Annotated in this window: 94 protein-coding genes and 1 tRNA gene (1 of these 95 running past the window's edge); 62 read left to right on the top strand and 33 right to left on the bottom strand. The window is 63.1% G+C overall.

Going from position 1 to position 109,555, the window contains the following annotated elements:
- Nucleotides 1–372: 372 nt before the first annotated feature.
- The 4 genes from nagE to FHR23_RS06740 all read right to left on the bottom strand — a co-directional run bounded on the left by nagE (nt 373) and on the right by FHR23_RS06740 (nt 9,729).
- Complete coding sequence (nagE, locus tag FHR23_RS06755) at nt 373–2,085, bottom strand: N-acetylglucosamine-specific PTS transporter subunit IIBC (protein WP_184002079.1); 1,713 nt, start codon at nt 2,083–2,085, stop codon at nt 373–375.
- Nucleotides 2,082–4,571, bottom strand: a complete 2,490-nt coding sequence (ptsP, locus tag FHR23_RS06750) for a phosphoenolpyruvate--protein phosphotransferase (RefSeq protein ID WP_184002078.1) — start codon at nt 4,569–4,571, stop codon at nt 2,082–2,084. The genes nagE and ptsP overlap by 4 nt, the downstream gene beginning before the upstream one ends.
- Entirely contained in the window at nt 4,568–6,808 is a 2,241-nt protein-coding gene (locus tag FHR23_RS06745; protein WP_184002077.1) for a family 20 glycosylhydrolase, read from the bottom strand. The genes ptsP and FHR23_RS06745 overlap by 4 nt, the downstream gene beginning before the upstream one ends.
- Nucleotides 6,809–6,972: 164 nt before the next feature.
- On the bottom strand, nt 6,973–9,729 hold the full coding sequence (locus FHR23_RS06740) for a TonB-dependent receptor (RefSeq protein ID WP_246359696.1): 2,757 nt from the start codon (nt 9,727–9,729) through the stop codon (nt 6,973–6,975).
- Nucleotides 9,730–9,965: 236 nt separating this feature from the next.
- Between FHR23_RS06740 and FHR23_RS06735 the strand changes: the two genes are divergently transcribed.
- The 4 genes from FHR23_RS06735 (at nt 9,966) to FHR23_RS06720 (ending at nt 14,768) form a co-directional block, all read left to right on the top strand.
- Nucleotides 9,966–10,700 carry a GntR family transcriptional regulator gene (locus FHR23_RS06735; RefSeq protein ID WP_184002076.1) on the top strand — a complete coding sequence of 245 codons (735 nt, stop codon included), beginning with the start codon at nt 9,966–9,968 and terminating at the stop codon, nt 10,698–10,700.
- A gap of 16 nt (nt 10,701–10,716) precedes the next feature.
- Nucleotides 10,717–11,760, top strand: a complete 1,044-nt coding sequence (locus FHR23_RS06730) for an SIS domain-containing protein (RefSeq protein ID WP_343043033.1) — start codon at nt 10,717–10,719, stop codon at nt 11,758–11,760.
- Nucleotides 11,760–12,923 (top strand): N-acetylglucosamine-6-phosphate deacetylase, encoded by a 1,164-nt coding sequence (gene nagA / locus FHR23_RS06725; protein WP_184002075.1) that lies wholly within the window; start codon nt 11,760–11,762, stop codon nt 12,921–12,923. Before FHR23_RS06730 ends, nagA begins: the two co-directional genes overlap by 1 nt.
- Before the next feature lie 636 nt (nt 12,924–13,559).
- Nucleotides 13,560–14,768 (top strand): tyrosine-type recombinase/integrase, encoded by a 1,209-nt coding sequence (locus tag FHR23_RS06720; RefSeq protein WP_184002074.1) that lies wholly within the window; start codon nt 13,560–13,562, stop codon nt 14,766–14,768.
- On the opposite strand, the gene FHR23_RS06715 is transcribed toward FHR23_RS06720, so the two are convergent.
- Nucleotides 14,743–14,937 carry a helix-turn-helix domain-containing protein gene (locus FHR23_RS06715; protein WP_184002073.1) on the bottom strand — a complete coding sequence of 65 codons (195 nt, stop codon included), beginning with the start codon at nt 14,935–14,937 and terminating at the stop codon, nt 14,743–14,745. The genes FHR23_RS06720 and FHR23_RS06715 overlap by 26 nt on opposite strands.
- Nucleotides 14,934–15,149 carry a helix-turn-helix transcriptional regulator gene (locus FHR23_RS06710; protein ID WP_184002072.1) on the bottom strand — a complete coding sequence of 72 codons (216 nt, stop codon included), beginning with the start codon at nt 15,147–15,149 and terminating at the stop codon, nt 14,934–14,936. Before FHR23_RS06710 ends, FHR23_RS06715 begins: the two co-directional genes overlap by 4 nt.
- A gap of 501 nt (nt 15,150–15,650) precedes the next feature.
- Here FHR23_RS06710 and FHR23_RS06705 point away from each other — a divergent pair.
- Nucleotides 15,651–16,070 (top strand): type II toxin-antitoxin system RelE/ParE family toxin, encoded by a 420-nt coding sequence (locus tag FHR23_RS06705; protein ID WP_343043032.1) that lies wholly within the window; start codon nt 15,651–15,653, stop codon nt 16,068–16,070.
- The gene (locus tag FHR23_RS06700; protein ID WP_184002071.1) at nt 16,054–16,386 is read left to right on the top strand and encodes a helix-turn-helix domain-containing protein; all 333 of its coding nucleotides are present in this window, start codon (nt 16,054–16,056) and stop codon (nt 16,384–16,386) included. Before FHR23_RS06705 ends, FHR23_RS06700 begins: the two co-directional genes overlap by 17 nt.
- Before the next feature lie 7 nt (nt 16,387–16,393).
- On the opposite strand, the gene FHR23_RS06695 is transcribed toward FHR23_RS06700, so the two are convergent.
- Entirely contained in the window at nt 16,394–16,582 is a 189-nt protein-coding gene (locus FHR23_RS06695; RefSeq protein WP_184002070.1) for a hypothetical protein, read from the bottom strand.
- A 213-nt stretch (nt 16,583–16,795) separates the two neighbouring features.
- Here FHR23_RS06695 and FHR23_RS06690 point away from each other — a divergent pair, with 213 nt between their 5' ends.
- On the top strand, nt 16,796–17,362 hold the full coding sequence (locus tag FHR23_RS06690) for a hypothetical protein (RefSeq protein ID WP_184002069.1): 567 nt from the start codon (nt 16,796–16,798) through the stop codon (nt 17,360–17,362).
- 340 nt (nt 17,363–17,702) lie between these two features.
- Nucleotides 17,703–17,960 carry a hypothetical protein gene (locus FHR23_RS06685; RefSeq protein ID WP_184002068.1) on the top strand — a complete coding sequence of 86 codons (258 nt, stop codon included), beginning with the start codon at nt 17,703–17,705 and terminating at the stop codon, nt 17,958–17,960.
- On the opposite strand, the gene FHR23_RS06680 is transcribed toward FHR23_RS06685, so the two are convergent.
- Both FHR23_RS06680 and FHR23_RS06675 read right to left on the bottom strand, forming a co-directional pair.
- On the bottom strand, nt 17,957–18,199 hold the full coding sequence (locus FHR23_RS06680; protein ID WP_184002067.1) for a conjugal transfer protein TraD: 243 nt from the start codon (nt 18,197–18,199) through the stop codon (nt 17,957–17,959). The two genes, FHR23_RS06685 and FHR23_RS06680, sit on opposite strands and share 4 nt — an antisense overlap.
- 22 nt (nt 18,200–18,221) lie before the next feature.
- Entirely contained in the window at nt 18,222–18,527 is a 306-nt protein-coding gene (locus FHR23_RS06675; RefSeq protein ID WP_184002066.1) for a conjugal transfer protein TraD, read from the bottom strand.
- 173 nt (nt 18,528–18,700) lie between these two features.
- Between FHR23_RS06675 and traA the strand changes: the two genes are divergently transcribed.
- Entirely contained in the window at nt 18,701–21,682 is a 2,982-nt protein-coding gene (gene traA / locus FHR23_RS06670) for a Ti-type conjugative transfer relaxase TraA (protein WP_184002065.1), read from the top strand.
- 15 nt (nt 21,683–21,697) lie between these two features.
- A complete protein-coding gene (locus FHR23_RS06665) occupies nt 21,698–22,453 on the top strand; it encodes a DUF6118 family protein (RefSeq protein ID WP_184002064.1) in 756 nt (251 codons plus the stop codon).
- 160 nt (nt 22,454–22,613) lie between these two features.
- Here FHR23_RS06665 and FHR23_RS06660 read toward each other — a convergent pair whose 3' ends face one another.
- The 6 genes from FHR23_RS06660 to FHR23_RS06635 form a co-directional block, all read right to left on the bottom strand.
- Complete coding sequence (locus FHR23_RS06660; protein ID WP_184002063.1) at nt 22,614–24,062, bottom strand: UbiA family prenyltransferase; 1,449 nt, start codon at nt 24,060–24,062, stop codon at nt 22,614–22,616.
- On the bottom strand, nt 24,052–25,338 hold the full coding sequence (locus FHR23_RS06655; protein ID WP_184002062.1) for an ArnT family glycosyltransferase: 1,287 nt from the start codon (nt 25,336–25,338) through the stop codon (nt 24,052–24,054). Before FHR23_RS06655 ends, FHR23_RS06660 begins: the two co-directional genes overlap by 11 nt.
- A 27-nt stretch (nt 25,339–25,365) precedes the next feature.
- Nucleotides 25,366–25,734 (bottom strand): DMT family transporter, encoded by a 369-nt coding sequence (locus FHR23_RS06650; RefSeq protein WP_184002061.1) that lies wholly within the window; start codon nt 25,732–25,734, stop codon nt 25,366–25,368.
- 118 nt (nt 25,735–25,852) lie between these two features.
- Nucleotides 25,853–29,128, bottom strand: a complete 3,276-nt coding sequence (locus FHR23_RS06645) for a hypothetical protein (protein WP_184002060.1) — start codon at nt 29,126–29,128, stop codon at nt 25,853–25,855.
- The gene (locus FHR23_RS06640; protein ID WP_184002059.1) at nt 29,106–29,714 is read right to left on the bottom strand and encodes a hypothetical protein; all 609 of its coding nucleotides are present in this window, start codon (nt 29,712–29,714) and stop codon (nt 29,106–29,108) included. Before FHR23_RS06640 ends, FHR23_RS06645 begins: the two co-directional genes overlap by 23 nt.
- A gap of 271 nt (nt 29,715–29,985) precedes the next feature.
- Nucleotides 29,986–30,072 (bottom strand) — tRNA-Leu (locus FHR23_RS06635).
- A 134-nt stretch (nt 30,073–30,206) separates the two neighbouring features.
- Here FHR23_RS06635 and FHR23_RS06630 point away from each other — a divergent pair.
- The 7 genes from FHR23_RS06630 (at nt 30,207) to FHR23_RS06600 (ending at nt 40,204) form a co-directional block, all read left to right on the top strand.
- A complete protein-coding gene (locus tag FHR23_RS06630) occupies nt 30,207–31,133 on the top strand; it encodes a complex I NDUFA9 subunit family protein (protein WP_184002058.1) in 927 nt (308 codons plus the stop codon).
- Between the two features lie 63 nt (nt 31,134–31,196).
- Entirely contained in the window at nt 31,197–32,003 is an 807-nt protein-coding gene (locus tag FHR23_RS06625; RefSeq protein WP_184002057.1) for an undecaprenyl-diphosphate phosphatase, read from the top strand.
- A gap of 165 nt (nt 32,004–32,168) precedes the next feature.
- Nucleotides 32,169–33,623: an FAD-dependent oxidoreductase gene (locus tag FHR23_RS06620; protein ID WP_184002056.1), complete on the top strand. Its 1,455-nt coding sequence runs from the start codon at nt 32,169–32,171 to the stop codon at nt 33,621–33,623.
- Nucleotides 33,620–34,291, top strand: coding sequence for a DUF2059 domain-containing protein (locus FHR23_RS06615; protein WP_184002055.1), 672 nt, complete (start codon nt 33,620–33,622; stop codon nt 34,289–34,291). The genes FHR23_RS06620 and FHR23_RS06615 overlap by 4 nt, the downstream gene beginning before the upstream one ends.
- The gene (gene gltB, locus FHR23_RS06610) at nt 34,288–38,802 is read left to right on the top strand and encodes a glutamate synthase large subunit (protein WP_184002054.1); all 4,515 of its coding nucleotides are present in this window, start codon (nt 34,288–34,290) and stop codon (nt 38,800–38,802) included. The genes FHR23_RS06615 and gltB overlap by 4 nt, the downstream gene beginning before the upstream one ends.
- Nucleotides 38,803–38,881: 79 nt before the next feature.
- Nucleotides 38,882–39,559: a glutathione S-transferase family protein gene (locus tag FHR23_RS06605; RefSeq protein WP_184002053.1), complete on the top strand. Its 678-nt coding sequence runs from the start codon at nt 38,882–38,884 to the stop codon at nt 39,557–39,559.
- An 18-nt stretch (nt 39,560–39,577) separates the two neighbouring features.
- Nucleotides 39,578–40,204 carry a YbhB/YbcL family Raf kinase inhibitor-like protein gene (locus tag FHR23_RS06600; RefSeq protein ID WP_184002052.1) on the top strand — a complete coding sequence of 209 codons (627 nt, stop codon included), beginning with the start codon at nt 39,578–39,580 and terminating at the stop codon, nt 40,202–40,204.
- A gap of 442 nt (nt 40,205–40,646) precedes the next feature.
- Here the strand turns inward: FHR23_RS06600 and FHR23_RS06595 are convergent, their stop codons facing one another.
- Complete coding sequence (locus FHR23_RS06595) at nt 40,647–41,672, bottom strand: GGDEF domain-containing protein (protein ID WP_184002051.1); 1,026 nt, start codon at nt 41,670–41,672, stop codon at nt 40,647–40,649.
- 124 nt (nt 41,673–41,796) lie between these two features.
- Here FHR23_RS06595 and FHR23_RS06590 point away from each other — a divergent pair, with 124 nt between their 5' ends.
- The 10 genes from FHR23_RS06590 (at nt 41,797) to FHR23_RS06545 (ending at nt 54,701) form a co-directional block, all read left to right on the top strand.
- Entirely contained in the window at nt 41,797–42,123 is a 327-nt protein-coding gene (locus FHR23_RS06590; protein ID WP_184002231.1) for an antibiotic biosynthesis monooxygenase family protein, read from the top strand.
- Between the two features lie 224 nt (nt 42,124–42,347).
- Complete coding sequence (gene zapE / locus FHR23_RS06585; protein ID WP_184002050.1) at nt 42,348–43,478, top strand: cell division protein ZapE; 1,131 nt, start codon at nt 42,348–42,350, stop codon at nt 43,476–43,478.
- Between the two features lie 219 nt (nt 43,479–43,697).
- Nucleotides 43,698–45,608, top strand: coding sequence for a glycoside hydrolase family 2 protein (locus FHR23_RS06580; protein ID WP_184002049.1), 1,911 nt, complete (start codon nt 43,698–43,700; stop codon nt 45,606–45,608).
- A gap of 167 nt (nt 45,609–45,775) precedes the next feature.
- On the top strand, nt 45,776–46,738 hold the full coding sequence (mdh, locus tag FHR23_RS06575) for a malate dehydrogenase (RefSeq protein WP_184002048.1): 963 nt from the start codon (nt 45,776–45,778) through the stop codon (nt 46,736–46,738).
- Nucleotides 46,739–46,758: 20 nt separating this feature from the next.
- Nucleotides 46,759–47,220, top strand: coding sequence for a hypothetical protein (locus FHR23_RS06570; RefSeq protein WP_184002047.1), 462 nt, complete (start codon nt 46,759–46,761; stop codon nt 47,218–47,220).
- 18 nt (nt 47,221–47,238) lie between these two features.
- Nucleotides 47,239–48,123: a succinate--CoA ligase subunit alpha gene (gene sucD, locus FHR23_RS06565; RefSeq protein ID WP_184002046.1), complete on the top strand. Its 885-nt coding sequence runs from the start codon at nt 47,239–47,241 to the stop codon at nt 48,121–48,123.
- A 109-nt stretch (nt 48,124–48,232) separates the two neighbouring features.
- The gene (locus FHR23_RS06560) at nt 48,233–51,160 is read left to right on the top strand and encodes a 2-oxoglutarate dehydrogenase E1 component (RefSeq protein WP_184002045.1); all 2,928 of its coding nucleotides are present in this window, start codon (nt 48,233–48,235) and stop codon (nt 51,158–51,160) included.
- A 2-nt stretch (nt 51,161–51,162) separates the two neighbouring features.
- A complete protein-coding gene (gene odhB / locus FHR23_RS06555; RefSeq protein WP_184002044.1) occupies nt 51,163–52,389 on the top strand; it encodes a 2-oxoglutarate dehydrogenase complex dihydrolipoyllysine-residue succinyltransferase in 1,227 nt (408 codons plus the stop codon).
- Between the two features lie 93 nt (nt 52,390–52,482).
- A complete protein-coding gene (lpdA, locus tag FHR23_RS06550; protein WP_184002043.1) occupies nt 52,483–53,877 on the top strand; it encodes a dihydrolipoyl dehydrogenase in 1,395 nt (464 codons plus the stop codon).
- Between the two features lie 347 nt (nt 53,878–54,224).
- Nucleotides 54,225–54,701, top strand: a complete 477-nt coding sequence (locus FHR23_RS06545; protein ID WP_184002042.1) for an NUDIX domain-containing protein — start codon at nt 54,225–54,227, stop codon at nt 54,699–54,701.
- 7 nt (nt 54,702–54,708) lie between these two features.
- Here FHR23_RS06545 and FHR23_RS06540 read toward each other — a convergent pair whose 3' ends face one another.
- Nucleotides 54,709–55,365, bottom strand: coding sequence for a YoaK family protein (locus tag FHR23_RS06540; protein ID WP_184002041.1), 657 nt, complete (start codon nt 55,363–55,365; stop codon nt 54,709–54,711).
- 155 nt (nt 55,366–55,520) lie between these two features.
- On the opposite strand from FHR23_RS06540, the gene FHR23_RS06535 reads away from it, so the two are divergent.
- Together FHR23_RS06535 and FHR23_RS06530 are read left to right on the top strand one after the other, a co-directional pair.
- The gene (locus tag FHR23_RS06535) at nt 55,521–56,153 is read left to right on the top strand and encodes a trimeric intracellular cation channel family protein (RefSeq protein WP_184002040.1); all 633 of its coding nucleotides are present in this window, start codon (nt 55,521–55,523) and stop codon (nt 56,151–56,153) included.
- A 51-nt stretch (nt 56,154–56,204) separates the two neighbouring features.
- Nucleotides 56,205–56,756, top strand: coding sequence for a tetratricopeptide repeat protein (locus FHR23_RS06530; RefSeq protein WP_184002039.1), 552 nt, complete (start codon nt 56,205–56,207; stop codon nt 56,754–56,756).
- Nucleotides 56,757–56,768: 12 nt separating this feature from the next.
- Here FHR23_RS06530 and FHR23_RS06525 read toward each other — a convergent pair whose 3' ends face one another.
- Nucleotides 56,769–57,128 carry a hypothetical protein gene (locus FHR23_RS06525; protein ID WP_246359695.1) on the bottom strand — a complete coding sequence of 120 codons (360 nt, stop codon included), beginning with the start codon at nt 57,126–57,128 and terminating at the stop codon, nt 56,769–56,771.
- A 4-nt stretch (nt 57,129–57,132) separates the two neighbouring features.
- Here FHR23_RS06525 and FHR23_RS06520 point away from each other — a divergent pair, with 4 nt between their 5' ends.
- Both FHR23_RS06520 and FHR23_RS06515 read left to right on the top strand, forming a co-directional pair.
- Nucleotides 57,133–58,257 (top strand): serine hydrolase domain-containing protein, encoded by a 1,125-nt coding sequence (locus FHR23_RS06520; protein ID WP_184002038.1) that lies wholly within the window; start codon nt 57,133–57,135, stop codon nt 58,255–58,257.
- A 702-nt stretch (nt 58,258–58,959) separates the two neighbouring features.
- Nucleotides 58,960–59,742 (top strand): helix-turn-helix domain-containing protein, encoded by a 783-nt coding sequence (locus FHR23_RS06515; RefSeq protein WP_184002037.1) that lies wholly within the window; start codon nt 58,960–58,962, stop codon nt 59,740–59,742.
- 137 nt (nt 59,743–59,879) lie between these two features.
- Here FHR23_RS06515 and FHR23_RS06510 read toward each other — a convergent pair whose 3' ends face one another.
- A complete protein-coding gene (locus FHR23_RS06510; RefSeq protein WP_184002036.1) occupies nt 59,880–60,815 on the bottom strand; it encodes an OmpA family protein in 936 nt (311 codons plus the stop codon).
- A 405-nt stretch (nt 60,816–61,220) separates the two neighbouring features.
- Between FHR23_RS06510 and FHR23_RS06505 the strand changes: the two genes are divergently transcribed.
- Both FHR23_RS06505 and FHR23_RS06500 read left to right on the top strand, forming a co-directional pair.
- Nucleotides 61,221–61,823, top strand: a complete 603-nt coding sequence (locus FHR23_RS06505; protein WP_184002035.1) for a DedA family protein — start codon at nt 61,221–61,223, stop codon at nt 61,821–61,823.
- A 72-nt stretch (nt 61,824–61,895) separates the two neighbouring features.
- A complete protein-coding gene (locus FHR23_RS06500; RefSeq protein WP_184002034.1) occupies nt 61,896–63,269 on the top strand; it encodes a glycosyltransferase in 1,374 nt (457 codons plus the stop codon).
- An 11-nt stretch (nt 63,270–63,280) separates the two neighbouring features.
- On the opposite strand, the gene FHR23_RS06495 is transcribed toward FHR23_RS06500, so the two are convergent.
- The 3 genes from FHR23_RS06495 to pdxH are packed head-to-tail and all read right to left on the bottom strand — an operon-like array spanning nt 63,281 to nt 65,609.
- Nucleotides 63,281–64,084, bottom strand: a complete 804-nt coding sequence (locus tag FHR23_RS06495) for a PhzF family phenazine biosynthesis protein (protein ID WP_184002033.1) — start codon at nt 64,082–64,084, stop codon at nt 63,281–63,283.
- Nucleotides 64,081–65,031 carry a cation diffusion facilitator family transporter gene (locus FHR23_RS06490; protein ID WP_184002032.1) on the bottom strand — a complete coding sequence of 317 codons (951 nt, stop codon included), beginning with the start codon at nt 65,029–65,031 and terminating at the stop codon, nt 64,081–64,083. The genes FHR23_RS06495 and FHR23_RS06490 overlap by 4 nt, the downstream gene beginning before the upstream one ends.
- A complete protein-coding gene (pdxH, locus tag FHR23_RS06485) occupies nt 65,028–65,609 on the bottom strand; it encodes a pyridoxamine 5'-phosphate oxidase (protein ID WP_184002229.1) in 582 nt (193 codons plus the stop codon). The genes FHR23_RS06490 and pdxH overlap by 4 nt, the downstream gene beginning before the upstream one ends.
- Before the next feature lie 159 nt (nt 65,610–65,768).
- On the opposite strand from pdxH, the gene FHR23_RS06480 reads away from it, so the two are divergent.
- From FHR23_RS06480 to gor, 10 genes are all read left to right on the top strand, one after another.
- The gene (locus FHR23_RS06480) at nt 65,769–68,255 is read left to right on the top strand and encodes a circularly permuted type 2 ATP-grasp protein (protein ID WP_184002031.1); all 2,487 of its coding nucleotides are present in this window, start codon (nt 65,769–65,771) and stop codon (nt 68,253–68,255) included.
- A 4-nt stretch (nt 68,256–68,259) separates the two neighbouring features.
- Nucleotides 68,260–69,147 (top strand): transglutaminase family protein, encoded by an 888-nt coding sequence (locus tag FHR23_RS06475; protein WP_184002030.1) that lies wholly within the window; start codon nt 68,260–68,262, stop codon nt 69,145–69,147.
- Between the two features lie 70 nt (nt 69,148–69,217).
- Complete coding sequence (locus FHR23_RS06470) at nt 69,218–70,165, top strand: DnaJ C-terminal domain-containing protein (RefSeq protein WP_184002029.1); 948 nt, start codon at nt 69,218–69,220, stop codon at nt 70,163–70,165.
- Nucleotides 70,166–70,168: 3 nt separating this feature from the next.
- A complete protein-coding gene (locus tag FHR23_RS06465; protein ID WP_425506345.1) occupies nt 70,169–71,146 on the top strand; it encodes a YihY/virulence factor BrkB family protein in 978 nt (325 codons plus the stop codon).
- Nucleotides 71,143–71,946 carry an enoyl-ACP reductase FabI gene (gene fabI / locus FHR23_RS06460; RefSeq protein ID WP_343043030.1) on the top strand — a complete coding sequence of 268 codons (804 nt, stop codon included), beginning with the start codon at nt 71,143–71,145 and terminating at the stop codon, nt 71,944–71,946. Before FHR23_RS06465 ends, fabI begins: the two co-directional genes overlap by 4 nt.
- 9 nt (nt 71,947–71,955) lie before the next feature.
- Nucleotides 71,956–72,216, top strand: coding sequence for a hypothetical protein (locus tag FHR23_RS06455; protein ID WP_184002028.1), 261 nt, complete (start codon nt 71,956–71,958; stop codon nt 72,214–72,216).
- Entirely contained in the window at nt 72,213–72,737 is a 525-nt protein-coding gene (locus FHR23_RS06450; protein ID WP_184002027.1) for a GNAT family N-acetyltransferase, read from the top strand. The genes FHR23_RS06455 and FHR23_RS06450 overlap by 4 nt, the downstream gene beginning before the upstream one ends.
- Entirely contained in the window at nt 72,734–73,801 is a 1,068-nt protein-coding gene (aroC, locus tag FHR23_RS06445) for a chorismate synthase (protein ID WP_184002026.1), read from the top strand. The genes FHR23_RS06450 and aroC overlap by 4 nt, the downstream gene beginning before the upstream one ends.
- A gap of 93 nt (nt 73,802–73,894) precedes the next feature.
- Nucleotides 73,895–75,388 (top strand): glucose-6-phosphate isomerase, encoded by a 1,494-nt coding sequence (pgi, locus tag FHR23_RS06440; RefSeq protein WP_184002025.1) that lies wholly within the window; start codon nt 73,895–73,897, stop codon nt 75,386–75,388.
- 19 nt (nt 75,389–75,407) lie between these two features.
- Complete coding sequence (gene gor, locus FHR23_RS06435) at nt 75,408–76,757, top strand: glutathione-disulfide reductase (protein WP_184002024.1); 1,350 nt, start codon at nt 75,408–75,410, stop codon at nt 76,755–76,757.
- Nucleotides 76,758–76,797: 40 nt separating this feature from the next.
- Here gor and FHR23_RS06430 read toward each other — a convergent pair whose 3' ends face one another.
- The gene (locus tag FHR23_RS06430) at nt 76,798–77,847 is read right to left on the bottom strand and encodes an AbrB family transcriptional regulator (RefSeq protein WP_221227359.1); all 1,050 of its coding nucleotides are present in this window, start codon (nt 77,845–77,847) and stop codon (nt 76,798–76,800) included.
- The gene (locus tag FHR23_RS06425; protein ID WP_184002023.1) at nt 77,844–79,109 is read right to left on the bottom strand and encodes a dicarboxylate/amino acid:cation symporter; all 1,266 of its coding nucleotides are present in this window, start codon (nt 79,107–79,109) and stop codon (nt 77,844–77,846) included. Before FHR23_RS06425 ends, FHR23_RS06430 begins: the two co-directional genes overlap by 4 nt.
- 72 nt (nt 79,110–79,181) lie before the next feature.
- Here FHR23_RS06425 and glmM point away from each other — a divergent pair, with 72 nt between their 5' ends.
- The 5 genes from glmM (at nt 79,182) to folP (ending at nt 85,185) form a co-directional block, all read left to right on the top strand.
- On the top strand, nt 79,182–80,522 hold the full coding sequence (glmM, locus tag FHR23_RS06420) for a phosphoglucosamine mutase (protein WP_184002022.1): 1,341 nt from the start codon (nt 79,182–79,184) through the stop codon (nt 80,520–80,522).
- Between the two features lie 174 nt (nt 80,523–80,696).
- Nucleotides 80,697–81,893 (top strand): bifunctional hydroxymethylpyrimidine kinase/phosphomethylpyrimidine kinase, encoded by a 1,197-nt coding sequence (gene thiD / locus FHR23_RS06415; RefSeq protein ID WP_184002021.1) that lies wholly within the window; start codon nt 80,697–80,699, stop codon nt 81,891–81,893.
- A 107-nt stretch (nt 81,894–82,000) separates the two neighbouring features.
- Nucleotides 82,001–82,621, top strand: a complete 621-nt coding sequence (locus FHR23_RS06410) for a ribonuclease HII (RefSeq protein ID WP_184002020.1) — start codon at nt 82,001–82,003, stop codon at nt 82,619–82,621.
- Nucleotides 82,622–82,808: 187 nt separating this feature from the next.
- A complete protein-coding gene (locus FHR23_RS06405; protein ID WP_184002019.1) occupies nt 82,809–83,936 on the top strand; it encodes a site-specific DNA-methyltransferase in 1,128 nt (375 codons plus the stop codon).
- 115 nt (nt 83,937–84,051) lie between these two features.
- The gene (folP, locus tag FHR23_RS06400; RefSeq protein WP_184002018.1) at nt 84,052–85,185 is read left to right on the top strand and encodes a dihydropteroate synthase; all 1,134 of its coding nucleotides are present in this window, start codon (nt 84,052–84,054) and stop codon (nt 85,183–85,185) included.
- Here folP and FHR23_RS06395 read toward each other — a convergent pair.
- Nucleotides 85,182–85,745, bottom strand: coding sequence for a peroxiredoxin (locus FHR23_RS06395; RefSeq protein WP_184002017.1), 564 nt, complete (start codon nt 85,743–85,745; stop codon nt 85,182–85,184). The genes folP and FHR23_RS06395 overlap by 4 nt on opposite strands.
- 136 nt (nt 85,746–85,881) lie before the next feature.
- Here FHR23_RS06395 and hisN point away from each other — a divergent pair, with 136 nt between their 5' ends.
- Nucleotides 85,882–86,664: a histidinol-phosphatase gene (gene hisN, locus FHR23_RS06390; RefSeq protein WP_184002016.1), complete on the top strand. Its 783-nt coding sequence runs from the start codon at nt 85,882–85,884 to the stop codon at nt 86,662–86,664.
- Nucleotides 86,665–87,145: 481 nt separating this feature from the next.
- On the opposite strand, the gene mnmA is transcribed toward hisN, so the two are convergent.
- A complete protein-coding gene (gene mnmA / locus FHR23_RS06385; protein WP_184002015.1) occupies nt 87,146–88,258 on the bottom strand; it encodes a tRNA 2-thiouridine(34) synthase MnmA in 1,113 nt (370 codons plus the stop codon).
- Between the two features lie 456 nt (nt 88,259–88,714).
- Here mnmA and sciP point away from each other — a divergent pair, with 456 nt between their 5' ends.
- Together sciP and FHR23_RS06375 are read left to right on the top strand one after the other, a co-directional pair.
- A complete protein-coding gene (sciP, locus tag FHR23_RS06380) occupies nt 88,715–89,014 on the top strand; it encodes a CtrA inhibitor SciP (RefSeq protein ID WP_184002014.1) in 300 nt (99 codons plus the stop codon).
- 125 nt (nt 89,015–89,139) lie between these two features.
- Nucleotides 89,140–89,400 (top strand): GlsB/YeaQ/YmgE family stress response membrane protein, encoded by a 261-nt coding sequence (locus FHR23_RS06375; protein ID WP_221227358.1) that lies wholly within the window; start codon nt 89,140–89,142, stop codon nt 89,398–89,400.
- A 64-nt stretch (nt 89,401–89,464) separates the two neighbouring features.
- Here FHR23_RS06375 and FHR23_RS06370 read toward each other — a convergent pair whose 3' ends face one another.
- On the bottom strand, nt 89,465–90,190 hold the full coding sequence (locus FHR23_RS06370; protein ID WP_221227357.1) for an SIMPL domain-containing protein: 726 nt from the start codon (nt 90,188–90,190) through the stop codon (nt 89,465–89,467).
- Between the two features lie 68 nt (nt 90,191–90,258).
- On the bottom strand, nt 90,259–90,510 hold the full coding sequence (locus FHR23_RS06365; RefSeq protein WP_184002012.1) for a GlsB/YeaQ/YmgE family stress response membrane protein: 252 nt from the start codon (nt 90,508–90,510) through the stop codon (nt 90,259–90,261).
- 217 nt (nt 90,511–90,727) lie between these two features.
- Between FHR23_RS06365 and FHR23_RS06360 the strand changes: the two genes are divergently transcribed.
- The 3 genes from FHR23_RS06360 to FHR23_RS06350 are packed head-to-tail and all read left to right on the top strand — an operon-like array spanning nt 90,728 to nt 96,356.
- Nucleotides 90,728–91,936: an efflux RND transporter periplasmic adaptor subunit gene (locus tag FHR23_RS06360; protein ID WP_184002011.1), complete on the top strand. Its 1,209-nt coding sequence runs from the start codon at nt 90,728–90,730 to the stop codon at nt 91,934–91,936.
- Entirely contained in the window at nt 91,933–95,061 is a 3,129-nt protein-coding gene (locus tag FHR23_RS06355) for an efflux RND transporter permease subunit (RefSeq protein ID WP_184002010.1), read from the top strand. The genes FHR23_RS06360 and FHR23_RS06355 overlap by 4 nt, the downstream gene beginning before the upstream one ends.
- A gap of 32 nt (nt 95,062–95,093) precedes the next feature.
- Nucleotides 95,094–96,356 carry a DUF445 domain-containing protein gene (locus FHR23_RS06350; protein WP_246359694.1) on the top strand — a complete coding sequence of 421 codons (1,263 nt, stop codon included), beginning with the start codon at nt 95,094–95,096 and terminating at the stop codon, nt 96,354–96,356.
- 55 nt (nt 96,357–96,411) lie between these two features.
- On the opposite strand, the gene FHR23_RS06345 is transcribed toward FHR23_RS06350, so the two are convergent.
- Complete coding sequence (locus FHR23_RS06345; protein WP_184002009.1) at nt 96,412–98,199, bottom strand: ABC-F family ATP-binding cassette domain-containing protein; 1,788 nt, start codon at nt 98,197–98,199, stop codon at nt 96,412–96,414.
- Between the two features lie 116 nt (nt 98,200–98,315).
- Here FHR23_RS06345 and FHR23_RS06340 point away from each other — a divergent pair, with 116 nt between their 5' ends.
- Genes FHR23_RS06340 through FHR23_RS06330 form a run of 3 tightly spaced genes read left to right on the top strand, consistent with a single transcriptional unit; the run spans nt 98,316 to nt 100,740 of the window.
- Entirely contained in the window at nt 98,316–98,624 is a 309-nt protein-coding gene (locus FHR23_RS06340) for a hypothetical protein (RefSeq protein ID WP_184002008.1), read from the top strand.
- A gap of 31 nt (nt 98,625–98,655) precedes the next feature.
- Nucleotides 98,656–99,336, top strand: a complete 681-nt coding sequence (locus tag FHR23_RS06335; protein ID WP_184002007.1) for a response regulator transcription factor — start codon at nt 98,656–98,658, stop codon at nt 99,334–99,336.
- A gap of 33 nt (nt 99,337–99,369) precedes the next feature.
- On the top strand, nt 99,370–100,740 hold the full coding sequence (locus tag FHR23_RS06330; protein WP_184002006.1) for a sensor histidine kinase: 1,371 nt from the start codon (nt 99,370–99,372) through the stop codon (nt 100,738–100,740).
- Here the strand turns inward: FHR23_RS06330 and FHR23_RS06325 are convergent.
- Both FHR23_RS06325 and FHR23_RS06320 read right to left on the bottom strand, forming a co-directional pair.
- Nucleotides 100,737–101,735 (bottom strand): LLM class flavin-dependent oxidoreductase, encoded by a 999-nt coding sequence (locus FHR23_RS06325; protein WP_184002005.1) that lies wholly within the window; start codon nt 101,733–101,735, stop codon nt 100,737–100,739. The genes FHR23_RS06330 and FHR23_RS06325 overlap by 4 nt on opposite strands.
- Before the next feature lie 49 nt (nt 101,736–101,784).
- Nucleotides 101,785–104,028, bottom strand: coding sequence for a S8 family peptidase (locus tag FHR23_RS06320; protein ID WP_343043026.1), 2,244 nt, complete (start codon nt 104,026–104,028; stop codon nt 101,785–101,787).
- 215 nt (nt 104,029–104,243) lie between these two features.
- Here FHR23_RS06320 and FHR23_RS06315 point away from each other — a divergent pair, with 215 nt between their 5' ends.
- Together FHR23_RS06315 and dapD are read left to right on the top strand one after the other, a co-directional pair.
- Complete coding sequence (locus tag FHR23_RS06315) at nt 104,244–104,909, top strand: pyrimidine 5'-nucleotidase (RefSeq protein WP_184002003.1); 666 nt, start codon at nt 104,244–104,246, stop codon at nt 104,907–104,909.
- Nucleotides 104,909–105,736 (top strand): 2,3,4,5-tetrahydropyridine-2,6-dicarboxylate N-succinyltransferase, encoded by an 828-nt coding sequence (gene dapD, locus FHR23_RS06310; RefSeq protein WP_221227356.1) that lies wholly within the window; start codon nt 104,909–104,911, stop codon nt 105,734–105,736. The genes FHR23_RS06315 and dapD overlap by 1 nt, the downstream gene beginning before the upstream one ends.
- Nucleotides 105,737–105,754: 18 nt before the next feature.
- Here dapD and FHR23_RS06305 read toward each other — a convergent pair whose 3' ends face one another.
- Nucleotides 105,755–106,180 carry a CoA-binding protein gene (locus FHR23_RS06305; RefSeq protein WP_184002002.1) on the bottom strand — a complete coding sequence of 142 codons (426 nt, stop codon included), beginning with the start codon at nt 106,178–106,180 and terminating at the stop codon, nt 105,755–105,757.
- Nucleotides 106,181–106,219: 39 nt separating this feature from the next.
- On the bottom strand, nt 106,220–107,176 hold the full coding sequence (locus tag FHR23_RS06300) for an Mrp/NBP35 family ATP-binding protein (RefSeq protein ID WP_184002001.1): 957 nt from the start codon (nt 107,174–107,176) through the stop codon (nt 106,220–106,222).
- Between the two features lie 71 nt (nt 107,177–107,247).
- Between FHR23_RS06300 and hflK the strand changes: the two genes are divergently transcribed.
- The 3 genes from hflK to FHR23_RS06285 form a co-directional block, all read left to right on the top strand.
- The gene (gene hflK, locus FHR23_RS06295; RefSeq protein ID WP_184002000.1) at nt 107,248–108,354 is read left to right on the top strand and encodes an FtsH protease activity modulator HflK; all 1,107 of its coding nucleotides are present in this window, start codon (nt 107,248–107,250) and stop codon (nt 108,352–108,354) included.
- A gap of 23 nt (nt 108,355–108,377) precedes the next feature.
- Nucleotides 108,378–109,214 carry a protease modulator HflC gene (gene hflC, locus FHR23_RS06290; RefSeq protein WP_184002222.1) on the top strand — a complete coding sequence of 279 codons (837 nt, stop codon included), beginning with the start codon at nt 108,378–108,380 and terminating at the stop codon, nt 109,212–109,214.
- Between the two features lie 88 nt (nt 109,215–109,302).
- Nucleotides 109,303–109,555, top strand: the 5' portion of a protein-coding gene (locus FHR23_RS06285) for a Do family serine endopeptidase (protein WP_184001999.1). Its footprint extends 1,268 nt past the window's final position; only the first 253 of its 1,521 coding nucleotides appear in the window; its start codon is at nt 109,303–109,305; the stop codon falls past the right edge of the window.

The following is a 109,555-nucleotide window of genomic DNA, read 5'->3' as shown; positions in this document are numbered from 1 at the left end:
TCGCCACCCGATACGATCAGCTGGCCAACAGCTTCCTCGGCATGGTCCATCTCGCCACCGCTCGATACTGGCTCAAATTTGTCCACGCTGCCTAGGACAAGCCTATCCCCCAACCGGCCGCTTGAGAATGGGAAGAATGGAAGTTTCTTCACGGCCCTGCGTAGTTGTCTGTCACAACCATATGTACCGGCTAGGGATATCCGGGTAAACGCGCGTCGGGAGGGTCAGGAAATCTCCCCCTCATCCGACATCGCCAATCTGCTACGCCGGCTTGAACAGTGTTGCCCAATCCTGCCCGTGCGTCCGGGCCCATGCGACATTCTGCAATCGCACCGCACCGAGACTGCTGGCGGCGGCGATGGAACGGAGGGTTTATACCGCCTGAAGCGCTGCGGCGATGGGTTCCGCTTCCTCGACAATCAGGTGAACGGTGTTGCCGGGCCGGGCGATCATATGAACGCCCAGAGGCTCCAGGGCTGCTTCGTTGATCTGCTCATTGTCGTTCAGTCGCAGCCAGAGGCGACTGGAGGCCGATCCGATTTCCGCGATATTGTCGCGCCCGCCAAGGGCGGCGAACCAGGGCGAGGCGTCAACCGTCGGCGGCGGGGTGCTGGCTTCCTCTGCCGGTTCGGAACGGATGGCGGAAAGCGGCCCCGCGGCGTTGCGCATTTCCATTGCCACGGCATCGGCGATGGGGCCGAGCACCACCTGAAGCCCGTGGGCCGAGGGACGGATCATGCCCGCCGCCCCCAATGCCTTCAGCCGCGCCTCATTCACCTTTTGCTGATCATGGACGACCAGCCGCAATCGCGTCGTGCAGGCGTCGATGCTTGCAAGGTTTCCGGCACCGCCCAGCGCGGCGATGAAGGCGGGACCGCGCTCGCCGGGGGCATCGGCGATTTCCTCCCCGACCGGATCGGCTTCGCGTCCCGGCGTCTTGAGGTCGAAACGCAGGATGGCATAGCGGAAGGTGCCGTAATAGATGGCGAAATAGGCGATGCCGACCGGCAGCAGCAGCAAGGGCCGGGTCGCCTTGGTAAAGTTCAGCGCATAGTCGAGGAACCCCGCGGAAAAGCCGAAGCCCAGCTTTACGCCCAGCAGGTTCATCACGACCATCGCCACGCCGGTCAGCACCGCGTGCAGTGCATAGAGCGCCGGCGCAAGGAACATGAAGCTGAATTCGATCGGTTCCGTCACGCCGGTCAGGAATGCGGTCAGCGCCATGGAAAGCAGCATGCCGCCGACCGCCTTGCGCCGTTCGGGCAGCGCGGAACGATACATGGCAAGGCAGGCGGCGGGCAGGCCGAACATCATCACCGGGAAAAAGCCCGACATGAAGGCGCCCGCGCTGGGATCGCCCGCGAAAAAGCGGTTCAGGTCGCCGGTGGTGCCGTGATAATCGCCGACGATGAACCAGGCGACATTGTTGAGGATATGGTGCAGCCCGGTCACGATCAGCAGCCGGTTGAGCACGCCATAGAGGAACAGGCCGACATTGCCCGACCCGATCACCAGCGTCGACAGGGTGTTCATGCCGGTATTGATCGCGCCGTACAGCCCGCCGAACACCAGCGCGAGGCCGAGTCCCGCAAGGCCCGACAGGATCGGCACGAAGCGCCGCCCGCCGAAAAAGGCGAGATAGTCGGGCAGCCTGATCGTTGCATAGCGATTATAGCACCCCCCGGCGATCAGGCCGGAAAGGATGCCGATCGGTACCGACAGCTTGGCAATCGCCTTGGTCCGCCAGGCGGCGTCGGCGAGCGCGGCGAGATCGCTCGCCATGCCGGTCACGGTGGAGGGCGGGACGGTGAGCAGCGTTTCCCCACCCTTGGTGGCGACGAGATAGCAGACCAGCCCCGCCAGCCCGGCCGCGCCGTTATTGTCCTTTGCCAGCCCGACACCGATGCCGAGCGCGAACAACAGGCCCAGATTGTCGAAAATCGCCGCTCCGGCCGCTGCCACAAAGGGAATGTCGAGCAGGTCGGGCTGACCCAGCCGCAGCAGCAGCCCCGCAATGGGCAGGACCGCGATCGGCAGCATGAGCGCACGGCCCAGCGGCTGAAAGGATTGCAGCGAGAGCTTCATGCGGCCTGCTCCAGAAGCGGTTCAACAAGGGCACGGACGGCGGCGGCGTCGGTGGCGGTGAGCGCCCGCGCCGCAAGGGTACGACAATAATTAAGGTCGAGGGTGCGGATCAGCGCCTTGATCTCCGCCACTGCGGCGGCAGGCACCGACAATTCGGTAACGCCCAGACCGATCAGGATCGGAACCGCTTCCGGCACCGCCGCCAGCCCGCCGCACACGCCGGTCCAGCGGTCATGGGCGCGGCCGCCCCGCACCGTGGCGTCGATCAGCCGCAGCACCGCCGGATGCAGCCCGTCCAGCCCGGCAGCGACGGCGGGGTTGGTGCGGTCGCGCGCCAGCGCATATTGACTGAGATCGTTGCTTCCGATGGAGAAAAAAACGGCCTCCCGCGCCAGTGTTTCGGCAGTCAGCGCAGCCGCCGGGGTTTCGACCATAATGCCGAGTTCGGGCGCGCTGACGCCGCGTTCCCCGGCCAGCCGGTGCAGCAGCGCATGCGCCTCGCGCAGTTCATCGGCGGCCGCGACCATCGGCAGCATAATTCTCAGCCGTCCGCGCGCCTCAACCCCCAGCAGCGCCCGGAACTGGGTTTCCAGCAGGTCGCGCCGTGCGAGTTGCAGACGGATACCGCGCAGACCGAGCGCGGGATTTTCCTCGTCGGCCATCGGCAGCCAGGGGGCAGGCTTGTCGGCGCCGATGTCGAGCGTGCGGACGATCAGGGGGCGTTCGCCCAGCGTATCGGCGATTTGCTGATAGGTGGCGCGCTGTTCGGCTTCATCGGGGGGTGCCGCGCGGTCGAGAAACAGAAATTCGGTGCGCAGCAGGCCGCACCCTTCCGCGCCCTCGCTGACTGCGGACTGCGCATCCGCGACAGAGCCGAGATTGGCCACCACTTCAATCCGCGTGCCATCGGTGGTGACGGCGGATTCGTCAGCACGGGCGCGGGCGGCCCGGCGCCGCGCAGCGCGGGCAGCCGAAGCGGCGCGGGCTCGGTCGATCGCTACCTTGCCCGGTGCGATATGCAGCGTGCCGTCGGTCAGGATCAGGTCGGTGCCGTCTTCAACCAGGCCAAGCGCGGGGCCGAGAGCGGCAAGGAGCGGCAGCCCCAGCCCGGCGGCGATGATCGCGACATGCGACGTCGCGCCACCCTGCGCCGTGGCGATGCCGGAAAGTCCGGCATCGGCCAGCGCCATCAATTGCGAAGGGTAGAGCGTTTCGGCGACCAGAATAGCGCCCTCAGGCGGTCGTGTCGGCTGGGCCGCTTCGCCCAGCAGCGCGACCTGTACCCGGTGTTCGAGATCGGCGAGATCGTCGAGCCGTTCGGCAAAGCGTTTATTGCCGGTCGAGCGCAGCGGCCGGGCGGCGCGGTCGATAGCCTGACGCCATGCGAACCCGGCGCTTTTCCCGGCGGCGATCACGGAGCGGGCCGCTTCGTCCAGCGTCGGATCGTCGAGCAGCGCGCCATGGGCGGCGGCGATTTCGGCCTGCGGACCATCTCCTGCCGCTTCCGTCTCCAGCGCAGCCCGAACCTGCGCTTTCGCCGCCTCCAGCTTCCGGGTTTCGCCAGCAGGATTTTCGCCGGTTTCGGGTACGGCAATCGCTTCGGTGTTCAGGCGAAAGGCGGGGCCGATCGCCATGCCGGGTGCGGCAACCACCCCGGTGAGGGTATCGGGCAGGGCAGGTACGGGGCGGGGTTGGGCGACGGCAGTACCGACGGGCAGCAACTCGCCCATGCCGCTTTCGATCAATGCAACGATGGCGTTGACGGCAGCGCCGGCATCGGGGCCGGTGGCACGCAGGGAGACGGACGCGCCGTGCGTGAGCGCCAGTCCCAGCATCGCCACCGAAGAGCGGGCGGAGGCGCTATGGCCGCCCTCGGCACATAGTGCGATATCCGCATCGAAATCGCTCGCCAGTTTCGCAATGCGCGCAGCCGGGCGGGCATGGAGACCCTGTGCAAGCGGCAGCGCTATCGTCTGTTCGATCTGTGGACCGGATGTGGTGGCGCGGTATTTGGCCGGTTCGCCGGTGGCAACGGCCTCCAGCGTCAGCAATGGTGCGCCGGGTGCGACCACCCCTTCGCCGGTGCGGGAGACGATCCGGAACGCTTCACCATTGGTGACGATGACGGGCGTGATCAGACTGCGTGCGGTGCGGGCAAGCTGATCGAGGTCGAAGCGTATGAGCGTGTCCCCGGCGGCGACGCGCTGTCCCTCCGTCACCAGCGGGCTGAACCCCGCCCCGCCCAGTCCGACCGTATCCAGACCGATATGCATCAGCAGTACCGGGCCGCTGTCAAGGGTCAGGGTGACGGCATGGCCTGCGGGGTGGATGTTCGTCACCACACCGTTGCCGGGAGCGGTTAATTGTCCCTCGACCGGATCGATGGCGATGCCGTCGCCCAGCATCCGGTCACTGAATACGGGATCGGGCACCTTGTCGAGCGGCGTCGCCCAACCGGCAAGCGGACTGGCGATGGGAACCGTCATCGGACCAGCGTCAGTCGGTCGAGCACCCAGAAAGGATCGGGACCGTTCTGGGTAAAGGTCATGCACAGGTCGTGGACTCCGCTTTGATGGGGGATCGTGGCGGAAACGGTGGTGTCGCCCGACGTGGCGGTTGCCGGTGCCAGCGGGACGCTGACGATGACCGGGCCGTCACAGCTGTCGCGACGGACCACCAGTTCCCCCGCGGGCGTGGCCGGTTTGTCGTATTTGATTTTGTCGATGTCCTTGCCGATCGCGAAGTTGAAGGGCAGGCGCCCGACTTCGGCGCTGATCTTCGTCACCCCGTCCAGCGGCGCGCCGGACCATTTCCAGCAGGGATGCATGATATCCACCCAATGTACCTTGCGCACGCCATCGGTCGGCCCGTCATCTTCGAGGCGTAGCGGGATCGACTGGCTGCACAGCGTCATCGCGCTTGCGGTACGGGTGCGCAGCAGTTCCGGGGCCATCAGCCAGTGTTCCGGCAACCCAAGGCCCGTTTTCCCGGCAAAGGCCTGTGCGACAAGGGCGGTGCCGGGCGTCAGCGTCAGGGGTTTGGCATAAGCGGGCGATTGCGGCGAAGGGGAGGTGCCGTCGGTGGTATAGCGGATCGTGCCGATATCGGCGGGCTGGCGCAGTGCAACTGTGATGGCTTCGTCGCTGCCGCTGAATGCCGCTTCCGGTTCCAGCGGTGTCCGGTCATAGCCTGCGCCCATGCTGTTCCAGCGCTGCATGGCCGCCACCAGCCGTCGGGAAAAGCCCGCCCAGTCCTTTTTCGGGTTCGACCATGCCAGTTCGGCAAGAATGGCCGCACGCGGCCACAACATGCGGTCGGCATAGGCGGTGGTGCGGACATGCTCGGTCCATAAATTGGCCTGGATGCCGAGAATATGGCGACGTTCCCCGGACGTGAGGGCGGCAGGGGCGGGATCGAAGCCATAGAATTGCCGCCAGTCGATCACCGCGCCGCGTCCGGGCGGTTCATTGCCCGAATCGCTTTGAATATGGTCGAGATAGAAGATCGGCGACGGCGCCAGAATCGCGTCATGTCCGGCTTTTGCTGCGGTGACCGCTCCGTCGATCCCATGCCACGACATGACCGTGGCATCGGCGGGCACCTTGCCCTCCAATATTTCGTCCCAGCCGATCAGCCGCCGTCCGTGCCGTTCCAGATAGGTGCCCAGCTTTGCGGTAAACCAGCCCTGCAAGGCGTTTGCGTCCTTCAGGCCGAGTTGCCGGATCTGCGCCTGAATCGCTGGATTGGCGTTCCACTGGTTCTTCACCGCCTCGTCGCCGCCGATATGGATGTAGCGGCCGGGGAACAGCGCCATCACCTCGTCGAGCACATTTTCGACGAAGGTGAAGGTCGCCGGGTCGGGGTTCAGCAGATTGGGCAGGACGCCCCATTGATTGCTCGGCGCTGTGGGCGGGTTGGGGACCGAAGCCAGCTTCGGATAGGCGGCAACCATCGCAGTCGCGTGTCCGGGCATGTCGATTTCCGGCACGATGGTGACATGATGCGCGCGGGCATAGGCGACCACGGCGCGTATCTGTTGCTGCGTATAATATCCGCAGCTTTGAACGGGCTTGCCGGTTGCGTCGAAGCCGGCCGCTCCGGCATCCTGACGACAGCCGCCGATGGCGGTGAGGCGGGGATAGCGTTTGATCTGAATGCGCCAGCCCTGATCGTCGGTCAGATGCCAGTGCAGCGTGTTGAGCTTGGCCATCGCCATCCGGTCGATCAGCGTTTCGACATAGGATACCGGCTGGAAATGGCGCGCCGAATCCAGCATCAGGCCGCGCCAGCCAAAGGCCGGTTTGTCGTTGATCGTAACCGCTGGAATCCGCCCCTGCTTGCTGGTGGCGATCATCTGCCACAGGGTTTCGGCGCCGTAATAGAGACCGGCATCGGAGGATGCGGAAATGGTGACCGCCCGCGGCGTTACGATCAGGCGATAGGCTTCCTTGCCGGTAATCGCTGCGTCGCGAACGAAGCGAATTGTGCCTTTGGCGGACATGGGCAATCGCGGGCCACCCGTGCGCGCAACCAGATCGCGCAGGCGGGCAGCAGCCGATCCGGCGCCATCGCCTTTGACCATGACTGCCGCATGGCGGGTATCGAACGTGCCAGCCTGCGGACGCAAGGATGTGGGCATCGGCAGCAGAGGAAATGGCGTTTCGGCCTGTGCCGCTGCCGGTGCGGCCAGGGACAGCATGGCAAAGACCAGGATCGTGCGCATCGAAACCCCTTTTAAACTGACATTGCTGACCCGGGTCATACTGCGAAACAAACAATCGTCGTCAATCGGCGGGCGGTTTCGTTGGCATTGCCGGGGCGTTTGCTCCTGCCGTCGACGGACGAAAAGGGCGGCATCACGTTAACGGTGCGATACCGCCCGTTCGATCAGAAGTTCACGTTGATCGTTGCCATGAACTTCCGCCCGCTCTTGTAAACACCGCGCGGAAGCAGCGGCGTATTGGCATAGGAATAATAGGTGCTGTCGGTCAGATTCATACCGGACAGCGTTACGCCCAGATATTTGGTGAAATTATAGGTTGCTGAAACATCGACATTGGCGCTGTCGCGAACGAACAGATTATCGCCACGATCGATGCCGGTGAAATATTTCGACCGCCAGGTATAGGTTCCGCGGACCGACACAGGCCCCCTCTCAAAATACGGGCTGACACTGACCTGATGCTTCGAATTATAAGGAAGCGGCGCGTTGTCGCGGCCATGGGCATCGGAATAGGTATAGTTTGCAAGGATCCCGAACCCAAAGGGAAGCACCTGCTGATAGGCGACGGCGAAACCGCGCGAGGTCGCCGACCCGGCATTATAGGGACGACTGATCTGATAGGTCGTTACCTCTCCCTGAGACTGGTTATAGTAATCCTCGGGCCGCGTTTCGTTGAGGATATAGTTGCCGATATCCTTGTAAAACAGTTCCGCCGACAGAATCGAGCGTGGGGAGAAATACCATTCGAGCGAGGCATCGTAATTGGTCGCTTCATAGGGATTGAGTTCGGGGTTCCCGCCGCCACCGGTCAGAATCTGGTCGGAAAGCCAGAAATAGCTGGTCATGTCGGCATAGTTGGGGCGCGCAATGACTTCCGATCCTGCGAACCGGAAGATCAGGTTCGGTTCCAGATTGATGGCGACGTTCACTGCGGGAAGAACGTTTTGATAGTGCTTCTTGGTGGTCTGCCAGCTCCAGTCGCCCTCGCTGTTGCACGGTGCGCCGGGATTGCAGACATAGCCCGCGCTCGCACTGTGCGTATCGACATAGCGCACGCCGATATTACCGCGCAGCGCACCCTGTTCGAAATTGGCCTGCACATAGGCGGCATTGATGTCTTCCCTGACATCCCAGTTACCTGCGGTGAATTCAGCTGCGGCGAATTTCGACGGCACGGGAAAGGCGGTGCCCGCAGGCAGCCACGACCCGCCCTCGACATAATCGACCATCGATGCGCCACTGATTTTGAAACGACCCGTCATCTGATCGTTCAGTCCGTCAAAACCGCTCAGATAATTACTATTGACCTGACTGGGATCGAACAGCGACGTCGGCGCGCTGACTCCGGCTATGGTAACGCCCGCATATTGCTCGCTTGTTTCATGATGGCGCCATTTATAGCCGATCTGGATGCTTTTCAGCGAGCTGTGGAATTTCAGCGTCAGGTCGCCCTGGGCATAACGCTCCTTGTCCTGGGTTGGCTTGTCGACCAGATTGCCGCTCCAGCCCGGATCGGTGGCGAACGCGCTGGGATCACCCAGAACATCCGTGGGATAGCTGATCGTGCCCGGCACCTTTGGCGCACCGCTGATATCGACGGTATAGTCGGACCAGTTGAGGAATTCGAGGAACACCTGATGCTTGGTACCGCCATCGGCGTTGGAGGTGCCGCCCTCAACGCTCAATGACCAGTCATCATCGTCCCAGAACGCCTTGCCGTGGAAGGTCTGCGAATGCATTTCGGCCACGCGATATTGCGCGTCATAGACCGACAGTGCGTTATGGAAGCTGGCACTGGCGACGATGCCGTCCTTGACGGTCAGCCCCGTCAGCGCTCCTGCACTGTTCCAGGTGTTTCCGGCGAATGAATATTGAGACTGGTTGAAATTGTCGTAGTTTGCGTCGACGCGCAGCCAGTCGGCGGTCAGCGTCAGCTTGTCGACCGGCTTCCACTGCAGCGTCGCCGAATAAGTTTTACGCTCACGGCCCTGCTCGAAATAGCTGGTGCCGAAGGAATTGGGAAATACTGCATCCGGATTGTTGAGCAATGTCGTGGCACAATCGCCGGTACAATTACCGGTCGTGATCGAACTGATCCCGCCATCGTTGTTACCGTTCCAGAAATCGGCCGGAATCGTACCGTAGCTTTCCAGACCGTCGCGGCGCAGCCGGTCCTTCCAGCGCTGGAAGGATACCAGCACGCCCAGCGTATCGGACGGGTTATGCCATGCAACCAGCGCAGAACCCTCAATATCGCCTTTTTTCGACCGGTCATTATACAGATAGCCCAGCGATCCGGCGACGGTAAACGGCTTCATGTCGAGCGGACGACGCGTGATGACGTTGACGGTGCCGCCGATCGAACCTTCGTCGATTTTAGCTTCAGGCGACTTGTAAACGTCGACCCGGTCAACCAGCTGTGGCGCGAGCAGGGCGTAGTTGAAGGTGCGCCCCGGCGAATCGAGAATGAACCAGTCCGCAGAAGCAACCGTCTGCCCGTTGAGCAACGTGCGATTGAGCGCCGGGTCAGTGCCTAGGATGGAGACCTTCTCCCCCTGGCCGAACTGACGATCGACGGTGACGCCGGGAACCAAAGTCAGCGCCTCTGCGACATTGGTATTGGGGAATTTGCCGACATCTTCGGCTGACACCGAATCAATGATCGCGTTGGCGTTGCGTTTGGCCTCCAGCGCGGTTTCCAGCGCGGCACGAATGCCGGTAACAACGATGTCCTTCGACTGATCCGCGGTACTGCCATAGGTCTGGTCGCTGCTTTGGCCGGAGGGCGTGCTCTTTTGCGACGTGCTGCTATTACTGCTCTTCACGTCCTGGGCATGAACCGGCATGGAGGACGCCAGGGCAAGGGCACTGACCGTGCCGATAATGGCGGTTTTACGAAGGTTGATCGGAGTCTGGAACATGGTCTTCCCCCATTTTTGCAGCCCTGTATTTGGACAGGACCAAAATATAACCAACAGGCTTTGGATCGTCCTTATTTATGGCTTCGAACCGAAAGTTGGTGATTCTGAATGCTAATAACAGTCAATTTTTGATATAATGCAATACCAAAAATGATGCCAATATACATTTTTTGCTTTTTGGTATTGTAAAGGCATTATCATTGCTTCTATGACAATGGGGCGCACAGGGGGTTTCTATGTTCGTCGATCGTATTGGAAAGCTGGAAGAAGAGGGCGGTGCGCCGCTTTACATGCAGCTACAGCGAGTCTTGCGATCCGCCATCGAGCGGCAGGTTCTGGCGCCCGACGAAGCGCTGCCCCCCGAACGTGACCTTGCCGAGGCTTACAACATCTCTCGCGTTACGGTTCGAAAGGCGCTCGACGGGCTGGTCGACGCCAGATTGCTGATGCGCCGCCGGGGTGCCGGAACGTTTGTCGCCTCACGCGTCGAGAAGAATTTTGCGACGATTTCGTCGTTTACGGAGGATATGCTGTCGCGCGGGCGCCAGCCGCACAGCGAATGGCTGGCGCGCTCCGAAGGAACGGTCACGCCGGAAGAGGCGATGGCGCTGGGGCTGGGGCCGGGCAGCCCGGTCTATCGCTTCACCCGCATCCGCTATGCCGACGGTCAATCCATGGCGCTGGAATATGCGACCGTACCGGCGCAGGCGCTGGCATCCCTGAATGCAGTGGATGAGTCGCTGTACGATGCGCTGGGGGACGCACGGCCGATGCGGGTGCTGCAGCGTTTCCGGGCGACCCTGTTCACGCCGGAACAAACCGATCTGCTGGGTATTCCGGCGGGAATGCCGGGACTGGAGATCGAACGTCGCGGCTTTGCTGCCGACGGGCGCACGGTGGAATTCACCAAATCCTATTATCGCGGCGATGCCTATGATTTCGTTGCCGAACTCAGCGTCGCCCCCCAATGATGCATCAGGAGAATTTGTGTTGAACACCATCGCGTCGCCAGAACGCACGTTGATGTTCCGGGAAGCGGCGGAGTCGGGAGATGTCGTGCGTCGACAGCGGACGACCAACGCGGCAACGCTTACGGCACTTGGCGGGCAGTTGCGCGATACGCCGCCTCGTGCCCTTGTCACCTTGGGACGCGGCAGTTCCGACAATGCCGCTACTTTCGCCCGCTATCTGGTCGAACGGCGGCTGGGGGTGCTGACCGGTTCGGCGGCGCCGTCGGTCGCCTCTGTCTATGAAACCGCGCCGGATATGCGCGACGTTCTGGTGCTGGCGATATCGCAGTCGGGCCGCAGCCCCGATTTGCTGACTGCCGTGGAAAAGGCTCGCGATCGGGGTGCCAGGATCGTTGCGCTGGTGAATGATGAAACGTCCCCGCTCGCAGCGCAGGCGGATACGTGTCTGCCGCTGGCGGCCGGACCGGAGCGAAGCGTCGCCGCCACGAAAAGCTTCATTGCGACCTTGTCCGCGATCCTCGATTTCATTGCGGCATGGGCGGATGACCAGAAGCTTGCGGCGGCGCTTGATTCCCTGCCCGACCTGCTCGACCGGGCCTGGAATCTGGACTGGGCGGCTGCCGTTCCCGCCCTGAAAAACGCGCATGACCTGTATGTGGTCGGCCGGGGACACGGGTTTGGCATCGCGCAGGAAGCGGCGCTCAAGATCAAGGAAACCTGCGGCTTTCACGCCGAAGCATTCAGTGCCGCGGAAATCCGCCATGGCCCAATGTCGCTGGTGGGCAATGGTTTTCCCGTGCTGCTGTTCGGGCAACAGGATGCGACGCTGGACAGCGTCGCCGAACTGGCAAGGGAATTTGCAGGTCGCGGGGCCGAACTGATGCGGGCGGGCGTGCCCGGCGACACCGGCATATCCCTGCCGACCATCGATACCGATCCGCTGATCGCACCGGTTGCGGCCATCCTGAGTTTTTATCGCATGGCGAATGCGCTCGCGGTGGCGCGCGGACATGATCCCGATCATCCCCCCCATCTGGCCAAAGTGACAGAGACCGTCTGATGACCATCGCGTTCGTGAACGGGCAAATCATGTTGCCTGCCGGATTTCGGGACGATGTGTGCGTCGTGCTCGACAATGGCAGGATTTGCGATATTGCCGCTACGGCACCTGCAGGTGCCCGGATCGTTGACCTTGCGGGCAAGAAGCTATTGCCCGGATTTCTGGACGTTCAGGTCAATGGCGGGGGCGGCAGGCTGTTCAACGACGATCCGTCCGTCGACACCATCGCTGCGATCGCGGCCGCGCATCGGCGTTTCGGCACCACCAATATCCTGCCGACGCTGATCAGCGACGATCTGGACGTGGTCGAACGGGGCATCCGTGCGGTCGATGCAGCGATAGAGGCAGGGGTGCCCGGTATCCTCGGCATTCATATCGAGGGACCGTTCCTCAGCAAGGAGCGGCACGGTATTCATCTGGAGTCAAAGATACGCGCCCTTGAAGACCGGTTCGTCGACCTGCTGACCTCTGCGAAACATGGCCGTACCCTCGTTACGCTGGCACCGGACAATGCGACGCCGACGCAAATCGAGCGTCTGGTCGCAGCGGGGGTGATCGTGTCGGCGGGACATTCCAATGCCGCTTACGAGGTCGTGCAGGAAGCGTTTCGTGCCGGAGTTACCGGCGTGACGCACCTGTTCAACGCGATGTCGCAACTCGTCAACCGGGCACCTGGAATGGTCGGCGCCGCGCTTGAAAGCGATCAGGTATATGCGGGGATTATCGTGGATGGCCATCATGTCCACCCCGCATCCTTGCGGGTCGCCTTGCGCGCAAAAGGCCCCCGGCGGCTGATGCTGGTAACCGATGCGATGCCCAGCGTGGGATCCGATCAGGCCGATTTCCTGCTTCAGGGACGGCGCATTCACCGCGACGGCGACATGCTGAAGGATGGGGACGGGGTATTGGCAGGCTCCACGCTCACCATGGCACGGGCGGTCGCCAACCTGGTCGATCAGACCGGCATCGCCCTTGATCAGGCGGTTACGATGGCTTCGGCGGTCCCGGCCGAATTTCTTGGCCTGGCGGGAGAAACGGGATCGATTGCCATCGGCCACCGCGCAGACCTGATTGCCGTTACGGACGATTTCACGGTCAGCGAGAGCTGGATCGGTGGCGTGCCGACCGGCATCGATGCCGATAGCACTGCGATTCCGGGCTGATGGCATAGGATATTTTCGCGCGATAGGGGGCGTCTGGCAGCCAACTCCTCCATTGCATTATCAAAAATGTACGCGGGTTCGATTCTCGGATGCCGACTCCAAAGCTGGATTCGGCTGATTCACAAATCAATTTTCTTCCTGTTTGAATGCCGGTCTGGCTATTTCTAAAACGACCCGAAACAGCCCCTTCAGGGCGACACGCTGGAATAGAGGATGTGTCTGACAGCAAGTTGGCGAATCAGCCATGCGCTCTGCTGGTCGATGACCCTGCGCTCCGTGCCGCTCATCTACGGATGCGGGTCTCCGAAATCCGTTTTTCGAAAGACGAGATCATCATATCCGGCCCGAAGGCTATTTTCGAAAATGGTGCTGCCTGTGGCGTGCCCCGGCCAGAGGGGAAGGTGCCGATCTTTGACCGGAAATGGTGCCCAGAAGAAATGTAGAATCTTATTCTCATGCAATATCAGGGCATCCCCACCTACACTGTAAAACGAACAATTTTTGTTGCATGATGTTCGCGGTCGGTCGCCCTGATTTGCCTGAATTTGGCATAAAGTGTGGGAATAATTGTGGGATCATTTCTTGCCTGAAAGTGTGGGAACGGACTCCGAAAATTCCCAATAGGGACTCGAACCAATGGCACTTACAGCATTGAAGGTGAAGAACGCGAAGCCGGGCCGGCATACGGATGGCCGGGGCTTGTGTCTGTTAGTGAAGCCGAGCGGCTCGCGGACATGGTTACTGCGTATGCAGAAAGACGGCAGGCGACGGGATTATGGGCTGGGATCGGCTATAGACGTGTCGCTAGCCGAAGCACGGGAAGCCGCGATAGCCTTGCGCCGAAAGGTGCGGGAAGGTTGCGATCCGGTCGCCGAGCGGCGCAAGACCCGCAAAGTCGTTCCAAATTTTGAGAAGGCCGCGCGTGACTGTTACGAAGCATTGAAGGAGGGCTGGAAGAATCGGCGCCATGCCAACTGGATTTCCAGCCTTGAGAACCATGTCTTTCCGGTGATCGGCAAGAAGCCAGTCGATCAGGTGGACAGCGCCGCCGTTGTAGGAGTGCTGTCGCCCATCTGGCTTGAGATACCAGAGACCGCCCGGAAAATCCTGCAACGGATTGGCGCGGTGCTGGACTTCGCGCACATCAAAGGATGGCTTCCGGGCGAGGTATCGTTGCGCTCCGTTCGCAAGGGGCTTCCCCGTCAGATCGCCAAGGGCGGGCATCTGGAGGCCATGCCCTATGTCGATGTTCCGGCCATCATGCAGAAGATCGCGGCAGCATCACCGACGACCGGCCGTGATGCCTTGCGCTTCACTGTTTACAATGCCGTTCGGTCGAACGAGACGCGCTTTGCCGTGTGGACCGAGTTCGACCTTGAGAATGCTATCTGGACCATTCCAGGCGAGCGCATGAAAGCGCGAGAAACTCATGTCGTGCCGTTGTCCGCGCCTGCCGTGGCATTGCTCCGCAAACGGTGGGAGCAACGCGCCAGCGACACCTGCTTCGTGTTCTCCGCGGACGGCAAAAGGCCGATCAGCGACATGACCATGACGAAGGCGCTACGCGATGAAGGCGTCACAGGCGCAACCGTTCACGGCTTCCGTTCCACCTTCACCGATTGGGCAGCGGAAACCACGAACTTTCCCAAGGAGGTTGCAGACAAGGCGCTGGCACACAAGCTGCCCAATCAGGTTGAAGCTGCCTATCGCCGCACCGACTTCTTCGACAAGCGGCGCGGCCTCATGGCGCTATGGGCGGAGTATCTGGACAAGGTGCCTACGAAGGACGGTGAGGACGCCGCCGCCACGGCGCCCGATCCTATCCCGCTTCGCGCTGCCGCCTGATAAGATCATGCAGGCTGGCAGTGGTGATGCGGGTGGATTTACCGAGCTTCACCATCTCGACTTCACCGGCCGCGATCAGCTCGTAGAGCTTGGTGCGGCCGACGCCGATCATGCGAGCAGCATCGTTGACGCGAACGCAGATCGGATCAGGGGGTCGAGCCGCCTTCATGGCGCGGCCCTTTCGCTGTCATCGGCGCGGTAGCCTGCCGGATCGGCAACCCAGCGATTGACAGCCGATTCATGCCACCCGGCACCGTGGATGCTGATAGACACCTGCCGGGGAAATGTCCCGTCGGCGATCTTGCGATAGAGGGTGGAGCGGGAAAGGCCGGTGCGATGAAGCACCGTCTTGAGGCGAATGATCCTTTCGGGGTTGGGCATTGAGGCAACTTTCGGTTAGTAGCGGTTGATAAAGCTCCCCTGCGAATAGAATTGGCGACCTTGATGCTGCCTGCAAGAGCGTCGTGGTCGCCATGTGGTGAAGATGTGTCTTACGGCGGTACAAATTTAGGTATCTGCGGCGAACTGCGGCGAACTTCTGGAAACGGCGGCGTATGGCGGTGGGCGGCGAAGGTAGGCGATGATCGGCAGTCTATACTTGGACGTTTCTTTAATGACTGTGACCAATAAGCTACACAATTCCCCGATTTGCAGGGACGGGAAGCACCTCGACGAACGCCGCTGGATTCCGATTCGCACAACATGACGGACCTTTCATCTGCTGGTCCGCCCGCCACACTGCCATGCTGTATCGCTTTGTCCCGCCGGGCAAGAGGCGAGGCACTACATTGCCGCTCGCGGCCAACTTAGTTGCAGCAGCGCCAACATAATCATTTTCGGCAAGCGCGCGCACGGAGCGTTGGCGTTGAACTATAACGCTATGTGTTATATATAAACCGCGAGGCAGGAGAATCGGCCATCACGCGCATCTTCAAAAATGGCTGGTTCGAGCGCTTTTCGCGCAAGGAACGAATTGACGATTCGGTGCTTCGCGACGCCGTGCAGCGGGCCGAAAGCGGGCTGGTGGACGCCGACCTTGGCGGTGGCGTCATCAAGCAGCGCATCGCGCGGCCGGGAAAGGGAAAGTCGGGCGGCTATCGCACGCTGATCCTGTTCCGGCACGGTGACCGGGCGATATTCGCTTTCGGTTTCGCCAAGAGCGCGCAGGCGAACATATCGAAGGCGGATTTGGCATTGTTGCGTGAAGCGGCGACCGAGGCACTGGAATGGAGCGGCGAGGAACTGGACCGGCTGGTAGCGTCAGAAACGCTGGTGGAGATTGAAAATGGCAAGGACGGCTAAGGATAAGGGCTATCGCAGCGAGATCGCGGGCGCGATCCATGAGATGATGAGCGACGCGCACGACGCGGGCGTGGTGTCGCGCGCGACCTTGCGCACCTTTGACGAAGCGTGCCTTGCCCCGGTGCCGACGCTGGCGGGCGATGAAATCCGCGCGATCCGCGAGCGCGAGCATGTGTCGCAGCCGGTGTTCGCCGCCTATCTCAACGTGTCGCGCAATCTAGTGTCGGATTGGGAACGCGGTGTGAAGCGTCCAGGCGGCCCTGCCCTGCGGTTACTCTCCATCATTCAGCGCAAGGGATTGCAGGCCGTCGCGTAAAGCGAGCTTATTCCTTCGGAGGTTCGGGCTTCTCGCGGCGCTGCAATTCGTTCTCGACCGCTTCGCGGATGAACAGCGCCAGTCGCCGATTGCCGACCAGCGCCTCGATACGGCGGATCGTGTCGGTTGATAGCCTGATTGTCGTCGGCTTCATTCCAAGCGGCGGGCGTCCCATCGTCTCGTCGCTATCGGCCATGCCCACAATCTCCAAGTCAAACACGTTGACGCCACCGTTTAATTGAATATACGACATCGTTTATGTGATAAACGGTGTCGTATATTGCTGCAATGGCCCTTCGTTAATCCGGCCACCGGCAATCCGACAGCGCGAATCGCGGAAGTGTCGGGACCGTGCCGCATCCGCCCATCGCTTTCGTCCCCCTGCCAAGGATGCGGAACGGAGGTGCATATGGGCCGCGACATCCCCACCACATCACGCCGCACGCTGTTGCGCACATTGATTGCCGCGCCGGTCGCGGTTCCGGCTGTCGCCTCGCTCCATGCGGAGTATGATGACGAACCGGCCATGCTTGTTCGATCCAAGGCTGGACGGAGCCTGAGCCGTTGGCGCTACCATCGAGCAGAGGGCTTCTTTCCCGACAATGAACCGAGATCGATCGGCGGCTGGCATAGCTTCCTCTACTTCTCCGGGATCACCGCACAGCTCGGCTTGTCGGCCTATCTGCTCGATGTGGGATTCCCCGACGAATGGAATGCCCGCCATATCGGTCTGCGCGTCGCAAAGTCGCTCGCCTATGCCAATGCGACCGGATTGGGCCACGACTGCCCCGATATGGCGCGGCTGGCGGCGGTCCTCACGCCTTATTGGCGATGGAACCAGGTGCGGCTGTTCGGGGAGCAGGAACCCGATGACGATGGACTGACAGCCCCGCAGGTTCGGGAATCGCTCCGCGCCTTGCTGGATCGTGTGCGGGACGTAACCGGCCATCCCCGCCCGCGCGGACGGCGCAGGTGACGGCACAGCGATGACGGAGGAGCGGCGCGACAGGAAGGAGGTGGCTGGTTCCTTGCTGATTTCGGCGCTCGCGCACGTTGCGCTGTTGGTCCCGCTCTCGGTTCCCGATTGCGCGATTTCTCGGCCATCGGAGGATCAACCCGAACGGCCGAAGGAGAGTGACGTTTTGACGGTCGATGTATAGGACGAGGTTCCGCCCCTGCCGCACAAGCCGCCCCGTCTAGGGGGCGAGATATGCGACCCGAACGCGCCTCCCGAATATCATTACTTCGACATCAAGCCCGGCCCAGCAATCGACCGGATATATCACGCCGCGCGCCCTCACTTTGGCGAGATAATCATGGCAACGGATAGCTTGACGGGAAAGCGGTCACGCGCCTTGCGCGGCTGGTTCAGGCCGATGGATGCCGTGCGCCTGCTGGCGGGCGACGCGGGTCTATGCGTGATCGATCTGAGGGAAGGGATTGGCGTGAATTATTGCCACGGATCGAATGTGCCTTTCAGCAGAACCCATGAAGCATGGGTGCGGCAGGAATGGGAGCCGCGCGATTGCACGACGCCAGAGCCCGTGCCTATGGCCGATGCAATCGCCGCCTAGCGCGATTTCTCGCGGGCTTCCTGTTCCGCCTCGAACGCGCGCTTGCCTTTACGCTGCCATAGGGCAAGTGCGTTACCGCCTTCCTCGCTTCGCAACCTATCCGCGACCGTGAGGAATGCTCCGTAGATCGTTGCGCGATCGTCGTCGGTCAGTTCGACCAGCCCGGCTTTGACGACGAGTCCGCCCAATTCGATGAGCGTGCGCGTTCGCTCGCGCCGCTTGGCCTGCCAATCGCGCATGTCGCTTCGCGCCTTCGCTGCCTCAAGCCGACGCCGCATCGCCGTCGCGCGGCGCAGCGCCTTCGTCGTGGCGGCTAGGTCGCGGCACAGACTTGCGGGCCGAGCGCTGAAAGAACCCGGCGCCCGCGCGGCGCCACGCCTCCTTCGTGCTCGCATCCTTGTTCGTAGCAGCGCCGAGCAAGACACCGGCGAGCATGTCGGCATCGAGCGTATCGGCGCCGGTCGCGATGACGAGTTCGCCAAGCTGGCGAACGCGGCGTTCCTTGAGCAGCTTCGCCTTGTCGGCAAGCGCTTTCAATTCCGAATCAAAATCGCGTGGTTTGCGCATCGTAAAGTCTCCATCCTTGTTCGATGAAGCGATTCTAGGTTATCGTCTCGCGTAATGCAGTAGAGTCGCCGGGACAGTCTGACACCACCTAGTCCCGCACGAGAATTTATTCGAGAAGGGCGCGCTTATACGTCGTGCCGACGTGCGCTTCGCAGTGTAGCTGGTATATCGCAATGGCGATATTCCACTTCTCTGTCCAAGTCATTGGGCGCACTTCGGGCCGCAGCGCGGTCGGCGCAGCCGCCTATCGCGCGGGCGAGCGCCTGCACGACGACCGCCTCGACCGCGATCATGATTTCCGCGCCCGCTCCGGGGTTGAGCATAGCGAAATCATGTTGCCGGAGAATGCGCCCGAACGCTTCTCGGATCGCGAAGCATTGTGGAACGCGGTCGAGGCGGTCGAAGTGCGCAAGGACGCGCAGCTTGCACGCGAGGTCGAGTTCGCCATCCCCCGCGAGATGACCAAGGCGCAGGGCATCGAGCTTGCCCGCGACTTCGTGCAATCCGAATTTGTCGACTGCGGCATGATCGCCGACTTGGATGTCCATTGGGACATCGGCGCCGACGGCATGGCGAAACCCCACGCCCATGTCATGCTCACCATGCGCGAGGTCGGCGAAGACGGGTTCGGGGCGAAGGTGCGCGAGTGGAACGAACACGCGCATGTCGGCCAGTGGCGCGAACGCTGGGAGAGCCATGTCAACGCGCGGCTGGCCGAACTCGACATCGATGCGCGCATCGATCACCGGTCGCTGGAAGCGCAGGGCATCGCGCTCGAACCGCAAGACAAGATCGGCGGCCCCGCGCAGCGCATGGAGCGTGAGGGCCAGCTTGCCGACCGCGCCGAAATCCACCGCGAGATCGCGCGCGAGAACGGGACGCGCATCATCGCCAATCCCGGCATCGCGCTCGACGCCATCACCCACGGGCAGGCGACGTTCACGAGCCGCGACATGGCCATGTTCGCGCATCGGCACAGCGATGGGCGCGAACAGTTCGATGCTGTGCTCAGCGCGGTGCGGTCATCGCCCGACCTGATCGCGCTCGGCAAGGACGGACGCGGCGAGGATCGCTTTACCAGTCGCGAGATGATCGAGACCGAGCAGCGGTTGAGCCGCGCATCGGAATTGATGGCGGAGCGCGAGCGGCATCGCGTGTCGGAGACCGACCGGAAAGGCGCACTGGCACACGCGGCGGAGCGCGGCTTGGAACTGTCGGGCGAGCAGCGCGCGGCGTTCGACCATGTGACCGACAAGCACGGCCTGAGCGTCGTTGTCGGCTATGCCGGGACCGGCAAGAGCGCGATGCTCGGCGTCGCACGCGAGGCGTGGGAGGATGCTGGGTTCCGGGTGCGCGGTGCCGCACTGTCGGGCATCGCCGCCGAGGGTCTGGAGAATGGTTCGGGCATCGCGTCGCGCACGATCGCGAGCCTCGAACATGGCTGGTCGCAGGGACGCGACTTGCTCGGCCCACGCGATGTGCTCGTCATCGACGAGGCGGGCATGGTCGGCACGCAGCAGATGGAGCGCGTGTTGGGCCACGCCGCTGACGCAGGCGCCAAGGTCGTGCTGGTCGGCGATCCGCAGCAGTTGCAGGCGATCGAGGCGGGCGCGGCGTTCCGCGCGATCCACGAACGGCATGGCGGCGTCGAAATCACCGGAGTGCGCCGCCAGCATGAAGGCTGGCAGCAGGATGCGACCCGGCACCTTGCAACCGGGCGCACCGGCGAAGCGATCGGCGCCTACGCCGAGCGCGACATGGTTCATGCTGCCGAGACGCGCGAGGCGGCGCGTGGCGAACTGATCGAACGCTGGGATCGCGACCGGCGGGCGGCCCCAGATGCCAGCCGGATCATCCTCACCCACACCAATGCCGAGGTGCGTGAACTCAACGACACGGCACGCGAGCGGATGCAAGCGGCGGGCGAGCTGGGCAGCGATGTTCGCATCGAGACCGAACACGGTGATCGGGATTTTGCTTCCGGCGACCGCATCATGTTCCTGCGCAACGAGCGTAGCCTGGAGGTGAAGAACGGCACGCTCGGCACGGTCGAGCACGTCAGCGAAAGCAGCATGGTGGTGCGCACCGACGACGGGCGTTCGGTTGTGTTCGATATCAAAGACTATCGCGATCTCGATCATGGCTACGCCGCGACGATCCACAAGGCGCAGGGCATGACGGTGGACCGGGCGCATGTGCTGGCGACGCCGGGCATGGATCGCCACGGTGCCTATGTCGCGATGTCGCGTCACCGTAACGGGGTGGCGCTCCACTACGGCCGCGACGACTTCAAGGATCAGAGCAGGCTCGTCAGCACGCTATCGCGCGAGCGGCCCAAGGATATGGCGAGCGATTACGAGCGCTGCGATCCGGCGCGGGACTTCGCCGAGCGGCGCGGCATCAGCTTCCGCGAGCGGGTCGCCGAGATCGTCAAGGCCATCCCCGAGAAGGCGCGCGGGATCTTCGACAATTTCCGGCCCACGGCCGAACCGCCGCGCGAACGGGATATGTTCGCAAGCTTTCGGCCAGCGCCGCGACCACACGTACCGGAACGGAGCGACCAGCTCGCGCGCAGCCCGCAGCCCGCTTCCGCCAGCGGGTTGCGCGGCGCGGCGGAGCGCTACGCAAGGGCGCTCGACGCCGTGCGGCAGACTCGCGCACAGGGTCTCGACCCGATGCCACACCAGCGCGTCGCGCTGGATCGGGCGAAGGATACGCTCGACGCGATCCGGCCAAATGCTTCCACCGATCTTGGTGCCGCGTTCGAGCGCCAGCCGGAGCTTGTCCGCGAGGCGGCCGCAGGGCGCGGCCAAACCACGCTCCGGGCAATGCAGATTGAGGCCGAAATCCGCATCGACCCGTTCCAGCGCGCTGACCGCTTCGTCGAGGGCTGGCAGCAGTTGCAGCGTCAGCGGGAAGAGCTTGTGCGCGACGGGGATTCCCGGGGTGCGAAGCGCATATCCCAGCAAATGGCGGGCATGGCGAAAAGACTCGAACGAGACGCCCAGCTCGAATCGGTGCTGGGCGGGCGCAGCCGCGAGCTTGGGCTTGAGATCAGCCGCGACATGAGCCGCAGTCTATCGCGTGAGCTCGCGAACTCCATCCCCCTCGATCACGTCCGCGACCTTGGGCGCGGCATGGGCATCGGTCATTAGCCAGGAGAAGATGATATGGACGAACAAGGATTGCCGACGAACACGCCGGAGCCCCAACCCCGCGCGGAAACCGCAGCCGAAGCGTTCGCGCGGCTCGACGATCGAGTGGCGGAACTCGACGGACGCATCGCGCTCATGGTTCGCGCTGTCGAGCATATGGCGGCCGAGCGGTTGAACATCGAAATCCCCGACTATAACCCGACACTGGAAAAGGCGAACGCGCACCTCGCCGCGATCCACAAGCGGATGAAGGCAATTGAGGATGCGCCTGCGCTCGACATGACCCCGGAGGACATAGGCGCGCGCATTGCTGCAGCGGCGCACAAGGCCCGCGAAGCCGACCGGGCCAGCGTGCAGCAAGTCCGGCAGAGTCAGGCCGATGCCGTTCAGGCGTTGCATCAGATCATCGGCAACGCTCGCACGCGCGAGCAGCAGCGCGAGCATCTATGGTGGAGCATCGGCGGTGGCGCCCTTGCCGGGTGCCTGCTTTGGTCCGTTCTTCCCGGCATGATTGCTCGCGCCATGCCGGAGGACTGGCGTTGGCCTGAGCGCATCGCGCGACGCACGATTGGTGAGCCGAGCCTATGGGATGCCGGAAGCCGAATGATGCGCGCCGACAATCCCGAATCCTGGCGAGCCATCGTCGATGCCGCCGAAATGCGGCGTCAGAATCGAGAAGCCATTGACGCCTGTGAAAAAGGGGCTGCCAAGGCCAAGCGATCGGTGAAGTGCATTATCAAGGTCGAGGCGCGGCAGATGGTCCAGCCATAATAGCCGAGTTGGTGTTCGCTGCCTGCTCGTTCAGATATTGCCGCTGAACGGCATCCTTCTGCGTGGTGACAGCGAGCCAGATTGCCAGAAGGACGATTCCGACCTGAAAGCAGGTTGAGAGCTTTATCCGCATGGCTGTTCGCTGTGCCGCGCCCGCTGGTCAGGAGGCGGCCGCAGGGCCATAGAGCGCTGCAGCGAAGATGCAGGCCATTGCAGCGCCGATGAGGATGCTGCGCCGGTCCTTGATCGCGAAAGCGACCGGATCACCCTCGACCTGGCCGCGCCGCGCCATCATCCAGATGCGATTCATCCAGTAGATGAGCGGCAGGCAGAGCAGCCAAAGCAGTTCGGGATTGGCATAGTGGGCAGCGGTCGTGGGGTCATGAGCGAACAGGGCGAGTACCAGTATCGCAACCATTCCCGCCGATACCCCCGACATCATCACCACATCGATGTCGTCTCCGACATAGCCGCGACCGCTCAGCAGGCGATCCGGCTCGATCGCGTCGCGCATTTCGACATAGCGCTTGAGGTAAGCGAGACTGAGGAACAGGAAGACCGAAAAGAGCAGCAGCCAGAAGCTCAGGGATACCCCGATCGCGACGCCGCCGATCCACAGGCGAATGGTATAAAGCGACGCGAGGACGATGGCGTCGCCGACCATCACTGCCTTCAGCCGGAAGGAATAGGCGGTCGTGATCGCCATATAGGCAAGCAGCCAGAGCGTGAGCGCAGGCCCGCCGAGCAACCAGCCTCCGGTCAGGCCGATGCCGGCCAGCGCCAGAGACAAACCGAGCGCGGCAGGAATGGAAAGGTCGCCGTGGGCGAGCGGTCGCTTCCATTTGGTGCGGTGCGCGCGATCGGAATCCATGTCCAGCAGATCGTTGAGCAGATAGATGGACGAGGCGATCAGCGACATGAGCAGCGCGGCGACCACTGCCGTCAGCAGGACGGCCGGCTTGATGAACTGCCCGGACGTGAAGGCGGGTACGATCACAAGCGCATTTTTGGCCCATTGATGTGGTCGCATCGCCTTGATCGCCGATCGGGCAAAGCCGGCGCGGGTATCGCCGAGGCGCTCGACAGCCGATCGCGGCGGCACATAGCCGACCGACCAGCTTCGCCGCGCTTCGCGCCACAGGCAGGTATCGGCGCGACTGTCTCCGACATAATCGAACGGTGTGCCGGGACCGATGCGCTCGCGGATAGCGGTGAGTTTGGCACGACCCTTGAGGTTGGCGCGACCGCGTGTCGCGATGATCGGAGCCGAAAGCCCCAGATGATCGGCGATACGGCGAATATGCCGCCAGTGACTCGCGCTCGCCAATATGACGGGACGGCCAGCGGCCCTTGCAGTTTCGATCAGGCCCAGCACCTCCTGCCGATAGGGGAGCAGCGCAGGGTCGATGCGATCGTGCCGCGCCGCCATGGTCTTGGCGGCGGCGCGGCCTGCGGCAAGCCACAAAAGAAGAGCCGCGAGCGCGGCCATGCCGGATCGTGCAATCCGCACGAAGCTTTCGAGCGAAATGTCGGCTCGTGTCAGCGTGCCGTCAACGTCGACGAACAGCGGCACGGCTTCGCTGACGGTGGCGTCGCGCTCAAGCAGCATGTCGCACGGTCCGTCGCGTTGTTAACTGTTCGAGCCAGGCCGCGACCGGAATGGCGCCCATGACGATCAGCAGCGGGATCGCCGGGTCGCGGTAGCGCGTAATGATATAAGCGGCAGCGTGGATCAGCCAGAAACCGGCGATCATCGCGGCGAATATCCACCTGCCGTCGCTCGCGATCAGCCGCGAGCGGAAAGCCGCGAAGCCGAACAGAAGAATCAGCGCATATTGTATGACTTCGAACAACCGGATCGAAGCGACGGCCTTCGACGCGCTGAAATCCTCCGCATCCGGAAGGTTGGGTTGCCAGAAAAAGGCGAGTTTAAGCATCGCCAGTTCCGCCGCCCGACCTGGATTCTCGCCGATCCAGCGCAGCGCTTCGGCCTGCAGGCGATCGGCGTTGCCGACTTCGCCCAGACGCAGGCGTGTCACCTCCCAATCCCGTCCCATCGGCGTATCGGAGATGCTCACGAATTTGCCCGTCGCTGCGGGATTATTGCCGAGATAGAGGTTGAAGGCGGCGTTGGTAGTGAGGACCGGGCGACCCACCATCTGGTCCGTCGCGTAGAGCCACGGTGTCAGTATCAGTGCAGCGCCAGCGATGAAGCATAGCCCCCCGGCGAAAGCCGGTGCGAAATTGCCACGCACACGCCATAACATCAGCAGTGCGACGGCGACGCCGGCACAAAGCAGCAGTGCCGAGCCGCCCGTCACCAGCGCCCCCCCCCATAGCAGTCCCCCGACCAGCGCCGTCCCCATCGGGCGTTCGCCACGCGCGATACCGATCGCGCAGAGAGCAATGCCGAGCAGCAACGGCGTCGAGAGATTTTCCTTCGCCAGCATTGTCGCATTCCAGAGGCCGGGAAACCAGAGGGCGTAGACTGTGGCAGCGAGCAGGCCCGCCCCGCGATTGCGGGACAGTGCCAAGGCGAGCCTGTAGATGAGCCATGTGCTGACAGCGCAGAGCAGCATATTGACGGATAGCGCTACGCTAACCGAACTCCCCAGCACCATGAAGAAGGGGGCGAGCAGCAGCGGATAGCCTGCGCTGTAGAAGGCTTGCTGGCCATATATATCGAGCAGTTCCCCTCGCTCCGCCAGACCCTGCGCCATCGTGAAATAGGAGAGCGAATCGCTCTCAAGCGGCTGGTTCAAGACCCATACGCCCGCCAATCGCAGCGTGACGGCGAATATTGCGATCCCTGTGAGCAGCAGCCGGCAGGCGCTGTCCGAGAGGCGCGGCGCCTCAAAGCCATTGGCGATGGTCGTTCGAGTCACGCGATCCTCCCGAAATACGGCGCCATCTCAGGCCGAGCGCGCCACCAGCACGCAGCCGGTCGCGATCAGAAGAGTGCCGGCGATCCGGGCGAAGCTCAGGCTCTCGTTCAACCAGAAGGCGCCGGCGAGCATCGTCAGGATGAAACCCATGCCCACGAAGGGATAGGCGAACGACAAGGGCACACGGCCGAGAACGAACAGCCACAAGAGTGCGCCAACACCATAGAGACCGAGGCCGACGATTATCATCGGCGATTGTGCGAGGCTTCCCATTTCCCCACCGATCCCCGCCGATCGGGTGCCGATGGCGGCTGTCGTGCCGATCTTGAGCGCGAGTTGAGCGAGCGCCGACAGGCTCACGCTGGCGAGGATGAGAAGGAAGAGGCGCAAGGTCATCAACAAAATTCCGGTCAATCAGCAGTTTGCGTATAGCTGCACCCGTTCAAGATAAGGTTAAGACATGAGAAGAATTCGAACCGGCCTATCGGTGAGAAGGGCCGGTTCGAAATGAAGATTACGAGATCGCCGGGTTGTGCGCCGCCTGCAGATATTTGAACCAGGTCGTACCCGCCCCATTGGCGCCAAGTGCTTCCTCTTCGCTCTTCTTCTGGTTCCGCCAGGAGGTTGCCGTCGTTTCGGCTGTCGTCAGATCGCTGCCACTCTGGCCGAGATGTATCCGCAGAACCGATGGGCCGGCGATCAACTGATCCATCGCCTGTCCGTCGCGCGAATAACTGTTTCCGTCATAGTCGAACACGTCCCATGTCGCTGCATCGCCGTTTTGCGTTGCAATCGCGGCGTATGTTTGTGGGAGCGAGGCGACATTGCCGCTAGCGGCTATGATCGCACTCTCCTCCCACAGGTGGAACAGATAAGGTTCGCCGCCGCCGGGATTGGCACGAGGGGCGTCGTTGATGCGACCGACAACCCGTTTGCGATGCTGCGCGATCAGCCAGTCCAGCACAGCGCCGGCCTTGGTCGATGTCGATCGCACGGCTGCATTGAAACCGATCCGTTCGGCAATCCCCAAGGCGGTCTGCCAGTATCCGATATAAAAATCATGCTGCGCGAGGACTGTTCCGTCGCGCCAGCCGCACACGCCGAAGCGGTCCGCCCCGGCATAGACAACGAGATTCTCATCGATATTGCCAGCAGTCATGACGTTGGACGGCGGATTGTCGAAACCCGGTGTCGCCGTTTTGTGAGTATCGCTGAACGTCTCGAAATCCTGAACGACATAGGACAGGATATCATCGCGCGAGTAGAGCCGATCCGATGTTCGCGAGGCGGTCTTCCACACCAACGCGCAATGGAGGAATTGCCAGGCCGCGCCGCGTTCCGCAAAATCCGATGCACTGCCGAACCCGCTCGCGAGTATCCAGTTTTCATAGAGGCGGCCCTGGTCGCTGAGCTTATGGCCAATAAAGGCGAACTCAGGCGTCTTCCACAGCAACGAGCCCCAATGCGGGAACTGGTGCGCGTGGGGCAGATCGATTTCGTTAGTGCCGAAATAGGGCTTGCGAATCGCGGTGCCACCGTAGGGCACTTTCGCCGTCCACGGACTATAGCTGTCGGCCATCTCATAGGGACGGCCACCGTGGAGATACCATGACCGGTCGGCAGGCCGCGAGGCGTCACCGTAGCCGTAATAGTGATTGCGAAGGCCGATGTCGCGATTGGCGTTGGCACCCTTGAACAGCGGGACGCAGCGGCCGCCCTCGAAGGCATGGTAGGGATCGCTGACATAGGCAGTCACATAGTCAATCGCGATCGTCGCCCAAGGCTTCGCATCATGAGGCCGAGTCGCAGTGATGTCATACATATACTGACCGACTGGCTCGGCGAATGCGGCGCGATCGTCACGGACTCCGCCCGGTCCCGTGATCGGCGAACGGCCACACTGATTGAATGGCGTGTATTGGAGCCAGATCGAAGCGACGGCTGCGAGCGAGCTGAAATTGTAGAGCGAGCCCTTCCACGGGTCCAAGGTGACGCCGACAAGCGGCGTCAGTGTTTCATAGTTGGTCGGATCATAGGGCATGACCCGCGTGTTTCCGAATCCGTTCGAGCTATCGCCGCCCCAGAGCCGCCCGTCGAAGCCGTTGTTCGAATAATGCGTGTGCGACGCATAGCCGATCGTTACGTCATAACGCGGGAGATTGGTGTTGATGAAGGTCTGGTCATAGGATGGCGGCGTTTCCGACCGCCAGATCACGCCCGCACGCACCGTTCCGCGCGGATACCATTTGTCCGTGCTGTTGGTGATCGCAACGCCATAGCCGTCATAGCTGCCTTCGAATATACCCGGAATATCCGTTCCGTTGAGCGGGCCGCCATCGGGGCGTTCGACCGTGGCGATGACGTTGCTGTCCTTGTCCTCGATCCGCCACTTGTGCGGCACCATATAGCTTTCCTTGCCGCTGGAATCTCCAAACGGATTGGCGGGCATGGTGGCCGTGGTCCAGTCGTAGCCGAATTGGAATTGCACATAGTTGCCGATGCGGATCGCCTCGCAATAATAGGCGATGTCGGAAATGACCGGAACGGCACCCTGGGGCAGACACTCCATCCAGCGCGGTTGGTTCGCGCGCAGTGTCTCATCCTCGAATTGGCAATTCTGCCGCGCGGGCTTGGTCATCACCAGCACATTGGAATGATCGACAGGCGATCCCGTCGACCAGTCTTCCAATATCGCTCGATAGCCAACGCCGGCAGGCACGTCGATCGGCCCGATAATGACGCTGACTGTCGAGGCGGCTCCGCCGCCCGACGGTGCGTAGGACACGACCTTTGCAGGTTGCGGGGTCGAAACGCTCAGTGCATCGACATAGATCTGTTCCAGGTCTGTCGCGCTGATCGTTCCCGAGGATACCGGCGTGAACGACTCCACGTTGGCCAGCACCTCCAGTTTGACCGAGATTTCCTGGACCTGCAGGTTGACGGAATTGGTGGTGTTGCCGAGCGAGGCGTTGCATTCCAACACCGCTTCCGGCGTGATCTTCGGCTTGAACCCGACCGCTTGCGGGGAGCCGAAGGCAACGCCCCCGCGCAGGAAAGTGATCGTGCCTCCTGCGCCATTTGGGTCATCATCATAGCGGACAGCGATGTCCTCGTCTGCCGTACTGGAGAGGCCGGTGTCGCTGTAGAAAACGGCCCTCTGCCCTTCACGCTCAAGGATGACCTTCACCTGGCCGGGCTGCCAATAGCCGTAAAGGGAAAATTCAGCGTGCGAATAGTGGTAAAGCGATACCAATGGCGCTTCGGCCTGCGGCACGATACCTTTGAACCCCACCGTGATAGACTGCGGTGCTTGGGTGGTGTCAGGGTCTGACGTGGTTGGCAGGGAAATCCCGATCGCGTCTGCCGACAAATAGGTGCCGGCCGGAAGGTTAAGGCGCCCGCTCGAATAGTTCGCGCCCGTTCCCACGATCGCGAGATCGTTGGCCGTGACGCCGCCATTGGCCTGCGCTGGCGCATAGGAAGCCGCGAGAGCGGTGATGGTGTAGGTTGAGCTTTCCGTTTCCGGTGTAGGCGTGACGTCCCGCTTCACGAGCGACAGACCCGATGGCACCGTCAGGTCATAGTTGCCGCTTGCTCCCGCCATGTCGAGGCCAAGCGGAAAGCGGGTGCCGGGATCGCCATAAACGGTGAGATCAGTCGGATCGGGCGGCGCAGGCTGACTCGATTCGGTTACGCTGACCGAGATTTGCTTGGCCTTCTGCAACGCCGAGTTGGACGTATTGCCGAGCGAGGCATTGCATTCAAGATCAGTGTCGGGCGTGATCCTCACCTTGAACGCGATATGGTTGCGGCGGGCCGAAGGCCTCTCCGTCACGCAAGAAGGTGATCGTGCCGCCCGCGCCATCGGGATCATCATCCCAGCGCACGCCGACCGTTTCCTCGTTGGTCATCGACAAGCCGCCAATGCTGTCGAGATAGGTGTCCGTTCCGCTGCGCTCGATGCGCACGCGAAGCTTGCCGGGATCCCAATGCGCTGTCAGCTCAAATCGCGCTTCCGCCCACTCGAACATCGAAACGAGCGGAGATTCTGCGGCAGGAAGGATGCCAACCCATGTCAGGGTCATCGCGGCTGGGGTTTGCGTCAGCGCAGGATCGCTGTCCGTGGGCAGCGTTATCCCCAATGCACCCGCATCCAGATAGCAATCGGCCGGGAGATTGAGATATCCGCCACTGTAGCTTGCACCCGATCCGTTTATCGCCAGACTCTGCGTCGTCGCGCCGCCGTTGGTCTGCGTCGGCGCAAACGGCCCTGTCGCATTCCCAAAATCATAAGTTGAGATGACAGGATCGGACATTGGCTTTCTCTTCGTGACAGCAGGTGGCTGGGAAATTAAATGTATACGAATGATTCGCAACAAGATATCCCTGCAATATTAAAGAATTGCGTCCATTGTGGTTCTGTCCGAGTTTATTATAGGCGCATGGATGGGAAGCGTGTGTAACGCGGTCCCATAGAATCAGGGCGGATGGAGCCGCCGAGCGATGGCGAGCGCCTGAACGGGCATTCGTCCCATAAAGGTTCGACGTTGCCACCTAAGTCCCACGCGAAATGTGGGAACGTATGTGGGCTCGATCTTTTCGGAATGCCCTTTTATCATGCAAAATCAGCGGGATAAAAGGGTTGACTGGTGCCCAGAAGAGGACTCGAACCTCCACGGGGTTGCCCCCGCCAGCACCTGAAGCTGGTGCGTCTACCAATTCCGCCATCTGGGCACGCAACGGTAGGGCGCGGCCTCTAGGGGAAGGGGCGGGGGGTTGTCAATCACTTGTTGCAACGAAAAGTCAGTGCTTGCCGTTTGAGCCGTGAACAGGCATTTGCGGTTGCGCCAGCTAGGGATGATCGGACCATGAAAAACAAGCTTGTGACGCTTTTCGGCGGCGGTGGATTTGTCGGGCGCTATGTCACTCAGGCGCTGCTCGAAGCCGGTGCACGCGTGCGCATTGCCGAGCGCGATCCGCGCGATGCGTGGTTTTTGCGACCGCTTGGCGGTTTGGGCCAGACCCAGTTCATGGCCGCCGACATCACGAAGCCGGAAACCGTTGCGCGCGCGGTTGAAGGTGCGGACTGCGTCGTCAATCTGGTCGGCATCCTGAGCGGCGATTTTGAAAAGCTGCACGTCGAAGGCGCCGCCAATGTGGCAAAGGCTGCGGCCGATGCGGGCGTTTCCGCGCTGGTGCATATGTCGGCGATCGGTGCCGATCCCGAATCGCCTTCCGCCTACGGCCGGTCGAAGGCGCAAGGCGAAGAAGCGGTGCGTGCGGCCTTCCCGACGGCGACCATCGTGCGTCCGTCGATCATTTTCGGGCGTGAGGACGATTTCATCAACCGCTTTGCGCGGATGATCGCCGGTGCGCCCGTTATTCCCGTGCTGCGTTCGGAAGTGCGGTTCCAGCCGGTCTATGTCGTCGATGTCGCCGATGCGATCGTCGCGGCGCTGGGCAATCCCGGCGAATTTGGCGGCAAGACATTCGAACTGGGCGGCCCCGATGTGCTGACCATGGGTGAGCTGATTCGCTGGATCGCCAAAACGATCGGCCGCGATCGCGCAATTACCGACATTCCGGATTCGCTTGGCGCATTGCTGGCGGCCTTGCCCGGCACGCCCATTACCGGCGATCAGTGGCGGATGTTGCAGCTCGACAATGTGGTCAGCAAGGATATGCCGGGCATTGCGGCGCTGGGAATTACGCCTACCCCGCTTGCGACCGTAGCACCCGGATGGCTGGTGCTGTATCGCAAACATGGCCGCTTCGGATTGAAGAGCGCCGCCTGATTCCTTTATCGGTTGCCGCCGGACCCCCATTCCAGTCTTCCCACCTTCATCCGGGGAATTGCCATGCCGTTGCTGCTTACCGCCATCCTGCTTGGCATCGTCGAGGGGCTGACCGAGTTCCTGCCGGTGTCGTCGACCGGCCACCTGATCCTTGCCAGTGAGATTTTCGGCTATCAGGCAGATCAATGGGCGGCGTTCAATATCATTATCCAGCTCGGCGCCATTCTGGCCGTGGTCGTGCTGTACTGGCGTACCTTCTGGGCGGTGGCGCAGGGAATGCTGAAAGGCGAAAAGATTTCCTGGCGATTCGCGATGAACATCCTCATCGCTTTCATGCCCGCGGCGATTATCGGGCTGGCGTTGCACAGCTATATCGAGGTTTTGCTGGGGGCTCCGGAGGTGGTTGCGGTGGCACTGGTGCTGGGTGGGATTGCCATTCTGGTGCTGGAACGGATCATCAAGGATCATGATGTTGTCGGTGTTGCGGAAATTCCAGCCGGCCGGGCGGTCGCAATCGGCTTCATCCAGTGCCTGGCGATGATTCCCGGCGTCAGCCGCTCAGGGGCGTCGATCATGGGCGCACTGGCACTGGGCGTCGAGCGGCGCACGGCGGCTGAATTCAGTTTCTTCCTCGCCATCCCCACCATGCTCGGTGCAACGACCGTTGAGATGTGGAAGAACAAGACCGCGCTCGCGACGTCGCAGGTCGGCTGGGGCCTGATCGCGGTCGGATTTGTCGTGTCGTTCATCGTCGCACTGGTGGTGATCCGCTGGTTCGTCGGGATCGTCAGCCGCCACGGCTTTCAGCCCTTTGCATGGTATCGGATCATCTTCGGCAGCCTGGCGCTGATCTGGCTGCTGGCACGATAGGACCGAAACGGCCATTAATTTTATTATAAACTGCCAGTATGAAGCGAATTTCGAGCGAATAACAGAATTAATAGGTCATCATTGCTGTCATAAATGGCGGTTTCCGCGTGACTCTGCGGGAATTTTGCCGTATCGGGCGCACGACACTCATGCGAGGGGATGTTCGTGGCCGATAATCCGATGCTGAAATTCGTGGGAACGGGGCAGTCTTATCCGCCCAAGCGGGAACCAGATTCCCGCCGCACCGACTTTCAGGAAATTGCGGAACGCTACGCCGTTACCGGCGCCGAGGAGCAGGCATCGCGCTGCTCGCAATGCGGCGTGCCCTATTGTTCGGTCCATTGCCCGTTGCACAACCATATTCCCGACTGGTTGCGGCTGACTGCCGAAGGGCGGCTGCGGGAGGCCTATCAGCTCTCCAACATGACCTCGACCATGCCCGAAATCTGCGGTCGTATCTGTCCGCAGGATCGGCTGTGCGAGGGTAATTGCGTGATCGAATTTTCCGGCCATGGCGCGGTGACGATCGGTTCGGTCGAGAAATTCATCACCGACACCGCCTGGGAAAAAGGCTGGGTGGAACCGCTGGTGCCGGGGCCGGAGCGCGGCCAGTCGGTCGGCGTGATCGGCGCAGGCCCGGCCGGGCTGGCAGCGGCGGAATATATGCGCCGCTACGGCTATAGCGTGCATGTCTATGACCGGCATGATCGCGCCGGGGGCCTGCTGACCTATGGAATTCCCGGCTTCAAGCTGGAAAAGGAAGTGGTGATGCGCCGCGTCCAGCGGCTCAAGGACGGCGGGATCGTCTTTCATGAAGGGTTCGAGGTCGGACACGACGCAACGCTCGACGAACTGCGCGACCGCCATGATGCGCTGCTGATCGCCACGGGGGTGTACAAGCCGCGCGCGATCAAGGCGCCGGGGGTCGGCGCTGAAGGGGTGGTCGAATCGCTCGATTTTCTGACCGCTTCGAATCGCAAGGGGTTCGGCGACACCGTGCCCGCGTTCGAGAACGGCAGCCTGAATGCATCCGGCAAGCATGTCGTGGTCGTCGGCGGCGGCGATACCGCGATGGACTGCGTGCGCACCGCCGTGCGTCAGGGCGCGAAGTCGGTAAAGTGCCTCTATCGCCGCGATCGCGACAATATGCCGGGTTCACAACGCGAAGTCGCCAATGCCGAGGAGGAAGGCGTCGAATTCGTCTGGCTGTCGGCACCGCAATCGTTCGAAGCGACAGGCGAGGGGGCGGGAACCGTGTCGGCGGTGCGTGCCAGTAGGATGCGGCTGGGAACCCCCGACGCCAGCGGTCGCCGCGCCCCGGAAGTCGATCCGGGCAAGGATTTCACGGTCGACGCCGATCTGGTCATCAAGGCGCTGGGTTTCGATGCCGAAGACCTGCCGACGCTGTTCGGTTCGTCCGATCTGGGCGTCACCCGCTGGGGCACGTTGCGCGTCGATCATTCGACGCTGATGACCAGCCTCGACGGCGTGTTCGCCGCCGGCGACATTGTGCGCGGGGCGAGCCTGGTCGTGTGGGCAATCCGCGACGGGCGCGACGTGGCCGAACATATGCACGGCTGGCTGAAGCAAAAGGCGAAGACGGGAAGGAAAGCGGCATGATTGCTCTGGGATATGCGCTTTCCGTGGCGGTGATAGCTCCGCAGGCGCAGGCGGCTACACAAACGGCCCCGACGGCGAAGGCGGAGGGTGCGGATGCCACCCCTGCCGCTGCGCCGGTGGATCCGGCCCGGCTGGCGGCTGCACGGCCGGTTGTCGATCAGATATGGCCGTTGGGCACCTATGCGCGGATCATGCACGCAACGATGAACACCATCATCAAAAGCAGCCTCGCATCCATGTATGACATCAAGCCGTCTGACATCGATCCCGATGCGGAGAAGAAGGCCGGGGATGACAAGAGTATCGGTGAACTGGCCACCGACAAGGATCCGGCGTTCAAGAAACGAATGGATATCACCATGAAGGTGATGTTCGATGAGATGGCCAAGCTGATGACAGAGATAGAGCCGCAGGTGCGTGTGGCTTTGGCCCATGCCTATGCCCGTAAATTCAGCGTTGCCCAGCTTGACGATCTGCATCGATTCTTCGCGACGCCCACAGGGGCTGTCTATGCTCACGATTCCATGACGATGATGATGGGCCCGGACATGATGCAGGCGATGAAATCCTTCACGCCCAGACTGATCAAGCAAATGCCCGAAATTATGAAAAAGGTCGAAGCGGCGACCAAGGATCTGCCGCCCCCGGCCAAGGAAACCAAGCAATGAACGAATCCGAACGCGAACGCCTTGCCCGTGAGGGCATGTACCGTCCCGAGTTTGAATCGGATGCCTGTGGCGTCGGGCTGGTAGCGGCCACCGACGGCAAGCCTTCGCGCCGGGTCGTGCAGTCGGCGATCGACGCCCTGCGCGCGGTGTGGCACCGCGGCGCGGTGGATGCCGATGGCAAGACCGGCGACGGGGCGGGGATTCATGTCGACCTGCCGCATCGGTTCTTCGACGACGCCATCGACAAGTCGGGCCATACGGTGCTGCCCAACCGCCTGGCGGTCGGCATGGTCTTTCTGCCGCGCACCGACCTGAATGCGCAGGAAACCTGCCGCACCATCGTCGAAAGCGAGCTGATCGACGCGGGCTATACCATTTACGGCTGGCGGCAGGTGCCGGTCGATGTCTCGGTCATCGGCCAGAAGGCACAGGCGACGCGCCCCGAAATCGAACAGATCATGATCGCCGGCCCGATGCCGGAGGATATGGACGCCGCCGAGTTCGAAAAGGAACTCTACCTCGTCCGCCGTCGGATCGAACGGCAGGTGATCGCGGCCCAGATTCACGGCTTCTACATTTGCAGCCTGTCGTGCCGTTCGATCATCTACAAGGGACTGTTCCTCGCCGAAAGCCTGTCGGACTTCTATCCCGACCTGACCGATGCGCGTTTCGAAAGCCGGGTGGCGATTTTCCATCAGCGCTATTCGACCAACACCTTCCCGCAATGGTGGCTGGCCCAGCCGTTCCGCTGCCTTGCCCATAATGGGGAGGTCAATACGATCCGCGGCAACAAGAACTGGATGCTCAGCCACGAGATCAAGATGGCGAGCCTGGCGTTCGGCGAGCATTCGGAGGATATCAAGCCGGTCATTCCGGCCGGCGCCAGCGATACCGCCGCGCTGGATGCCGTGTTCGAGGCGATTTGCCGCTCCGGCAAGGACGCGCCCTCGACCAAGCTGATGCTGGTGCCCGAAGCATGGGGCTCCAACACCGATATGCCGCCCGAACATCTGGCGATGTATCAGTATATGGCGAGCGTCATGGAGCCGTGGGACGGCCCCGCCGCGCTGGCGATGACCGATGGCCGCTGGGCGGTGGCGGGCATGGACCGCAACGCGCTGCGTCCGCTGCGCTATACCTGCACCAATGACGGGCTGCTGATCGTCGGATCGGAAGCGGGCATGGTCGTGGTGCCGGAGAGCGCGGTGCGCGAAAAGGGGCGGCTCGGCCCCGGCCAGATGATCGCCGTCGACCTTGACGAGGGCGTTGTCTTCCATGATCGCGAGCTGAAGGACCGTATCGCGGGCGAGCGCGATTACGCCGCGATGATCGGCAGCTTCCTGACCGTCGAAGATCTGCCGCCTGCGCCCTCCTATGCCACGGTGCGGTTCGATCGCGCCGAATTGTCGCGTCGTCAGGTCGCGGCGGGGCAGACGCTGGAGGATATGGAGCTGATCCTCGCGCCGATGGTGGAAACCGCCAAGGAAGCGATCGGGTCGATGGGCGACGATACGCCGCTTGCGGTGATTTCGGACAAGCCGCGCCTGATCAGCCAGTTCTTCCGCCAGAATTTCTCTCAGGTGACGAACCCGCCGATCGATCCCTTGCGCGAACGCCATGTCATGTCGCTCAAGACGCGATTCGGCAATCTGGGCAATATCCTGCAATCCGAAGCACGATCGGGCAAAGTGCTGGTGCTCGATTCCCCCGTGCTGACCGGGGCCGAATGGACCCGGCTCAAGGCGCATTTCGAGGGGCAGGCTGCGGAAATCGACTGTACGTTCGAAACCGGCGGCGGCGCAGAATCGCTGCGCAGCGCAATCCGGCGCATCCGTGCGCAGGCGGAGCAGGCCGTGCGCGAGGGGCGTTCGGAACTGTTCCTGACCGACGAACATATCGGCAGTGACCGGGTGGCGATTCCCGGCGTGCTGAGCGCGGCTGCGGTGCACACGCATCTCGTGCGCAAGGGGCTGCGTTCCTATTCCTCGGTCAATGTGCGCACTGCCGAATGTCTGGACACGCATTATTATGCGGTGCTGATCGGCGTCGGCGCGACCACGGTGAACGCCTATCTGGCCGAAGCGGCGATTTTCGACCGGCATGAGCGCGGGCTGTTCGGTGACTTCAGTCTCGACACATGTCTGGAACGGCATCGCACCGCGATCAACGAAGGACTGCTCAAGATCCTGTCGAAAATGGGCATCGCGGTTATTTCCAGCTATCGTGGCGGCTATAATTTCGAAGCGGTGGGGTTGAGCCGCGCGCTGGTCAACGATCTGTTCCCCGGCATGCCGGCAAAGATTTCGGGCGAAGGCTATGCCTCGCTCTACGTCAATGCCAGCGACCGGCACGATCTGGCCTTCGATCAGGCGGTGGCGACGCTGCCCATCGGCGGATTCTATCGCCAGCGCGACGGCGGCGAAGCACATGCCTATTCCGCGCAATTGATGCACCTGTTGCAGACCGCGGTCGGCACCGACAGCTATTCCAGCTATCTGCAATATTCGCGAGGGGTACGCGATCTGCCGCCCATCTATCTGCGCGACCTGATGGAATTCAACTATCCGGACGAGGGCGTACCGATCGATCAGGTCGAGGCGATCACTGCGATCCGAAAGCGCTTCGTCACGCCGGGCATGAGTCTGGGCGCGCTGTCGCCGGAAGCGCATGAGACGCTGGCGATCGCGATGAACCGCATCGGCGCCAAAGCGGTGTCGGGCGAGGGTGGCGAGGACAAATCGCGCTACACCCCCTATGAAAATGGCGACAACGCCAATTCCGTCATCAAGCAGGTGGCCTCCGGCCGGTTCGGCGTGACGGCGGAATATCTCAACGCCTGTGAAGAGATCGAGATCAAGGTCGCGCAGGGTGCCAAGCCCGGTGAGGGCGGCCAGTTGCCCGGTTTCAAGGTGACGGAGTTCATCGCCAGGCTGCGCCATGCCACGCCCGGCGTGACGCTGATTTCGCCGCCGCCGCATCACGACATCTATTCGATCGAGGATCTGGCGCAGCTCATCTATGACCTGAAGCAGATCAACCCGAAGGCGCGGGTGTGCGTAAAGCTGGTGAGTTCGGCCGGGATCGGCACGGTTGCGGCGGGTGTCGCCAAGGCGCATGCCGATGTTATCCTGGTCGCGGGCAATACCGGCGGCACCGGAGCCAGCCCACAGACCAGCATCAAATATGCCGGGACGCCGTGGGAAATGGGACTGTCGGAGGTCAATCAGACGCTGACGCTCAACAGCCTGCGCGGTCGTGTGAAACTGCGCACCGATGGCGGGCTGAAGACCGGACGCGACATTGTGATCGCCGCCATTCTGGGCGCGGAGGAGTTCGGCATCGGCACGCTGTCGCTGGTGGCCATGGGCTGCATCATGGTGCGGCAATGCCATTCGAACACCTGTCCGGTGGGCGTGTGCGTGCAGGATGAGCGGCTGCGCGCCAAATTCACCGGCACGCCGGAGAAGGTCATCAACCTGATGACCTTCATTGCCGAGGAAGTGCGTGAGATTCTCGCACGGCTTGGCGTCCGCAGTCTCGACGAGGTGGTCGGCCGCACCGAATTGCTGCGTCAGGTCAGCCGCGGGGCTGAACATCTCGACGATCTCGACCTCAACCCGATCCTTGCCAAGGTCGATGCGGATGAAAGCCAGCGGCGTTTCTCGCTCAGTACCTTCCGCAATGAGGTACCCGACAGCCTGGATGCGCAAATGATACAGGATGCGGCCGCGGTGTTCAGTCGCGGGGAAAAGATGCAGCTCACCTATTCGGTGCGCAACACGCATCGCGCGGTCGGCACGCGCCTGTCGAGCGAGATCACCCGGCGCTTCGGGATGCGCAAGCTGGCCGACGACCATGTCCATATCCGCCTGCGCGGATCGGCGGGGCAGTCGCTGGGCGCGTTCCTGTGCAAGGGGATCACGCTGGAGGTGTTCGGCGATTCGAACGACTATGTCGGCAAGGGATTGTCGGGCGGCACGATCATCGTGCGGCCGATGGTGTCCTCTCCGCTGGTCAGTCAGGACAATACGATCGTCGGCAATACCGTGTTATATGGTGCGACGGCGGGCAGGCTGTTCGCGGCGGGACAGGCGGGCGAACGCTTCGCGGTGCGCAATTCGGGTGCCGAAGTGGTGGTCGAAGGCTGCGGCGCCAATGGCTGCGAATATATGACCGGCGGCACGGCAGTCGTACTGGGGCCTGTGGGGGCGAATTTCGGTGCGGGCATGACCGGCGGCATGGCGTTCGTCTATGACGCCGACGATAGTTTCGACCGGCGCGCCAATGGCGACAATATCGTCTGGCGCAGGCTGTCGTCCCGGCATTGGGAAGCGGTGTTGCGCAATCTGGTCGAAGCGCATTGGCGCGCGACCGACAGCAAATGGTCGGGCGAGCTGCTGGAGGACTGGGACCGGATTCGCGACCGGTTCTGGCAGGTCGTGCCGAAGGAAATGCTGGGCCGTCTTTCGCATCCGCTTGACGATGCGGAAGAAATGGTAGCGGCAGAGTGAATGGGGCCTGACCCTATAACGCGCTCCGGGGGCGGCAAGCCGCTTCCCCCGGAGTCGCACGCGCGCTAAGAGTTTGGCCATGTGGCTGCTCTATCAATATCCGCTTTGTCCTTTTTCCCGGAAAGTGCGGCTTCTCCTCGGTGAAAAGGGTGTGCCCTACGAACCGGTGCGCGAATCGCCCTGGTTGCGGCGCGACGAGTTTCTCGACATGAATCCGGCCGGGCAGACGCCGGTGATGGTCAATAGCGACCGGCCCGAAGCGCTGCCGCTGATCGATTCGATGGCGATCTGCGAATATATCGAGGAAACGGTCGAAAAGTCGGCGATGATCAGCGGGACAGCCGCCAATCGTGCGGAAATCCGGCGGCTCGTCACCTGGTTCGACACGCATTTCTATCGCGATATCACTGCGCCGCTGTTGCGCGAGCGTATGGAAAAGCGACTGGTCCACCGCGCCGCGCCCGACGCAAAATTGCTGCGCGAAGCGATGAAGGCAGCGGTCGCGCATCTCGATTATGTCGATTATCTGCTCGATAATCGTGCCTGGCTGGCGGGATCGACGATGAGCCTTGCCGATCTGGCGGCGGCAGCCCAGATTTCGGTGGCGGATTACCTCGGCGGAATCGACTGGAAGAGCCATGAACAGGCGAAACGCTGGTATGTCGGCATGAAGAGCCGTCCCAGCTTCCGTCCGTTGCTGGCCGAGCGGATGGAGGTCATCAGCCCGCCCGCCGATTACGAGAAACTGGACCTGTAAAAACGGGGGGATCGCATCATGCTTGAACATGTCCCCCGCTGGCTGGGTCAGGCGATGAGCGGATTGCGGGCGGGTGCCGACAAGCTGGTGATCGTTCGCCCCGAACTGGGCAGTTTCAACGCGATCCGGCTGATGAGTCCCGCCTTTGCCAATGGCGCCCGATTGCCCGACCGCTTCACCGCCGACGGAGCGGGAGTGTCGCCGCCGCTATTCTGGACCGGCGTTCCTGACGAAGCCACCTGCCTTGCCCTGATCGTCGAGGATGCGGATGCGCCGGCACGCAAGCCGCTGGTCCATGCGGTGGTGTGGAATCTGCCGGGTGAGGATGGCGAACTGAAGGAGGGGATGATCCGGCCGGACGGTGCGGGAAGCGCCGAAACCGGGGATGTCGGCCGGAACAGCTATTTTGGGGAAGGCTGGCTGCCGCCCGATCCGCCGCCGGGCCATGGCGTCCATCATTATGCGTTTCAGCTATTTGCGCTGGGCGAATGTCCCGATCCGGGGAGCAATCCCCGCCGCTCTGCCCTGGTGCGCGCGATGGCGGGCAGGGTGCTGGCGGCGGGTATATTGACCGGAACCTATTCCCGCGGCGATGCGGCTTCTGCGGGGATGGCAGGAGCCGTTGCGGCGCATCGTGGAGTGTAGGGCTGGAGTGAGAGGAAAACGTTGGTCAGGCGCCGGGGGTCAGGCGATGATCCCCGGACCCTGAGCGGCGGCACCCAGCACCATGACGGCGGTGAGGCCGAACGAAACCAGGCCGATGACGAAAGAACGCAGCATGATCAGTCTCCTGTTTGCAATTCGCCGGTTCAGGCGATGTGAAGGATGGGGGTGGCGGCAGCGACCAGCACGGCGGTGGTGAATACGGCGCCTGCGAAAGCAACGGCCGAACGCTGAACGATTTCGAAGCTGATATTCATGAGTGTATTCCCTGCTTATAGTGCCTTGCCGGACCATCCGGCGGCGATGCCCAAAGGGTTTGCAGGGGGCGTGCCAATTTCGAAAAAGCACGAAAAAAGGCGGGTTTCACCGCCCTAGAAAATTGAAAATGGCAATTTTCACCATTAACGCTGGATGAATAACACCATTACTTGGCGTTTTCTACGGTTACGCGGTTTCGCCCTTCCTCCTTGGCGATATAGAGCAGGCTATCGGCGCGACGATAGACGTCGTCCCATGCCTCGCCGGGCTGGGCCGGGGTCAGTCCGGCCGAAAAAGTGACTTCGCCCAGCGGCGCATCGGTTTCGCGAAGGCGATAGCGCTTGGCGGCTACTTTCTCGCGGGCGCGTTCCATGATGATCTTCGCCTGCGCCAGATCGACGCCTGACAGAAGGATTGCAAATTCTTCGCCGCCGTAGCGCGCGACCACATGGCCGTCGCATTCCTCTTTCAGGACTCCGGCAATAGCCTTCAGTACGCGGTCGCCGACAGCATGGCCGAAGCGATCGTTGACGGTCTTGAAATAGTCGATGTCGCAAATTGCCAGCCAGACCTCCTGATCCTGCTGCGACGTTTGCGCATAGGCATTCTCGATCGCGCGGCGATTGGGCAGGCAGGTCAACGGATCGTGCGTCGCGTCGGCGCGCGCTTCTTCGAGCTTTGCCCGTAACTCCTGCGCTTCGCGGGTGGCGACTTCCATCCGGGCTTCGGCCCGATCGACACGCTTGATCATCTTGGCCGTCAGTTGCGCGATTTCATTCAGGCTGGGACTTTCCGCCTCTCCCATGGCCGCCGCGCTCTCCTGCAGATCACGACCGAAATGGCTGGTTTCGCGATGCATCGACCCGACCATGTCCATAAAGCCTTCGACCCGCATCTGGGTTTCCGCCATCAACCCTTCGGCCGCGATGCTGTCGCGCTGGGCCGGTCGGTTGGGATCGACGGTATGGCCCAGCGATTCGACATCCCGCTGGCTCAGTCGGATCCCGTCATCCGTCATCGCCCGGACGGCACATGCCAGCCCGCCATCGGGGTCGACGTGAATGGCGTAGGCGAAGGTGTAGTTCGCCGGATTGGGTTCCAGATGCTGGGCTTCAAGAAACAGGCCGATCTGCTCATACAGGCCGACCGCCCGTGCCTTTGTGGATTGTGTACCAGTCTTGCCGGCAAACATGCATCATCACCCATCGCTGTCGCCGGCTTTTCGCAACGCCGGCTAATCCCTCCGGCAAACAGATATCCTCAATCTGCTAATATCGGGTGAGCACGCATTTTACCTTTGGGAAAGGATGATCGGAATGTTTGTCGCAGTCTATTGGTGGCGCGTTCACCCGGGGAAGGAAGCGCAGTTTCGCAATGCCTGGCGGCGCGGCACGGAATTGATCCGCGAACGCTATGGCTCGTTCGGGTCGCGCCTCCATCGCGAACGGGACGGCCGATTTGTCGGCTATGCCGAATGGCCGGACGAGGCGACATGGCAGGCGGCTTATGATGCCAAAATGGTCTATGACGAACCCGAAACCCGTGCGGCGTTCGTGGATGCCGTTGCGCAAGTGCCGCCGGACAATCGGCCCGCCTTCACGATGACCGTCACCGACGACCTGCTCGATCGTCCCGGGCTTTGAGGTCGAAACCGGTCAATTTCGCAATCGTGGCAGAGGCTGCAGGAACTGGCCTGGGTCGGATCGATCCTGGCTGCGATCGTCTGGCAGCGGCGGCGTACCACCGCGCGCTATGGCTTGCACGGCACGACGGATCGGTCCACACGAACCGCAATGCACGTCCTGTCTTTTTCCAGCGCGCCTGATGTCGTCGGCCCGGCCCTGTTTTTGCGCCAGAGCGCTCTGTCATGACCACGGTACGCGCACGCTATGACGCGCTGGTCGCGGCGGGCGAGCTGCGGCCCGATACCGAACAGGCCGCCGCCGCCGACCGGCTGGACCTGCTGCAACAGGAGTTGCAGGCATCCCCCCGGCGCGGCAGCGTGTTGTGGCGTGCGCTGGGCCGTCGGCCGGAGGCACCGCGCGGCGTCTATCTGTGGGGCGATGTCGGGCGCGGCAAATCGATGCTGATGGATCTGTTCTTCGACTGTTTGACGATCCAGCGCAAACGCCGCGTGCATTTTCATGAATTCATGCTGGAAGTGCACGACCGGCTGCGCGTCGAACGGCAAAAGGAAATCGGCAATCCGATTTTGCCGGTCGCAGCCGCGATGACGGAGAATGTTCGCCTGCTTGCCTTTGACGAGATGGTGATCAACAACACCGCCGATGCCGCGGTGCTGTCGCGGCTGTTCACCGAAATGCTGGCCGACGGGCTGACCGTGGTGGCGACGTCGAACCGCCCGCCCGCCGATCTTTACAAGGAAGGGATCAACCGCGACCTGTTTCTGCCGTTCATCGACCTGATCGAGGCAAAGCTCGACGTGCTGCCGCTCAACGGCCCGGTCGATTATCGGCTCGACCGGCTGGGACGGATGGACACCTGGCTGGTACCCAATGGGACGGAAGCGACCGAAAAGCTGTCGGCGGCGTTCTTTCGCCTGACCGATTATCCGGTTGAGGACCGCGCGCACGTTCCCTCGGAAGATATCCCCGTGCATGGCGGGCGGACCCTCCATGTGCCCAAGGCACTGAAAGGCGTCGCGGTGTTCAGTTTCAAGCGATTGTGCGCGGAGGCGCGCGGGGCGCCCGATTATCTGGCGATCGCGCGGCGATTCCACACCGTCATCATCGTCGGCATCCCGAAGCTGGGGCCGGAAAACCGCAATGAGGCGGCGCGGTTCGTGACACTGATCGATGCCCTCTACGAGCATAAGGTGAAACTGCTCGCCGCCGCCGATGCCGAGCCGGAACGTCTGTATGAAAAGGGCGACGGCAGTTTTGAGTTCGAGCGCACCGTATCGCGACTCAATGAAATGCGTTCCGAAGACTATCTGGCCGAAGGGCACGGCAAGGGCGAACAGGCAATCGACCCCTAGGACGGATCGCCATTCAGAAGATGATGTGGCGGAATCGCAGACGTTCGTAGAACAATATGTTGGATTTTCGTGACCCGGCGCGCAGCGTACTTTCAGTACATCAGCACCGGAAGCGCGGAAAGCCGCCTTTTGCAGGCCATCAGGGCTGAATGCCGATCCGTCCTAGACCTTGATAGCGGTACCGCTTAGGGTCTGCCCCAAAATAGAGGGGATGGACTGATGGCGTGGCTGTACCGGCTCTTGATCTGGTTGGGCGTGAGCAGCCTGTTCGTGACCGGCGTTGCGTCCGCCCGACCGGACGAGTCCGCGCCTCCACCCCCACCACCACGGGTCCATCCCGTTCTGGTCTCAGCCGATATGCGCCCGTCGCTCGATCTGTCCGGCCCCTGGCATATGTCGATCGATCCCTATCGCGACGGTGTGGCGGGGTTTCATGGCGGCGATCCGGGGCTGAGCAGCCGCCGCTATGCCGATATCGATATCGCCACGACCGAAAAGCGTGACGGCAATGCGCTGTTCGAACAGGATCCGGCACGCTCGCCGATCGTCACGCTGCCCTCTTCCTGGCTGACGCAATCGCCCGAAATGCGGCATTATGTTGGACTGGTCTGGTATCAGCGGCATTTCACGGCCCATAAACGGCCCGGTAAACGGGTGTTTCTGCGCTTCGGTGCGGCCAATTACGCAGCGCATGTCTATCTGAACGGTAAACATGTGGGCGAGCATCGCGGCGGGTTCACGCCGTTTGCCTTTGACGTGACGAAGCTGCTGCACGACGGCGACAACCAGATCACCGTGGGCGTGGATTCGCAGCGCACCGATCAGGATATTCCGCCGCCGGTCACCGACTGGGAAACCTATGGCGGCATTACCCGCGCCATCACGCTGATCGCTGTTCCCGATACCTATATCGACGATGCCTGGATACGGCTGACGCACGACGGGCATATCCGCGCGAGCGGCAGGCTGGATGGCCCGGCGGCTGCGAACATGCCGGTCCGCGTGACGATCGCCGGGCTGGGCCTGACTCTTGATGCCCGCACCGATGCGCATGGCGACTGGCAGGCGGCGGTGCCCGCGCCTGCATCGCTGAAGCGCTGGTCACCGGACAGTCCGACGCTCTACGACGTCGCGGTAAAAGCCGGTGACGATACGCTGCACGACCGGATCGGGTTTCGCACCGTGTCGGTGGACGGCGACCGCATTCTGCTCAACGGCAAACCGATCTTTCTGCGCGGAATCAGCCTGCATGCGGAGGAATTCGGGGTCGATCCCAGCCATGTCATCACGCCCGAAGCCGCGCGCGCGTTACTGGAGGAGGCAAAATACGGCCTGCACGCCAATTATGTCCGGCTTGCCCATTACCCGCACCCCGAAGTGATGTTGCGCACGGCCGACAAAATGGGGCTGCTCGTATGGAGCGAGATCCCCGTCTATTGGCGCGTCGATTTCTCCAATCCGGATACGCTGTCGCAGGCGCGGCAGATGCTGGCGGAAAATATCACGCGCGACCGCAACCGCGCGTCGATCATGCTGTGGAGCGTCGGCAATGAAACGCCGGTCAGCCCGGCGCGTAACCGGTTTTTGCAGACGCTGGCGGCGGACGCGCACCGTCTGGACGATACGCGGCTGGTCTCGGCGGCGCTGCTCAGCCATCGGGAAAAGCGCAATGGCGTCGATACGGTGGTGATCGACGACCCGCTGATCCCCTCGCTCGATGTGATGGCGATCAACACCTATAACGGCTGGTACGGCAATGACTCGCTGGCTTCGCTGCCGTCGATCGCCTGGGCGTCGAAATATCACAAGCCGCTGATATTCTCCGAACTCGGAGCCGGTGCGAAGGCGGGGGTACACGATTCCACGGGCACGCATAAATTCTCCGAAGAATATCAGGCCGAATATTATCGCCAGACGCTGGCGATGGCCGCGAAAATTCCTTTCCTGCGCGGCATGTCGCCCTGGATATTAAAGGACTTTCGCTCGCCGCGTCGTCAGCATCCGGTGTATCAGCAGGGGTGGAACCGCAAGGGGCTGGAGTCCGAAACCGGCGTGCGCAAGGAAGCGTTCTTCGTACTTGCACGGCAATATGCGCGTTGGGCGAAGCAGCCGCCGGGATCGCCAAAGTGAAACCCACCCACACTATTGCACTTGCGAATGAATTGCAAAGAAAGCTTTTAACCTTTTTGCCTTAGCGGTTGCCCTTGCCGGTCAAAGCGCCTAAGTCGCGGGCGTTTCGCGCGCTGAAAGGGCCGATTCCCGAGTCCCCGCTGCGCCCGACTGGTTGAGGAGAAGTCATGGCTCGCAAGAAGATTGCGCTCATTGGCGCCGGCATGATCGGCGGCACGCTCGCGCACCTCGCCGCGATGAAGGAACTGGGCGATATCGTCCTGTTCGACATCGCCGAAGGAATGCCGCAGGGCAAGGCCCTCGACCTGTCGCAGGCGGGGCCGCCCGAAGGCTTCGACGCCAATCTGAAGGGCGCCAATTCCTATGAGGAAATCGCAGGTGCCGACGTCTGCATCGTAACTGCCGGTGTGCCGCGCAAGCCGGGCATGAGCCGCGACGACCTGCTGGGCATCAACCTGAAGGTCATGAAGGCGGTCGGCGAAGGCATCGGCCAGCACGCCCCTGACGCGTTCGTCATCTGCATCACCAACCCGCTCGACGCGATGGTGTGGGCGCTGCGTGAATTTTCCGGCCTGCCGCATCAGAAGGTCGTCGGCATGGCGGGCGTGCTCGATTCGAGCCGCTTCCGCCATTTCCTCGCCGAGGAATTCGATGTGTCGGTCGAGGACGTCACCGCGTTCGTGCTGGGCGGCCATGGCGACACGATGGTACCGGTGGTCGAATATTCGACCGTCGCGGGCATCCCCGTTCCCGACCTGATCAAAATGGGCTGGTCGACGCAGGAGAAGATCGACGCGATCGTCGAGCGCACGCGCAAGGGCGGCGGCGAGATTGTCGGCCTGCTGAAGACCGGCAGCGCCTTCTATGCGCCTGCGACCAGCGCCATCGTGATGGCCGAAAGCTATCTGAAGGACAAGAAGCGGCTGCTGCCCTGCGCCGCGCATCTGACCGGCCAGTATGGCGTTGACGATCTGTATGTCGGCGTGCCGATCGTGATCGGTGCCAACGGCGTCGAACGCGTCGTCGAAATCGCGCTGAACGAGGAGGCCAAGGCGGGCTTCGACAAGTCGGTCGGCGCGGTCAAGGAACTGGTCGCCGCCTGCAAGGGCATCGACGGATCGCTCGGCTGACCGATTTAGGTGCTTCGCTTATGAGCTACGATTTAGTGGTTTTCGACCCTGACGTGGCCCCTCGTGAGCGGGGCGCCTTCAATGCGTGGTTTGCTGCACAACTCGAATGGGCGGAAGATCGCGACTATAGTGATCCGGCTGGTACGCATGCCAATCTCTTACGATTCTATCAGGAGATGCGGAAACACTATCCCGCAATGAACGGGCCGGATGCTACGCAGGATGATGATGAGATCGACCGATCGGCTGATTATTGTATCGGCATGAGCTTTATATACGCTACTTTTCCCTGGTCTTTGGCGGAGGATATCTACCCTGTCTTCCGTAACCTTTCAGTCGAATGCGGTGTCGGTTTTTACGATGTCAGCGGAGATGAGGGGGATGGTGAAATTCATTTTCCGGGGGATGCCTTACGGCCGCCCTCGCGAGGAGCATGGCGGGACGTCGCGGCCCAGTTTCGCGATCTCCAAAACGGACAATAACGGACTAATGGAGCGAGAATGAGCATCCTCGTCGACAAGAATACCAAGGTCATCGTTCAGGGCATGACGGGTGCGACCGGCACCTTTCATACCGAACAGGCGCTTGAGTACGGCACGCAGATGGTGGCCGGCGTCACGCCGGGCAAGGGCGGCACCGATCATATCGGCCTGCCCGTCTACAACACCGTGGAAGAGGCGGTCGCGAAGACCGGCGCCACGGCGAGCGTGATCTATGTCCCGCCGCCATTTGCCGCGGACTCGATCCTTGAGGCGATCGACGCCGAAGTGCCGCTGATCGTTGCGATTACCGAGGGCATTCCGGTGCTCGACATGGTCAAGGTGAAGCGCGCGCTGTCGGGTTCGAAATCGCGCCTGATCGGTCCGAACTGCCCCGGCGTGCTGACGCCCGGCGAATGCAAGATCGGCATCATGCCCGGCAAGATCTTTTCCAAGGGGTCGGTCGGCGTCGTGTCGCGTTCGGGCACGCTGACCTATGAAGCGGTGTTCCAGACGACCAATGCCGGTCTGGGCCAGACCACGGCGGTCGGTATCGGCGGCGATCCGGTCAACGGCACCAACTTCATCGACGTGCTGGAACTGTTCCTCGCCGACGACGCCACCGAATCGATCATCATGATCGGTGAAATCGGCGGATCGGCAGAGGAAGAGGCCGCACAGTTCCTGAAGGACGAGGCAAAGAAGGGCCGCAAGAAGCCGATGGTCGGTTTCATCGCGGGCCGTACCGCGCCTCCGGGACGCCGCATGGGCCATGCCGGTGCAATCGTCAGCGGCGGCCAGGGCGGTGCCGAGGACAAGATCGCGGCGATGGAAGAAGCCGGCATCCGCGTCTCCCCCAGCCCCTCGCTGCTTGGCGAGACGCTGGTCGACGTGCTGAAGGGCTGACAAGGGAGCCTGCGCCCCACTCCCTGCGTTCGTATCCGAATGAACGCGACTGGGGCGCAATTACCGTTTGCGGCGAGAGCCGGGACGATCAAACTGACGGGTGACGGCCATGGGTTATGAAGGCCTCGATTTCGCGGATATTGCAGGCGGCGTAAGCCCCGCCTTTGTCGAAACGCTGTACGACAAGTACAAGCGCGATCCCGGTTCGGTGGAACCGGGCTGGCGCGAATGGTTCGACGGGCTGGAAAACACGGCGCAGGGTCCAAGCTGGGCGAATCCGGCCTGGCCGCCGAAGGATACCGACGCGCTGACCGCGGCGCTCGACCCCACCCAGATGGAGCCTGCGCCCAAAGCACCGCGCAAGGGCAAGGAGGCCGCACCCGCTGCTGCACCGTCTTCGGACGCGATCAAGAAAGCGGCGGGCGATTCGATCCGCGCAATGATGCTGATCCGCACCTATCGCGTGCGCGGGCATCTGGCGGCGCATCTCGATCCGCTGGGTCTTTCCGATCAGGAATTGCCGGAGGATCTGCGCACCGAATATCACGGTTTTCCCGACAGTGATATCGACCGTCCGATCTATCTGGGCGGTGTGCTGGGCTTCGAAACCGCGACGATCCGCGAACTCGTCAACACGTTGCGCGCCAATTATTGCGGCAATGTCGGCCTTGAATATATGCACATCGCCGATGTCGAGGAGCGCCGTTTCCTGCAGGAGCGCATGGAAGGGCAGGACAAGGCGATCGAATTCACGCCGGAGGGCAAGAAGGCGATCCTGTCCAAGGTGATTGAGGCCGAGCAGTGGGAAAAATTCCTCGGCAAGAAATATGTCGGTACCAAGCGGTTCGGCCTCGACGGCGGGGAATCGATGATCCCGGCGCTGGAAGCGGTCATCAAATATGGCGGCCAGTATGGCGTGCGCGAAATCGTCTATGGCATGGCGCATCGCGGTCGCCTGAACGTACTGGCCAATGTGCTGGCAAAGCCGTTCCGCGTGATCTTCCACGAATTTTCCGGCGGCTCGGCCAATCCGGAGGATGTCGGCGGGTCGGGTGACGTCAAATATCACCTCGGCACCAGCACCGACCGCGAATTCGACGGCATCAACGTGCATATGTCGCTCGTCGCCAACCCGTCGCATCTGGAAGCGGTGGACCCGGTGGTACTGGGCAAGGTGCGCGCGGTGCAGACCTATCGCGACGATCTGGGCGAGCATGAACAGGCGCTGCCGGTGCTGATCCATGGCGACGCAGCCTTTGCCGGTCAGGGGATCGTCTGGGAAACGCTCGGTTTTTCGGGCATTCGCGGCTATAATACCGGCGGCTGCATCCACTTTGTCATCAACAACCAGATCGGGTTCACCACCAGCCCGCAATTCGCGCGCTCCTCGCCCTATCCGTCTGATGTGGCGAAGGGCGTGCAAGCGCCGATCTTCCATGTGAACGGTGACGATCCCGAAGCGGTGACCTTTGCCTGCAAGATGGCGATCGAGTTCCGTCAGCGGTTCAAGCGCGATATCGTCATCGACATGTGGTGCTATCGCCGGTTCGGCCATAACGAAGGCGACGAGCCCAGCTTTACCCAGCCGCTGATGTACGCCGCGATCAGGAAGCATCCGGGCGTCAGCAAGGTCTATGGCGACCGGTTGATCGCGCAGGGCGTGATCGATCAGGCGTTTATCGATGAAAAGGTGAAGCAGTTCACGCTGCTGCTCGACGACGAGTTTGACGCGGGCAACGACTATCTGCCCAACAAGGCGGACTGGTTCGCCGGGCGCTGGTCGGGGCTGGGCGCGCCCGCCGATACCGAACAGGCGCGGCGCAATGTCGAAACCGGCATCGACCGCAAGCTGTTCGATTCGCTCGGCCGCACGCTGACGGAGGTTCCCGAAAGCCTGCAACTGCACAAGACGCTGGGCCGCATTCTCGATGCCAAGCGGCAGATGTTCGAAACCGGCGCAGGATTCGACTGGGCGACCGGTGAAGCGCTGGCGTTCGGGTCGCTGTTGTCCGAAGGGCATGGCGTGCGCCTTTCGGGGCAGGATTCGGGACGCGGCACCTTTTCGCAGCGCCATGCCGTGTGGGTCGATCAGAAGGACGGGCATCGTTATGTCCCGCTGGAAGAAATCCCGCATGGCCGGTTTGAGGTGCTCGACAGCCCCTTGAGCGAATATGGCGTGCTGGGCTTCGAATATGGCTATGCGCTGGCCGACCCGAAGACGCTGGTGTTGTGGGAAGCGCAGTTCGGCGATTTCGCCAACGGTGCGCAGATCATGATTGATCAGTTCATCGCCGCGGGCGAAGCCAAATGGCTGCGCGCCAACGGACTCGTCATGCTGTTGCCGCACGGCTATGAAGGGCAGGGGCCGGAGCACAGCTCGGCACGGCTCGAACGCTATCTGCAACTGTGCGCGCAGGATAATATGCAGGTCGCGAACTGCACCACGCCTGCCAATTATTTCCACCTGCTGCGTCGCCAGATGCATCGCAATTTCCGCAAGCCGCTGATCATCATGACGCCGAAGTCGCTGCTGCGGCACAAGATGGCGGTGTCGGCGACCGAGGACTTTGTCGGCGAAAGCCACTTCCGTCGCCTGCTCTCCGACCCTTCGGCACCTGCCGACAAGGATACGAAGCGCGTCGTGCTGTGTTCGGGCAAGGTCGCCTATGACCTGATCGAAGCACGCGATGCGGCGGGCGACACGAATACCCAGATCATCCGCGTCGAGCAGATCTATCCCTTCCCTGGCGACCCGCTGACCGTGCGTTTGAAGAAGATGCCCAATCTCGAAGACGTGGTCTGGTGTCAGGAAGAGCCGCAGAATAACGGCGCATGGTTCTTCGTAGAACCGCTGATCGAACAGTGCCTGACCGATGCAGGCGTCAAACCGAAGCGCGCCCGCTATGCCGGACGCGCGGCGGCGGCGTCGCCCGCCACCGGGCTGATGAAGCGGCATCAGGCAGAACAGGGCGCGCTGGTGGCCGATGCACTGGGCCACAGCGTGCGTGAAGAAATCCGTCGAACCCGGAAAGGCTGAATATGGCAACCGAAGTCAAAGTCCCGACACTGGGCGAATCGATCACCGAGGCTACGGTCGGTGAATGGCTGAAGCAGCCGGGCGAGGCGGTCGCCGCCGATGAACCCATTGCCAGCCTGGAAACCGACAAGGTGTCGGTCGAAGTACCCTCCCCGGTCGCGGGGGTGATGGGCGAACATGCGGTTGCCGTGGGTGACACGGTGGAGGTCGGCGCGCTGATCGCGACGATCGAAGCCGGTGACGGTGCGCCCGCCGCGGCTCCGGCCCCCGCGCCCGAAGCAAAGGCTTCTACCCCCGATACGGCTGGCCAGCAGGCTCCGGCAGAGGGCGACGAACCGGCTGCGCTGTCGCCGTCGGTCCGTCGTGCGGTGCTGGAAACCGGTGTCGATCCCTCGACGATCAAGGGCAGCGGCAAGGATGGCCGCATCACCAAGGAAGACGTGATGGCCGCCGCCGAGGGCAAGGGGCAGGCAGCGCCCGCTCCGGCCCCGACGCCCGCTGCTGCTCCAGCCCCGGCTGCCGCCGGCGAGCGCAAGGAAGAACGCGTGCGCATGACGCGCCTGCGTCAGACCATCGCCAAGCGGCTGAAGAGCGCGCAGGATACCGCGGCACTGCTCACCACGTTCAACGATGTCGATATGACGGCGGTGATCGAGGCACGGACCAAATACAAGGAACTGTTCGAGAAGAAGCACGGCGTCCGCCTTGGTTTCATGGGCTTTTTCGTGAAGGCGGCGTGTATGGCGCTGAAGGACGTGCCCAGCGTCAATGCGCAGATCGACGGCGATGAAATCGTCTATCACGACTATGCCGATATTTCGGTTGCGGTCTCCGCGCCGCAGGGTCTGGTCGTGCCGGTCATCCGCAGCGCCGACCAGATGAGCGTGGCCGAGGTCGAAAAGACCATCGGCGATTTCGGCAAGCGCGCCAAATCGGGCGACCTGAAGATGGAAGAGATGAAGGGCGGTACCTTCACCATCTCCAACGGCGGCGTGTTCGGATCGCTGATGTCGACCCCGATCATCAACCCGCCACAGTCGGCGGTGCTCGGCCTGCACCGGATCGAGGATCGCCCGGTCGTGCGCAACGGCGAAGTGGTCGTCCGCCCGATGATGTATCTGGCGCTCAGCTATGACCATCGCCTGATTGACGGGCGTGAGGCGGTGACCTTCCTCGTCGCGCTGAAAAACGCGATCGAAGACCCGACCCGCATTTTGATCGACCTGTAAGTATTGACCGTCATGCCAGCGGAAGCTGGCATCTCTGGCCGTGGAAAGCCGCGCGAGACCCCAGCTTCCGCTGGGGTGACGTTGGAGGAAAAGATGGCAGACGAATTCGACTATGACGTTCTGGTAATCGGCGCTGGCCCCGGCGGCTATGTCGCGGCGATCCGTGCGGCACAGCTGGGGCTGAAGACCGCGTGCGCCGAATCGCGCGAGACGCTGGGCGGCACCTGCCTCAATGTCGGCTGCATCCCGTCCAAGGCGATGCTGCACGCGTCGGAATATTTCGACGCCGCCGCCAATGGCGCGATGGCGAAGATGGGCATCAAGGTGACGCCCGAGCTCGACCTCGACACCATGCACGGCCAGCGCAAGGATGCGGTCAAGCAACTTACCGGCGGCATCGAATTCCTGTTCAAGAAGAACAAGGTCACCTGGCTGAAGGGCCGCGCGAGCTTTGAGGACGCGCACAAGGTGACGGTCGGCGGGGAAACCGTCACCGCGAAGAACATCGTCATCGCCACCGGCTCCAGCGTCACCCCGCTGCCGGGCGTCGAAATCGACCAGAAGGTCGTGGTGGATTCCACCGGCGCGCTCGAACTGCCCAAGGTGCCCAGGCACATGGTCGTCATCGGCGGCGGCGTGATCGGACTGGAACTGGGCAGTGTCTGGCGGCGGCTGGGTGCCGAGGTGACCTGCGTTGAATTTCTCGACCAGATCCTCCCCGGCTTCGACGGCGATGTCCGCAAGGAAGCGAACAAGATCTTCAAGAAACAGGGGATCACCTTCAAACTCGGCACCAAGGTGACGGGTGTCGCGGTGAAGGGCGACAAGGCGACGCTGACGCTCGAACCCGCCAAGGGGGGCGATGCCGAGACGATCGAAGCCGATTGCGTACTGGTGTCGATCGGCCGCAAGCCGAATACCGATGGTCTAGGCCTCGACAAGATCGGGCTGGAACCCAATCAGCGCGGTCAGATCGAGATCGATCACGATTTCCGCACCAAGGTCGACGGCGTCTGGGCGATCGGCGATGTCGTGCCCGGTCCGATGCTGGCGCACAAGGCCGAGGATGAGGGCATTGCGGTTGCGGAGAATATCGCGGGCCAGACGGGCATTGTAAATCACGACGTCATCCCGTCGGTCGTCTATACCTGGCCCGAAATCGCGGGCGTCGGCCTGACCGAGGAAGCTGCGAAGGAACGCGGCGAGGTGAAGGTCGGTAAATTCCCGATGCTCGCCAACAGCCGTGCCAAGACCAACCATGAACCCGACGGCTTCGTAAAGATCATCGCCGACGCAAAATCGGACCGCGTGCTGGGCGTATGGATCATCGCCAGTGTCGCCGGTACGATGATCGCGCAAGCCGCGCAGGCGATGGAATTCGGCTCGACGAGCGAGGATATCGCCTATACCTGCCACGCCCATCCGACGCATAGCGAGGCGATCAAGGAAGCGGCGATGGCGGTGACCGGCAAGCCGATTCACATCTGAGGCGCATCGAAGGCGCGCCCGACCGGCGGGGCTGCCAGCCCCGTCCGACGGCGGGTCTTCGCGGGCCCGTGTGGAGGGCGGTAAAGTCGTCCCGCACGGATTTGCATATACGCCACGGCTCCTGCCTGCGCAGGAGCACATCTTCGTGATTCAGGGCGGATCGACATTCAGAAGATGATGTGACGAAAATGGTGAATTTCCGTGACCCGGCGCGCAGCGTACTTTCAGTACGTGAGCACCGGAAGCACGGAAAGCCGCCATTTGCAGGCCATCAGGGCTGAATGACGATCCGCCCTAGGACGCCTTTCCCGATTGCGTGCGCCCCCGATCCGCGCGAAACTGCTGCCATGGCGCTTCCTCATCGCATCGCGGCACGGCTGGCCCGCCTCTATTGGCGGGTACGGCGGCCGCGTACGCTGGGCGTTCGGGCGCTGGTCATCGATCAGCACGACCATGTCGCGTTGATCCGGCACACCTATATCACGCACTGGTATCTCCCCGGCGGCGGGGTGAAGAAGGGCGAGAGCTTTGCCGATGCCCTGATCCGCGAACTGGCGGAGGAGGTTGCGCTCCACCCTGTCACGGTCGAACGCGTGCTGGGCGTCTATACCAATCGCAGCGAATATAAGGACGATCATGTCACGGTGTTCGTCGTCCGCATCGAGCGCCCGGCCGATGCGCCGCTAATGGCTGCGGATAGCTGGGAAATCGAGGCGGCGGGATGGTTTCCGCTCGACGCGCTGCCCGAAGACGTTTCTCCCGCAACGCTGCGCCGGATCACCGAATATCGCGACGGCCGCAACGGCAACTACGGAGACTGGTAGAGACGACTCAGCGTTCGAGCAGGCCCCAGCGCGCCATGGTTCCGATCACTACCGTCAGCACCGCCGCACCCAATGCGGCGTACCAGAAGCTGGTGTCGGTGGTATGGAGATAGACATTGGCGCCCAGCGTCACGCCGCCCAGAAAGCCCAGCCACAGCAGCAGATCCTTGATCCACGCGAATCCCGTGCTCTTTCCCATCAGCGCGGCGGCAAGCCGCTGTCCGAACCGGACCAGCGTGCCGGTCATGTAGGTCAGGCCGATCTTCACCGTGCCGTCGCGGCCGAACACACCGTTTTCCGCGCCCATCGCACCGGCCAGGCACAGGATGGCGATCCGGTCGAAGCCGAACATCTTGAACCCGGCGGCGATGCACAACAGCGCGGTGACCAGCAGCATCGCAGCGGCCTCGGCATGGCGCGCCACCGCATCGCAGGCGATGGCCGACAGGATGATGCCGGTGATGAACGACAGGATCAGCGACCCGGCGATGAACGCGTCATGACTGTTGTGCGCGCCCAGCCCGATACCGAGCCGGGTGGTGTTGCCGCTCATGAACGAGGCGAAGAAACCGCCCAGGCTGCTATAAGCAAGGGCATCGACGAACCCGGCCAGCGCTGCCAGCAGCAGTGCCGCACCAAGCAGGGGAGCGGGAGTGCGTTGCATGGGCTGCTATGTACGCTTCTGAAGCGCAGTTTCCAGCCCCCCGATGTGACTTTCTTGCTGCATATGCGAATGTTTCTTCCCACGGCGATTCAAACGGAACGCAGCGAGACGGTTTGGGCTTTGCCGGGACGCGCCGCGGGAGTAAGGCGCGCGCCATGACTCCTCCCGTCGCCTGGCAATTCGGGCCGCTGCTGCCCTGGCTCGACCTGATCGCGATCGCGCTGTTTGCGGCGACCGGCGCGCTGGCCGCGACGCGGTCGGGGCAGACCTTCGTCACCGCCGCCTTTTTCGCGCTGGTGACGGGCGTGGGCGGCGGCACGATGCGCGACCTGCTGATCGGCGCGCCGGTATTCTGGGTGCATGACCGCATGGTGGCGGGCATGTGCGTGCTGGCGGCATTGCTGGTGTGGATCGCCCCGCAACGCTGGTGGAGCGGGGTGGCGCTGGCATGGATCGACGCGATGGGGCTGGCCGCCTATGCGGTGTTCGGCGCGGCAAAGTCGCTCGGTTTCGGTGTGCCGCCTATCCCGGCGATGGTGATGGGCGTGGTGACGGCGTGTCTGGGCGGGATCATCCGCGACATGCTGGCGGGAACCCCGTCGATCCTGATGCGCCCCGAACTCTATGTGACGGCGGCGGCGCTGGCCTCTGCGCTCTATGTCGTGCTGCGCCTCGTCGAGACACCCTCTTTCCTTGCCGCGCTGTTGGCGACGGGCGCGGGGTTCGGGCTGCGTGCGGCGGCAATCCACTGGAACCTCGGCCTTCCGGCCTATCGCGGGAAGCGCTGAATCCGTCGAAAACCGGCTTGCGCAAACCTCAAAAGCGTTCATCCTGCGCATATGGACGGGACGAGTCGCATAGCCCGTGAAATGGCGCAGGGCGAAGAGGCACGGCGTACAGGCCGGCTGGAAGAGGCGCGCGCCTGTTTTGCCGAAGCGATCACCGCCGCGCGCGATGAAGTCGATCCCCTTCTGGAAGCACAGGCGCTGGAGGCGCAGGCACGCGTGGCGCAGGACGGCGGCAATATCGAATGGGCGCTGCACGACCAGCAGGAGGCGATCCAGCTCTATCGGCTGGCAGGCGATGGCCCGTCGCTGGCCGCGGCCTTGTGCGAGGCGGGTAATCTGTTCCTGGAGCAGCAGCAGCTTGCCCATGCCGCCAACAGCCTGTGCGAGGCACTGGACCTGTATCGCGCGACCCCGGATGCATCGCCGCTCGCCGTGGCGAATGCCGTGCGCAGTACCGCGCGGCTTGCCGAAGCGCTGGGCGAGAGGGAGGAGGCGTGCCGATACTGGCAGGATGCGCGTGAACGCTATGCCGCGCTGGGCGACCCGCTTTCCATCGAACAGGCCGATGCGGCGGAAATCCGGCTGGTGCAACTGGCGGGCTGAACCGCCGCTCCTTCAGTGCACTTTCAGCGGCGTGCCCCGGAATGGTGTCGGCCGGCACCCCAGCAGCGCATCGAACCGTGCCGACCGGCTGGCGACCAGCGGGACATAGGCGGTCACCGTCTTCGTCGCGGGATCGTCCTTCAGCCGGATCGGCGCCATGCCCGGCTCGTAATCGGAATAGCAGCTTTTCAGCGGCCGCCCCTCGATATAGCGGCAACCGCAGGCGACGCGCGCGGCATAGCCGACGCCGAGCTGCAGCTTCGGCGTCATCGACCGGGCATAGACGAACGCCGAGAGCGCAAGCAGCGCCAGCACGATCAGTCCACCCCAAAGGAAGCGTCTTGCCATCATCAGCCATGAGCTTAGGCTCATGCCGATGACGCGCAAGTCCTTCCTCGCCGCGCTGATCGCGCTGACGCCGCTGGCGATGGCGCACGCCGACACGCCCCGCGCGCTGCCCTTCCGTGCAGCGGTGCAGGGCTGTGGCGATGTCGATGTCGCGCGGGTGCAGCCGCTGCTCGACGGGCTGTTCACTCAAACCCCGGAAACGCGCGGGGTGCTGCTGCTGGTCAATGGCTGTCCGGCGTATAAGGCATATGAGCAGGGTTATTCGGACGCCAACCGGATGATCAGCTGGTCGATGGCGAAGACGGTGACGGCGATGCTGGTCGGTGCGCTGGTGGCGGACGGCAAACTCGATCCGAATGCGCCCGCGCCGATTGCCGAATGGCACAGGCCCGGCGATCCGCGCGCGCGCATCACGCTGGCCGACCTGCTGCACATGGCGTCGGGCCTGCGCCATATTGAGGTCGGCGATCCCATCGAAAAGTCCGACACCAATCAGGTGCTGTTCGTCACCGGTACGCAGGACATGGCCGCGCGCGCCATCGCCCAGCCGCTGGTCCACCCGCCGGGCACGCATTTCGAATATAGCTCGCTCACCACCATCATCCTGTCGGAAATCATCACCCGCACTCTGACCGACAGCCATGACCCGCGCGTGCGGGCGCAGGCCTATCGGCAATTCGCGCAATCCCGGCTGTTCGGCCCGGTGGGGGTGAAGAGCGCGTTTCTAGAGTTTGACGGCGCGGGTACGCAGATCGGCGGATCGCTGATCTATATGACGCTCGACGACTGGGGCCGGATGGGCACGTTGCTGCTCAAAGGGCAGAGCCGTGACGGCAAACAGGTGGTCGCTCCGCGCTGGCTTGCCTTCATGAAGCGCCCGTCGGAGGCTTATGCAGGCTATGGCGGGCAGACCTGGCTCAACCATCAGCCAAAAGGGCAGGAGCCGGGGTTGTTCACCAGCAAGGGACCGCGCAATGCGGTGGGGATGAAGGGCCATCTCGGCCAGTTCGTCATGGCGGGCAGCGGCACCGCCCCCGACGGCACCGCGCGCAGCATCGTGCTGGTGCGGCTGGGCCATACCGATGAGGGCAAAATGCAACCGATCCTCAGCCGCATGGGCGATGTGTTCGACGCGCTGCTGAAGGCGGATTAAGCGCTAGGACGGATCGCCATTCAGCCCTGATGGCCTGCAAAAGGCGGCTTTCCGCGCTTCCGGTGCTCACGTACTGAAAGTACGCTGCGCGCCGGGTCACGAAAATCCACCATTTTCGTCACATCATCTTCTGAATGGCGATCCGTCCTGGACAATCGACCGTTACCCCGGCGAAGGCTGGGGTCTATCGTTGCTGCAATCTGCGTTCGGTCGAGAGCGATAGACGTGGATGCCAGCCTGCGCTGGCATGACGGGATTGGGCATGGGAGCTGTCCTGTGAACCTCGTCATGCTGAACCCTTTTACTGCGCTCAGGACAGGCCCGTTTCAGCATTCAGGCGCGCCAGTCGCGTCCGATGACCTGCGGCTTCCCATCCCGACCGACACAAATTTTTTGGGGTGGCTGTCGGCATGGGGCGCTCCTAGGCCGTAAACCCATAAACGGCACCATCGCGGTTTGAGTCAAAATGGCGTGGTGCAAGGAGGAAAGGCGCAGGAATATGTCAATATTTTCAGACTTTTCGACGCTGCACCGGGCCATTTTGGCCAAATCCCGCAGGGACGTCCAAATGGCTTCCATCTCGAACCGAACGCCGCTTGCAAAGGCAAAGAGCCTTTGCCGCGCGTCGTTCGGCCCGATCTGTTCGCCATTTGGGCGCCTCGACGATGCCGTTTATGGGTTTACGGCCTAGGCTTCGGCGGTATGAACACACCGAACGAACAGGGTGTCGGCGCGCTTAGCGAGAAGGAGAAGCAGACGCTGCGCCTGATCGTGCGCGGCTATGACGCGAAGTCGACGGCGCGTCGGCTGGGTCTTTCGGTGCATACGATCAACGAACGACTGCGCGGCGCGCGGCGCAAGATGATGGTGTCGAGCAGTCGCGAGGCGGCGCGCCTGCTGCTTGAGGCCGAACAGGGCAATGCGATGCCGCCGACCCCCGAATCCTTTGGGGACAAACAATTGGGGGAAGACGCGGGCGCCCCGACCGCCGATCACCAAGCCACGCCGATCCGCGGCGCGGGAAAGGGCAGACGCCGTTTCCCGATCATTATCGGAGGGCTTTGTATGACATTCGTTCTTGGATTTCTGGCGCTGGCCGCCTTGCCGCAGAGCGGTTCCGCGCCGACGGCGACCCCCACCGCTGCCGCCACGACCGTCAATCCGCAGGCGCTGGCCATGGCGCGCCACTGGCTCGAACTGCTCGATCGGGGCGACTGGAAGGCGAGCTATGCGCAAACCACCGCCTCGTTTCAAAAGCACAACACGCTTCAGGCATGGACGAAGGCGTCGGAACGGGCACGCGTACCGCTCGGCGCAATGCAGTCGCGTACGCTGCTCAGCGCGGACGATATGCCTGCCCCGCCCCACGGCTATACCGTGCTGAAATTCAAAATCGATTATGCGAACAGGCCCGATGCTGTCGTAACCCTCTCGCTGGATCGCGAAGACGGCAACTGGCGCGTGGCCGGGGTCTATATCGAATAACCGATCAGGGTCAGCCGGATTGCGGCACCGGCCTGTGCGAATGCCCGGCCGCCCGACGGCAATAAACCGCGGGTAACCGGGCGGGGGAAATTGATCGGGGCGGGTGCGGCCGATTGCGCCGACCCGCCCCGTATCGCTTACATGCCGTCCAGTCCCTTGCTGACGAGCACGTTCACCGAAACGCGGCGGTTCTGGGCCTTGCCGCTGGCGGTGGCATTGCTGGCCACGGGATCGGCCTCGGCCATGCCGGTCGGCGTCAGCATGCGATAGGGTTTCCAGCCGCAGGTCTGTTGCAGGTAATTGACGACGCGGCTGGCGCGCTTTTCGCTCAGCTTCTGGTTCAGTTCCTGGCTGCCGGTGGAATCGGTATAACCGACGACCAGCAACAGCGCGTTGTCCATGCCCTGTGCCTGACTGGCGGTGGAGCACAGCTCCTGCTTCGCCTCGGACGACAGCACCGCCTTGCCGGTGTCGAAATTCACATTGGTCGTCGCCTTGACATTATACTGGTCCAGATCGCCGAACCGGCCGCGCAGCGCTTCGGTGTCGGAGGCGTTCTGCTGAATCGCCGCACCCTGCTGGGCAAAGCGCTGATCGGTGCCGTTGCGGATCATCGCGGCGGTCTTGTAATCCTTGGTCTTGAGCTTGATCTGGCTGGCGATCAGGCCCTGCTGACCCCATTCAACCGTTTTCACCTCCACCGGCAGACCGTTGAGCAGCGCGTCTGAAGCCAGCTTGTGCTTGGCGAGGCCCAGAAAGCCGCCGCTCGATTTGATTTCGGTGGCGTCCCCGATATTGACCGCCTTTTGCGTGCCGTCGGGGGTCGTGATCTGCACCTGATTGCCGTTGCGCGCGGAGATGATGCCGTCGACCTCCGGCCCTTCGGGCATGTCGGAGATGTCGCTCGGCACCTGACCGTAAACAGTCGCTTCGCTGTCGGCCGGCGGCTTCAGCGAAGAGGAATCCGTCTGTAGCGCAGGATCGGCCTGCTGTGCGGATACGCTGCCGATGGCGGGCGCGGCCAGCAGGGTGAACATCAGGCAATATTTCGAACTTTTGGAAATAAGACTCATCGCGTAGCTCCTCCAGACTCGACCGACCCGCGCTGCCTGATTGCAGCTTCCTGTCCGCTTCACCGACGCCGAAATGGCGTCTCCGGCTGTCGCGACCGGGTCCGTCGTGCTTCAAAAAACGCATGGGCCAAAAGACCCCGTGAATACTAAGGCGGACGGGGGTGTGGGGGGGAACATTACGGCCGGATGAACATATGCCGCCGACGGGCCATTGCGCGGGTGATACGGGCAGGGTCTGCGATGAGCCGACGTTCCGGACCCGGCTCTGAGGCCTCGGGAATCGACTCTTTTGACCGCGGCGGCGGGGTTAGAACGCTTGACCATGCTCGCGACGGCGGCCTACCGCCCATCGTTCTTGTTCCACGCAACCCGTGCGATGCCGCATCGCACATAATGGCCGAATCAATGTTTCAGACTTTCATCGATCTGATGGGCAAGGCAGGCTATTTGGGCATCGCGATCATGATGTTTCTGGAAAGCCTGTTTCCGGTCTTTTCCTCCGAACTGATCCTGTCCTCTGCCGGATATAGTGCCGGACAGGGCAGGCTGAACCTGATCGGTGTCATCGCGGCGGGGACCATCGGATCGCTGGCCGGGGCGGTGTTCTGGTACGGCGTGGCCCGGCGGATCGGCTATGTACGGCTGAAACGCTGGGTGGGACGGCACGGTCGCTGGCTGACCATCCGTCCGCGCGATCTGGAGCGCCTGAACCGCTATTTCGACACGCACTCGCGCAGCGTGGTGCTGTTCGGAAGGCTGTTTCCACCCGTCGGCACGCTGATCTGCATTCCAGCCGGGTTCGCCGCGATGCGGGTGCCGCGCTTCGTCCTTTTCGTGACGGTCGGAACCGCGCTGTGGGTGACGTTGCTGACCATGGCCGGATATTATCTTCAGGGATTTCATGACCGTATCGTGGCATGGCTCGATCCGCTTGCCGCCATCGTCCTGTCGGTGCTGGTGCTCACCTATCTGTATCGTGTGGTGACCTGGCGGTGCGACGACGCCTAGGCGGCGCGGCTGCGAAGCGATGATTTGCCGCGATGAACTGCGGTTCGCGCCTGCGGTGTCGTCATAGGATTGATGTATACCACCGATGATCATGCGCCGGCATTTCCGCTACGCAAGCTGCCCGTTGCACGGTCCCGAGGCAAAGTCGTACTGGCAACCATCGGCAGCCTTGGCGACGTGTTTCCCTTCGTCGCGATTGGAAAAATCCTCAAAGCCCGCGGTTTCGATGTGCTTTTGTGCGTTCCCGCCAGCCATCTGGACATGGTGCGTAGTGCAGGGCTGGATGGTGTCGCCATCATGCCCGCCTTCGACGAAATCTGGCAGGCGATGGGACTGACCGAAGCCGAAGCGGTACGAAAGATTGTCGAGGATCAGGACTTCATGATCCGCGATATCGCCATTCCGGCCATGGAAGCGAGCCTCTTGCCGCTGAAAAGGGCGTGTGCCGATGCCGACCTCATCGTCGCCAGCCTGTTTGCGCTCGCGGCACCGCTGGTTGCCGAAATCCTCGACATTCCGCTGATCCCGGCGCTGTTGCAGCCGATGACGCTCTTTTCGGCCTACGACCCGCCGATCGGGCAGAAATTCGGAACGATCGCGACACAGGGCGGCAATCGCTGGACCCGCGTCTGGAACCGCACCTGTTTCGGCGTGATCCGCACCGAAATGCGGCGGCGATACGGACGACCGATCAATCGCATTCGCCGGGAGAACGGGCTGGCCCCGCAGCGATCGACCCCCATTCTGGATCAGGAAGTGGAGCCGATGCTGCGGCTCGGCCTGTATCCGGCATTTCTCGCGCCCTCCCAGCCCGATTTTCCGGCCAATTTCGTGCATACCGGCTTTCCCGCGTTCGACGGCACCTGCGAAACGGCGCTGAGCCGTGAGGTGGAGGCGTTTCTGTCCGCCGGGCCCGCACCGCTGGTATTCACGCTGGGCAGCCTCGTCACCGGAGCACCGGAAAAATTCTATGGAGAAAGCATTGCGCTGGCACGACGGCTGGGCATGCGCGCGCTGCTGCTGGGAAGCGATATTCCCGCGCCGAAGGACAAGGGCATTTGCTCCATCGCCTATGCGCCGCACTCGCTGATCTTTCCGCGTGCGGCGGCGATCGTCCATCATGGCGGCATCGGCACCACCGGGCAGGCGCTCAGGGCCGCCCGCCCGCAACTGATCGTTCCGCGGCTGGCCGATCAGCGCGACAATGGCGCGCGTCTGGAACGGCTGGGTATCGGCCGGGTGCTGTCATGGAAGCGCTACAGCGCCGCGAATGCCGCGCCGGTGGTGACGGCATTGCTGGAAAATCCCGACGTGGAACGCCGTGCGGTCATTCTGGGCGCGGAATTGCGCGCCCAGAACGGTGCCGCCAGTGCCGTCGATGCCATTGAATCGGCGCTGGCGGGAAGCCACGCATCGCCGCAGCCAAGCCATCTGTCGATGGTGTGACGGTCGCCCGTCTATGCCAGCAGCAGCGACCCCTCGATCACGGTGACGCAGCGCCCTTCCAGAATCACCCGGTCGCCGTCGAGCGTGCAGCCCAGCCAGCCGCCGCGCGCGCTTGCCTGATAGGCGGTGAAGTGCTCGCGCCCCAGCTTTGCCGTCCAATAGGGGGTGAGGACCGCATGGGCGGAGCCGGTTACCGGGTCTTCGTCGATCCCCGCACCGCAGGCAAAGGCGCGGCTGACCACATCGGCGGCGCTTCCCTGCGCGCTGACGATCACCACGACATCGTCAAGCTCGCCGAGCGCGCGGAAATCGGGGCGCAGGTTGCGTACCTCCGACTCGCGGTCGACGATGATCAGCGTATAGCCCGATGCGGCGTGGCGCAGCGATTCGACCGCATGGTCGAGCCCCAGCGCCGCGACCGTGCCCGGCATCGCCGCGCGGGTCGCCTCCCATGCGGGTAGCGACATGGTATAGCCGGTCTCGCTCCGCGCGACGGTAAGAACGCCCGACTGGCGCGTGCGGAAACGGACTTCGGACAGCGCGGCATCGCTTCCCAGCACATAATGGCCGCTTGCCAGCGTGGCATGGCCGCACAGTCGGACCTCGGTGGTCGGCGTGAACCAGCGCAGCTCATAGTCCGCCTTCGCGCTTTTGTCGGGGACCAGAAAGGCCGTTTCCGACAGATTATTCTCCATCGCGATCTGCTGGAGCAGATGGTCGTCAAGCCAGTGGTCGAGCGGTACGACGGCGGCCGGATTACCGGTGAACGGCCGGTCGGCAAAGGCATCGATCTGATAGAGCGGCAGGGGGGTCATGCGGGTTTGGCTTCGCCGTGTTCGTCGTCCAGTGCGGTGACCTCATCGACTTTGGCGAAACGCGCGCCTTCATCGACCAGCCCTTCGGGGTCGACATGGATCAGCACTTCGGTTTCGGGAAATTCCTTTGCCAGCAAGGCCTCGATCGAATCCATGATGTCATGCGCCTCGCGCACCGTGGCATGGGGGGCGACCCAGATATGGAACTGGACGAAGTCGCGGTCGCCGCTGGTCCGCGTGCGCAGATCGTGCATCCCCTTCAGCTCGGGATGGCGGCTGGCGACCTCGATGAAATGGCGGCGCTTTTCCTCCGGCCATTCGCGGTCCATCAGCTCGTTGATGGCGTGCACCGACGCGCTCCATGCGCCGTAGAGCAGCCACAGCGCGATGGCGATGCCGAGCACCGGATCGGCACCCGTCAGCCCGGCATATTGTTCGAGCACCAGCGCCAGGATCACCGACAGGTTGAGGAACAGGTCGGATTTGTAATGCAGGTTGTCGGTGCCGATCGCCAGCGAGGTGGTGCGGCTGAGCACATAGGCCTGATAGCGGGTGAGCGCGAGCGTCACGACAATGGCGATCACCGAAACCGCGATGCCATATTCCGCGTCCGCGCTGACCGCGCCCTCGCTGAATCGCTGCACCGCGCGGATCAGGATGAAGATGGCCGATCCGGTGATGATCATCACCTGAAACAGCGCGGCCAGCGCCTCCGCCTTGCCATGGCCGAAGCGGTGATCGTCGTCGGCGGGCTGGGACGCGACATGAACTCCGAACAGCGTGACCAGCGAGGCGACCAGGTCCAGCCCGCTGTCGGCGAGCGAGGCGAGCATCGCGATCGAGCCGGTTTTCCACGCCGCCACCGCTTTCAATATGCCCAGAAACAGCGCGGTCGCGACGCTGGCCGTCGCGGCGCGGCGTTTCAGCGTGGCGGCCTGTGCGTTCACGGGTAGAGCATGCCTTCGCTCCAGCCGGTGCCGGTGCGGGTATAGACATGGCGTTCGTGCAGGCGATGGGGCCGGTCCTGCCAGAATTCGATGCGCTCCGGCGTCACGCGATAGCCGCCCCAGTGCGGCGGGCGGGGAACCTCGCTGCCGTCGAAGCGCTTGCGCACCTCCTCGAACCGTGCTTCGAAAGTGGCGCGGCTGTCGAGCGGCTGCGACTGGTCGGATGCCCAGGCGCCAAGCTGCGAATCGCGGCTGCGCGACGCGAAATACGCGTCCGATTCAGCCGCCGATACCGGTGCGACCGGTCCTTCGATGCGAATTTGCCGCCTGAGCGACTTCCAGTGGAAGAGCAGGGCGACATGCGGATTGGCGGAAAGCTCGCCTGCCTTGCGGCTATGCTGGTTGGTATAGAATACGAAACCGTCGGGTCCGTGCCCCTTCAGCAACACCATGCGCACCGATGGATGGCCGCGGGCATCGGCGGTTGCCAGCGCCATGGCGTTCGAATCATTGGGCTCGCTGGCACGGGCCTCGCCAAACCACTGGTCGAACAGGGCAAAAGGGTCGTCGTTCGTCATCATGCCAGCATGTACGGCCTCCCCGGCGTCAAGTCGAGCATCCGCTTGTCCCCGAATGGCCGGGTGCGGACGGCGATAATCTGTATTGCGCGGCTGGTTCGAATGTGGTGACAGTCGCGCGCATGATGCCGGATGAAATCGCCATGACTGGGACATCGGTTGGCTAGCCGGGCAGAAACCGGGCTGTTCGACGCCGCGACGATCGCCGATCGCTGGATTGCGGAGTATCGCGCCCACGCTCCTTCGGGCGACATTCTGGCGGTTGGTGGACAGGCGGAGCAGGCTGCCTGGCGCGCGATGTTCGAAGAACTGGCGACGCATTCGGGCGACGCGCTGGATCACGCCGCCGAACGTGCGCAGCGACAGGCCGATGATATCGGCACCGGCTTTCGCATTCCCGGCGAGAGCGAGGAACGGCCCTGGCCGTTATCGCCGATTCCGCTGATGCTCGATGAAGCGGGCTGGCACGGTATCGCCGAAGGCATCGTTCAGCGTGCCGAGCTGATGGAAACGGTGCTCAGCGATCTGTACGGCCCCGCCCGGCTGGTCGAGCAGGGCTATCTGCCCGCCGCGCTGGTCACCGGCAGCCCCTATTTTCTGCGCCCGATGGTACATATCGACCCGCCCGGCGGGTATCAGGTGCAATTCTTCGCCGCCGATCTGTGCCGTGGGCCGGACGGCGAATGGCGGGTGCTGGCCGACCATATGCGTGCGCCGGTCGGGGCGGGCTATGCGCTGGAAAACCGCATCGCGGTCGCGCGCGCGCTGGGCGGCCTGCAGACGCGCCTCAATATCGAGCGTCATGCGCCTTTCTTCGCGGCGCTGCGCGACGGGATGGCGGCGGTGTGCCGTCGCGCCGATCCGCGGATCGCCCTGCTGACCGCCGGACGCTATAATCCCAGCTACGCCGAACAGGCGCATCTGGCGCGCTATCTGGGCCTGTTGCTGGTCGAGGGTGCCGATCTGGCGGTGCTGGACGACCATGTCTATGTCCGCACCATCGCGGGGATGAAGCGGATCGACGCGCTGTGGCGGCGACTCGATCCGCGCCTGCTCGACCCGCTGGCGTTCGATTCGACGTCCGCCATCGGCGTGCCGGGGCTGGCCGATGCGATGGCGGCGGGCAATGTCGTGGTGTCGAACGCGCCCGGCGCAGGCGCGATCGAATCGAACGCCTTCGCTGCATTTCTGCCTAAGCTGGCGCTGCGCCTGACGGGGGAGGAGCTGAAGCTTCCCAATATCGCGACCTGGTGGTGCGGACAGCCGGCGGAATGCGCCTATGTGCGCGACAATCTCGACCGGCTGGTGATCGCGCCCGCCTTCGGCGCTTCGCCGCTGGGCCTGCCGGGCGGGGCGGCGATGCTGGGTGCCGCGCTGGACACGGCGCAGCGTGCCGCCCTGCTCGCCGATATGGAGCGCCGCCCGGAGGATTATGTCGGGCAGGAGATCGTCCGGCTGTCGACTACGCCGGTGGTCAGCGGGGGCGCTCTGGTACCGCGCCCCTTCATGCTGCGGGTGTTCGCGGCGCGCGGCGCGGACGGCGAATGGGTGGTGCTGCCCGGCGGCTTCGCGCGCATCAGCGACCATCCCGATCCGCGCGCGGCGGTGATGGGCGAAGGAAGCTGGTCCGCCGATGTCTGCATCTACGGTGCCAGTGCGGTGGAGCCGGTGACGTTGCTGCCCGCGCCCGACGATGTGCGGTTGCGCCGCAATCCCGGCACGCTGCCCAGCCGGGTGGCGGACAATCTGTTCTGGCTCGGCCGCTATCTGGAACGGGGCGAGGCGTTGCTGTCGGTGATCCGTGTCTTGCTGGGCAATTCGATCGGTGCGGATACCGGTGCGGCGCTGGCGGCGGCGACGGTGCGGCGGCTGATCGGCCTGATCCTGTCGAGCGGTGCGGCCACCGCCCCCGATACCACCCGGCGAACCGACCTGCTGGCGTTTGCGCGCACCGCGCTTGAATCGGAAACGACCAACAGCGTCCGGCACATCAATGCGCAGGCGCGTAAGATCGGCGATATCTCGCGCGAGCGGCTGGCCGCCGACATGGTTCGCCTGCTCGAAGCGCCGTTCCCGACCAAGGGCGGCATTCTCGACCGTGCGGGCACGCTGCAACGGCGCTATGCCGCGCTGGCGGGGCTTGCGGGTGAGCATATGGCGCGCACCGACGCCTGGCGCTTTCACGATCTGGGCCGCCGGATCGAGCGCGGCATGGCGGTGGTGCAGGTGGCGCGCGCCTTTCTCGATCCGCAGGCGACCACCGACGACCTCTCGACGCTGCTTGATCTCGCCGACAGCCAGATCAGCTATCGCCAGCGCTACCTGACCGGCATGGCGCGCGTGGCGGTTGCCGATCTGGTGGTGTTCGACCCCGGCAATCCGCGCTCGCTCGCCTTTCAGGTGGAGGCGATCGCTGCCCATCTTCATGCTTTGCCGGTTCTGTCCGACGACGGGCTGGACGAACCGCAACAGGCGATTGCCGCGGAACTGTCGGCGCTTTTGAAGACCGCGCGCGCCGTTGATCTGGATCTCGACCGGCTGAACGCGCTGGACCGGCATCTGGCGGCGCTGTCCGACGCCATCGCGCATCGCTATTTCCTGCAGGGCGCGGAACCGTTGCGCGCCGACGGGTTCACGCTTGCCTGATCCGATGCACTACGCAATCCGCCATGTGACGCGGTTCGACTATGCCGAGCCTGCCGGGTTTGCGCGCTGCAACCTGCGGCTGAAGCCGATTGCCTGGTCGGGGCAGGCGCTGGAGGACTATCATCTGTCGGTGGAGCCGGGCGGGCATTTCGTGCCCGCGCGCGCGCCGTCGGGGCTGGCCAATGTGTTGCGGCTGGTCATTGATCAGCCGACCCGGACGCTGACGATCGAGAGCACGGCGCGCGTCACCGTTGACCGGCCCGTGCCGATACCGTCGTCCGACGACCCGACACTCGCGGATGTCGCGCGCATGGCGCTGAACAGCCGCGATCTGTCGCCGGCCGGACCCGCCGCCTATCTGTTTCCCTCGCCGCGCATTCCGCTGGACCCGGCGATTGCACAATGGTGCGCGCAGGAACTGGCGCCCGATCGCGGCGCGCCGGAAGCCGCCATCGCGCTGGCCCGGCGCATCCAGAGCGAGTTTCATTTCGATCCCACCGCGACGCTGGTGGATACGCCGCCTGCCGAGGCGTTCGCAAAGCGCGGTGGCGTGTGTCAGGATTTTGCCCAGATCATGATTTCGGGCATGCGCGCGGCGGGACTGCCGGCCGCCTATGTCTCCGGCTATCTGCGCACGCTGCCGCCGCCGGGGCAGGAGCGGCTGGTCGGCGCGGATGCCACCCATGCCTGGGTATTGTTGTGGTGCGGGCCGGATCATGGCTGGATCGGTGTCGATCCGACCAATGGCATCTGGATGGCGGGCGATCATGTAGTGATGGCGATCGGCCGCGATTATGCCGACATCGCCCCCATTGACGGGGTGATGCTGGGTTCGGGCGCGCAGCATATGGAGGTTTCGGTCGATGTCGAGCCGCTGGAGGGCGCTCAATAATCGCCCGGCCCTTGCACCTTTTGCGAACGAAGCCGATGTAGCGGTAAAGTTTTGAACAACCGGGAAGACGATGGCCGATCCATATGCAACGCTGGGGGTAGCGCGCGGAGCGAGCGAGGCTGAGATCAAGAAAGCCTATCGCACGCTGGCGAAGGAACTGCACCCCGACCGCAACAAGGACAATCCCAAAGCCGCCGAACGTTTCAGCCAGGTGACGCAGGCCTATGACCTGCTGACCGACAAGGACAAGCGCGCGCGGTTCGACCGTGGGGAGATTGACGCCGACGGCAACCCGACCTCGCCCTTCGGCTATGGCGCGGGTTCGGCGGGCGGTGGTCCGCGCGGCGGTTTCGGACAGGGTGGTGCGCAGTTCGATTTCGGTGGCGATGCCGCGGATCTGGGCGATGTATTCGCGGACCTGTTCGGCGGGCGGCAGCAAAGCGGCGGCTTTCGCAGCGGGTTCGGCGGTTTCGGGCGCAAATCCCAGCCGCAGCCCAAGGGCGCGAACGTCGCCTATCGCCTGCGCGTGCCGTTCGTCGATGCTGCATCGCTGGCGACGCAGCGCATTACGCTTGCCGACGGCAAGACCATCGACCTGAAACTGCCCGCGGGTGTCGAGGACGGCACCCAGATGCGCCTGACCGGCAAGGGGCAGCAGGGACCGGGCGGTGCAGGCGACGGCATCGTCACCATCGAGGTGCAGCCGCATGCGTTCTTCACCCGCGACGGCGATAATGTCCGTCTCGACCTGCCGATCAGCCTCAAAGAGGCGGTACTGGGCGGCAAGGTGCGCGTGCCGACGGTCGAAGGCGCGGTGATGCTGAGCGTGCCTGCGGGTTCCTCTTCGGGCAAAACCCTGCGCCTGAAAGGGCGGGGGTTCCACAAGAAGGACGGCACGCGCGGCGATCAGCTTGTCACGCTGATGGTCGATCTGCCTGCCAATAACGATGCGCTGCGCGATTTCGTGCGCGACTGGGACGACAAGGGGCATGATCCGCGCGCGGACATGGGTGGTTGAGGATTGCTTGATCCCGATGCGATTTCGCCTGAATCGCCCGAGGCGCGGCGCCTCGGGGTGGGCGGGCGTGTGCATCGGCGGCTCGGCGATCTGGGACTCAGCGACCGGGCGATAGAGATTATCAGGCGCGTGGCGATGGGCGTCTGGTCGGAAGGGTTCGTCCATGCCGGAAACCTTGCCTATCTGTCGCTGCTGACCCTGTTTCCCTTTTTCATCGTGGCCGCCGCCTTCGCCCGGCTGTTCGGGCGCACCGGCGACGGGATTCAGGCGGTGAATACGTTTTTGCGCACGGTGCCGCCCAATGTCGCCGATGTGCTGCGCAAGCCGATAGAGGATGTGCTGGCCGCGCGATCGGGGTCGCTGCTCTGGCTGGGTGCGCTGATCGGGCTGTGGACGACGGCGAGTTTCATCGAAACCGTGCGGTCGATCCTGCGCGGCGCATATGGCACGACCAGCAACCGCCCGTTCTGGAAGAACCGACTGACCTCGATCGGGCTGATCATCGTGTCGGTGATCCTGGTGATGGTGGCGTTCAGTGCGCAGGTGATATTGACGGGTGCGGAACAGTTCATCGTGCGCGTGCTGCCGTTCGCCACCGACTGGGCGCAATTCCTGTCGCTGACCCGAATTGCCCCGGCGGTCGCGCTCTATGTCGCGCTTTACATCCTGTTCTACACGCTGACGCCGGGACGCTATCGCAACAGCAGGTCGCCCAAATGGCCCGGTGCTTTCATGACGGCAAGCTGGTGGCTGGCGACGACGCTGCTGCTGCCGCTGGTGCTGAACTTGCTGGGTGGTTACGACCTGACCTATGGCAGTCTGGCGGGCGTGATGATTGCGCTCATTTTCTTCTTCGTGGTCGGGCTGGGTGTGGTTATCGGGGCGGAGTTGAACGCGGCACTGGCGGAAGACCTGCCGGACCGTTTAGAGGACGAACCGCGGAGCGACCCGCGGGATAAAGAGGAGATACAGGCGTCGTGACCGGATTGATGCAGGGCAAGCGCGGGCTGATCATGGGCCTCGCCAACGACAAGTCGCTGGCATGGGGCATTGCGCAGAAGCTCGCCGAACAGGGCGCGGAAATGGCCTTCACCTATCAGGGGGAGGCGCTGGCCAAGCGCGTGCGCCCGCTGGCCGAACAACTGGGTAGCGATAAACTGATCGAATGCGACGTATCCGACATGGACAATCTGGATGCGGCCTTCGCGACGCTGGCAAAGGACTGGCCGACCATCGATTTCGTCGTCCACGCCATCGGCTTTTCCGACAAGTCGCAGCTTCGCGGGCGCTATTACGATACCACGCTCGACAATTTCCTGATGACCATGAACATCTCGGTCTACAGCTTTACCGCCGTGGCAAAGCGCGCGCAGGCGATGATGCCCAATGGCGGATCGCTGCTGACGCTGACCTATTACGGCTCCGAAAAAGTGGTGCCGCACTATAATGTCATGGGCGTGGCGAAATCGGCGCTCGACACCTCGGTCCAGTATCTCGCGGTCGATCTGGGCCGCGACAATATCCGCGTGAATGCGATTTCGGCCGGCCCGATCCGCACGCTGGCGGCCAGCGGCATCGGCGATTTCCGCTACATCCTCAAATGGAACGAGCTGAATTCCCCGCTCAAGCGCAACGTCACCATCGAGGATGTCGGCGGTGCCGGGCTGTACCTGCTCAGCGACCTGTCGAACGGCGTTACCGGCGAAATCCATCATGTCGATGCGGGCTATAACGTCATCGGCATGAAGGCCGAGGACGCGCCCGACATCGCGCTGTCGTGAAAGGTTTTCATGGTTCAAGTGTTAAAAGAAGTTGGTTTGCACCGATCGAGCAAAGATTCTATCTGGTTACAGTGGTGTGACTATTCTGAGAATACGGATAACTCTGAAACGGGCTATCGGTTTATTTGGAAAGATCCAGAAGGTAAAATGCAGCCGCACCGCGGGCAGGCGCGCATTCCGAACTTATACTTGGCCGATGCCCTAATTTCTAAAGCGCGTTTGCAAGGGTGGGGGCATGAGTTGGCAGCGGACGCTCACGACTGGACATGACCATCGCCATCGAACGCGCGGCGCCGAAGGATGCGTACGATATCGACGATATTCTGACCGCCTGTTTCCCCCGCCCCGCCGAGGCGCGGCTGGTGAAGCAGCTCGCGATCGACGGCGATCTGGTGCTCGCACTGATCGCACGCGATGAGGATACGCAGGCGGCCACCGGCATGGTGGCGCTCAGCAAGATGCACGTCGCCATCGGCGGCGATCCGGCACCTGCGGTCGCACTGGCGCCGCTTGCCGTGCTGCCCGACTATCGCCGCACCGGCGTTGCGGAGGCGCTGGTGACGGCGGCGATCGACGAGATGCGGCAGGCGGGTGCGCTGCTGATGTTCGTACTGGGCGAACCCGGTTTCTACACTCGGTTCGGCTTCACACCCGAAAGCGCCGAAGGGTTCGACAGCCCCTATGCCGGACCCTATTTCATGGCGCTGGAATTGCAGGGCGGCCTGCCCTGCGGCCCGCGCGGACTGGCCGATCACGCCCCCGCATTCGCGGCATTATCGGAGGACGCATGAGCTACAACAGTTTCGGGCGCGTGTTCCGTTTCACCACCTGGGGCGAAAGCCACGGGCCTGCACTGGGTGCCGTCGTCGACGGGTGCCCGCCGGGGATCGCGCTTAGCGAAACCGACATCCAGCCCTTTCTCGACGCGCGCCGTCCCGGTCAGTCGCGATTCACCACGCAGCGGCGTGAGCCGGATCAGGTCCGCATCCTGTCGGGTGTGTTCGATGGGCGGACCACCGGCACGCCGATCAGCCTGATGATCGAGAATGTCGACCAGCGCTCGAAAGACTATTCGGAGGTCGCAAAAGCCTATCGCCCCGGTCATGCCGACTATGCCTATGACGCCAAATACGGATTTCGCGACTATCGCGGCGGCGGGCGGTCGTCGGCGCGCGAAACGGCGGCACGGGTCGCGGCGGGCGCGGTGGCGCGGCAGCTGGTGTCCGAAGTAACCATCACCGCCTGGGTAGAGGCGATCGGCGGCGATGCCATCGACCCGGCGAATTTCGATGCGCAGGAGATCGGCAACAATCCCTTTTTCTGCCCGGACGCAGCAGCAGCGCAGCGCTGGGAAAAGCTGGTCGATGACGCGCGCAAGGCGGGGTCGTCGCTGGGCGCGGTGGTGGCGTGCGAAGCGACCGGTCTGCCCGCCGGATGGGGGGCGCCGCTCTATGCCAAGCTCGATAGCGAACTGGCGGCGGCGTGCATGAGCATCAACGCGGTGAAGGGCGTGGAAATCGGTGACGGTTTTGCCGCTGCTGCGGCTTCGGGAGAGGCGAATGCCGATCCGATGCGCCCCGGCAATGACGGCCCCGTCTTCCTCGCCAATCACGCAGGCGGCATTGCGGGCGGCATTTCGACCGGGCAGCCGCTCACCCTGCGCGTCGCGTTCAAGCCGACCAGCTCGATCCTGACCCCGGTCGAGACCGTCACCCGCGACGGCGAAGCCACCGAAATCGCCACCAGGGGCCGCCACGATCCGTGCGTCGGCATTCGCGGCGTGCCGGTGGTGGAGGCGATGGTTGCGCTGGTACTGGCCGATCAGAAATTGCTTCATCGCGCGCAGTGCGGTTGAGATCGGCTGAACCTTCGCCGCCGCCCGCGCCTATTATGGTGGCATAACAGGGGCACCCACCCTACCTAGCCCTCAGCATAAATGGAGACAGCGATGACGACACCCGACTGGTCCGCAATCGAAGCCCTGCCCCAGGTACGGCTGGAGGAATTGTTCGATAGCGATCCCCAGCGGGTGGATCTGCTCAGCCTCGATGTCGCGGGCATCCATTTCGACTGGTCGAAAACGCATCTGACCGCGGACGCGCTGGACGCGTTCATGGCGCTGGCGAGTGCGGCCGATCTCGCCGGGCGGCGCGATGCGATGTTTTCGGGCAAGGAAATCAACGTCACCGAAGGGCGCGCGGTCGAACACACCGCCGAACGCTATGAAGGTGCACCCGAAAGCGTCGCGCGGGCACGCGGCTTTCACGAACGGATGCGCGCGCTGATCGATGCGATAGAGGCCGATGCACTCGGCCCCATTCGTCATATCCTGCACGTCGGCATTGGCGGGTCGGCGCTGGGACCGGACCTGCTGGTCGATGCGCTGGGCCGCGATACGGACCGTTATGACGTCGCCATCGTCTCCAATGTCGATGGCGTGGCGCTGGAAGATGTCATGGATCGTTTCGATCCGCAGGCGACGTTGCTGGTCGTCGCGTCGAAGACCTTCACCACCACCGAAACCATGCTCAACGCCAACAGCGCGATTTCCTGGATGGTCGAAGGCGGGGTGGAAGACCCTTATGGCCATGTCGTCGCGCTGACCGCATCGCCCGACAAGGCGGTCGAATGGGGTGTCGACGAAACCCGCATCCTGCCTTTTTCCGAAAGCGTCGGCGGGCGCTATTCGCTATGGTCGTCGATCGGCTTTCCCGCTGCACTCGGCCTCGGCTGGGACGAGTTTGCGGAGTTGCTGGAAGGGGCCGCCGAAATGGATCGCCATTTCCGCCTGACCAACCTCAACGCCAATGCGCCGGTGCTCGCCGCCTTTGCCGACCTTTATTACACGCAGGTCCGCCGGGCGGAGACGCGCGCGGTATTCGCTTATGACGAGCGGCTGCGGTTGCTGCCCGACTATCTTCAGCAGCTTGAGATGGAATCGAACGGCAAGGGCGTGACCGCCGACGGCAAGCCGGTCGACCGCCCGACCGCGCCGATCACCTGGGGCGGCGTGGGCACCGATGCCCAGCATGCGGTGTTCCAGTTGCTGCATCAGGGGACGCATCTGGTGCCGGTCGAATTTCTTGCGGTGATTGAGGCCGGGGATTCGCTCGACCCCGACCATCATCGTCAGTTGCTGCTCAACGCCTTTGCCCAGGGGGCCGCGCTGATGAAGGGGCGCGCCAATGACGATCCGGCGCGCGCCTATCCCGGCGACCGGCCGTCCTCGACGCTGCTGCTCGACCGGCTCGATGCCCGCACGCTGGGCGCGCTCATTGCCTTTTACGAACATCGCACCTTTGTGCGCGGCACCCTGCTCGGCATCAATTCCTTCGATCAGTTCGGCGTCGAACTCGGCAAGGAAATGGCCAAGGCCGCCGATAAGGGCGGGCAGGATTTCGACGCCTCGACCAACGACCTGATCGCCCGCGCCTTCGGCTGAGGCGCCAACGGAGTATTCCATGGCTACCTATGACTATGACCTGTTCGTCATCGGCGCGGGCTCGGGCGGCGTGCGCGCGGCGCGGGTATCGGCGGCGCATGGCGCGAAAGTGGCGATTGCGGAGGAATATCGCGTCGGCGGCACCTGTGTCATTCGCGGCTGCGTGCCCAAAAAGCTGCTCGTCTATGGTGCGCATTTCGCCGAGGATCTGAAGGATGCCAGCCGGTTCGGCTGGGACGTGCCCGAACCGTGCGAATTTCACTGGAACCGGCTGCGCGACAATGTGCTGGCCGATGTCGATCGGCTCAACAAGGCCTATACCAATACGCTCGAAAGCCATGGGGTCGAAATCATCAACAGCCGCGCGACCATTGCCGGGCCGCATGAAGTGGCGCTGGCGGGTGGCCGCACCGTCACCGCGAAGGTGATCCTGATCGCGGTCGGCGCACGGCCGCATGTGCCGCAATGTCCGGGCCACGAATATGGCATCACGTCGAACGAGGCGTTTCATCTGCCCGAACTGCCCCGGCGCATCCTGATTGCTGGGGCGGGCTATATCGCCAATGAATTCGCCGGTATCTTCAACGAGTTCGGGACGAAGGTGACGCTCATCAACCGGTCCGACGTCATCCTGCGCGGCTATGATGAATCGATTCGCGACCGGCTGCTTCAGATTTCGATAATGAAGGGGATCGATTTCCGCTTTCACGCCGAATTTCGCGGAATTGAAAAGGGTGAGGACGGGTGCCTGACCGTATCGATGACCAATCACGAACCGATCACCGTCGATTGCGTGCTGTTCGCCACCGGGCGCGTGCCCAATAGCGGCGGGCTGACGCTGGAAAATGCCGGGGTTGAAGTCGACGACAAGGGCGCGATCAAAGTCGACGCATATAACCGCTCGACCTGCGACAGCATTTATGCGGTGGGCGATGTCACCAATCGCGTGCAACTGACGCCCGTCGCGATCCGCGAAGGACAGGCCTTTGCCGATACGGTGTTCGGGGACAAGCCGACCACGGTCGATTATGGCTGTATCCCCAGCGCGGTGTTCAGCCATCCGCCGATGGCGGGCGTCGGGATGACCGAGGGCGAGGCGAAGGAAAAGCTTGGCGCGGTGAAGGTCTACACCTCCGATTTCCGGGCGATGAAGAATGTGCTCGCCGAACGTAATGAGCGCGCACTCTACAAGATGGTGTGCGATGCCGCTGACAATCGTGTGGTCGGCCTGCACATGATCGGCCCGGATGCGCCGGAAATCCTGCAGGCGGCGGCCGTCGCGGTGAAGGCAGGGCTGACCAAGGATGCGTTCGACCAGACGGTGGCGCTGCACCCCAGCATGGCCGAGGAACTGGTGCTGTTGAAATAGGGGGAGCGGGCCGGGGCCGATTTCTCAAACCGACTCTACCTCAATCCCGGTTCGCGAACCTTCTGGCGAAAAACCGCGCCAGTATCGGCCCGGCGATGATGACCGCGACAAAGCGCAGCACCTGCAACGCCATGACGAACGGGCGGTCGACATGGACCGATGCGGCGATGATCGCGACGGAGTCCATCCCGCCGGGGCTGACCGCCAGATAGGCGGTCAGCAGGTCGATATGGAGCAGCGCCGACAGTGCCAGCGCGATCAGGAACGCGAAGCCGAGCAGCACGCTGACCGCCGCCAGCACGCGCCAGAACGCCTTGCCCGCAATGGCCATGATTTCCGGGGTGAAGGTCAGGCCGATCCGCCACCCGACCACCGCATAGCCCAGCGCGAGCAGCCAGCCGGGAAGCGTGACGGTGAAAATCCCGGTGACGTTCAGGATCGCCGCCAGCGTCAGCGATCCGGTCAGCGCGCCTGCGGGCATCCCGATCGCCACGCCCGCAATGCCGCCGACAGCGGCGATGGCAAGGCTGATCGCCGCAGTTTTCCAGGGAACCGGCGCGATCATTTCCGCCAGCATGCTGGTGCTGCCATGGCCGGTCAGCAGCACCGCCAGCAAGGACGCGACGGCGGCGACGCACACCACGCGCATATAGCTCATAAAGGCAACCAGCCGTGCATCGGCGCCAAAGGAATCGGCGAGCAGCATCATCGCCGACGCCGCACCCGGCATCGATCCCCATATGGCGGTGGTGTCGGGCAGCACCTGCCAGCGGCTGAGCAGATAGCCCAGGATTGCGCTCGCCGTCAGCGTCGCTGCGGTCGCGCCCAGAAATATCGGCCAGTCCTTCAGCAGGGTCGCGGCGATACCGGCGGTGATCGATTGCGCGATCAGGCATCCGACCATTGTCTGGGCGGACTGGAATATCCGCACCGGGACTTTCAGCCCGGCTCCGCGCAGTGCAAAGACGACTGCCGCGATCATCGGCCCCAGCAACATTCCCGCCGACAGGCCGATGGCCTCCAGCAGACCGGCAAGCAGGGCCGATACGACCATCAGCGCCGCCCAGCGCAGCGCTGTCGTGCGGCTCACGCCTGCGATTCCAGAATCGCATCCGCTTCGCTGTGTTCGCCGCTGATCCGCCGCGCGGCGACGGTGGTGACGGCGACGTCCATCATCACATTGCCGATGGTGCGGACCAGATCGGGCATCGTCTCCACCGCGACCAGCAACGCCAGCGGCTCGATCGGCACGCCCATGGCGATGGCGATGGGCGCGATCGAACTGACATAGCTGATCTGGCCGGGCAGGCTCACCGCGCCCATGGTGGTGATCGCGGCGGCCGCAATGCCCGCCATATATTGCGCGGGGCCGAGATGGATGCCGAAAACATGCGCGATATAGATGACCACCGCGATATTCATCACCGGCCCGGTAAAGCGGAAAATCGCCACCGCCATCGGCAGCACCACGCCCGCCGTCGATACCGACAGCCCGGCGCGCTCCGTCCCCTGCAACATCGCGGGCAGCGAGGCGAGCGAGGACTGGGTGGAGATCGCCACCGCCTGCGATGGTGCGGTGGCGCGCGCGAACCGGCCCAGCGGCACGCCCCCGCCGAACATCGCCAGCGGATAGGCGAGCAGGGATGCGACCGCGCCGACGCCCGCGACGATCAGGATATAGTGGATCAGCGCGCCGACCGCCGCCGTCCCCGCCTTCGCGCCGACGACATAGGCCAGCGCGATGACGCCGACGGGCGCCAGCCACAGCACCCAGTTGATCACCACCAGCATCGCATCGGCCACCGCCTGAAAGAACGCGATCAGCGTTTCGCGCGGCTTTTCCGGCAGGCGGGTGACGGCAAAGGCAAAGACGACGGTGAAGATGATCAGCGGCAGGAAATCGTCATTCGCCGCCGAATGAATGACGTTGGTCGGGATCATCTGTTGCAGGAATTGGGAAAATGCGGGCACGTCGCCGACCGGCTTCGCACCCGCAAAGGCGTCGCGCAGCGCCGACAGCGAGGAGGGCGCGAGCGGGAACCAGTCGAGCGCCAGCGGCGTCAGCAGCGCCCCCAGCCCGGCGGAAATCCACAGGAGCACGATAAACAGCAGAATCGACCGCGTGGCGAGCCTGCTGGCGCGCGCCGCCGCCGCCGTCGCGCCGATGCCGGTGACGAGCAGCGCCACGACGAGCGGCACGATCGTCATGCGCAGCGCATTGAGCCAGGCGGTGCCGACCGGCTGGACATAGCTGATGGCCGCCTGTGCGGTGTCGGGGGCGGTGGCGGCCAGCCCGACGCCGATGGCAAGACCAAGGATCAGCGACAGAAGAATACGGGTTGCTTGGGACATGCTCGCTCTTTTGGGTTTGCGGCGCTATCACACGCCCCGGACAGTCCGCACAACGTGAACACAGGTTCGGTAATGGCAAGAAAATATTTCGGCACTGACGGGATTCGCGGCGCAACCAACCGCCATCCGATGACGGCGGCGATGGCGATGAAGGTCGGCATGGCGGCGGGCGCGCATTTCCGGCGCGGCGACCATCGCCATCGCGTGGTGATCGGAAAGGATACGCGGCTTTCGGGCTATATGCTCGAAAACGCGATGGTCGCGGGGTTTACCAGCGTCGGTATGGACGTGGTGCTGGTCGGGCCGATGCCGACGCCCGCTATCGGGATGCTGACACAATCGATGCGCGCCGATCTGGGCGTGATGATTTCGGCCAGCCACAATCCCTATGTCGATAACGGTATCAAGCTGTTCGGGCCGGACGGATACAAGCTGTCGGACGCCGACGAACTGGCGATCGAAGCGCTGATCGACGGCGAACTGGCGCTGGCGGCGTCCAGCGAGATCGGCCGCGCGCGCCGGGTGGAGGATGCGCGCGGCCGCTATATCCACGCTGCCAAGATGACCTTTCCCGACGATCTGACGCTCGACGGGCTGAAAATCGTCGTCGATTGCGCCAATGGTGCCGCCTATCAGGTCGCGCCATCGGCACTGTGGGAACTGGGTGCGCAGGTGATCGCGATCGGCGTCGAACCGAACGGCAAGAATATCAACGACCGGGTCGGCTCCACCGCGCCGGAGGTGATGTGCGAAACCGTGGTGACGACGGGCGCGCATCTCGGCATCGCGCTCGACGGCGATGCCGACCGGCTGATCATCGCGGACGAAACCGGCACCGTGGTCGATGGCGATCAGTTGATGGCGGTGATCGCGGAGGGCTGGGGCCGCGCCGGGCGGCTGAGCCGCGACGGGCTGGTGGCGACGGTGATGTCCAATCTGGGGCTGGAACGCCATCTGGCGTCCAAGGGGCTGGAACTGATCCGTACCAGGGTCGGTGACCGCTATGTGCTGGAGGCGATGCGCGGGCAGGGGCATAATATCGGCGGCGAACAGTCGGGGCACATCATCCTGTCCGACTATGCCACCACCGGCGACGGGCTGATCGCCGCCTTGCAGGTGCTGGCCGAGCTGGTGCGCGCAGGCGCACCGGCGAGCGACGTGCTCCATCGCTTCGAACCCGTGCCGCAACTGCTCAAGAATGTCCGTTTTTCCGAAGGCAAGCCGCTGGACGATCCGCGCGTTCAGGACGTGATCGCGAAGGCGGAAGAAGAACTCAACGGCACCGGCCGCCTCGTAATCCGCCCCTCGGGCACCGAACCCGTCATCCGCGTCATGGCCGAAGGCGATGACAGGGCACAGGTCGAGCGCGTGGTCGACACCATCTGCGACGCCGTCCGCGAAGCAGCGGGGTAGGGATGTGTTGTGCATCGCCAGAGGTCGTCGGGGCTGTCCTACTGCGGCCCTTGTCTGCTAACGCTGGTGCATGTCGCCATGCTGTTCCCTTTCCTTTCATGCATGCGTTCGCATCGCGGGCAGGGGGAGTCAGGGGGGACGTAGCCTCAACTTCCGCAACTTCCGGGCGCGCGCATGACGGCGCCGCGCATCCTGATCGTCGCCGGGTCCGATTCGGGCGGCGGCGCGGGAATTCAGGCGGATATCAAGACCGCGACGATGCTGGGCGCGCACGCGATGACGGCGATCACCGCGATCACCGCGCAGAATACGCTGGGCGTCGCCGCCGTCCAGCCGATCCCTGCCCGGATGGTGCTGGCGCAGATCGACGCGGTGCTCGACGATATCGGCGTGGACGCGATCAAGATCGGCATGATCGGCGATTTCCGCACCGCCCAGATGCTGGCCGAGCGGCTGGAAAGCCTGCCCGATCTGCCCATCGTCTTCGACCCCGTGATGGTGGCGAGCAGCGGCGCGACGCTCGCCGATGATGCGACGGTGGCGGCGTTCGAGCGGCTGATGCGGATCGCAACGGTCACCACGCCCAACCTGCCCGAACTCAAGGTGCTGGCCGGGATGGGCGTCGGCGATACGCAGGCGGTACGCCGCGCGGCACAGGCGCTGGTCGAACGCCATGGCCGCGCGGTGCTGGTCAAGGGCGGGCATGCGGGCGGCGGGGATGTCACCGACCGATTGTTCAATGTCGATCCGGCTTTGCCGCCCGAATGCGACTGGACCGGCCCGCGTATCGACAGCGAGGCCACCCACGGCACCGGCTGCACGCTGTCCACCGCGATCGCCACCGAACTCGCCAAGGACTGGAGCCTGTCCGAGGCGATCGGGCGGGCGCGCAGTTTTGTGCGGCTGGCGATGCTGAACGCGGGCGATCTCGGCGCGGGGCACGGCCCGATGGCGCAACAGGCGGTGCGTCTCGACCTCAACCAGTCGCGCTGGGCACCGATGCTCAATCAGGTCACGGTCCCGGCAAAGGATTTCGCCGCGTCGGAGCATTTTTACCGCCTGCTCGGCCTGCGCCAGATCGTCCGCTCACCGCCGCGCTATGCCCGGTTCGAAAGCGAAGGGGGTGCCACCTTTTCCATCGAAGCAGCGGAGGAAGTGGCGGGGCGCCCGGTCGTCTATTTCGAATGCGGCGATCTGGATGTGACGGTGGAGACGCTCAAACTGCTCGGCCTGACCTTTGAATCCGATCCCGCCGACCGGAAATGGGGATGGCGCGAGGCGCGGGTGAAAGACCCGGCGGGCAACACGGTCTGCCTCTATCAGGCCGGAGAGATGCGCCGCTATCCGCCATGGCGGCTCGACGATGCCTGACGATTTTCCATCGACCCGTGCTCCTGCGCAGGCAGGAGCCCTGGCCGTCTTTCCGTACCGCAGAACAGCCAAAGCTCCTGCCTGCGCAGGAGCACGGAGCGTACGACATGCCTGACCGCAGCCATGAAAAGGGGCTGCCCGGCCCGGTTGCCGGGGTGGATGAGGCCGGACGCGGGCCGCTGGCCGGGCCGGTGGTCGCGGCGGCCGTGATCCTGCCCGAACGCGGCGGGCCGCGCGGGCTGGACGATTCGAAAAAGCTGACCGCGAAAAAACGTGCCGATCTCTATCCCCGGATTATGGACTGCGCGGCGGTCGGCGTCGGCATTGTCGAAGCGGACGAGATCGATCGGCTCAACATCTATTGGGCGACGATGAAGGCGATGACGCTGGCGGTCGATGCGCTGGCGCGCGAACTGGGGCATGCCCCCGGCCATGTGCTGGTCGACGGCAACCGCCTGCCGCGCTGGACCTATGCCGCGACCGCGCTGGTCGGCGGCGATGCTAAAAGCGTGTCGATCGCCGCCGCCTCGATCATCGCGAAGGAAACCCGCGACGCGATCATGATCGCCCATGCCGACACCTGGCCGCATTATGGCTGGGCCTCCAACAAGGGTTATGGCAGCGCCGCGCATCTGGCCGCGTTACGCGACCATGGCCCCACGCCGCAGCACCGGCGCAGCTTCGCACCCGTCGCACAGGTTGAATTACCGTTTACTACGACCGGGTGAGTCTTTTGCGCCACACCACCATCCCTTGGGTCGGGGGATTCCTGCCGGACTCAATATCTGCCTTTTTCGGCGCATTTGCGGGATAGTTAATGTTTTTTAAGGCTTTTGCGTTAACCATTCTCTGCTTGACGGACCCGTTCCGATCCGCAGGGATCGTCGGCCACCACGAAGGGGGATAGGGTTAGCAATGGCGGTTCTGGAAAAGGTTGCGGTGCAACCGGCGGCAAAAACGGTGCAGGACACACTGCCGCTCGATACGATTCTGATGGACGACTGCATCGACGCGATGCGCTCGCTTCCGGCGAAATCGGTCGACATGATCTTCGCCGACCCGCCCTATAATCTTCAGCTTGGTGGCGATCTGCTGCGTCCCGACGGCAGTCAGGTCGATGCGGTGGACGATGACTGGGACAAGTTCGATACCTTCGCCGCCTATGACAAATTCACCCGCGACTGGCTGGCTGAGGCACGCCGTATCCTGAAGGACAACGGTTCGATCTGGGTGATCGGCAGCTATCACAACATCTTCCGCGTCGGCACGGCGGTGCAGGATCTGGGCTTCTGGATCCTGAACGACATCATCTGGCGCAAGGCCAATCCGATGCCCAATTTCCGCGGCACGCGCTTCACCAACGCGCATGAGACGCTGATCTGGGCGTCGATGGGCGAAAAGGCGAAATACACCTTCAACTATCGCAGCATGAAGACGCTGAACGATGAGTTGCAGATGCGCTCCGACTGGGAATTTCCCATTTGCGGCGGGCCGGAGCGGCTGAAAAAGGACGGCACCAAGGTGCATCCGACGCAAAAGCCCGAAGCATTGCTCTATCGCGTGATGCTGGCGGCGTCGAAACCCGGCGACGTGATCCTCGATCCGTTTTTCGGCACCGGTACGACGGGCGCGGTGGCGAAGCGGCTGGGTCGTCGCTGGATCGGGATCGAGCGTGAGAGCAAGTATGTCGCCGCCGCGCGCGAACGGATTCAGGCGGCGCTGCCGCTCGACGAATCGCAGCTTCGCACGATGCAGGCGAACACGAAGAAACCGCCGCGCGTGGCGTTCGGCCAGCTCGTCGAAAACGGCTATCTCGCCCCCGGTACGGTGCTGGCGGATGCCAGACATCGCTGGCAGGCGGTGGTCGGTGCCGACGGCTCGCTGACATGCGAGGGGCAGGCCGGGTCGATTCACAAGCTCGGCTCGCTGGTGCAGGAACGCGAATCGTGCAACGGCTGGACCTTCTGGCATTATGAGGTGGACGGCGCATGGAAGCCCATCGACACGCTGCGCCAGACCTATCTGCTCGCAACCCAGCCCTGATGGCTGCGTCACCCTCGTCATTGCGAGCGCAGCGAAGCAATCCATGGCGCTCGAAAATTGCTGGATTGCGTCGCAGCTTCGCTGCTCGCAATGACGTCGGCTTGAAATCCGCCGAATGATCGACCCCGCCACCATCCCCGCCGACGCGACGCTGTACCTGCAACCGGTGCAATTCGTGGATTCGCCGATCGGACGCGATGGGAGGGTGGCGCGGCTGGCGGGCGGGTTGCTGTGGTTCGCCGCCTATCAACTGATTGCGGTGGAGGACGGCAGGCGTGTGGCGCAGGCGGATGTGCCGGTCGCGGACTTTCCCGCGCTGTGCGATGCCTTGCCGGAGGCGCAGGCGGCACGGCTGACGCTGCTGGCGGAACGGATTTCGGCGCCGCGTGCGCCGATCCACGCGGGTGAGCGTGTGCTGCGTTTCGATCAGCCGATGGTGATGGCCATCCTCAACTGCACGCCCGACAGCTTTTCCGACGGCGGCAGGCATATGGACGATGCCGGTGCTGCCGCACAGGCGGGGTTTGACATGGGCGCGGCGGGCGCGGCGATCATCGATATCGGCGGCGAATCGACCCGTCCCGGTGCGCAGACCGTGTGGGAAGGCGATGAGATCAAACGCGTCGTACCGGTGATCGAGCGGCTGGCGAAAAGCGGCACGCCGGTTTCGGTCGATACCCGCAAGGCGGCGGTGATGGAGGCGGCGCTGGCGGCGGGCGCGCATCTCGTCAACGATGTCGCGGCGCTGCGCTGGGACGACCGCGCCCCGGAAGTGGTGGCGAAGGCCGGATGCCCGGTGGTGCTGATGCACTCGCCCGCGCCTGAAAGCGGGCCGCATGGCGGGTCGGGCTATGGCGACGCGCTGATTGAGGTGTTTGCCTGGCTGGAGGCACGCGTCGAGGCGGTGGTCGCCGCCGGGGTGGAGCGCGCGAATATTCTGGTCGATCCCGGCATCGGCTTCGGCAAGGCGCTGGCCGACAGTCTGGCGTTGCTCAACGGGCTGGCGATGTTCCACGCGCTCGGTTGTCCGGTCGTGCTGGGCGCGAGCCGCAAGCGGATCGTCGGCGCGCTGTCGAACGAAGCACCGGTCGAAGAGCGGCTGGGCGGCAGCATTGCGCTGGCGCTCAAAGGGGCGGAGATGGGCGCGCAGGTGTTGCGCGTGCACGATGTCGCCGAAACGGTGCAGGCGCTGCGCGTCTGGCGCGGGATGAAGGATGCGGCGCTGATCGCCGGTGGGTTTACGGCCTAGGAGTGGTGTGAAGCCTTCCACTTGCGCACGGCGGCGAGCGTATTGGCGACATGGTCGACCGGGCTCATCGCGGTATAGCTGTAGAGGATGGTGCCGTCGGGCGCGATGACATAGCTGGTGCGGTCGGTGATCGCGCGCTCAACCCCTTCCGGTGTCTTGATCGTGCGGCCCAGCGACACGTCATATTCCTTGATGACGGCCGGGCTGGCGGTCGCGACCGGGAATTTGCTGTTGCAATGCGTGGTCGAGAATTTGGTGAGCTGAGCAACCGAATCCGCCGACATGCCGATCACGGTCGCGCCTTCCGCCCTGAACTTGGGCATCGCCGCGGCAAAGGCCTTCGCCTCTGCATTGCAACCCGAAGTGAAGGCGGCGGGGAAGAAATACAGGACCACCGGGCCTTTTTTCAGTTGTGTGTCGAGGTTCAGGTGAAACGGCTTTCCGGCGAGTGCGCCATTGGTGGTGAATTCGGGAGCCTTCGCCCCTTCCTTCAGCGCGGCAAAAGCGGGGGTGGCAAGCGCCATGGTGACGGCGGCAGTGACGAGAGCAAGACGACGCATGATATTCTCTCCCAAGCGGTTAGTGTGCCATGATAGCCGGTAAACACCTGGCCGAACAGATGGCGTGCAATGTGCGGCGATGGGGCATTGCCTGTAGCGCTGGCGGATCGTCGGGGACTGCGCTAGGCACGCCAATATGGCGTTAAATGACGATGACATTGCCCTTGCCGGGCGGCTGGCGGATGCTGCCCGCACCGTGATCCGTCCCTATTTCCGGGCCGAACACGGGCTGGAGACCAAGGCCGATGATTCGCCGGTAACGCGCGCCGATCGGGAGGCGGAGGCAGCCATGCGTCGCCTGATCATCGCCGAACGACCGATGGATGCGATCATCGGTGAAGAAGAAGGTGTGCGGGAGGGCAGCAGCGGGCGAAGCTGGGTGCTCGACCCTATCGACGGCACGCGCGCGTTCATCGCCGGGCGGCCGATCTTCGGTACGCTGATCGCGCTGATCGAGGATGGCTGGCCGATATTGGGCGTGATCGATCAGCCGATTCTGGGCGAACGCTGGCTGGGGGCGACCGGACGTCCGACGACGCTGAACGGTAAGCCTGCGCGCACGCGGGCCTGTCGCGCGCTCGATCAGGCATTGCTGGCGACCACTTCGCCTGCGCTGTTTACCGATGATCAGCTTCATGCCTTCGAACATCTCGACGCGCGGGTGCGCAGCACGGTGCTGGGCGGAGATTGCTATAATTACGCCTGTCTGGCGTCAGGGCATCTCGACATTGTGGTCGAGGCGGAGCTGAAACTGCACGATTTCGCCGCGCTGGTGCCAGTGGTGGAAGGTGCGGGCGGGCGGATGTGCGACTGGTCCGGCGATCCGCTGCACGGCGACAGCAAGGGCGAGGTGATCGCCGCGGGTGATGCGGCGCGCATCGACGACATATTGGAAGCGCTGGCCTGCCGCGGCCATTAGAGCCTGCCGCTATAATGGAAAGTAGCTTATGAAAATAACAGATAGGCAGCGGCACTTAATTATTTTGGCCTCTTTGACCCCAATTTTTTTCATAATTACATATTTTTTTGATGCAACAAAAGGAGAGGTAATACTCTCTTTTGTATATGCATTTTACGGCTGCATTTACTTTTTAAGTGATAAAAATATCTCAATTTACGTATATTTAATATCTTTCATTTTTCTAATATTGGAGTCTTTCTTTGTATTAGATATAAATATAAATTCTTCCTTACATGGCGGTTATCCGGTGGCCATGGGTATTTTTGTAATAGAGTTTTCTATTCTATACATATTTATAATGATGGTATCTAAGCTTATAATGTTCATTTCCAAATTAAAATAATAGTATTCCGTTATCGTATAGCGAGCCGGATGTCCGCTACAGCTAGACCTTACCGGCAATATGCTGAGCGCGAGCCAGCGCGGGAATGCCAAGCAATCAAGCCGCCAGCGCGGATTGCGCGCGTTCGGTTTCGGCGATCCAGCCACCGCCCAGCACCCGGTCACCGGCATAGAGTACGGCTGCCTGACCCGGCGCGACGCCATATTCGGGCTGGTCGAACACCAGCCGGTCGCCGTCGAGCCGCGCAGGGACTGGCTTGGCCAGTGACCGCACCTTGGCGGTCAGCGGCCCGGTATGGTTGCCGCCGATCCAGTTGATGTCGGTAATGCGTGCCGCCGCCACGGCCAGCGCACGCTTCGGGCCGACCACCACCTGCCGCGTGGCGGCATCCAGGCGCAGCACGTAAAGCGGTTCGGCCTGTCCGCCGATTTCCAGTCCGCGCCGCTGCCCCACGGTGAAGTGGATCAGCCCCTTATGCTCCCCCAGCTTGCTGCCTGCCTCATCGACAATATCGCCCGCAGTATCGGCGGTTGGACGCAGCTTTTTCACCAGCGAGGCATAATCGCCATCGGGCACGAAGCAGATATCCTGACTGTCGGGCTTTCCCGCCACAAGGAGGCCAAGTTCGGCAGCGATTTCGCGCACCCGCGGCTTGGGCATTCCGCCCAGCGGAAAGCGCAGGAAATCGAGCTGTTCGGATGTGGTCGCGAACAGGAAATAGCTCTGATCGCGCGCAGGATCGGCGGCACGATGCAGTTCCGCGCCCTCCGCGCCCATGACGCGACGGACATAATGGCCGGTGGCGAGGCAGTCCGCGCCCAGATCGCGGGCAAGCCGGAACAGGTCGGTAAACTTCACCCCCATATTGCACTTCACGCAGGGGATGGGGGTACGCCCGGCCAGATATTCGTCGGCGAAATCGTCGATCACCGATTCCCGGAACCGGCTTTCATGGTCGAAAACATAATGTGCGATCCCCAGCCGGTCGCACACCGCGCGCGCATCGCGGATGTCGCGGCCTGCGCAACATGCGCCCTTGCGCCCGGTCGCTTCGCCGTGATCGTAAAGCTGAAGCGTGACGCCGATGGTTTCGGCACCCGTGCGTGCCGCGAGCGCGGCCACGACCGAGCTGTCGACGCCGCCCGACATGGCAACGACGATACGGCGCGCGGAAACCGGCGCGGAAAGTTGAAAATCACCTGAAGTCATGATCGCTGCCAAATAGACGCGGACGACGGCGATTGCAAAAATTGCGATGAAGTGAACCGCTCTTTTACCGGACCTTCAACTTTATTGCCTAGAAAAGCTGTTCGACCACAATTGGAGTAGAGCGTTTCGTGGATCTCAGCTTTGCCAGCAATACCCAGGGTCCGGTGGCGGTACCGCTGTCGCCGGCACTTGCGGTGATCCTGGCGCGTGCGAGTGGTCGGCAATCGGCCGGCCGCACGGCAATGCTGGCTACACGGATGGCGGCTCCGGCAGGTCGGATAGAATTGCTTTGCCCGTCGCACGGCGCTTTTCATGCACGCGTGGCCGCAATGCTAACCGATTGGCAAGGGTCATGAAGACGATGTTTACCGAGCCGTTTTATGGGATGTTCAAATCCCGATGGCATCAGTCGGAAAAGGATATGAGAGGGGGCCCCCGCCCCGATCGAGGAAGGTAATGATAGAAAATCAGAAGATCCGCCCCGACAAGGTAATCGGTCCGCTCGGCGAGCCATTGACCCTGGACACCCTGCCGCCCGCCAACACCACCCGCTGGGTGGTCCGGCGCAAGGCCGAAGTGGTGGCCGCGGTGAATGGCGGATTGCTGTCCGTGGACGAAGCCTGCGCGCGCTATGGATTGACGGTGGAGGAATTCGCCGGCTGGCAACGCGCGATCGACCGGTCGGGAATGCCGGGCCTGCGCGTGACGCGAATCCAGCAATATCGTGAACTATACGAACGTCAGCAGAAATATTGAGACGCCGCCAAACGACGATGGCCAGTAAAGGTTCCGAAGTACGCACGCGGAACAATTAGCGGATTTGCGAGTCTTTTCGTTAGGTGCCCGGCCCCATTCCGGGCGAATAACGGAGGGACATGGTCATGAGTCTCGTAGGTATTATCGTATGGCTTGTCATCGGCGGCATCGTCGGCTGGCTCGCCAGTCTCGTTATGCGCACGGATGCGCAACAGGGTATTCTGCTGAACATTGTCGTCGGCATTGTCGGTGGTTTTATCGGCGGTCTGCTGTTCGGCGGATCGATCAACAACGGCATTTCGGTAATGACGTTCATCACCTCGCTGGTGGGTGCGATCATTCTGCTGGCGATCGTTAATCTGGTGCGTCGCGGCAGCGTGCGGTAAACGCCGAAACGAATTCAGCTTCAAAAAAGGCCGCGCCCGCGCATGGGGTGCGGCCTTTTTCATATCATTGCAGCAGGAAGGTGACGTTGAGCGTGACCGTGACATCCTGTTCCCCCGGCGCAATCTGCGTCGAGCTGTCCTTTGCCATGGCGGCCATTCGGACCATCGGCATCGGCGGGTTGGGGGACGAACTGCCCTGTTCGCTGATCGACAGGATGCGGTCGACCTTCAATCCGGCGGCAGCGGCGTAGAGCGCGGCACGCGCCCGCGCCTTTTGCACGGCATCGCGCCGCGCGGCGTCGAGCGCGCTGTCCTCATCGGCGATTGACAGGTTCGGCCCTTGAATCTGATTGGCACCCTGTTTCACCAGCGCGTCGAGAATGCCGCCACTCTTGTCGATATCGCGAAAGCGGATCGAAACGGTGTTCGACGCCTGATAGCCGTTGATCGTCGGCGGTTCGTCCTTGGTGTACTGATATTGCGGGTTAAGCGAGACCGAGGAGGTCTGGATATCGCGATCGGCGATCCCTGCCTTTTTCAGCGCTGCCAGCACCGCGTTCATCCGCTGCGAATTTTGCGCAAGCGCGGCTTGCGCAGTTTGCGCCTGAGTCACGACACCGGCGCGGATGGTGGCCAGATCGGGCACCTCGCTCACCTTGCCCTCGGCGATGATGTTCAGCATCGTCTTGCCCGCCGGGATAGCGGCGGAATTAGGACTGTCCTGAGCGAAGGCCGGGGTCGCCGCAATCACCGCGGTGGTGAGCGCGATGGCTGAAAGGTACGGACGCATTGCAAATTCCTCCATCATTTGGATGCACTGTCTGTAACGTCGGCAACCGGAATTGCGCCTGAACGACCTTATCCCACCCGGCGTGCGGCAATCAGGCGGTACAACACCAACAGTGCGATGGCGCCGATCACCGCTGCCGCATAGGATGGCCATGTGTCCTGACGCCCGATGCCGAGTGCGCCGGCAATGAACCCGCCCAGCAATGCCCCGGCAATGCCGATCAACAGGGTGACGAAAATCCCCCCCGGCCTGGTAATCCGGCTGAGCGCGCCGACTATAAGCCCGATGAGCAGCCATGCGAGTATCGCACGTTCCGGCATCGCCTTTTCCCCTTACCGAATATTCATTGTGGCGACCGAAGATCGCGACAGCGCTGCGCGGATGCAAGCTTTGTGTTGCGGCACCGTACGATATAGGCGTTTCGTCCGCCTGCTTCAGCGGTATAATGAGCAGCAACTCCGGCGCTTGTCGGAAGTGATATATTTGTATAATACAGTAAGGCAATTGATTTAGGGGCGGGGCAGGACGTTGGCCGACATGAATTACGAAACGGGTTCGCTGACAGGGGAAGAGCATCGCTATCTTCCTGATCCCGACGCGCAGCGTTCACGCCGCCGCCTGTGGATTGTCGTGGTCATCCTTGCGCTGGTGCTGGCTGGTGCGGCCGCCTATTTCATGACGCGTTCCAAGGGTGGCGTGCCTGCGCCCGACGCGGCCAGTTCGGACAGCAGTTCGCAGATCCCGACGATTACCGTCGGTGTGCCGGGGCGTTCGGTGGTGACGACCGACGTATCGGGTACCGGATCGCTGGCTGCTCGTGTGCAGATGCCGATCGGTGTGGCCGGTGAAGGCGGACGAGTGACGAACGTGCTCGTGCAGCCGGGCGACTGGGTAAAGGCCGGGCAGGTACTGGCGACCGTCGACCGTTCGGTGCAGACGCAAACGGCAGACTCGCTGGCCGGGCAGGTGCGTGCGGCGCAGGCGGATGCAAAGCTGGCCCAGTCGGAACTCGATCGCGCCGAAAAGCTGGTTGATGACGGCTTCATTTCAAAGGCGACGCTGGATCAGAAAACCGCAACGCGGGACGCGGCACTGGCCAAGGTACGCGTCGCACAGGCGCAACTGCGCGAGACGCAGGCGCGCAATGCGCGTCTCGATATCCGGGCGCCTGCGGCGGGGCTGGTGCTCACGCGCAATGTCGAGCCCGGTCAGATCGTCAGTTCCGGCAGCGGCGTGCTGTTTCAGGTGGCGAAGGGCGGCGCAATGGAGATGCTCGCGCAGCTGAGCGAGGGTGATCTGGCGCAGGTGCATGTCGGTGCGCAGGCAACCGTTACGCCGGTCGGCACCAATGACAGCTTTACCGGTCAGGTGTGGCAGGTGTCGCCGGTTATCGACCCGCAGACACGGCAGGGAATCGCACGCATCGCGCTGTCCTATAATCGTGCGTTGCGCCCTGGCGGCTTTGCTTCCGCGACGATCAAGGCGGGTGCCCATGACCTGCCGATGCTGCCTGAATCGGCGGTGCTCAGCGACAATGACGGCAATTACGTGTATATCATCAACGACAGGAATGAGGTGGTGCGTCGCCCTGTCAAGGTCGGTCAGGTTTCGGATACCGGGGCCTCGATCGCATCGGGCCTGAACGGGACCGAACGGGTCGTGCTGAACGCCGGAGCCTTCCTGAATCCGGGGCAAAAGGTGAATCCGGTGCTGAAGGCGCTTAAAAACCAGAAAGCCGGATCATGAGTTTCCGCAGAATATCCGCCTGGGCGATTCGCAACCCCGTTCCGCCGATTGTCTTGTTCCTGGCGCTGACCATTGCCGGATTGGTCAGCTTTTCGCGCATGGACGTCAATCAGGATCCGGATATCGAATTTCCCATCGTCTGGATTTCGATCAGCCAGCCGGGCGCTGCGCCCAGCGAGCTGGAAACCCAGGTGACGCGCCGGGTAGAGGCGGCGGTGCGCAACCTGCAGGGGATTGATGAGATCAATTCCACCGTCACCGAAGGCAATTCGCAGACCATCGTCCAGCTCGATATCGGTACGCCGATCGACCGGGCGGTCAACGATGTGCGTGAGGCGATCAGCCAGATTCGCGGTGAACTGCCCGATGGAATCCTGGAGCCGCGAATCGGCCGCGCGAACACCACCGACAACGATATTGCCAGCTTTACCGCCAGCACCAGCAACATGACGCTGGAGCAGTTGAGCTGGTACGTCGACAATTCGGTATCGAAAGACCTGCTGGCGATTCCCGGCATGTCGTCGGTGGACCGTATCGGCGGCGTGGATCGTGAAATCAGGGTGATCCTCGACCCCGCCAAGCTGCAGGCCTATGGTTTGACCGCCAATCAGGTGAATTCACAGCTTCGTCAGGTCAATCTGAACGCCACCGGCGGTCGCGCCGAAATCGGCGGATCGGAACAGGCTGTGCGCGTTCTGGGCAATGCCAAGGATGCGCGCACGCTGGGCCAGACCGAAATCGCCATCGGCGGCGGTCGGACTGTGCGGCTCGATACGATTGCACAGGTCAAGGATCTGTACGCGGAGAAGCGTTCGTCGGCGAAGTATGACGGGCGCGAAGTGCTTGCCTTCGACATCAGCCGAACCAAGGGCGCATCGGATGTCACCGTATTCCACGCCGCGCAGAAAAAGCTTCAGGAACTGGAAAAACGCAATCCGGAAGTGAAATTCCATCTGCTCTTCAACGAGAGCAAATATGCCGAGGAGCAATATCATACCGCCATCGATGCGCTGATCGAAGGCGCGGTGCTGGCGGTGCTGGTCGTCTTCCTGTTCCTGCGCGACTGGCGTGCGACGGTGATCGCGGCTCTGGCGATCCCGTTATCGGCGATCCCGACCTTCTGGTTCATGGACATGCTGGGCTTTACGCTCAATCAGATGACGCTGCTGGCGCTCAGTCTGGTCGCGGGTGTGCTGGTCGATGACGCGATCGTCGAGATCGAGAATATCGTGCGCCATATGCGCATGGGCAAATCGGCCTATCAGGCGTCGATCGATGCTGCCGATGAGATTGGCGTGGCGGTGCTGGCGACCACGATGGCGATTGTCGCGGTGTTCCTTCCGGTCGGCCTGATGCCCGGTATTTCGGGGCAATTCTTCAAGAATTTCGGACTGACGGTGGTCGCGGCAGTGCTGATGAGTCTTGCGGTGGCGCGCCTGATAACACCGATGATCGCCGCCTATTTCCTGAAAGCGCACGGCCATAGCGAACATGACGGCCCCGTCACCCGCTGGTATGTCAACGTGCTGCGCTGGACGCTGCGCCATCGCTGGGCGGCGGTGCTGGGCGGTGTGCTTGCCTTTGCGGCGACGATTGCCTGTTTCATGGGCCTCAACATGACGTTCCAGCCCAATCAGGACCGCGACAATTCGACTGCGATGATCGAAATGGTGCCGGGCACAACCTTGCAGGAAACGCAGAAGGTCGTCGACCGGGTCGCAGCCCTGCTTTCCAAACAACCCGAAGTGACCCACACCTATGAGCGTGCCTATGTCGGTAATGGCCGGGTGGTGGCGTTGCTGGCCGATAAGCGCGGGGTTACGAGCACCGAGTTCGAACGTCGCCTGGCGCCGCAACTGACCAAAATACCCGATGCGCGCGTAACCTTTCGCTCGCAAAATGGCTGGGGGTCGAGCGGACGCGACCTGACGATTACGCTGGGTGGTGAGGATCCCAAGGAATTGCAGGATGCCGCCGTCAGGCTGGTCAGGGAAATGGCGCAGCTTAAAACCATCGTCGCGCCCCGGATCGGCGGCGATTTGCAGCGGCCGGAAATCGTCATCAAGCCGCATATGGACCTTGCGGCCAATCTCGGTGTGACGACGGCGGCACTGTCCAATGCGATCCGCGTGGCGACGATGGGCGATATCGACCAGAATAGTGCACGTTTCTCGCTGAGCGACCGTCAGATTCCGATTCGTGTGGCGATGCAGGAAAATGCGCGCACGCGACTGGCCACCATCGAAAACCTGCCGGTGCCTACATCCAATGGCGGTTCGGTGCCGTTGAAGGTGGTGGCGGATATCGGTTTCGGCGCAGGTCCGACCAAGATCGAGCGGACCAATCTTGAGCGCAAACTGGTGATCGGTGCCGACTTGGCGCCCGGTGTGGTGTCGGGCGAAGCGATGAAGCAGATCAACAATCTTCCCGAGATGAAGAATTTGCCCAATGGCGTGCATCAGATGACGCTGGGACAGGCCAAGTGGCAGGCGGAGATGCTGCGCAACTTCTTCATCGCGGTGGTGTCGGGCATCCTGTTGCTGTTTGCGGTGCTGGTGCTGCTCTACAAGCGGGTGATGCCGCCATTCGTCAATCTGGGGTCTTTGCTGCTCGCTCCGCTGGGCGGCGCGCTGGCGCTGCTGGTAACGGGTAATCCGCTGTCGCTGCCGGTGTTTATCGGCTTGCTGATGCTGCTTGGCATTGTCGCCAAAAACTCGATCCTGCTCGTCGATTTCGCGCTGGAGGAAATGGGTAAGGGCGTGCCGAAGGAAGCGGCGATCCTCGATGCCGGGCACAAGCGAATGCAGCCGATCATCATGACCACGGTGGCGATGGTCGCCGGAATGGTGCCCACCGCGCTGTCGTTGCAGGGCGATGCGTCCTGGCGCGCGCCGATGGGGCTGGTGGTGATCGGCGGCTTGTCGCTGTCGACTATCCTCACCTTGCTGCTGGTGCCCGCGATCTTCAGCCTCGCCATCGGGCTGGAACGCTGGATCGGACCGCGGATTTCGCGGCGGCTGCTGACCTATCGTCCCGGCGACGAGGGCGATGGCGGGCCGACCATCGAACATCGTCCGGGCGGTCATATCGGCTATGACGGCAAGGCACCTGATCCGGCGGAGTGAACCATAACCCGGTTTCGTCTATTGTTCCGGGCATGACACGGAAATCGGGCATAGACGGTGCGACAAATGACGGTGCTGCCGCCTATCGCCGGATGCGGCGGGTGGCAGCGGCGCTGCTGGTCGCGATGGCGATACTGTTCCTGATCGCGCGGCTGCTGGCCGATCGCCATCCCGCCTGGGGATTTGTGCAGGCATTTGCCGAAGCGGCGATGGTCGGCGGGCTGGCCGACTGGTTCGCGGTGACGGCGCTGTTCCGCCATCCGCTCGGCCTGCCCATCCCGCATACCGCGATCATTCCGCGCAATAAGGACCGGATCGGCACGACGCTGGCGACATTTCTGCGCGACAATTTCCTGACCCCTGCGGTGGTCGCGCGGCGCATGGCGCATGTCGATGTGGCGAGCGCGATGGGGCGGTTTCTGGCCGCGCCGCCCGCGCGGGGACGGTTGTGGAAAGGCGCGTCCCGGCTCGCTGCCGATGTGCTTGAGTCGCTCGATCAGGAACGGCTGGGCGGGATGGTGAAGACCGCGCTGGCGCAGCGGTTGCGGGAGGTCAATGTTGCGCCGATGCTGGGACAGGCACTGACCGCGGCGATGGCCGAAGGGCGCCATGCGCCGCTGCTCGACGGCATCGTCCGCTGGGCCGGGCGCACACTTGACGCCAATACCGCGCTGATCCATGCCATGATCCACGAACGCTCCGGCGCGCTGATGCGCTGGACCGGGCTGGACGCGACGCTGGCCGACAAGATCATCGAGGGTCTGGACAAGCTGCTCAATGAGATGATCGAGCAGCCCGACCATCCGTTGCGCGTCAAGGCGGAAGAAGGGCTGGCGCGGCTGGCCGAGGATTTGCAGCACGACCCCGTGATGCGCGAGCGGGTCCAGTCGGTGAAGGCGGAGATTCTCGACAATCCGGCGGTCGAGCAATGGTGGCTGGGCATGTGGGAGCAGATCCGCGCCGGGTTGCTGCGCATGGTGCGCGATCCCGGCGATGCGATCAGCGGCAAGCTGGGCGAGGCGCTGCGGCAACTGGGCGAGACGTTGCAGCACGATGTCATGCTGCAACGCACGATCAACCGTTTCGCGCGTCGTGCTGCGGTGGGCATCGCCGACGACTATGGCGACGGCATTGTCCGGCTGGTGTCGGACACGATTCAGGGCTGGGATGCCGCCACAGTGACGTTGCGGCTGGAAAATGCGGTCGGGCGCGACCTGCAATATATCCGTATCAACGGCACGCTGGTGGGGGGGCTGGTCGGCCTGCTCATCCACCTGATCGACGTGGCGTTGTAGCGGCTGTCACCGACTTATCGTCGCCACCTCGTCATGGCGGTACCTGTCCGCCACCCTATTGCGACAGTGCGTCCACCTGTTCGGCGAGTTCCAGCCAGCGCAGTTCGGCGGCGTCCTTCTCATCGCGTGCCTTGGCAATCGCCTCGGTCAGTTTGGCAAACGTTGCCGGATCGCGAGTGTAGAGATCGGGATCGGCCAGTGCCGCCTCATCGCGTTCGATGGTCGCGTCCAGTTCCTCGATCCTGCCGGGCAGCAGATCGTAATCGCGCTGATCCTTGTAGCTGAGTTTCGTCGGCTTTTGCTTCGGCGGTTCCGACGCCCCCCCCTTGCCGCCCGGCTTGCGCTGCTTTTCCGGGCGCGGGGACCGGCGCTTGCGTTCCCAGTCGGCATAGCCGCCCGCGATCACATCGACCGTGCCCGATCCGTCGAGACCCAGTGTTACCGTCACCGTCTTGTCGAGAAAGTCGCGGTCATGGCTGACGATCAGGACCGTGCCATCATAGTCGGCGATCACTTCCTGTAACAGGTCGAGCGTTTCGAGATCGAGATCGTTGGTCGGTTCGTCGAGCACCAGCAGGTTGGACGAGCGGGCGAATTCGCGTGCCAGCAACAGGCGCGATCGTTCGCCGCCCGAGAGCGTGCCGACCTTCGCATCGACCAGCGAGGGTTCGAACAGAAAGTCCTTCAGATAGCCCTGAATATGCTTGCGCTCACCGCGCACGTCGATCCAGTCGCCGCCATCGGCCAGCACGTCGCGTACCTGCTTGTCGGGCGCCATCAGGCTGCGTTGCTGGTCGATGATGACGCCGTCCAGCGTTTTCGCCAGCGTCACCGTGCCGCTGTCGGGCGCAAGCTCGCCGGTCAGCATCCTGATGAGCGTGGTCTTGCCCGCGCCGTTCGCGCCGACGATGCCGATCCGGTCGCCGCGCTGAATCCTGAGCGAGAAATTGCGGATGATCGTGCGTTCGCCATAGGATTTCGTCACATCCTCGGCAGCGATGACGATCTTCGTCTTGGTATCGTCGGCTTCGACCGCCAGCTTCGCCGTGCCCGTCGGTCCCAGCATGGAGGCGCGTTGCGCGCGCATCTGGTTGAGCTTTTCCAGCCGCCCCTGATTGCGCTTGCGTCGCGCGGTGACGCCGCGTTGCAGCCAGTGGAGTTCAAGTTTCAGCTTGGCATCGAGTTTTTCCGCCGCACGCGCTTCCTCGGCATAGACCTGTTCGGTCCAGGCATCGAACCCGCCGAAACCGATCTCATTGCGGCGCAGCGATCCCCGGTCGAGCCACAGCGTCTGGCGCGTCAGCCGCGTGAGGAACGTGCGGTCGTGGCTGATTACTACGAATGCGCCGGTAAACCGTCCCAGCCAGTCCTCCAGCCAGTCGATCGCACCCAGATCGAGATGGTTGGTCGGTTCGTCGAGCAACAGCACGTCCGGCGCCTGTGCCAGTGCCCGTGCGATGGCCGCGCGCCGCCGTTCACCGCCGCTGGCGGTCGCGGCGCTGCGCGACAGCTCGATGCCGAGCTGATCGGCGATGGCCTCCGCCTCATGCTGCGGCGGCGCGTCATCGCCCGACAGCACGAAATCGAGCAGTGTGTCGCAGCCCGTCATGCGCGGTTCCTGTTCCAGGATCACGACATTGATGCCGGGCTGGATCGTGCGGCGGCCCTCATCGGCCTCGATCCTGTCGGCAATCAGCTTCAGCAGCGTCGTCTTGCCCGCACCATTGCGCCCGATCAGCGCCAGCCGGTCGCGCGCGCCGATGAACAGGTTCAGATCGCGAAACAACCAGCCGGTGCCCTGAATCAGGCCCAGATTTTCATATGCCAGAACGGGTGCAGCCATGGGGAACGCGACCTAGGTGCGGTTTTCCTGTCGCGCAAGCGTCCAATCGCGGGATTGCCCCAAACTGACTTTTGTATTCACAGGCTGTTCAACGCGCCCCCGCTATGCCACGGTTCATGCGAATGTTCGTACCACTCCTGTTGACTACGGGCGCATTGCTTGCGTCTGCCGCGCCTGATGCCGCTGCCCAGAATCGGCGGTCGAATCAGGATATGGTATTGCAGGCGCGTCAGCAGGGTCGGATTCTGCCGATCCGAATTATCGAACGCCGCGTCGTGCCAACCATGCACGGGGCGCAATATCTTGGCTTCGATTTCGATTCGGGTTCCGGCATCTATACCTTGAAGTTTTTGCGTGACGGCGCGGTCATCTGGGTGGATGTGGATGGCCGCACCGGACAGATCATCCGCAGGACCGGCGGCTGATGCGCCGATCATTGCCAGAGAGGGGAGACTTATGCGCGTTCTGATTGTCGAGGACGAACCCAATCTTCGTCAGCAACTGCAATCGACGCTGGAAGGCGCCGGATATGCGGTGGATACGGCGGGCGATGGCGAGGAAGGGCATTTTCTCGGCTCGACCGAAAGCTATGATGCGATCGTTCTCGATCTCGGCCTGCCCGAAATCGACGGACTGACCGTGCTCGACCGCTGGCGCAAGGAAGGCAAGTCGACACCGGTGCTGGTGCTGACCGCACGCGACAGCTGGTCGGACAAGGTGGCGGGGCTGGACGCGGGTGCCGACGATTATGTGGCCAAACCGTTCCAGACCGAGGAACTGATCGCCCGGCTGCGCGCGCTGATCCGGCGGGCGTCGGGCAATGCCTCGGCCGAACTGACGGCGGGCGACATCCGCCTCGACACGCGTTCGGGCAAGGTCACCAAGGATGGCGCTCCGGTCAAGCTGACCGCGCAGGAATATAAGCTGCTTTCCTATCTGCTCCATCACAAGGGCAAGGTGGTCAGCCGCACCGAACTGATCGAACATATTTACGATCAGGATTTCGACCGCGATTCGAACACGATTGAGGTGTTCGTGACGCGCATCCGCAAGAAACTGGGGGCCGACACCATCACCACGATCCGCGGGCTGGGCTATAGCCTGGAAGATGATGAGGCAGCGACGGCGGCCGACTGATCGGCCGGGCGCGGGACAGGGCATGACGCAAGCATGAGCGACGCCGACCTGCAGCCGCGCCCCTATGTCCGGGCGACCGGATCGCTCAGCCGCCGGATGATCCTGATCGCGGCGGTGTGGATATTGGTGCTGCTGGCGGGCGGTGGGTTCGCGCTCGACCGGGTACTGACCAGTGCGGTCACCCGCAATTTCGACGATCAGCTCGAATATCTGCTCAATTCGATGATCGTGTCGGCGGAAATCGATTCGAACGGCGCGGTAATGTTCAACCGCGAGCTGGCCGATCAGCGTTTTCTGGAGCCGGGGTCGGGATTATACTGGCAGGTGACGGGCAAGGGGTTCGAACCCTTTCCGTCGCGATCGCTATGGGACCGGTTGCTGAAGGTCGATCCCCATTATCGCGGTACCGCCATCCATATCTACGACAGCAAGCAGTTTTCCGACGAAAAGCTGCGCATCGTCGAACGCAATCTGAAGCTGCCGGGATCGTCGACCATATGGCGGTTTCAGGTGGCCGAGGATCGCGGCTCGCTGGATGCACAGATCGATGCGCTGCGCCGCACGCTGGTGCGCAGTTTCGCGCTGCTGGGGCTGGGGTTGCTGGTGATGGCGGCATTGCAGACCTGGTACGGGCTGCTGCCGCTCAAGAAACTGCGGCTGGAGATTGCGCGATTGCGATCAGGGCATTCGACCCGGATCGAAGGCGAGATGCCGGAGGAAATCGCGCCGATGGTCGAGGAACTGAACGCGCTGGTCGCGCATAACGACCGGCAGGCGGAGGAGGCGCGGCGCCATGCCGGCAATCTGGCCCATGCGCTGAAAACCCCGCTGACCGTCATCATGAACGCCGCCAGCGCGCAATCCGGGCCATTGTCCGAAACCGTGGTGCGCGAGGCGCGGACGATGCGGCGGCAGGTCGATCACCATCTGGCACGCGCACGCGCGGTCGGACGGCGCGGGTCGGCGCATAGCCGGGCGGAGGTCTGGCCCTCGATCGAGGCGGTCGAGCGCGCAGTCTCCCGGCTCTATCCGCAGGTGCGGATCGATGCCTCCGGCCCGCACGATCTCGTCGCGCATATCGAGCGACAGGATCTGGAGGAAATCGTCGGTAATCTGGTCGAAAACGCCGCCAAATATGGCGGAGGCAGCGTGTTCGTCACGGTGCAGGCGGAGGCCGGTTTCGTCGAAATTCTGGTCGAGGACGACGGACCGGGCATCGCTGAGGCGGATCGTCAGCGTCTGTTCGAACGTGGCGTGCGGCTCGATACCGGCAAGCCGGGAACGGGGCTTGGCCTCGCCATTGTCCGCGACGTGGCGGAAATCTACGAAGGCACCGCCAGTCTGGAAGAGAGTGAGGATCTGGGCGGCCTGCTGGTACGGTTGCGGTTACCGGCGGCCGGTTAAGCCGGTTCCTTCAGATTCTGCATTACCTCTGCCGCAATCGTGACCGAGCGTTCGCGCGCCTGCGGATCGAACATCGCGCTGGTCAGCATCAGTTCGTCGGCCCGTGTCCGCTCCAGAAACGCTTCGATCTGGCGCGCCACGGTGTCGCGGCTGCCGATTGCCGAGCATTCGAGCACCTGATCGAGGATCGCATTGCCTTGCGCCCCCAATTGCTCGCGATAGCCCTGTACCGGCGGCGGTAATCGGATCGCCTGACCGGTACGAATGGCGACAAATGCCTGTTGCTGCGAACTGGCAAGATACACAGCCTCTTCATCGGTATCGGCGGCAAAGACGTTGAAACCCAGCATGACATGCGGCTTGTCGAGCTGCGCCGAGGGGCGGAAGTCGCGACGGTAGATGGCGATGGCCTGATCCAGTGCCGCGGGGGCAAAATGCGAGGCAAAGGCATAGGGCAGGCCGAGCGCGGCGGCGAGCTGCGCGCCGAACAGGCTGGACCCCAATATCCAGATCGGCACGGCTGCACCGCCGCCGGGTACGGCGCGGATACCGGTTTCGCCGGTGTCTGCGAAATAGCTTTGCAGCTCCATCACGTCGCGCGGAAACTGGTTGGGGTCGGTGGCGAGCGTGCGGCGCAATGCGCGGGCAACCTTCTGGTCCGATCCGGGCGCGCGGCCCAGCCCCAGGTCGATCCGGCCGGGATAGAGAGCGGCCAGCGTGCCGAACTGTTCGGCAATCACCAGCGGCGCGTGATTGGGCAGCATGATGCCGCCCGCTCCGACGCGGATGCTTTGGGTGGCGCCTGCGATATGACCGATCACCACCGAGGTCGCGGCGCTGGCGATGCCCGGCATGCCATGATGTTCGGCCACCCAATAGCGGGTATAGCCGTGCTGCTCGGCTGCGCGCGCAAGGCTGGCGGCATTGGCGAGCGCGGTCGTGGCGTCACCGCCTTCGACAATGGGAACGAGATCGAGCAGCGAATATCCGGTCATGGGGAGACAGATGGGGAAGCCGTCATCGGTTCGCTACCCCGGTTGCGATTCAAAACGCAGTGTTGAAGCGTATCGCCGCGCCCAGATCGTCCGGAAGAGTCGCGAAATTGCCCGGATTGCTGCGGCGGAACAGGTTGGTGCTGAGCGTAGCACCAGCCAGCGGCAGGAAATAACTCAGTTCAGTCACCACTTCGCGCCCCGTCGGCGCGAGGTTCAGGCGCTGCACCGACCAGCCATCGACGCTCTCGCTGGCATAGTCCCAATGGCTGGGCATATTGAGGTTGAGCCCGCCGGTCGCCACGCGCAGCGGCTGGCTGACGCGCAGGCCCAGCCGGTCGCCGCGCACGAACCAGCTTTCCCTGCCGATATCGGCGGCATAACCGGTGGTGTGGATTATCCCGCCGCCGCTAATGCCGCTGCGCAGCACCGCACCGGTCCAGCCCTGCCGCGTCGAGGCGCCCAGCGACCAGCCATTGCCCAGCCACAGCCGCGCGCCCGCATCGACGAAGTTGGTGGATGCCCGTGCCGCGCCCAGTGCACCGTCGAAATGTGCGCCCAGGACGGTATTAGCCTCGTCGAGACGGGTATAGGCCAGTCGCGCCGACAGCGGTCCGAAGCGGCGATCGGCGGCCAGCGTCATGCGCGCATAGCCATAGCGATCCCACGGCGTACGCGTACTGGCATAAGGCAGGGTGCCGCGGACCAGCACAGCCCCGCTTTCCATCGCCGCGGTCAGTCCCCAGCGACCGAATTGCCGCCGTACCGCTGCTGCACCGTCGATATCGGCATCGAAGCCGGTCGAGCGGGTGGGATCGCGCGCGACGAGGAAGGCGGGCTGCGACTGCCCCGACAGGCGTGCGGCCAGTGCGCCTCCAGTCTCCGACGAGGCGAAGGCGAAAGTGCTTCGATCACCCAGCCGCGCGGTGACGCTGGCGGCGAGTGTCCGTGCTTGCTGCGCTTCGGAAAAAGGCAGCGTCATGCGTTCAGGCTGCGCACCCTGCGGTCCTTCGGCAATGGTGACGGCGATGCCGATATCGGGGGTGGAAACGGACAGGTTGCGTTGCCCGCCGGTAAGCAGTCCGGCCAGGGTCCGCCCCGGCCCGGTGTGGTTGAGCGTGCGGGCAAGATCGATCGCAAAGGCACGGCTATAGCCGTCGAGGATCACGGTGCCGAGCTGCCCGGTCCCGGCATCGCCCATCGGTGCGGACAGCGTGCCGTTGACGCTGGTCGAGATCGGGGTGCTGGTCCCTGCAACCGTCTGCGTGCCCTGCGGCTGAAATGCCTCGGTCAGGTCGAGAATGCCGTTGCCGTAGATCGAATCGCGTCCCGTCGCGCCCGCATCACGTGCGGTCGAAAACAGCAGGTCGACGATCTGCTGACCGGTCAGGTTGGGAAATGCCTGCGCCAGCAGTGCGACCGCACCCGAAATCTGCGGCGCGGCAAAGGAGGTGCCCGACCACAGGCAGACGCTGGTATCGTCGCACGGAGCACGCACATCCTCACCCACGGCGGCGAGATAATAGGCGGCACTGGTGCCGGCGCGATTGCTGAAGTCGGAAATCCGGTCCTGGCTGTTCACTGACCCGGCGATGATGATCAGGCCGCGTGATACTGCGCTGTTATTGGCCGGGTTGGCGGCAAAGGCGTCCGGGTTGGACGCCTTGCTGGGATCGTCGCCGTCATTACCGGCGGCAATGACGATGATGATCCCCGCCTGCGTGGCGCGATTGATCGCCTGAAGAAGCTGGCTGTCCGGCGCACTTCCGCCCAGCGACAGGTTGATGACCTTGGCGCCGCCCTGCCGTGCCGCATCGATTCCTGCAGCGATCGAACTGTCGGAAAAAGAGCAACTGTCGTCGCTGCTGTCAGAACTCGTGTCGGCGCAGCTGCCCGGCGTGTCGGCGCGGGCGATGAACAGGGTCGCATCGAATGCCACCCCTTGCGAGCCGACGCCGTTTCGCATCCCGGCCAGCGTGAAAGCGACGGCGGTGCCGTGGCCGTCCTCGTCATCGGTCGTGGTGCCGCCCGCGACGTTTTTCGATCCCGATGCGATGCGGCCGGGAAACTGGTCCGTACCGGCGTCTATGCCGGTATCGACAATACCGGCGGTAATCGATTTGCCCGTCGCTCCCGCCTGATAGGCGGCAAGCGCGTTCATCGATACCGGGCCGACCGAATCGCGATATTCCTGCGTGTCGCAATCATTGCACGGGACCAGCGGTGCGGTCGTGGGCGTCGGTGTCGGAACCGGCGTTGGGGTAGGTGTCGAGGGCGGGGTAGGCGTTGACGACACGCCTCCGCCCCCACCGCCGCTGCATGCAGCGATCATCAGAAATCCACCGAAAGCGGCAGATTGAAACAATAGTTTCCTGTTGGACCCGATCATCCTTACGCACCCCCACGCGTTTCGAAAGCCATGATAAGTTTCATGCCTTTCCGGTAGCTTAACCGGTTCGTGTCGCTGAACGCTTGTCCCCTGACCCGGCTGCCCCTAAAGCCCCGGCCACGATGCTGGACCGGCTTTCCCATATCCGCAACTGGATTTTCGATCTCGACAACACGCTCTATCCGGCGAGCGCGGACCTGTTTGCGCAGATCGACCGGCGCATGACGGCGTTCGTCGGCACGTTGTTGCAGGTCGATGCCGCCGAAGCGTTTCGTGTGCAAAAGGCGTATTTTCATGAACACGGCACCACGCTGGCGGGGCTGATCGCCAATCACGGGGTCGATCCGCACGAATTCCTGCACTATGCGCATGATGTCGAAATGGACGTGCTGGAAGAGAACGCCCCGCTTGCCGCTGCGATCGCACGCCTGCCGGGGCGCAAGCTGGTCTTCACCAACGGCGACGCCGCCTATGCCGCGCGCGTGCTCGACCGGCTGGGGCTGGGCGACAGTTTTGAGGCCGTACACGATATTCACGCGACCAATTACCGGCCCAAGCCCGATCCGCTGGTCTATCGCGGCTTTTGCGACGCCTATGCCGTCGATCCCGAACAGTCGCTGTTCGTCGAGGATATGGCACGCAACCTGAAACCGGCCAAGGATATCGGCATGGCTACGGTCTGGGTCGATAACGGATCGGAACAGGCGGGCGAAGAGGCTCGCGATTTCATTGATTTCACCACCCACGATATTCGCCACTGGCTCGAATCGATACAGGAGCAGCACTGATGTCCGACGACCTGAAAACCACGCTCGATGCCGCCTGGGAAGATCGCGCATCGATATCCGTATCGACGCAGGGAGAAATCCGCGAAGCCGTGGCGGAGGCGCTGAACCTGCTCGATTCGGGCGAACGGCGTGTGGCCGAACCCGATGGACAGGGCGGCTGGACGGTCAACCAGTGGCTGAAAAAGGCGGTGCTGCTGTCGTTCCGGCTGAACGACATGGTGGTGATGCCGGGCGGGCCGGACGGTGCCAACTGGTGGGACAAGGTGCCGAGCAAGTTCGCGGGCTGGGGCGATAACGCCTTTCGCGCGGCCGGATTTCGCGCGGTTCCCGGATCGATCGCGCGCCACGGCAGCTTTATCGGCAAGGGCGCGGTGCTGATGCCCAGCTTCGTCAATATCGGTGCCTATGTCGGTGAAGGCACGATGGTCGATACCTGGGCGACGGTGGGAAGCTGTGCACAGATCGGCAAGAATGTGCACCTGTCGGGTGGCGCGGGTATCGGCGGCGTACTGGAGCCGCTTCAGGCCGATCCGGTGATTATCGGTGACGGCGCGTTTATCGGCGCGCGCGCGGAAGTCGCGGAGGGCGTACGCGTCGGCGAAGGCGCGGTGCTGTCGATGGGCGTGTATCTCGGCAAGTCGACCAAGATCGTCAATCGCGAAACCGGCGAAGTTACGCGCGGCGAAGTGCCGCCCTATGCGGTGGTGGTGCCCGGATCGCTGGGCGGTGGCGACGGCAAGCCTGCGCTCTATTGCGCGGTCATCATCAAGCAGGTCGATGAAGGCACGCGCGCCAAGACCAGCATCAACGAACTGCTGCGCGATTGATGCAGCGTTCCCGGTCGTTCACGCGACCGGAGCGATCCCCAGCCGGGGGATTTCGATCTTCGGACAGCGGTCCATCACGACCTTCAGCCCCGCCGCTTCGGCGCGTGCGGCGGCGGCTTCGTTGATGACGCCAAGCTGCATCCACACGGCCTTTGCACCCGCTGCGATCGCCTGATCCACCACTTCTCCGGCGGCTTCGGAATTGCGGAAGATGTCGACCATATCGACCTGTTCGATCTGCGACAGGTCGCGGAACACGAACTCGCCATGAATGTGCTCGCCGGTAATCTGCGGATTGACCGGGATGACGCGATAGCCCTGATCCTGAAGGAACTTCATCACCTGATTGGAAGCGCGCTGCGGCCGATCAGATGCGCCGACCATGGCGATGGTGCGCACGCTTTCGAGCAGTTCGCGAATTTCCGTGTCGGTTTCCAGTGGCATATTGCGCTCCCGATGATCTTTGGTTGCCTTGCAGGCCGCCTACCCATCCAGCCAGTCGGCGACCTTTTGTGCAATCGAATCGAACGCGCCTGCCTGCGGCCCGTTCCCGGCGGCCGGCGGTTCGCCGGCATCCGAACGCACGCGGATGTCGATGGCCAGCGGGATGCGACCGAGGAACGGGATGCCCAGTTCGGCCGCTGCGCTTTCCGCGCCGCCGCTGCCGAAGGGATCGGACACCGCGCCGCATTCGGGACAGGCATAGCCCGCCATATTTTCAACAAGGCCGATGACCGGCACGCCGGTCTTCACGAAGAAATCGAGTGCGCGCTTTGCATCGATCAGCGCCAGGTCCTGCGGCGTGCAGACGATCACCGCCCCGGCGGGCTTGTGCTTCTGCACCATCGTCAACTGCACATCGCCGGTGCCCGGCGGCATGTCGAGGACCAGCGTATCGGCACTACCCCAGTCGGCTTCCAGCATCTGCACCAGCGCATTGCCCGCCATCGGCCCGCGCCATGCAATGGCCTGATCGGGCGCGGCAAGCTGTCCCATGGAGAGCAGCGGCACGCCATAGGGAGTCGCGACGGGCAGCAGCGTCTTGTCGCGCGCCTGTGGTTTCGTGCCTTCCACCCCCATCAGCTTGGGCTGGGAGGGGCCATAGATATCGGCATCGACCAGTCCGACCTTTTTATTCAGCCGTGCGAGCGCGATCGCCAGATTGGCCGATACGGTCGATTTGCCGACCCCGCCCTTGCCGCTGGCGACGGCGATCAGGCGGCGTTGCACGCGTTCGCTGGTTTGCAGGATGCGAACTTCGTCCACGCCTTCCACGGCGGTTGCGGCGACCCGGATATCTTCTTCGAGTGCCGCGCGCACCGATTCGGCAAGGCCGGTCACGTCCAGCATGATGTCGGCGCGTCCGTCGCGCAATCGGGTCGTGGTGCGGCCTGCGGACACAGGGGCGAGGGCGGCGTCAAGGGCAGTCTGATCTGTCATGAGCGTCCAGATAGGACGAAAAGCGTGTATCGCCACTGTAAATCGCCGCGCGCCTGCCTATAAAGGGGACCATGGCAAGATTCACGGGGTGGATAACGCGCGCCGGCGCGATCCTGAACAATGATGGCAAAGGCCCCTGGGGGGGCGGCAATGGTGGCGATGACGGCGACGGCGGTCCGCGCAATCCCTGGCAGGTGCCGCCGCAGGGCCGGCGTGCGCGCGGCGTGACCTCGCTCGACGAGTTTCTCAAACGTGCGCGTGGCGGCGGCGGTGGAAATGGCGGCGGTGGCGGCGGCGGATTTCAGGCGCCGGGCGGACGCAGCCTGTGGCTGATCGGCGTCGTGCTGATCGTGCTGGTCTGGCTTCTCTTCACCAGCTTTCATACCATCGGGCCGCAGCAACAGGGCGTGGTGACGACATTCGGCCGCTATTCGCGCACGTTGCCGCCGGGGGTTCAGTTCACGCTGCCTGCACCGATCAACAGTGTACAGAAGGTCGATGTCCAGCGCATTCGCGAGGATGATTTTCCCAAGGGGTCGAATGAAAATCTGGTGCTGACCGGCGATCAGAATATCGTCGACCTCAGCTATCAGGTGCGCTGGAACGTCTCCAACCCGCAGGATTTCCTGTTCCAGATTCGCGATCCGCAGGAAACCGTGCGCGCAGTCGCCGAAAGCGCGATGCGCGAAGTGATGGCGGAAACGACGCTGGACGAAGCGATCGGCGCCGGACGTTCGGAGATCGAGGCGAAGGTCGCGCAGCATATGCAGCAACTGCTCAACGAATATCAGTCGGGCATCGCTATTCAGGGCGTCGCGATCAAGAATTCCAGCCCGCCTGCGGAAGTCGACGAAGCCTTCAAGAAGGTGACGGCGGCGCAGCAGGGAGCGCAGGCCAATATCAATCAGGCGCGCGCCTATGCGCAGCAAATTCTCGCGAGCGCGCAGGGTGAGGCGGCCGAGTTCGACAAGATTTACGAACAATATCGGCTTGCCCCGGACGTGACGCGTCGGCGCCTCTATTACGAGACGATGGAGAAGGTTCTGGCCAATACCGACAAGACGATTGTCGAACCGAAGGGCGTGATGTCCTATCTGCCGCTTAAAGGCGCGCAGCAACTCACGGAGCCTAAGACGACAAGCTCTTCCGATTCCACCGGCAATGGAGGTGGCCAGTGAAGGTGTCGCTGTGGCGCAATCCGATGGTGCTTGCGGTGGTGGCACTGGTCGCGGTGATTATCGCGGCCAACACCTTCGCGATCGTACCCGAAACCAGACAGGCGGTGATTTTCCGCTTTCAGCAGCCCAGATATATCGTCAACCGCTATCAGCCGAATACGCCTCTGGGCAAAAGCGGGGCGGGGCTGATCGCGCGCATTCCCTTTATAGACCGGGTTGTCTGGGTCGATAAACGCGTGCTCGATCTGGAACTCGATAACCAGCCGGTGCTGTCGACCGACCAGCTTCGTCTGGAAGTGGACGCCTTTGCCCGCTTCCGCGTGGTCGACCCGCTGCGTATGGTGGTAACCGCCGGAACGGTCGATGCAGTGCGCACCGCGCTGCGTCCGTTGCTCGGTTCGGCGCTGCGCAACGAACTGGGCAAGCGCGAATTCGCCGCACTGCTAAGCCCCGAGCGCGGGCAGGTGATGGAAAATATCCAGCGCCAGCTCAATCGCGTTGCGCGGCAATATGGCGTGGAGATCGTCGATGTGCGGATCAAGCATGCCGACCTGCCGAGCGGCAGCCCGCTCGACAGCGCGTTCCAGCGGATGCGCACCGCGCGCGAACAGGAAGCGCTGACGATTCGCGCACAGGGGCTGAAGACCGCGCAGATCATCCGCGCCAACGCCGATGCGCAGGCCGCGAAAATCTATGCGCAGAGCTTCGGCAAAGACCCGAAATTCTATAATTTCTGGCGCGCTATGCAGTCTTATCGCCATACCTTCGGTGTCGATGGAACCAATCCGAAGGGTAAAACATCCATCATCCTGTCGCCGAACAACGAATATCTGCAGGAATTCGAAAAGGGCGGCGGCTGAACCGGTTGTTCATATTCAATCGAGGTTCAGCCTCGATGCGGCAGACAGCGCCATATTCGGCCTCAAGTGAATGAGAGGAAAGACATCCGTGCGATACGCTTATGCGATCACTACCGCAGCACTTCTTGGCGGCGCCGCCGCAACCATGGTGCTTCAGCCGCCCGCCGGCGCCCAGACCGCGCAGGAAAACCGCAGCGCGCTGGTGCAGGCGACGCCGCGTCCGGGCGCGCCCGCCAGCTTTGCCGACATGGTGGCAAAGCTGCAGCCCGCGGTGGTCAACATCTCCACCACGCAAAAGGTGAAGGTCGATAACAATCCGTTCGCAGGCACGCCGTTCAGCC

Origin of the sequence: Stakelama sediminis, from assembly GCF_014199335.1 — a bacterium.
Lineage (GTDB): Bacteria > Pseudomonadota > Alphaproteobacteria > Sphingomonadales > Sphingomonadaceae > Sphingomonas > Sphingomonas sediminis.
This window is presented reverse-complemented; position numbering and strand designations above follow the sequence as displayed.

Bases quoted from the DNA above. Each gene is read 5' to 3' on its own strand.
- nagE (WP_184002079.1), bottom strand. From the start codon at position 2,085: ATGAAGCTCTCGCTGCAATCCTTTCAGCCGCTGGGCCGTGCGCTCATG.
- ptsP (WP_184002078.1), bottom strand. From the start codon at position 4,571: ATGACGGTTCCCATCGCCAGTCCGCTTGCCGGTTGGGCGACGCCGCTC.
- FHR23_RS06745 (WP_184002077.1), bottom strand. From the start codon at position 6,808: ATGCGCACGATCCTGGTCTTTGCCATGCTGTCCCTGGCCGCACCGGCA.
- FHR23_RS06740 (WP_246359696.1), bottom strand. From the start codon at position 9,729: ATGTTCCAGACTCCGATCAACCTTCGTAAAACCGCCATTATCGGCACG.
- FHR23_RS06735 (WP_184002076.1), top strand. From the start codon at position 9,966: ATGTTCGTCGATCGTATTGGAAAGCTGGAAGAAGAGGGCGGTGCGCCG.
- nagA (WP_184002075.1), top strand. From the start codon at position 11,760: ATGACCATCGCGTTCGTGAACGGGCAAATCATGTTGCCTGCCGGATTT.
- FHR23_RS06720 (WP_184002074.1), top strand. From the start codon at position 13,560: ATGGCACTTACAGCATTGAAGGTGAAGAACGCGAAGCCGGGCCGGCAT.
- FHR23_RS06715 (WP_184002073.1), bottom strand. From the start codon at position 14,937: ATGAAGGCGGCTCGACCCCCTGATCCGATCTGCGTTCGCGTCAACGAT.
- FHR23_RS06710 (WP_184002072.1), bottom strand. From the start codon at position 15,149: ATGCCCAACCCCGAAAGGATCATTCGCCTCAAGACGGTGCTTCATCGC.
- FHR23_RS06700 (WP_184002071.1), top strand. From the start codon at position 16,054: ATGGCAAGGACGGCTAAGGATAAGGGCTATCGCAGCGAGATCGCGGGC.
- FHR23_RS06695 (WP_184002070.1), bottom strand. From the start codon at position 16,582: ATGGCCGATAGCGACGAGACGATGGGACGCCCGCCGCTTGGAATGAAG.
- FHR23_RS06690 (WP_184002069.1), top strand. From the start codon at position 16,796: ATGGGCCGCGACATCCCCACCACATCACGCCGCACGCTGTTGCGCACA.
- FHR23_RS06685 (WP_184002068.1), top strand. From the start codon at position 17,703: ATGGCAACGGATAGCTTGACGGGAAAGCGGTCACGCGCCTTGCGCGGC.
- FHR23_RS06680 (WP_184002067.1), bottom strand. From the start codon at position 18,199: ATGCGCGATTGGCAGGCCAAGCGGCGCGAGCGAACGCGCACGCTCATC.
- FHR23_RS06675 (WP_184002066.1), bottom strand. From the start codon at position 18,527: ATGCGCAAACCACGCGATTTTGATTCGGAATTGAAAGCGCTTGCCGAC.
- traA (WP_184002065.1), top strand. From the start codon at position 18,701: ATGGCGATATTCCACTTCTCTGTCCAAGTCATTGGGCGCACTTCGGGC.
- FHR23_RS06665 (WP_184002064.1), top strand. From the start codon at position 21,698: ATGGACGAACAAGGATTGCCGACGAACACGCCGGAGCCCCAACCCCGC.
- FHR23_RS06660 (WP_184002063.1), bottom strand. From the start codon at position 24,062: ATGCTGCTTGAGCGCGACGCCACCGTCAGCGAAGCCGTGCCGCTGTTC.
- FHR23_RS06650 (WP_184002061.1), bottom strand. From the start codon at position 25,734: ATGACCTTGCGCCTCTTCCTTCTCATCCTCGCCAGCGTGAGCCTGTCG.
- FHR23_RS06630 (WP_184002058.1), top strand. From the start codon at position 30,207: ATGAAAAACAAGCTTGTGACGCTTTTCGGCGGCGGTGGATTTGTCGGG.
- FHR23_RS06625 (WP_184002057.1), top strand. From the start codon at position 31,197: ATGCCGTTGCTGCTTACCGCCATCCTGCTTGGCATCGTCGAGGGGCTG.
- FHR23_RS06615 (WP_184002055.1), top strand. From the start codon at position 33,620: ATGATTGCTCTGGGATATGCGCTTTCCGTGGCGGTGATAGCTCCGCAG.
- gltB (WP_184002054.1), top strand. From the start codon at position 34,288: ATGAACGAATCCGAACGCGAACGCCTTGCCCGTGAGGGCATGTACCGT.
- FHR23_RS06605 (WP_184002053.1), top strand. From the start codon at position 38,882: ATGTGGCTGCTCTATCAATATCCGCTTTGTCCTTTTTCCCGGAAAGTG.
- FHR23_RS06600 (WP_184002052.1), top strand. From the start codon at position 39,578: ATGCTTGAACATGTCCCCCGCTGGCTGGGTCAGGCGATGAGCGGATTG.
- FHR23_RS06595 (WP_184002051.1), bottom strand. From the start codon at position 41,672: ATGTTTGCCGGCAAGACTGGTACACAATCCACAAAGGCACGGGCGGTC.
- FHR23_RS06590 (WP_184002231.1), top strand. From the start codon at position 41,797: ATGTTTGTCGCAGTCTATTGGTGGCGCGTTCACCCGGGGAAGGAAGCG.
- zapE (WP_184002050.1), top strand. From the start codon at position 42,348: ATGACCACGGTACGCGCACGCTATGACGCGCTGGTCGCGGCGGGCGAG.
- FHR23_RS06580 (WP_184002049.1), top strand. From the start codon at position 43,698: ATGGCGTGGCTGTACCGGCTCTTGATCTGGTTGGGCGTGAGCAGCCTG.
- mdh (WP_184002048.1), top strand. From the start codon at position 45,776: ATGGCTCGCAAGAAGATTGCGCTCATTGGCGCCGGCATGATCGGCGGC.
- FHR23_RS06570 (WP_184002047.1), top strand. From the start codon at position 46,759: ATGAGCTACGATTTAGTGGTTTTCGACCCTGACGTGGCCCCTCGTGAG.
- sucD (WP_184002046.1), top strand. From the start codon at position 47,239: ATGAGCATCCTCGTCGACAAGAATACCAAGGTCATCGTTCAGGGCATG.
- FHR23_RS06560 (WP_184002045.1), top strand. From the start codon at position 48,233: ATGGGTTATGAAGGCCTCGATTTCGCGGATATTGCAGGCGGCGTAAGC.
- odhB (WP_184002044.1), top strand. From the start codon at position 51,163: ATGGCAACCGAAGTCAAAGTCCCGACACTGGGCGAATCGATCACCGAG.
- lpdA (WP_184002043.1), top strand. From the start codon at position 52,483: ATGGCAGACGAATTCGACTATGACGTTCTGGTAATCGGCGCTGGCCCC.
- FHR23_RS06545 (WP_184002042.1), top strand. From the start codon at position 54,225: ATGGCGCTTCCTCATCGCATCGCGGCACGGCTGGCCCGCCTCTATTGG.
- FHR23_RS06540 (WP_184002041.1), bottom strand. From the start codon at position 55,365: ATGCAACGCACTCCCGCTCCCCTGCTTGGTGCGGCACTGCTGCTGGCA.
- FHR23_RS06535 (WP_184002040.1), top strand. From the start codon at position 55,521: ATGACTCCTCCCGTCGCCTGGCAATTCGGGCCGCTGCTGCCCTGGCTC.
- FHR23_RS06530 (WP_184002039.1), top strand. From the start codon at position 56,205: ATGGACGGGACGAGTCGCATAGCCCGTGAAATGGCGCAGGGCGAAGAG.
- FHR23_RS06525 (WP_246359695.1), bottom strand. From the start codon at position 57,128: ATGAGCCTAAGCTCATGGCTGATGATGGCAAGACGCTTCCTTTGGGGT.
- FHR23_RS06520 (WP_184002038.1), top strand. From the start codon at position 57,133: ATGACGCGCAAGTCCTTCCTCGCCGCGCTGATCGCGCTGACGCCGCTG.
- FHR23_RS06515 (WP_184002037.1), top strand. From the start codon at position 58,960: ATGAACACACCGAACGAACAGGGTGTCGGCGCGCTTAGCGAGAAGGAG.
- FHR23_RS06510 (WP_184002036.1), bottom strand. From the start codon at position 60,815: ATGAGTCTTATTTCCAAAAGTTCGAAATATTGCCTGATGTTCACCCTG.
- FHR23_RS06505 (WP_184002035.1), top strand. From the start codon at position 61,221: ATGTTTCAGACTTTCATCGATCTGATGGGCAAGGCAGGCTATTTGGGC.
- FHR23_RS06500 (WP_184002034.1), top strand. From the start codon at position 61,896: ATGTATACCACCGATGATCATGCGCCGGCATTTCCGCTACGCAAGCTG.
- FHR23_RS06495 (WP_184002033.1), bottom strand. From the start codon at position 64,084: ATGACCCCCCTGCCGCTCTATCAGATCGATGCCTTTGCCGACCGGCCG.
- pdxH (WP_184002229.1), bottom strand. From the start codon at position 65,609: ATGACGAACGACGACCCTTTTGCCCTGTTCGACCAGTGGTTTGGCGAG.
- FHR23_RS06475 (WP_184002030.1), top strand. From the start codon at position 68,260: ATGCACTACGCAATCCGCCATGTGACGCGGTTCGACTATGCCGAGCCT.
- FHR23_RS06470 (WP_184002029.1), top strand. From the start codon at position 69,218: ATGGCCGATCCATATGCAACGCTGGGGGTAGCGCGCGGAGCGAGCGAG.
- FHR23_RS06455 (WP_184002028.1), top strand. From the start codon at position 71,956: ATGGTTCAAGTGTTAAAAGAAGTTGGTTTGCACCGATCGAGCAAAGAT.
- FHR23_RS06450 (WP_184002027.1), top strand. From the start codon at position 72,213: ATGACCATCGCCATCGAACGCGCGGCGCCGAAGGATGCGTACGATATC.
- aroC (WP_184002026.1), top strand. From the start codon at position 72,734: ATGAGCTACAACAGTTTCGGGCGCGTGTTCCGTTTCACCACCTGGGGC.
- pgi (WP_184002025.1), top strand. From the start codon at position 73,895: ATGACGACACCCGACTGGTCCGCAATCGAAGCCCTGCCCCAGGTACGG.
- gor (WP_184002024.1), top strand. From the start codon at position 75,408: ATGGCTACCTATGACTATGACCTGTTCGTCATCGGCGCGGGCTCGGGC.
- FHR23_RS06425 (WP_184002023.1), bottom strand. From the start codon at position 79,109: ATGTCCCAAGCAACCCGTATTCTTCTGTCGCTGATCCTTGGTCTTGCC.
- glmM (WP_184002022.1), top strand. From the start codon at position 79,182: ATGGCAAGAAAATATTTCGGCACTGACGGGATTCGCGGCGCAACCAAC.
- thiD (WP_184002021.1), top strand. From the start codon at position 80,697: ATGACGGCGCCGCGCATCCTGATCGTCGCCGGGTCCGATTCGGGCGGC.
- FHR23_RS06410 (WP_184002020.1), top strand. From the start codon at position 82,001: ATGCCTGACCGCAGCCATGAAAAGGGGCTGCCCGGCCCGGTTGCCGGG.
- FHR23_RS06405 (WP_184002019.1), top strand. From the start codon at position 82,809: ATGGCGGTTCTGGAAAAGGTTGCGGTGCAACCGGCGGCAAAAACGGTG.
- folP (WP_184002018.1), top strand. From the start codon at position 84,052: ATGATCGACCCCGCCACCATCCCCGCCGACGCGACGCTGTACCTGCAA.
- FHR23_RS06395 (WP_184002017.1), bottom strand. From the start codon at position 85,745: ATGCGTCGTCTTGCTCTCGTCACTGCCGCCGTCACCATGGCGCTTGCC.
- hisN (WP_184002016.1), top strand. From the start codon at position 85,882: ATGGCGTTAAATGACGATGACATTGCCCTTGCCGGGCGGCTGGCGGAT.
- mnmA (WP_184002015.1), bottom strand. From the start codon at position 88,258: ATGACTTCAGGTGATTTTCAACTTTCCGCGCCGGTTTCCGCGCGCCGT.
- sciP (WP_184002014.1), top strand. From the start codon at position 88,715: ATGATAGAAAATCAGAAGATCCGCCCCGACAAGGTAATCGGTCCGCTC.
- FHR23_RS06375 (WP_221227358.1), top strand. From the start codon at position 89,140: ATGAGTCTCGTAGGTATTATCGTATGGCTTGTCATCGGCGGCATCGTC.
- FHR23_RS06370 (WP_221227357.1), bottom strand. From the start codon at position 90,190: ATGCGTCCGTACCTTTCAGCCATCGCGCTCACCACCGCGGTGATTGCG.
- FHR23_RS06365 (WP_184002012.1), bottom strand. From the start codon at position 90,510: ATGCCGGAACGTGCGATACTCGCATGGCTGCTCATCGGGCTTATAGTC.
- FHR23_RS06360 (WP_184002011.1), top strand. From the start codon at position 90,728: ATGAATTACGAAACGGGTTCGCTGACAGGGGAAGAGCATCGCTATCTT.
- FHR23_RS06355 (WP_184002010.1), top strand. From the start codon at position 91,933: ATGAGTTTCCGCAGAATATCCGCCTGGGCGATTCGCAACCCCGTTCCG.
- FHR23_RS06350 (WP_246359694.1), top strand. From the start codon at position 95,094: ATGACACGGAAATCGGGCATAGACGGTGCGACAAATGACGGTGCTGCC.
- FHR23_RS06345 (WP_184002009.1), bottom strand. From the start codon at position 98,199: ATGGCTGCACCCGTTCTGGCATATGAAAATCTGGGCCTGATTCAGGGC.
- FHR23_RS06340 (WP_184002008.1), top strand. From the start codon at position 98,316: ATGCGAATGTTCGTACCACTCCTGTTGACTACGGGCGCATTGCTTGCG.
- FHR23_RS06335 (WP_184002007.1), top strand. From the start codon at position 98,656: ATGCGCGTTCTGATTGTCGAGGACGAACCCAATCTTCGTCAGCAACTG.
- FHR23_RS06330 (WP_184002006.1), top strand. From the start codon at position 99,370: ATGAGCGACGCCGACCTGCAGCCGCGCCCCTATGTCCGGGCGACCGGA.
- FHR23_RS06325 (WP_184002005.1), bottom strand. From the start codon at position 101,735: ATGACCGGATATTCGCTGCTCGATCTCGTTCCCATTGTCGAAGGCGGT.
- FHR23_RS06315 (WP_184002003.1), top strand. From the start codon at position 104,244: ATGCTGGACCGGCTTTCCCATATCCGCAACTGGATTTTCGATCTCGAC.
- dapD (WP_221227356.1), top strand. From the start codon at position 104,909: ATGTCCGACGACCTGAAAACCACGCTCGATGCCGCCTGGGAAGATCGC.
- FHR23_RS06305 (WP_184002002.1), bottom strand. From the start codon at position 106,180: ATGCCACTGGAAACCGACACGGAAATTCGCGAACTGCTCGAAAGCGTG.
- FHR23_RS06300 (WP_184002001.1), bottom strand. From the start codon at position 107,176: ATGACAGATCAGACTGCCCTTGACGCCGCCCTCGCCCCTGTGTCCGCA.
- hflK (WP_184002000.1), top strand. From the start codon at position 107,248: ATGGCAAGATTCACGGGGTGGATAACGCGCGCCGGCGCGATCCTGAAC.
- hflC (WP_184002222.1), top strand. From the start codon at position 108,378: ATGGTGCTTGCGGTGGTGGCACTGGTCGCGGTGATTATCGCGGCCAAC.